Source organism: Rhodanobacter koreensis (genome assembly GCF_054782855.1).
On the sequence record NZ_BAAGRR010000002.1, the window covers coordinates 280025 to 392821 of the forward strand.

At 63.5% G+C, this 112797-nt stretch carries 105 protein-coding genes, 1 tRNA gene and 1 pseudogene (1 of these 107 running past the window's edge); 61 read left to right on the plus strand and 46 right to left on the minus strand.

The window, feature by feature from the left end:
- The first annotated feature begins 120 nt into the window (after positions 1-120).
- Entirely contained in the window at positions 121-1047 is a 927-nt protein-coding gene (locus ACYVKM_RS07040) for an ABC transporter ATP-binding protein (protein ID WP_460876901.1), read from the plus strand.
- A complete protein-coding gene (locus tag ACYVKM_RS07045) occupies positions 1044-1805 on the plus strand; it encodes an ABC transporter permease (RefSeq protein WP_460876902.1) in 762 nt (253 codons plus the stop codon). The genes ACYVKM_RS07040 and ACYVKM_RS07045 overlap by 4 nt, the downstream gene beginning before the upstream one ends.
- Positions 1806-1991: 186 nt before the next feature.
- On the opposite strand, the gene ACYVKM_RS07050 is transcribed toward ACYVKM_RS07045, so the two are convergent.
- Complete coding sequence (locus ACYVKM_RS07050; protein ID WP_460876903.1) at positions 1992-2489, minus strand: hypothetical protein; 498 nt, start codon at positions 2487-2489, stop codon at positions 1992-1994.
- Between the two features lie 226 nt (positions 2490-2715).
- Positions 2716-3021: a hypothetical protein gene (locus ACYVKM_RS07055; RefSeq protein WP_460876904.1), complete on the minus strand. Its 306-nt coding sequence runs from the start codon at positions 3019-3021 to the stop codon at positions 2716-2718.
- A gap of 151 nt (positions 3022-3172) precedes the next feature.
- Here ACYVKM_RS07055 and ACYVKM_RS07060 point away from each other — a divergent pair, with 151 nt between their 5' ends.
- The 7 genes from ACYVKM_RS07060 to ACYVKM_RS07090 all read left to right on the plus strand — a co-directional run bounded on the left by ACYVKM_RS07060 (position 3173) and on the right by ACYVKM_RS07090 (position 10664).
- On the plus strand, positions 3173-4000 hold the full coding sequence (locus ACYVKM_RS07060; RefSeq protein ID WP_460876905.1) for a DUF3014 domain-containing protein: 828 nt from the start codon (positions 3173-3175) through the stop codon (positions 3998-4000).
- 296 nt (positions 4001-4296) lie between these two features.
- A complete protein-coding gene (thpR, locus tag ACYVKM_RS07065) occupies positions 4297-4926 on the plus strand; it encodes an RNA 2',3'-cyclic phosphodiesterase (RefSeq protein ID WP_460876906.1) in 630 nt (209 codons plus the stop codon).
- A gap of 213 nt (positions 4927-5139) precedes the next feature.
- Positions 5140-5952: an SAM-dependent methyltransferase gene (locus tag ACYVKM_RS07070; RefSeq protein WP_460876907.1), complete on the plus strand. Its 813-nt coding sequence runs from the start codon at positions 5140-5142 to the stop codon at positions 5950-5952.
- A gap of 188 nt (positions 5953-6140) precedes the next feature.
- Positions 6141-6440: a hypothetical protein gene (locus ACYVKM_RS07075; RefSeq protein ID WP_460876908.1), complete on the plus strand. Its 300-nt coding sequence runs from the start codon at positions 6141-6143 to the stop codon at positions 6438-6440.
- Between the two features lie 116 nt (positions 6441-6556).
- Entirely contained in the window at positions 6557-8272 is a 1716-nt protein-coding gene (locus ACYVKM_RS07080; RefSeq protein ID WP_460876909.1) for a diguanylate cyclase, read from the plus strand.
- Between the two features lie 223 nt (positions 8273-8495).
- The gene (locus ACYVKM_RS07085; RefSeq protein ID WP_460876910.1) at positions 8496-8873 is read left to right on the plus strand and encodes a hypothetical protein; all 378 of its coding nucleotides are present in this window, start codon (positions 8496-8498) and stop codon (positions 8871-8873) included.
- 90 nt (positions 8874-8963) lie between these two features.
- Positions 8964-10664 carry a GGDEF domain-containing protein gene (locus tag ACYVKM_RS07090; RefSeq protein ID WP_460876911.1) on the plus strand — a complete coding sequence of 567 codons (1701 nt, stop codon included), beginning with the start codon at positions 8964-8966 and terminating at the stop codon, positions 10662-10664.
- 36 nt (positions 10665-10700) lie between these two features.
- Here the strand turns inward: ACYVKM_RS07090 and ACYVKM_RS07095 are convergent, their stop codons facing one another.
- Positions 10701-11171, minus strand: coding sequence for a cupin domain-containing protein (locus ACYVKM_RS07095; protein WP_460876912.1), 471 nt, complete (start codon positions 11169-11171; stop codon positions 10701-10703).
- A gap of 297 nt (positions 11172-11468) precedes the next feature.
- On the opposite strand from ACYVKM_RS07095, the gene ACYVKM_RS07100 reads away from it, so the two are divergent.
- A complete protein-coding gene (locus tag ACYVKM_RS07100) occupies positions 11469-11765 on the plus strand; it encodes a hypothetical protein (protein ID WP_460876913.1) in 297 nt (98 codons plus the stop codon).
- A gap of 15 nt (positions 11766-11780) precedes the next feature.
- Positions 11781-13169 (plus strand): M28 family metallopeptidase, encoded by a 1389-nt coding sequence (locus ACYVKM_RS07105; protein ID WP_460876914.1) that lies wholly within the window; start codon positions 11781-11783, stop codon positions 13167-13169.
- Between the two features lie 56 nt (positions 13170-13225).
- Here the strand turns inward: ACYVKM_RS07105 and ACYVKM_RS07110 are convergent, their stop codons facing one another.
- Positions 13226-13834: a TetR/AcrR family transcriptional regulator gene (locus ACYVKM_RS07110; RefSeq protein WP_460876915.1), complete on the minus strand. Its 609-nt coding sequence runs from the start codon at positions 13832-13834 to the stop codon at positions 13226-13228.
- Between the two features lie 171 nt (positions 13835-14005).
- Here ACYVKM_RS07110 and ACYVKM_RS07115 point away from each other — a divergent pair, with 171 nt between their 5' ends.
- Both ACYVKM_RS07115 and ACYVKM_RS07120 read left to right on the plus strand, forming a co-directional pair.
- Positions 14006-15070, plus strand: a complete 1065-nt coding sequence (locus ACYVKM_RS07115; RefSeq protein WP_460877796.1) for an MBL fold metallo-hydrolase — start codon at positions 14006-14008, stop codon at positions 15068-15070.
- A complete protein-coding gene (locus ACYVKM_RS07120) occupies positions 15067-15228 on the plus strand; it encodes a hypothetical protein (protein ID WP_460876916.1) in 162 nt (53 codons plus the stop codon). Before ACYVKM_RS07115 ends, ACYVKM_RS07120 begins: the two co-directional genes overlap by 4 nt.
- 77 nt (positions 15229-15305) lie before the next feature.
- Here the strand turns inward: ACYVKM_RS07120 and ACYVKM_RS07125 are convergent, their stop codons facing one another.
- On the minus strand, positions 15306-16142 hold the full coding sequence (locus tag ACYVKM_RS07125; protein WP_460876917.1) for an energy transducer TonB: 837 nt from the start codon (positions 16140-16142) through the stop codon (positions 15306-15308).
- 187 nt (positions 16143-16329) lie between these two features.
- Here ACYVKM_RS07125 and ACYVKM_RS07130 point away from each other — a divergent pair, with 187 nt between their 5' ends.
- The 3 genes from ACYVKM_RS07130 to ACYVKM_RS07140 all read left to right on the plus strand — a co-directional run bounded on the left by ACYVKM_RS07130 (position 16330) and on the right by ACYVKM_RS07140 (position 19455).
- Positions 16330-17715, plus strand: coding sequence for an NfeD family protein (locus tag ACYVKM_RS07130; protein WP_460876918.1), 1386 nt, complete (start codon positions 16330-16332; stop codon positions 17713-17715).
- A gap of 64 nt (positions 17716-17779) precedes the next feature.
- Positions 17780-18556 carry a slipin family protein gene (locus ACYVKM_RS07135; protein WP_460876919.1) on the plus strand — a complete coding sequence of 259 codons (777 nt, stop codon included), beginning with the start codon at positions 17780-17782 and terminating at the stop codon, positions 18554-18556.
- A gap of 125 nt (positions 18557-18681) precedes the next feature.
- On the plus strand, positions 18682-19455 hold the full coding sequence (locus ACYVKM_RS07140; protein ID WP_460876920.1) for a class I SAM-dependent methyltransferase: 774 nt from the start codon (positions 18682-18684) through the stop codon (positions 19453-19455).
- A gap of 57 nt (positions 19456-19512) precedes the next feature.
- On the opposite strand, the gene ACYVKM_RS07145 is transcribed toward ACYVKM_RS07140, so the two are convergent.
- The 4 genes from ACYVKM_RS07145 to ACYVKM_RS07160 all read right to left on the minus strand — a co-directional run bounded on the left by ACYVKM_RS07145 (position 19513) and on the right by ACYVKM_RS07160 (position 28562).
- Entirely contained in the window at positions 19513-22284 is a 2772-nt protein-coding gene (locus ACYVKM_RS07145; RefSeq protein ID WP_460876921.1) for a M14 family zinc carboxypeptidase, read from the minus strand.
- Positions 22285-22488: 204 nt separating this feature from the next.
- Positions 22489-24489, minus strand: coding sequence for a S9 family peptidase (locus ACYVKM_RS07150; RefSeq protein WP_460876922.1), 2001 nt, complete (start codon positions 24487-24489; stop codon positions 22489-22491).
- A 154-nt stretch (positions 24490-24643) separates the two neighbouring features.
- Positions 24644-26944 (minus strand): transferrin receptor-like dimerization domain-containing protein, encoded by a 2301-nt coding sequence (locus ACYVKM_RS07155; protein ID WP_460876923.1) that lies wholly within the window; start codon positions 26942-26944, stop codon positions 24644-24646.
- Between the two features lie 190 nt (positions 26945-27134).
- Entirely contained in the window at positions 27135-28562 is a 1428-nt protein-coding gene (locus ACYVKM_RS07160; RefSeq protein WP_460876924.1) for a hypothetical protein, read from the minus strand.
- A 213-nt stretch (positions 28563-28775) separates the two neighbouring features.
- Between ACYVKM_RS07160 and ACYVKM_RS07165 the strand changes: the two genes are divergently transcribed.
- Entirely contained in the window at positions 28776-29549 is a 774-nt protein-coding gene (locus tag ACYVKM_RS07165; protein WP_460876925.1) for a class I SAM-dependent methyltransferase, read from the plus strand.
- 24 nt (positions 29550-29573) lie between these two features.
- Here the strand turns inward: ACYVKM_RS07165 and ACYVKM_RS07170 are convergent, their stop codons facing one another.
- Positions 29574-30659 (minus strand): glycoside hydrolase family 18 protein, encoded by a 1086-nt coding sequence (locus tag ACYVKM_RS07170; protein ID WP_460876926.1) that lies wholly within the window; start codon positions 30657-30659, stop codon positions 29574-29576.
- Here ACYVKM_RS07170 and ACYVKM_RS07175 point away from each other — a divergent pair.
- The 4 genes from ACYVKM_RS07175 to ACYVKM_RS07190 all read left to right on the plus strand — a co-directional run bounded on the left by ACYVKM_RS07175 (position 30658) and on the right by ACYVKM_RS07190 (position 34780).
- On the plus strand, positions 30658-31065 hold the full coding sequence (locus tag ACYVKM_RS07175) for an oxidoreductase-like domain-containing protein (protein WP_460876927.1): 408 nt from the start codon (positions 30658-30660) through the stop codon (positions 31063-31065). The two genes, ACYVKM_RS07170 and ACYVKM_RS07175, sit on opposite strands and share 2 nt — an antisense overlap.
- 37 nt (positions 31066-31102) lie before the next feature.
- Positions 31103-31873: a dimethylarginine dimethylaminohydrolase family protein gene (locus ACYVKM_RS07180; protein ID WP_460876928.1), complete on the plus strand. Its 771-nt coding sequence runs from the start codon at positions 31103-31105 to the stop codon at positions 31871-31873.
- A gap of 160 nt (positions 31874-32033) precedes the next feature.
- Positions 32034-34064, plus strand: coding sequence for an alpha/beta hydrolase domain-containing protein (locus tag ACYVKM_RS07185; protein ID WP_460876929.1), 2031 nt, complete (start codon positions 32034-32036; stop codon positions 34062-34064).
- A 206-nt stretch (positions 34065-34270) separates the two neighbouring features.
- Positions 34271-34780, plus strand: coding sequence for a DUF1993 domain-containing protein (locus ACYVKM_RS07190; RefSeq protein ID WP_460876930.1), 510 nt, complete (start codon positions 34271-34273; stop codon positions 34778-34780).
- 101 nt (positions 34781-34881) lie between these two features.
- Here ACYVKM_RS07190 and ACYVKM_RS07195 read toward each other — a convergent pair whose 3' ends face one another.
- Positions 34882-35904, minus strand: a complete 1023-nt coding sequence (locus tag ACYVKM_RS07195; protein WP_460876931.1) for an HDOD domain-containing protein — start codon at positions 35902-35904, stop codon at positions 34882-34884.
- Positions 35905-36328: 424 nt separating this feature from the next.
- The gene (locus tag ACYVKM_RS07200) at positions 36329-37051 is read right to left on the minus strand and encodes an rRNA pseudouridine synthase (RefSeq protein WP_460876932.1); all 723 of its coding nucleotides are present in this window, start codon (positions 37049-37051) and stop codon (positions 36329-36331) included.
- Between the two features lie 131 nt (positions 37052-37182).
- Here ACYVKM_RS07200 and ACYVKM_RS07205 point away from each other — a divergent pair, with 131 nt between their 5' ends.
- Both ACYVKM_RS07205 and ACYVKM_RS07210 read left to right on the plus strand, forming a co-directional pair.
- The gene (locus ACYVKM_RS07205) at positions 37183-38193 is read left to right on the plus strand and encodes an LLM class flavin-dependent oxidoreductase (RefSeq protein WP_460876933.1); all 1011 of its coding nucleotides are present in this window, start codon (positions 37183-37185) and stop codon (positions 38191-38193) included.
- 82 nt (positions 38194-38275) lie between these two features.
- On the plus strand, positions 38276-39133 hold the full coding sequence (locus ACYVKM_RS07210) for a PA4780 family RIO1-like protein kinase (RefSeq protein WP_460876934.1): 858 nt from the start codon (positions 38276-38278) through the stop codon (positions 39131-39133).
- Between the two features lie 47 nt (positions 39134-39180).
- Here ACYVKM_RS07210 and ACYVKM_RS07215 read toward each other — a convergent pair whose 3' ends face one another.
- Both ACYVKM_RS07215 and ACYVKM_RS07220 read right to left on the minus strand, forming a co-directional pair.
- Positions 39181-39612 (minus strand): FKBP-type peptidyl-prolyl cis-trans isomerase, encoded by a 432-nt coding sequence (locus ACYVKM_RS07215; protein ID WP_460876935.1) that lies wholly within the window; start codon positions 39610-39612, stop codon positions 39181-39183.
- 93 nt (positions 39613-39705) lie between these two features.
- Positions 39706-40263 (minus strand): YaeQ family protein, encoded by a 558-nt coding sequence (locus tag ACYVKM_RS07220; protein ID WP_460876936.1) that lies wholly within the window; start codon positions 40261-40263, stop codon positions 39706-39708.
- Positions 40264-40412: 149 nt separating this feature from the next.
- Between ACYVKM_RS07220 and ACYVKM_RS07225 the strand changes: the two genes are divergently transcribed.
- From ACYVKM_RS07225 to ACYVKM_RS07250, 6 genes are all read left to right on the plus strand, one after another.
- Positions 40413-41300: a pseudouridine synthase gene (locus tag ACYVKM_RS07225; RefSeq protein WP_460876937.1), complete on the plus strand. Its 888-nt coding sequence runs from the start codon at positions 40413-40415 to the stop codon at positions 41298-41300.
- Between the two features lie 108 nt (positions 41301-41408).
- On the plus strand, positions 41409-43433 hold the full coding sequence (locus tag ACYVKM_RS07230; protein ID WP_460876938.1) for an OPT family oligopeptide transporter: 2025 nt from the start codon (positions 41409-41411) through the stop codon (positions 43431-43433).
- A gap of 183 nt (positions 43434-43616) precedes the next feature.
- The gene (gene mprF, locus ACYVKM_RS07235; protein WP_460876939.1) at positions 43617-46226 is read left to right on the plus strand and encodes a bifunctional lysylphosphatidylglycerol flippase/synthetase MprF; all 2610 of its coding nucleotides are present in this window, start codon (positions 43617-43619) and stop codon (positions 46224-46226) included.
- Positions 46223-47029: an AcvB/VirJ family lysyl-phosphatidylglycerol hydrolase gene (locus tag ACYVKM_RS07240; protein WP_460876940.1), complete on the plus strand. Its 807-nt coding sequence runs from the start codon at positions 46223-46225 to the stop codon at positions 47027-47029. The genes mprF and ACYVKM_RS07240 overlap by 4 nt, the downstream gene beginning before the upstream one ends.
- 214 nt (positions 47030-47243) lie before the next feature.
- Positions 47244-48494 (plus strand): Dol-P-Glc:Glc(2)Man(9)GlcNAc(2)-PP-Dol alpha-1,2-glucosyltransferase, encoded by a 1251-nt coding sequence (locus ACYVKM_RS07245; RefSeq protein WP_460876941.1) that lies wholly within the window; start codon positions 47244-47246, stop codon positions 48492-48494.
- A gap of 290 nt (positions 48495-48784) precedes the next feature.
- Positions 48785-49126 (plus strand): carboxymuconolactone decarboxylase family protein, encoded by a 342-nt coding sequence (locus tag ACYVKM_RS07250; RefSeq protein WP_460876942.1) that lies wholly within the window; start codon positions 48785-48787, stop codon positions 49124-49126.
- A 79-nt stretch (positions 49127-49205) separates the two neighbouring features.
- On the opposite strand, the gene ACYVKM_RS07255 is transcribed toward ACYVKM_RS07250, so the two are convergent.
- On the minus strand, positions 49206-49643 hold the full coding sequence (locus ACYVKM_RS07255; RefSeq protein WP_460876943.1) for a DUF4087 domain-containing protein: 438 nt from the start codon (positions 49641-49643) through the stop codon (positions 49206-49208).
- Between the two features lie 67 nt (positions 49644-49710).
- Here ACYVKM_RS07255 and ACYVKM_RS07260 point away from each other — a divergent pair, with 67 nt between their 5' ends.
- Positions 49711-50781, plus strand: a complete 1071-nt coding sequence (locus ACYVKM_RS07260) for a class I SAM-dependent methyltransferase (RefSeq protein WP_460876944.1) — start codon at positions 49711-49713, stop codon at positions 50779-50781.
- On the plus strand, positions 50778-51485 hold the full coding sequence (locus tag ACYVKM_RS07265) for a pseudouridine synthase (protein ID WP_460876945.1): 708 nt from the start codon (positions 50778-50780) through the stop codon (positions 51483-51485). The genes ACYVKM_RS07260 and ACYVKM_RS07265 overlap by 4 nt, the downstream gene beginning before the upstream one ends.
- A 17-nt stretch (positions 51486-51502) precedes the next feature.
- On the opposite strand, the gene ACYVKM_RS07270 is transcribed toward ACYVKM_RS07265, so the two are convergent.
- Together ACYVKM_RS07270 and ACYVKM_RS07275 are read right to left on the minus strand one after the other, a co-directional pair.
- Complete coding sequence (locus ACYVKM_RS07270; RefSeq protein ID WP_460876946.1) at positions 51503-51835, minus strand: YkgJ family cysteine cluster protein; 333 nt, start codon at positions 51833-51835, stop codon at positions 51503-51505.
- A gap of 60 nt (positions 51836-51895) precedes the next feature.
- A complete protein-coding gene (locus tag ACYVKM_RS07275; RefSeq protein WP_460876947.1) occupies positions 51896-52486 on the minus strand; it encodes a DUF1415 domain-containing protein in 591 nt (196 codons plus the stop codon).
- A 493-nt stretch (positions 52487-52979) separates the two neighbouring features.
- On the opposite strand from ACYVKM_RS07275, the gene ACYVKM_RS07280 reads away from it, so the two are divergent.
- The 3 genes from ACYVKM_RS07280 to ACYVKM_RS07290 all read left to right on the plus strand — a co-directional run bounded on the left by ACYVKM_RS07280 (position 52980) and on the right by ACYVKM_RS07290 (position 55613).
- Positions 52980-53375 carry a hypothetical protein gene (locus tag ACYVKM_RS07280; RefSeq protein WP_460876948.1) on the plus strand — a complete coding sequence of 132 codons (396 nt, stop codon included), beginning with the start codon at positions 52980-52982 and terminating at the stop codon, positions 53373-53375.
- A 22-nt stretch (positions 53376-53397) separates the two neighbouring features.
- Entirely contained in the window at positions 53398-53952 is a 555-nt protein-coding gene (locus ACYVKM_RS07285) for a lysozyme family protein (RefSeq protein WP_460876949.1), read from the plus strand.
- A gap of 101 nt (positions 53953-54053) precedes the next feature.
- Positions 54054-55613 (plus strand): protein adenylyltransferase SelO, encoded by a 1560-nt coding sequence (locus ACYVKM_RS07290; RefSeq protein ID WP_460876950.1) that lies wholly within the window; start codon positions 54054-54056, stop codon positions 55611-55613.
- A gap of 152 nt (positions 55614-55765) precedes the next feature.
- Here ACYVKM_RS07290 and ACYVKM_RS07295 read toward each other — a convergent pair.
- Positions 55766-55842, minus strand: a tRNA-Arg gene (locus tag ACYVKM_RS07295).
- A 136-nt stretch (positions 55843-55978) separates the two neighbouring features.
- Between ACYVKM_RS07295 and amaB the strand changes: the two genes are divergently transcribed.
- The 6 genes from amaB to murB all read left to right on the plus strand — a co-directional run bounded on the left by amaB (position 55979) and on the right by murB (position 61626).
- Positions 55979-57514: an L-piperidine-6-carboxylate dehydrogenase gene (gene amaB / locus ACYVKM_RS07300; protein WP_460876951.1), complete on the plus strand. Its 1536-nt coding sequence runs from the start codon at positions 55979-55981 to the stop codon at positions 57512-57514.
- 94 nt (positions 57515-57608) lie between these two features.
- Positions 57609-57926, plus strand: a complete 318-nt coding sequence (locus tag ACYVKM_RS07305; RefSeq protein WP_460876952.1) for a DUF4190 domain-containing protein — start codon at positions 57609-57611, stop codon at positions 57924-57926.
- The gene (locus ACYVKM_RS07310; protein WP_460876953.1) at positions 57923-58699 is read left to right on the plus strand and encodes an SDR family NAD(P)-dependent oxidoreductase; all 777 of its coding nucleotides are present in this window, start codon (positions 57923-57925) and stop codon (positions 58697-58699) included. Before ACYVKM_RS07305 ends, ACYVKM_RS07310 begins: the two co-directional genes overlap by 4 nt.
- A gap of 17 nt (positions 58700-58716) precedes the next feature.
- A complete protein-coding gene (locus tag ACYVKM_RS07315; protein ID WP_460876954.1) occupies positions 58717-59484 on the plus strand; it encodes a class I SAM-dependent methyltransferase in 768 nt (255 codons plus the stop codon).
- A 2-nt stretch (positions 59485-59486) separates the two neighbouring features.
- Positions 59487-60524: a quinone-dependent dihydroorotate dehydrogenase gene (locus ACYVKM_RS07320; protein WP_460876955.1), complete on the plus strand. Its 1038-nt coding sequence runs from the start codon at positions 59487-59489 to the stop codon at positions 60522-60524.
- Between the two features lie 10 nt (positions 60525-60534).
- Positions 60535-61626 carry a UDP-N-acetylmuramate dehydrogenase gene (gene murB, locus ACYVKM_RS07325; RefSeq protein WP_460877797.1) on the plus strand — a complete coding sequence of 364 codons (1092 nt, stop codon included), beginning with the start codon at positions 60535-60537 and terminating at the stop codon, positions 61624-61626.
- A 192-nt stretch (positions 61627-61818) separates the two neighbouring features.
- On the opposite strand, the gene ACYVKM_RS07330 is transcribed toward murB, so the two are convergent.
- Positions 61819-63069, minus strand: coding sequence for an MFS transporter (locus ACYVKM_RS07330; protein WP_460876956.1), 1251 nt, complete (start codon positions 63067-63069; stop codon positions 61819-61821).
- Positions 63070-63202: 133 nt separating this feature from the next.
- Between ACYVKM_RS07330 and ACYVKM_RS07335 the strand changes: the two genes are divergently transcribed.
- Together ACYVKM_RS07335 and ppk1 are read left to right on the plus strand one after the other, a co-directional pair.
- Entirely contained in the window at positions 63203-64003 is an 801-nt protein-coding gene (locus ACYVKM_RS07335) for an AraC family transcriptional regulator (RefSeq protein ID WP_460876957.1), read from the plus strand.
- Between the two features lie 206 nt (positions 64004-64209).
- Positions 64210-66372: a polyphosphate kinase 1 gene (gene ppk1, locus ACYVKM_RS07340; RefSeq protein WP_460876958.1), complete on the plus strand. Its 2163-nt coding sequence runs from the start codon at positions 64210-64212 to the stop codon at positions 66370-66372.
- A gap of 67 nt (positions 66373-66439) precedes the next feature.
- Here the strand turns inward: ppk1 and ACYVKM_RS07345 are convergent, their stop codons facing one another.
- The 8 genes from ACYVKM_RS07345 to ACYVKM_RS07380 all read right to left on the minus strand — a co-directional run bounded on the left by ACYVKM_RS07345 (position 66440) and on the right by ACYVKM_RS07380 (position 75094).
- The gene (locus ACYVKM_RS07345) at positions 66440-66847 is read right to left on the minus strand and encodes an SRPBCC family protein (RefSeq protein ID WP_460876959.1); all 408 of its coding nucleotides are present in this window, start codon (positions 66845-66847) and stop codon (positions 66440-66442) included.
- A 71-nt stretch (positions 66848-66918) separates the two neighbouring features.
- Positions 66919-67368 (minus strand): GFA family protein, encoded by a 450-nt coding sequence (locus ACYVKM_RS07350; protein ID WP_460876960.1) that lies wholly within the window; start codon positions 67366-67368, stop codon positions 66919-66921.
- 125 nt (positions 67369-67493) lie between these two features.
- Complete coding sequence (locus ACYVKM_RS07355) at positions 67494-67796, minus strand: antibiotic biosynthesis monooxygenase family protein (RefSeq protein WP_460876961.1); 303 nt, start codon at positions 67794-67796, stop codon at positions 67494-67496.
- An 80-nt stretch (positions 67797-67876) separates the two neighbouring features.
- Positions 67877-68617, minus strand: a complete 741-nt coding sequence (locus ACYVKM_RS07360) for a GNAT family N-acetyltransferase (protein WP_460876962.1) — start codon at positions 68615-68617, stop codon at positions 67877-67879.
- A 73-nt stretch (positions 68618-68690) separates the two neighbouring features.
- On the minus strand, positions 68691-69611 hold the full coding sequence (locus ACYVKM_RS07365; protein WP_460876963.1) for a sigma-70 family RNA polymerase sigma factor: 921 nt from the start codon (positions 69609-69611) through the stop codon (positions 68691-68693).
- Positions 69608-70366 (minus strand): SDR family NAD(P)-dependent oxidoreductase, encoded by a 759-nt coding sequence (locus ACYVKM_RS07370; RefSeq protein WP_460876964.1) that lies wholly within the window; start codon positions 70364-70366, stop codon positions 69608-69610. Before ACYVKM_RS07370 ends, ACYVKM_RS07365 begins: the two co-directional genes overlap by 4 nt.
- Positions 70367-70575: 209 nt before the next feature.
- Positions 70576-74208 (minus strand): transcription-repair coupling factor, encoded by a 3633-nt coding sequence (gene mfd, locus ACYVKM_RS07375; RefSeq protein WP_460876965.1) that lies wholly within the window; start codon positions 74206-74208, stop codon positions 70576-70578.
- Between the two features lie 280 nt (positions 74209-74488).
- Positions 74489-75094, minus strand: coding sequence for a GNAT family N-acetyltransferase (locus ACYVKM_RS07380; protein WP_460876966.1), 606 nt, complete (start codon positions 75092-75094; stop codon positions 74489-74491).
- Between the two features lie 200 nt (positions 75095-75294).
- Here ACYVKM_RS07380 and ACYVKM_RS07385 point away from each other — a divergent pair, with 200 nt between their 5' ends.
- Positions 75295-75696, plus strand: a complete 402-nt coding sequence (locus ACYVKM_RS07385; RefSeq protein ID WP_460876967.1) for an MmcQ/YjbR family DNA-binding protein — start codon at positions 75295-75297, stop codon at positions 75694-75696.
- Positions 75693-76094, plus strand: coding sequence for a VOC family protein (locus tag ACYVKM_RS07390; RefSeq protein WP_460876968.1), 402 nt, complete (start codon positions 75693-75695; stop codon positions 76092-76094). Before ACYVKM_RS07385 ends, ACYVKM_RS07390 begins: the two co-directional genes overlap by 4 nt.
- Positions 76095-76130: 36 nt before the next feature.
- Here the strand turns inward: ACYVKM_RS07390 and ACYVKM_RS07395 are convergent, their stop codons facing one another.
- From ACYVKM_RS07395 to ACYVKM_RS07405, 3 genes are all read right to left on the minus strand, one after another.
- Entirely contained in the window at positions 76131-76877 is a 747-nt protein-coding gene (locus ACYVKM_RS07395; protein WP_460876969.1) for an SGNH/GDSL hydrolase family protein, read from the minus strand.
- Between the two features lie 118 nt (positions 76878-76995).
- Positions 76996-77904: a cation diffusion facilitator family transporter gene (locus tag ACYVKM_RS07400; protein WP_460876970.1), complete on the minus strand. Its 909-nt coding sequence runs from the start codon at positions 77902-77904 to the stop codon at positions 76996-76998.
- A 126-nt stretch (positions 77905-78030) separates the two neighbouring features.
- Complete coding sequence (locus ACYVKM_RS07405; RefSeq protein WP_460876971.1) at positions 78031-78459, minus strand: winged helix-turn-helix transcriptional regulator; 429 nt, start codon at positions 78457-78459, stop codon at positions 78031-78033.
- Between the two features lie 107 nt (positions 78460-78566).
- Between ACYVKM_RS07405 and ACYVKM_RS07410 the strand changes: the two genes are divergently transcribed.
- Positions 78567-79229 carry a hypothetical protein gene (locus ACYVKM_RS07410; protein ID WP_460876972.1) on the plus strand — a complete coding sequence of 221 codons (663 nt, stop codon included), beginning with the start codon at positions 78567-78569 and terminating at the stop codon, positions 79227-79229.
- A 312-nt stretch (positions 79230-79541) separates the two neighbouring features.
- On the opposite strand, the gene ACYVKM_RS07415 is transcribed toward ACYVKM_RS07410, so the two are convergent.
- Positions 79542-80054 carry a Slp family lipoprotein gene (locus ACYVKM_RS07415; protein ID WP_460876973.1) on the minus strand — a complete coding sequence of 171 codons (513 nt, stop codon included), beginning with the start codon at positions 80052-80054 and terminating at the stop codon, positions 79542-79544.
- Between the two features lie 352 nt (positions 80055-80406).
- The gene (locus ACYVKM_RS07420; RefSeq protein ID WP_460876974.1) at positions 80407-81342 is read right to left on the minus strand and encodes a 23S rRNA (adenine(2030)-N(6))-methyltransferase RlmJ; all 936 of its coding nucleotides are present in this window, start codon (positions 81340-81342) and stop codon (positions 80407-80409) included.
- A gap of 184 nt (positions 81343-81526) precedes the next feature.
- On the opposite strand from ACYVKM_RS07420, the gene ACYVKM_RS07425 reads away from it, so the two are divergent.
- From ACYVKM_RS07425 to ACYVKM_RS07445, 5 genes and pseudogenes are all read left to right on the plus strand, one after another.
- Positions 81527-81895 carry a hypothetical protein gene (locus ACYVKM_RS07425; RefSeq protein WP_460876975.1) on the plus strand — a complete coding sequence of 123 codons (369 nt, stop codon included), beginning with the start codon at positions 81527-81529 and terminating at the stop codon, positions 81893-81895.
- A gap of 95 nt (positions 81896-81990) precedes the next feature.
- The gene (locus ACYVKM_RS07430; protein WP_460876976.1) at positions 81991-83763 is read left to right on the plus strand and encodes a copper resistance system multicopper oxidase; all 1773 of its coding nucleotides are present in this window, start codon (positions 81991-81993) and stop codon (positions 83761-83763) included.
- Positions 83760-84716 (plus strand): copper resistance protein B, encoded by a 957-nt coding sequence (locus ACYVKM_RS07435; RefSeq protein WP_460876977.1) that lies wholly within the window; start codon positions 83760-83762, stop codon positions 84714-84716. Before ACYVKM_RS07430 ends, ACYVKM_RS07435 begins: the two co-directional genes overlap by 4 nt.
- Positions 84717-84725: 9 nt before the next feature.
- Positions 84726-85361, plus strand: a pseudogene (locus ACYVKM_RS07440) (c-type cytochrome); the annotation flags it as partial.
- 13 nt (positions 85362-85374) lie between these two features.
- On the plus strand, positions 85375-85590 hold the full coding sequence (locus ACYVKM_RS07445; protein WP_460876978.1) for a GDCCVxC domain-containing (seleno)protein: 216 nt from the start codon (positions 85375-85377) through the stop codon (positions 85588-85590).
- A gap of 6 nt (positions 85591-85596) precedes the next feature.
- Here the strand turns inward: ACYVKM_RS07445 and ACYVKM_RS07450 are convergent, their stop codons facing one another.
- Positions 85597-86664, minus strand: coding sequence for a DMT family transporter (locus tag ACYVKM_RS07450; protein ID WP_460876979.1), 1068 nt, complete (start codon positions 86662-86664; stop codon positions 85597-85599).
- 107 nt (positions 86665-86771) lie between these two features.
- Entirely contained in the window at positions 86772-87413 is a 642-nt protein-coding gene (locus ACYVKM_RS07455; RefSeq protein WP_460876980.1) for an NAD(P)-dependent oxidoreductase, read from the minus strand.
- A 131-nt stretch (positions 87414-87544) separates the two neighbouring features.
- Between ACYVKM_RS07455 and ACYVKM_RS07460 the strand changes: the two genes are divergently transcribed.
- Positions 87545-88441: a LysR family transcriptional regulator gene (locus ACYVKM_RS07460; protein ID WP_460876981.1), complete on the plus strand. Its 897-nt coding sequence runs from the start codon at positions 87545-87547 to the stop codon at positions 88439-88441.
- Positions 88442-88456: 15 nt separating this feature from the next.
- Here the strand turns inward: ACYVKM_RS07460 and ACYVKM_RS07465 are convergent, their stop codons facing one another.
- From ACYVKM_RS07465 to ACYVKM_RS07485, 5 genes are all read right to left on the minus strand, one after another.
- Positions 88457-89386, minus strand: coding sequence for a DMT family transporter (locus ACYVKM_RS07465; RefSeq protein ID WP_460876982.1), 930 nt, complete (start codon positions 89384-89386; stop codon positions 88457-88459).
- A gap of 95 nt (positions 89387-89481) precedes the next feature.
- Complete coding sequence (locus tag ACYVKM_RS07470) at positions 89482-91638, minus strand: AsmA family protein (protein ID WP_460876983.1); 2157 nt, start codon at positions 91636-91638, stop codon at positions 89482-89484.
- 121 nt (positions 91639-91759) lie between these two features.
- Complete coding sequence (locus ACYVKM_RS07475) at positions 91760-92353, minus strand: class I SAM-dependent methyltransferase (protein ID WP_460876984.1); 594 nt, start codon at positions 92351-92353, stop codon at positions 91760-91762.
- Positions 92354-92474: 121 nt separating this feature from the next.
- Positions 92475-93422: a peptidylprolyl isomerase gene (locus ACYVKM_RS07480; RefSeq protein ID WP_460876985.1), complete on the minus strand. Its 948-nt coding sequence runs from the start codon at positions 93420-93422 to the stop codon at positions 92475-92477.
- A gap of 39 nt (positions 93423-93461) precedes the next feature.
- On the minus strand, positions 93462-93770 hold the full coding sequence (locus tag ACYVKM_RS07485; protein WP_460876986.1) for a hypothetical protein: 309 nt from the start codon (positions 93768-93770) through the stop codon (positions 93462-93464).
- Positions 93771-93799: 29 nt separating this feature from the next.
- Between ACYVKM_RS07485 and ACYVKM_RS07490 the strand changes: the two genes are divergently transcribed.
- The 7 genes from ACYVKM_RS07490 to ACYVKM_RS07520 all read left to right on the plus strand — a co-directional run bounded on the left by ACYVKM_RS07490 (position 93800) and on the right by ACYVKM_RS07520 (position 101044).
- Positions 93800-94465 (plus strand): response regulator transcription factor, encoded by a 666-nt coding sequence (locus ACYVKM_RS07490; protein WP_460876987.1) that lies wholly within the window; start codon positions 93800-93802, stop codon positions 94463-94465.
- A gap of 50 nt (positions 94466-94515) precedes the next feature.
- Positions 94516-95799 (plus strand): sensor histidine kinase, encoded by a 1284-nt coding sequence (locus ACYVKM_RS07495; RefSeq protein WP_460876988.1) that lies wholly within the window; start codon positions 94516-94518, stop codon positions 95797-95799.
- A gap of 53 nt (positions 95800-95852) precedes the next feature.
- Positions 95853-96764: an alpha/beta fold hydrolase gene (locus ACYVKM_RS07500; protein ID WP_460876989.1), complete on the plus strand. Its 912-nt coding sequence runs from the start codon at positions 95853-95855 to the stop codon at positions 96762-96764.
- An 8-nt stretch (positions 96765-96772) separates the two neighbouring features.
- Entirely contained in the window at positions 96773-97363 is a 591-nt protein-coding gene (locus tag ACYVKM_RS07505) for a cytochrome b/b6 domain-containing protein (protein ID WP_460876990.1), read from the plus strand.
- A gap of 281 nt (positions 97364-97644) precedes the next feature.
- On the plus strand, positions 97645-98028 hold the full coding sequence (locus tag ACYVKM_RS07510) for a PadR family transcriptional regulator (protein ID WP_460876991.1): 384 nt from the start codon (positions 97645-97647) through the stop codon (positions 98026-98028).
- Positions 98028-98930 carry a sensor domain-containing protein gene (locus ACYVKM_RS07515; protein WP_460876992.1) on the plus strand — a complete coding sequence of 301 codons (903 nt, stop codon included), beginning with the start codon at positions 98028-98030 and terminating at the stop codon, positions 98928-98930. The genes ACYVKM_RS07510 and ACYVKM_RS07515 overlap by 1 nt, the downstream gene beginning before the upstream one ends.
- 311 nt (positions 98931-99241) lie before the next feature.
- The gene (locus tag ACYVKM_RS07520) at positions 99242-101044 is read left to right on the plus strand and encodes an amidohydrolase (protein ID WP_460876993.1); all 1803 of its coding nucleotides are present in this window, start codon (positions 99242-99244) and stop codon (positions 101042-101044) included.
- Positions 101045-101089: 45 nt separating this feature from the next.
- Here the strand turns inward: ACYVKM_RS07520 and ACYVKM_RS07525 are convergent, their stop codons facing one another.
- From ACYVKM_RS07525 to ACYVKM_RS07535, 3 genes are all read right to left on the minus strand, one after another.
- Complete coding sequence (locus ACYVKM_RS07525; RefSeq protein WP_460876994.1) at positions 101090-102637, minus strand: DUF1800 domain-containing protein; 1548 nt, start codon at positions 102635-102637, stop codon at positions 101090-101092.
- 65 nt (positions 102638-102702) lie between these two features.
- Positions 102703-103905 carry a DUF1501 domain-containing protein gene (locus tag ACYVKM_RS07530; protein ID WP_460876995.1) on the minus strand — a complete coding sequence of 401 codons (1203 nt, stop codon included), beginning with the start codon at positions 103903-103905 and terminating at the stop codon, positions 102703-102705.
- A gap of 69 nt (positions 103906-103974) precedes the next feature.
- Positions 103975-105582: a DUF1800 domain-containing protein gene (locus tag ACYVKM_RS07535; protein WP_460876996.1), complete on the minus strand. Its 1608-nt coding sequence runs from the start codon at positions 105580-105582 to the stop codon at positions 103975-103977.
- Positions 105583-105745: 163 nt separating this feature from the next.
- Between ACYVKM_RS07535 and ACYVKM_RS07540 the strand changes: the two genes are divergently transcribed.
- Positions 105746-106357 (plus strand): class I SAM-dependent DNA methyltransferase, encoded by a 612-nt coding sequence (locus ACYVKM_RS07540; protein ID WP_460876997.1) that lies wholly within the window; start codon positions 105746-105748, stop codon positions 106355-106357.
- 9 nt (positions 106358-106366) lie between these two features.
- Here the strand turns inward: ACYVKM_RS07540 and ACYVKM_RS07545 are convergent, their stop codons facing one another.
- The 4 genes from ACYVKM_RS07545 to metG form a co-directional block, all read right to left on the minus strand.
- Positions 106367-107695 (minus strand): carbohydrate porin, encoded by a 1329-nt coding sequence (locus ACYVKM_RS07545; RefSeq protein WP_460876998.1) that lies wholly within the window; start codon positions 107693-107695, stop codon positions 106367-106369.
- Positions 107696-107975: 280 nt separating this feature from the next.
- The gene (nth, locus tag ACYVKM_RS07550; protein ID WP_460876999.1) at positions 107976-108611 is read right to left on the minus strand and encodes an endonuclease III; all 636 of its coding nucleotides are present in this window, start codon (positions 108609-108611) and stop codon (positions 107976-107978) included.
- Positions 108608-109213: an RnfABCDGE type electron transport complex subunit B gene (locus ACYVKM_RS07555; RefSeq protein ID WP_460877000.1), complete on the minus strand. Its 606-nt coding sequence runs from the start codon at positions 109211-109213 to the stop codon at positions 108608-108610. The genes nth and ACYVKM_RS07555 overlap by 4 nt, the downstream gene beginning before the upstream one ends.
- 7 nt (positions 109214-109220) lie before the next feature.
- Positions 109221-111329, minus strand: a complete 2109-nt coding sequence (gene metG / locus ACYVKM_RS07560; RefSeq protein WP_460877001.1) for a methionine--tRNA ligase — start codon at positions 111327-111329, stop codon at positions 109221-109223.
- Between the two features lie 210 nt (positions 111330-111539).
- Between metG and ACYVKM_RS07565 the strand changes: the two genes are divergently transcribed.
- Together ACYVKM_RS07565 and ACYVKM_RS07570 are read left to right on the plus strand one after the other, a co-directional pair.
- Entirely contained in the window at positions 111540-112697 is a 1158-nt protein-coding gene (locus ACYVKM_RS07565) for an MFS transporter (RefSeq protein WP_460877002.1), read from the plus strand.
- Between the two features lie 26 nt (positions 112698-112723).
- A protein-coding gene (locus ACYVKM_RS07570) for an HAD family hydrolase (RefSeq protein WP_460877003.1) crosses the window boundary here: on the plus strand, positions 112724-112797 show its beginning. The gene runs 589 nt beyond the window's last position; 74 of the gene's 663 nt are visible here — the first part of the coding sequence; it begins with the start codon at positions 112724-112726; its stop codon lies beyond the right edge, outside the window.

The window sequence follows — 112797 nt, forward strand, 5'->3', positions numbered from 1 at the left end:
CGTCCGTTCTGTTGACAGAACGATCCGTCGCCTATCGAGAGTCTTCGACACGGTAGCCCTGCGAGCGCGGCCGTCATACCATCGGCGTTCCACCTTCGCCGCATCCTCCCGGGAGCCCGCGTGCAGTCGATCATTTCCGTCAGGCAACTCAGCAAGACCTACGCTTCCGGCTTTCATGCGCTGAAACAGATCGACCTGGAGATCCGCCAGGGCGAGATTTTCGCCTTGCTGGGTCCGAACGGCGCCGGCAAGACCACACTGATCAGCATCATCTGCGGCATCGTCAACCCCAGCGAGGGCAGCGTGCTGGCCGATGGCCACGACGTGGTGCGCGATTACCGCGCGGCGCGCGCAAAGATCGGCCTGGTACCGCAGGAGCTGACCACCGATGCCTTCGAGACCGTGTGGAACACGGTCAGCTTCAGCCGCGGCCTGTTCGGCAAGGGGCCCAACCCGGCGCACATCGAGAAGGTGCTGAAGGAACTGTCGCTGTGGAACAAGAAGGACAGCAAGATCCTCACGCTGTCGGGCGGCATGAAGCGTCGCGTGATGATCGCCAAGGCGCTGTCGCACGAACCGCAGATCCTGTTCCTGGACGAACCCACCGCCGGCGTCGACGTGGAACTGCGGCGCGACATGTGGACGATGGTGCGCTCGCTGCGCGCCACCGGCGTCACCATCATCCTGACCACGCACTACATCGAGGAGGCCGAGGAAATGGCCGATCGCATCGGCGTGATCAACAAGGGCGAGCTGATCCTGGTCGAGGACAAGGCGGAGCTGATGAACAAGCTCGGTCGCAAGCAACTCACGCTGCATCTGCAGAGTCCGCTGGCCAGCATTCCCGAGGCGCTCTCCGGTTATCCGCTGGAGCTGTCGGCGGACGGCAAGGCGCTGGTCTACACCTTCGACGCGCAGGGCGAGCACACCGGTATCGACGTGCTGCTGCGCCGGCTCGGCGAAGCCGGCATCGACTTCAAGGATCTGCAGACCAGGCAGAGTTCGCTGGAGGACATCTTCGTCAGCCTGGTGAGGGAGCGCGCATGAACATCCACGCCATCCGTGCGATCTACCGCTTCGAGATGTCCCGCACCCGGCGCACCCTGCTGCAGAGCGTCGTGTCCCCGGTCATCTCCACCTCGCTGTATTTCGTGGTGTTCGGCGCCGCGATTGGTTCTCGCATGACGGCGATCGGCGGGGTCAGCTATGGTGCCTTCATCGTGCCCGGGCTGATCATGCTGTCGCTGCTGACGCAGAGCATCTCCAATGCATCGTTCGGCATCTACTTTCCGAAGTTCGTCGGCACGATCTACGAGATCCTGTCGGCGCCGGTGTCGTCGATCGAGATCGTGGCCGGTTATGTCGGCGCGGCGGCGAGCAAGTCGATCATTCTCGGCCTGATCATCCTGGCCACGGCGCGGCTGTTCGTGTCGTTCCAGATCGAGCACCCGCTGTGGATGCTGGCCTTCCTGATACTCACCGCGCTCACCTTCAGCCTGTTCGGTTTCATCATCGGCATCTGGGCGGACAATTTCGAGAAGCTGCAGCTGGTGCCGTTGCTGGTGGTCACGCCGTTGACCTTCCTTGGCGGCAGCTTCTACTCGATCCACATGCTGCCGCCGTTGTGGCAGAAGGTCACTCTGTTCAACCCGGTGGTGTACCTGATCAGCGGCTTCCGCTGGAGTTTCTACGGCGTGTCCGACGTGGGCGTGGGCATCAGCATGGGCATGACCCTGGTGTTTCTCGCGCTCTGTCTCGCCATCGTGTGGTGGATCTTCCGCACCGGTTATCGCCTGAAGGCCTGAAATCGAAGGCCCGTAGTGAAGACCTGAGCCGAATAGCACTTACTTGTACTTAAAGCTCGTCATTCCTGCGAAAGCAGGAATCCAGCGACTCCAAGGGTGATAGGTAGAGCGAAGGCACTGGATTCCTGCTTTCGCAGGAATGACGAAAAGTGGGGCTCTCTACTTAAGATAAATGCCTGAGGCGATTCAGCTCAGCACGGTGTGCGCGTGGAACGGCAGCGGCGTGGCGCCGGTATGCATCATCGCGGCGGTCGCCATCGCGAGCTGTTCCTTGCCGGCGTCGACCACCACCAGGATGCGGCCGGCGGCGATCTCGTGCTTGAATTTGCGACTGACCGCATCGGGTACCTCGAAGCCGACCAGTTCGCCGATCCAGCAGCCGAACACCGCGCCGGCCACGGTCATCGCTGCAGCGCCGGCAAGCGTTACACCCAGCGGCGGCACGACCACGGCAATCAGTCCGAGCAGCAGCCCGGTGCCGCCGCCGCAGGCGCCGCCGCGCAACGCGGCCGGGTAGAAATCATTGCGGCCCTGCATCAGGTGATCGGGGATGCGTTGCAGCTCGATGTCCTCGCGGGCAACCAGCGAAATGTCGCGGTCATCAATGCCGGCATCCCGCGCCGCCTGCATGGCGGTACGCGCTGCCAGGAGATCGGGCGTGCTGAACACGTAGCGGGTTTTCATGGTGGCCTCCCACCGCTTCGGCAAAGCAAAACTCGCGCCGCGAGACTCAGGCGCTGGCTGGGCTGTGTTCAATGCCTATTTTCGTTGCGATACCGTCATGTACACGTGAGCCGGTTGTTATCGGAACGCGAGACGTCGGCAGCCGATAGTTCGTCATGAAAAGAAGCCATATCACGCGCATCAAAGCGAGTGCGCCGTCAGATAACCGCTCCGGTGCGGATACTGTTCATTCGTTTTCCCAGCGAACTTCGATCGCGTCGGCATCCAGCAGACCCCACCAGTAGCTGCCCAGCCGCAGCCAGCCGCTGCGAATGCGATGCGTCGACTCGTCGTAGACCTTGACGTGCATCAGGGCCTGTTCGCGGCTCGTGGTCAGCAGCATCCGCAGCGGTGGAAAGAATCCTCGGCGAGCCTCGAGGATGGTGAACCGGTTGGCCTTCGCCCATGCGGCAAGCATGGATTTCATGCGTGCGTGGTACCACACGATATAGAACGGCATCGCCAGCAGCAGGATGATCAGCAGGGCTTTCATGAGAGGCCTTTGATGACCTGCCAGCCACCCAGCTACGGTCGCCGCCAGCATAGCGGTGATCGTTTTCCTGTTCAGGGTTTCCCCATGAACGGATGAACGAATCGGCCTTGTGCCAGTCCAACCTGTCACTGAACCTCAAATGGAACAGCGCATGCGTAGACAAGCATCGGTGGGAAGCTGGATCGGCGCCGTGGTCGTGGTACTGGCCGTGGTCGCGGCAGGCGCGTATCTGGCGTACAAGGCGCTTCATCCGGATATGCCCATCACCAAGGCAGCACAGCCTGCTTCTCCTTCATCGGCGCCGGCGAGTGTCGCGACCTCATCGATCCAGCATCCGATTGCCCAGGCCAGCGCACCGGCCAGCGCGTCAACTGCACCCTTGCCGGCACTGGACGACAGCGACGCCAGTGTGGTGGCGGCGCTCACCACGCTGGCCGGAGGCGGCGACCTGCGTTCGCTGCTGCTGCCACAGCAGGTCATCGCGCGCATCGTGGCGACCATCGATACGCTGCCGCGCCACGAGCTGGGCACCCTGATGTTGCCGTTGCATACCCCGAAGGGTGCCTTCGCCACGACCGGGCTCGACGGCCAGACCGTGATCAGCGAACAGAACGCAGCACGCTACGCACCCTACATGCAGATCGTGGACAGCGCCGACCCGAAGGCGCTGGTTGCCTGGTACGTGCATGCCTATCCGCTGTTCCAGCAGGCCTACCGCCAGCTGGGTTATCCCCACGGTTACTTCAACGACCGGTTGATCGCGGCGATCGACGACATGCTGGCAGCGCCGGAACTGGCCCGGCCGGCGGCCCTGGTGCGGTCCCGCGCGTTCTACGTCTATGCCGATCCCGCGCTGGAGTCACTGTCGGCCGGGCAGCGGCTGCTGCTGCGCACCGGCCCGGCCAACGAGGCGAAGATCAAGCTGAAGCTGCGTGCCATCCGTGCGCAACTGACCGGGCAGAAGCTGCCGCCCGGATGAGCATGAAGGGTCGTCACGTCAGCGGGTGAGGCCGGGTGCATCGGCCAAGGAAGCTCTGATTTTGTTCGTTATTCCTGCGAGGTGCTTTTCAATAGCCAAAAGCTGGTCAAGCAGGAATCCAGCGCCTTTGTGTTCGATGGTCTACAGACACTGGATCCCAGCTTTCGCTGGGATGACGAAGAAGAAGTCGATTGATCAGACCTTCATTAGCGTTCCTTCGGTTCGGGTCCGGTGGCCGATCGGCCCGGACGACAGTTGCTTGCACAACCATGCGGCCGGCGTGCTACAAAAAGCGGATGCCCATTCGACAAACCCTGCCTGACACCCATCAGTCCGATCTGCTCGGCGGTATCGCCTCCACTGAAGTGCATCGGCTGTTCTTCGCGCTGATGCCCGATGACGCCACGCGTGAGCGGCTGGCGGGCGTTGCCGGTGCGTTCCGGGTTTCGCGTCCGGGACTGCGCGCGCGCTGGATCCATCCGGATCGCTATCACGCCACCTTGCATTTCCTGGGCGACCACGCGGCGTTGCGGCCATCCCTGGTCGATGGCGCGATCGCCGCGGCCGACAAGATAGGTGTCGCGCCGTTCACCTGGATGCTGGACGGCGTCACCAGCTTCCGTGGTCGAGAGCCGCCCTGCGTGCTACGCGGCGTAGAAACTTGCGAGCCGCTGCTGCGGCTGTGGTCGACGCTGGGCAAGGCCTTGGCGCTGGCGGGACAGGGCGCGCGGCTCGAACGCAATTTCACTCCGCATGTCACTCTGGCCTACAGCCATGGCACGATGCTGGAGCCGGCGGAGGTCGAGGCGGAGGTCGAGGCGGTGGAGTGGCCGGTGACGGACTTCGTGCTCGTCCACAGCGTGGTCGGGCAGGGTGGTTACCAGATTCTGGGGCGCTGGCGACTGGCGGACGACTGCCCGCTTTGACGACTGCCCGCTTTAGGGAATCTCGAAAAACGCTCCAATGACGTCATTCCGGCGAAGGCCGGAATCGCTTCACAACAGCGAAGCTGGTTACCCATTTGACCTTTCACGCCAGCGGCCTGGATCCTGGGCCTCGCCGGGATGACGACAAAATGTGGGGTTTTCGAGGTTCCCTTCAGTTGCGCACCTCGTGCATAAACCTGTCGAGTACAAAATATGGAAACAACCCGTTTACCTGGAAGTCTGGTTTGCGTCGGCCTTGGCATGACGCTGGGCTCCCACATCAGTCCGTTGGCGCGCAGCCACATCGAACAGTCGGACGTGGTGTTTGCCGGTCTTTCCGACGGCATCGTCGAAATGTGGCTGAGCCGCATGCATCCGGATGTACGCAGCCTGCAGCCGTACTATCACGAGGGCAAGTCGCGCATGCAGACCTATCGGCAGATGGTCGATGCCATCCTCACCGAGGTGCGTGCGGGCAAGAAGGTGTGCGGGGTGTTCTACGGCCATCCCGGCGTATTCGCCTGGGCACCACACAAGTCGATCGAGGTCGCCCGCAGCGAGGGTTATCCGGCGCACATGGAACCGGGCATCTCCGCCGAAGACTGCCTGTACGCGGATCTCGGCATCGACCCGGGTCGTTTCGGCTGCCAGCACTACGAGGCCAGCCAACTGCTGTTCTACCAGCGCCGGATCGATCCGACCGCCTATCTGGTGCTGTGGCAGGTGGGCCTGGTCGGTGATCAGTCGCTGGCGCGCTTCTCCACCGGCTCCGCTTACAGGCAGGTGCTGGTCGATGTGCTGGCGCGCGACTACCCGCTGGAGCATGAGATAACGCTTTACCGCGCTCCGACCTTGCCGATTCAGCGGGCGCGGATCGAGCGGTTGCTACTTGCTGCGCTGCCGCAGGCTGACGTGGACATGGCCGATACGATGGTGCTGCCACCCGTGCGTCCCATGCAGGTCGATCACGAGGTTCGGGCGCGGCTGTCGGCGCTGGATCAGGCGATGGCTAGTCTGGAGCCATGAAAATCCGATTTGTCGTGTGCAACGTAGGATCGATGGTGTATTTTCAGTCTGACGGGGCGGCAAAGGCTCACTGCGTGCAATGAAGCGACGCGGCAGAAGCGCACAGGGGAAGAGAGGTCTGCAAGACGCTACGGTGCCTCTGGTCAGGTGACCAGCTCTCAACCATGCAGATATCAGGGGAATGACCGATGTTTGATGTGATCGATTTTCTTGAAACTGTCGGCCAGGACGCACAGTGGCGTCATGCTGACTCGGATGCACTGACGGTCGCATTGACTGGGGCGCAGATTGATCAGGAGTTGCGCATCGCGATTCTTGCCAGGGATGGACAGGGGTTGCAGGCGCTGCTGGGGCAGGCTCCCTTTTGCTGTTACATCAACCCGGGCAAGGAAGACGAGGGTGAGGGCGACAAGGACGACAAAGGCAAGGATGACAAAGACGGTAAGGACAAGGTCAAGAAAAAGCCATCAAAGGCACCCAAAGAGTGACTCATATGACCCTGGCTGCAGTGGGGACATGGGTGGCCAAGTAAATGTCACGGCAGAGGACAAGCTGCTGCCTACTTCTCGTCATGTGGGCAATATGGTTGCTTGCATTTGCAGGAGTGGCTACCGCGGTCGAACTGCAGCACGCCCCTTTATCTGAGGATCCTGCACAACTTCTCAAACTGGCCGATGGCGCCGAGTCGAATGACATCAATGAGTTCACTGCACTGATGCAGCGGCTTGATGATGGCAAGTTGAAGCTTTCCCCCCAGCAGCAATTGCACCGGCGCTATCTTGACGCACGGCAGGTTGTCTTTCGTGGGGACTTCAAAACGGCACTTCCCTTGATGAAGGCAATTGCGGATCAGTCAGAGGATCCCGTCCTGTCGTTCCGTGCTGCTGCAACAGAAGTGGACCTTCTGGTGACGCAATCCCGATATGAGGAGGCATTTGCCCGGCTGAGTCCGCTTCTGGAAAAGCTTCCGCAAATAACCGAAAGCCGGGTTCGCATACAAACCCTTGGCGTTGCTTCGCAGTTGTACCTTGAGGCGGGGCAATACGACTTGGCAGTCAACTATGCGGAGCAATTGCTCAAGGAAAGCGATAATCCGAAGAGTGCCTGTATCGGGTGGTACTACAAGCTCGATGCACTTCTCCGGGCGGGGCGGTTGCAAACCGCTGACGAACAAATTCGCGACGGCATGGCAGCTTGTGGTCGAGCCGGCAATATCCTGATTGCTGGCATGTTCAAATCAGTTGTCGCCAGGTATGACATCCAGCGGGGGATGACTGCCGAAGCCATCAGTTTGTTGCAAGACAACTACGCAGATGTTCAGCGTAAACGCTATCCGCCGCTTGTTTCTGATTTTGACGAGCTGCTGGCGCAGGCTTACTGGAAAAGTGGCGATGCCGAGCTGGCAAAATTGCATGCGCTTCGCGTTGTTGAAAACAACAAGGGAATCGGTGGGGTATATTCCGAGTCGACGGCCTCTGCTTATCAGGTTTTGTACCAGACCGAGAAGAAGCAAGGCGACTTGAGCGAAGCTCTTGCCTACCTCGAAGACTACATGATTGCTGACAAGGGCTATCTGAATGATGTCAGCGCGAAGGCGTTGGCATACCAGACCGTCAAGCAGCAGGTGCTGGCGAAAAAGCTGCAGATCGAGACGCTGAACAAGCAGAACCAGATCCTCACGCTGCAGCAGAAGCTCAACAAGAAAGCGGTGGAAACCAGTCGGCTGTATATCGTGCTGCTGCTGCTGGTGCTGGCGTCGATCGCTCTATGGACCTACAGGATCAAGCGTTCGCAGTTGCGCTTCATGAGGCTGGCGCGGCGTGATGGCCTCACCGGCATCTTCAACCGGCAGCATTTCGTCAACGAGGCCGAGCTGCTGTTGCAGTACTGCCGGAAATCGTCACGCGATGCCTGCCTGGTGCTGATCGACCTGGATCATTTCAAGGCCGTCAACGACACCCACGGCCATGCCGTGGGCGATCGCGTGCTATTGCGTGCCGTCGAGGCCTGCAAGACCTATCTGCGCTCGACCGACATCTTCGGTCGTCTCGGCGGCGAGGAGTTCGGCATTCTACTGGCCGAGTGTACGTTGGAGCAGGTGGTCGTTCGCGCCGAGCAGATCCGCCTGGCGATTGCGACCACGGCTGCCGGCGAAGATGCTCCGGGCATACCGATTTCCGCCAGCTTCGGCGTTTCCAGCGTGGCGCATTCCGGTTACGAACTGCGCCAGCTGTTGATCCATGCCGACGAGGCGCTGTACCGGGCCAAGCGCGAAGGCCGCAACCGGGTCAGCGTGGTCGGCCAGCCGGAATGCGCCTGACGGGCTGAATTTCCGGTGCGGCTGGAGTGTTTGCCGCTGCCATCCGATTTCCAGACGCGGACCTGGTGAAACAAAAGGCATAGGGCTTACGAAAGAGCATGGCGGACGGCCTGCGATGCCGCCGCTCTGGCGATCATTGCCGGCAATACTGGAATATGCGCGCCGTCACCGGCAGAGACCTGCGATATGCCACAATTCGGTCTATCCGAGGGGGATAGGGGCCTTGGTCGAACGTATCTGGTCAAATCATTGGCCATCGCTGTGCGTTTCAAAACAACCAACTGTCAGGGGGCAGGCAATGACCGACGTCATCGATTTTCTGGAACGGGTGGGACAGGACGCGCAGTTGCGTCATGCATCGCAGGATGAAGTGGAACTGGCATTGACCAGTGCGGAGATTGCCCCGGGGTTGCAGGCGGCTATTCTTGCCAACGACCCGGCGCAGCTGGAAACGTTGCTGAAACAGGCTCCTGTTTGCGGCTATTTTTTGCCAGGCAAAGAGGATGAAGAGGAAGGCGACGAGGACGAGGAGACTCCGTCAAAGGAGCCGGATGAAGCCCCTGAGCACAGCGGGCTTCGCACCGGAATCTCGGCGGCCTAGTCGATGTCTCCCTCGGGCAGCCAGCGCCGGGCATACCTTGCCGGCTGGATCTTGCTCGCGGCTCTGCTGATGGGCACGGCCGTTGCGGCCGTGCCCATATCCGATGATTCGGCGCAACTGCTCAAGCAGGCGGACAGCGTCAAGACGTCTGATCATCCCGAGTTCGTGCGACTGATGAAGCGGCTCGGCGCCGAGGCGGCCACGCTTTCTCCGCAGCAGCAAATGCATTTGCGCTACCTCCAGGCATGGGAGGTTGGTTACCAAGGGGACTACGAAACCGCCACACCGCTGTTGAATGCGGTCATCGCAGAATCCATGGATGCCACGTTGCGGTTTCGTGCGGGTACGACCCTGGTGAACATGCTTGCCATCGGATCCCACTATGAGGAAGCGTTCGCGCAGGTGAGTCAGTTGCTGGATCAGCTGCCGCAGATTGTCGACAAGGATGCCCGCATACAGGGTCTGGGTGTTGCTACGCTCCTATACAACGAGGCTGGCCAATACGATCTTGGCCTGACATATGCGAATCAGATGCTCCGGGAGAATCCGGATGGGGATGGCGGCTGCAAAGCCAGAGCTTTGCAGGTTCAATCGCTGTATGAGAGCGGCAAGTTCGCAACATTCGGCAAGCAGTCCCGTGAGGCCATTGACGCCTGCAGCAAGGCATCGGAATTCCTCTACGCCAATGGCATTCGCGCCAATGTGGCGAGTTTTGACATTCAATATGGTCAATCGTCCGCGGCGATCAAGCTTTTGCAGAAGCACTATGCCGACGTCCAGCGCATCGGTTACCCGGAACAGATCTCGGAATTTGATGCGACGCTGGCGCAGGCGTACTGGAATGAAGGGGATGCCGCGCAGGCAAAACAGTATGCCGAAGCCGCTATTGGCAGTGGCGTCAAGAACGAGTTCACCAAGTCACTGGCCAGCGCCTATGCCTTGCTCTATCAGATCAGCAAGAAGCAGGGCGATCTGGACGCCGCACTGAGCTATCACGAAAAATACATGGCGGCCGACAAGGGCTATCTGAACGATGTGAGCGCGAAGGCTCTGGCCTACCAGACCGTCAAGCAGCAGGTGCTGGCGAAAAAGCTGCAGATCGACACGCTGAACAAGCAGAACCAGATCCTCACGCTGCAGCAGAAGCTGGCCAAGAAGGCGACCGAAACCAGCCGGCTATACATCGTGCTGCTGCTGCTGGTGTTGGCGTCGATCGCGTTGTGGACCTACAAGATCAAGCGCTCGCAGCTGCGCTTCATGAAGCTGGCGCGGCGCGATGGCCTCACCGGTATCTTCAACCGGCAGCACTTCCTCAACGAGGCCGGGCTGCAGCTGCAGTACTGCCGGAAATCGTCACGTGGTGCCTGTCTGGTGCTGATCGACCTGGATCATTTCAAGGCCGTCAACGACACCCACGGCCACGCCGTTGGCGATCGCGTGCTGCTGCGGGCCGTCGAGGCCTGCAAGACCTACCTGCGCTCGACCGACATCTTCGGCCGCCTTGGTGGCGAGGAGTTCGGCATCCTCTTGCCGGAGTACACGCTGGAACAGGTTCTCGTCCGTGCCGAGCAGATCCGCGTGGCGATTGCCACCGTTGCCGCTGGCGAAGATGCTCCCGGCATCCCGATTTCCGCCAGCTTCGGTGTCTCCAGCGTGGTGCATTCCGGCTACGAGCTGCGCCAGCTGCTGATCCATGCCGACGAGGCGCTGTACCGGGCCAAGCGTGAAGGTCGCAACCGGGTCAGTGCCAGCGTCTCCGAAACGCGGGACGCTTACGCGCGGGCAGGCTGATTTGCGGAAGCAAGCAGCGTCTGTGGCTTGGTGGTTTCATGCCTTGCCTGGCGGCTTGGGGTAGGGCGTGCCATCCCTGTGCGTATAGCCTGCCTGCGGGTCCCAATGCAGGTCGATGTCGGGGTAGCTGCAGCTGTCGTTCTCGCGGCGTGAGCCTATTTCCAGATAGACGGCGGTTTCCGTACCACGGTTGATCAGGTGATGGCCGTCGGCCACGGCCTTGGGAAACGCGGCGCAGTCGTTCGCGCGCAGCGTCTGTTCGCCAGCATCGGTGATCAGGACAAGCTCGCCCGTCAGCACGTAGACGAATTCGTCCTCGTGGGTATGCCAGTGCCGTTGGCTCGACCATGCGCCTGGCGGCAACTGCGTGAGGTTGACACCGAAATCGCTCAATCCTCCCGCGTCGCCCAGCGCCAGTTTGCTGCGCGCGCTGGCGTCGGCAGCGAACGGTGCCGGATAGCCTGAGCCGGTGCGTTCTGAAACGGTAGTGACGTCGATACGGGGCATGTCGTGGCTCGTCCTGCTGGATGGGATTTCGTGTCGGGTCGGTTGTGGATGCGGCGGCATGCCCGGCGATGATGTACCGGGCAGCAGTTGCGTGCGGGCAAGTCCCGGGCATCGCCGGCAGTGTGTGCAATCTATCGAAAACCCGTGGCGCGGTCATCGAAGATCGTGTTCGACGCATTGCAGGCGCGGCGATAGCAAGTTCGTACGCTGCCACTAGCGCGAGACATGCGTGGACAGCGGCGGGTAGGCGCGCTAAAACGGTGGCTTGTCCGGTACAGGAGTCCACCGATGCGCGTCATGACCACTGTTCTCTTCATCGCCCTGGGTACTGGCGCCAGCTCATTGATGGCGGTGACTCCAGCGGCTCACGCCCATCCACCACCTGTCGAGGTTGCGCTGGCGCCACAGATCAACGCCGCGGACTTCGCGCAGTTCGACAAGACGCTCAGCTCGGATGCATTCGGCGGACGCAAGCCCGGCACGATCGGCGCGCAGCGCACCACCGACTGGCTGGTCGAGCAGTTCAAGCGCATGGGCTTGCAACCAGGCAACCACGGCTCCTGGTATCAGGCGGTGCCTGCCGACTCCACCTAGCTACTGAATACCGATGTGACGCTGGACATCACGGCGCACGGCAAGCCGGCGAAGTTCGCCTACCACACCGACATGATGGCCGAGACGCTGCAGGCGAAGCCCCAGGTCGATCTGAAGAACTCGCCCGTGGTGTTCCTGGGCTATGGCGTCGATGCGCCGAACTGGCACTGGAACGATTACCGGGGCGTCGACGTGAAGGGCAAGACGGTGATCGTGCTGGTCAACGATCCGGGCTTTGCCACCGGCGATCCGAAACTGTTCAACGGCCGCGCAATGACCTACTACGGCCGCTGGACCTACAAGTATGCAGAGGCGGCACTGAAGGGCGCGGCTGCGTGCTTCATCGTGCATACCAGCGATGCGGCGGCGGGTTATCCGTTCAGCGTGCTGCAGAACAGCGGCAGCGGCCCGCAGTTGAGCCTGCCGGCCAGCGTCGATCCGTCGCCGCGCCTGCCGGTGGCCGGCTGGCTGACCCGCGATGCCGCCACGCGACTGTTCGCCGATGCCGGCCTCGACTTCGGCCAGCTGGAAAAGGCCGCGGCGAAACCAGGCTTCAAGCCGGTGCCGCTCGATGCCACCGCCTCGATCAGCCTGCGCAACAAGATCGGCCACCTCGAATCGAAGAATGTGGTGGCGATGGTCAAGGGCAGCACGAAGCCCGACGAGGCGGTGATCTTTACCGCGCACTGGGACCATCTGGGCACCGATCCCACGCGCAAGGGACATCAGGTCTTCAGCGGCGCAATCGACAACGGTACCGGCCTGACCATGTTGCTGGAACTGGCCGATGCATTCGCCCACCAGCAGACACTGCCACCGCGCAGCGTATTGTTCTTCATGCCGACGATGGAGGAGTCGGGTCTGCTCGGTTCGCAGTATTACGCGGCCAAGCCGGTGTTCCCGCTGGACAGGACGGTGGCCGATATCGCGGTCGATGCATTGCCGATCATCGGCCGTGCCCATGACATGACGGTGATCGGCAAGGGCCAGTCGCAACTGGAGGACATGCTGGCCGATGTACTGAAGGCGCAGGGTCGGGTGATCTCGCCGGAAACCACGCCGGAGAACGGCTTCTACTTCCGCTCCGATCATTTCAACTTCGCCAAGGCCGGTGTGCCGGCGATGCTGGCCAGCTCGGGTCTCGACCTGCTCGATGGCGGCAAGGCAGCGGGGCAGAAGGCGGCGGATGACTATACAGCGCACCGCTATCACACGCCGAACGACGTGTTCAATCCGCACTGGGATTACTCCGGCATTCTCGAGGACACCCAGGCACTGTACGAACTGGGCCAGCGGTTGAGCCAGCCCGGCGTGTGGCCGACGTGGTATCCCGACAGCCCGTTCCGCGCCAGGCGCGAGGCGATGATGCCGCACGACAAATCCGGCGCCGACGCGACGAAATGAGGGATGCGCCGGTTGCCGTGCCGGCGCCCACATTCCCGCAGTAACTAAGGGCCCGCTCAGCGCGAGCGGGCCTGCTCCAGCCGACTCAGCAAGGTGAGGCAGGCTTCGTCGATGACGCGCTTCTGCATCGCCTTGTTCGGTGCAGGTTGCCACCCGATCACCGAATGCCAGTAGACGCCTGACTTCAGCATCGCCACAAACAGGTCGGCGATCGCGCGCGGATCGAGCTTGCCCAGCTTGCCGGCCTTGCCCGCTTCGCCGAACCAGCGGAACAGGCCGTTCTCCTTTTCGCCGAACTGCGCCATCAGGCTCAGGCTGCGCTCTTCCGAGCGCATGCACTCGACCATGAGCACGCGGCTCAGCCGCACGAAGTCGGGATCGCAGATCAACTGCATTTCCTGTTCGGCGATCTCGCGCAGCTGTTCGGCGAAGTCGCGCTTTTTGTCGTAGTGCAGCTTGCCGAGCGGATCGACCCGCTCGATCAGCAGCGTCAGTACAGCCTCGAACACCGCTTCCTTGGACGGAAAGTGCTTGTACAGCGTGCGCTTGGAGACTTCGGCACGGCCGGCGATGGATTCCATGCTGGCTCCGGCCAGCCCATGTTCGGCGAGTTCGGCGATGCCGGCGTCGAGCATGGCGTTGCGCTTGTTGAGGCTGCGGTTCAAAGGCGGCTTCCTGGAAAGTATACGGAGTAGTTTACTTTCTATATGGGGCGGCATAAAGTATACGACATCGTTTACTTTCTGACGGAGTGTCCCGTGATGGCAACTGGTCTTATGACAGCCGGTCTTATCATCGTTGCGGTGCTTGGCCTTGCGCTTGCGGTCTGGCGCACGATGGCACGCCGAACACCTGGTGACGCCAGCTACGCCGGTTCCATCGCCTGGCGCGCCGGCCGTTTTCGCAACGTGGCCGACACCCGCGCCGGCAGCCTGCCTGCGGTGATGCGCGAGTTCTGGGCGAATCGCGGCATCCGGCGCAAGCCACGCAATTCGCTGCCGGTGACGCCGGTGCGCGCGGACGTGTTGAACGGTCCGGCGTCGCAGGCACTGCGGGTAACCTGGCTCGGCCACTCCGCCACCTTGATCGAGATCGACGGCCTGCGACTGCTCACCGATCCGGTGCTGGGCGAGCGCGCTTCGCCGCTGCCGTTCGCCGGGCCGAAGCGTTTCACGCCGCCGGCGCTGACCGTGGCGCAGCTTCCGCGGATCGACGCCGTACTGCTGTCGCACGATCATTTCGATCACCTGGATCGCGACACCATCCGCGCGCTGGCCGGCAAGGTCGGCCGCTTCTACACGCCGCTCGGCGTGGGGCGGCGCCTGATCGCCTGGGGCATCGAAGCCGAACGTGTGATCGAACTGGACTGGTGGCAGGAAGCGACATTCGGTCCGCTCACCTTCGCGGCTACGCCGGCACAGCACTTTTCCGGCCGCGGCCTGCGCGATGGCAACTCGACACTGTGGGCATCCTGGACCGTGCTCGGCACGCGTGAGCGGCTGTTCTTCAGCGGCGATACCGGCATGCACGCAGGTTTTGCCGAGATCGGCGAACGCTACGGGCCGTTCGACCTCACCCTGATCGAATGCGGCGCGTACAACGAGTTGTGGCCGGACGTGCACATGCAGCCGGAGCAGTCGATCGCCGCACATCAACTGGTGCGCGGCCGCACGATGATGCCGGTGCATTGGGGCACGTTCGACCTGGCCATGCACCGCTGGGACGAGCCGGCCGAGCGTGTCCGCGCGCTGGCGGCGGAGCAGTGCGTGCAGCTGGTGCAGCCGCGTCCGGGCGAAACCGTGCGACCCGATTCCGTTCTGCAAGCGCCGTGGTGGCGAGCCTTCGAAACCGATATGGCTTTCAACCATGCAACCCATATCGCGCAGGAACATGGCGCATGAGCACCTGGACTACTCGCGACATGCTCTCCCAGCGAGGCAAGCTCGCCGTGGTCACCGCTGCCAACAGTGGTCTCGGCCACGAAACCGCACTCGCGCTGGCGCAGGCCCGCGACGCGGTGGTGGCGCAACTGACCAGTGCGGCGTTCAAGGCGGTGTGATCGAGCGAACGCCGATGCAAACAGATGCGCGTGGCATCCGTTTGCACGGAGAAACGGCAACTCATGCGCCTGCCGGTTCAGGCGCCCCCGAGTGGTGTGGTCAGCTGCAAGCCCTGGTTGATCTGGTAGAGACCGCCATCCGGCACCGCATCCGCCGCTCCGGTCAGCAGTTTTTTCTTTTCGACCCATGGCACCAGCCGGCGCGGTCCCGGCACATAAGCCTGCCACTTGCCGTATGGCACATCTTCACGGGCGCCGCGTGGACGCATGTCGAAATTGACCGGCACCTTTGCCACCCAGTAATCGTCAGCAACATGCTTGCCGGTGGTAGGGGTATGGAAAGTCCACTCGCTGGCCGCTGCGAGTGCCGCTCTGGCGAGATCGTCGCGGAATAACTGCATGTCGCGACCGCTGGCGTAGACCGTCAGGTTGACCTGCTCGGCCGCGGCATCCTCGACCCGGCCATCACGTCCGACACGCAGCAGCAGATAGACCGTGCCGGAGACTTTCGAGTGCACGGCGCGTGCGGGATAACGGGGTTGCAGCCTGGTCTTGAAGCTGACGTTTTCGCCGGGAACCTTGTCGTCCTGGCCAAACTGCGCGGCCGAGATGCTGATCGCATCATGGGTATCGTCGATGCGCTTGGCGAGGAGACGCAAACTCATCTTTGCTTTCGTCGCGGCGACCTGCGGGCTATCGAACCGGAACTTCCAGTTGGGCACGTTTTGCTGAATGAGCTGGACGACGGTGGGAGGAAGCTGGTCGGCATGATCGAGGGCATAGCCCTGGACGCCGCCGTCCGGCATGACGTCAATCGATCCGGTGACCAGCATGCTCGCCTCGGTCTGCTTGCGGACTTCCGCCGGACTTTCGGCCCAGGCCGCGCATGCCATCAAGACGCAGAACAGCCCCATCAACCCTCGTTTCATCCGTGTGCTTCCCTGGGTACTTCGACCAAGTCTAGCGATCCTGGCCAGGGATCGCACCAGGCGAAGAGCGCCGCCGGATGCAGCGACTCGGTAAGGTGGAGTCATCGGTTTCTGCACATTGTCCGCGCTACAGTAGCGGCACCGACACGCAGCTTGCGCGGAGGTCGATGTGATGGCGCGTGGGTTATGCCTGGTCTGGATCGTGGTGCTTGGCATGGTGCCGATGGCGTCGGCGGCCGTGCAGGTCGCCGTTGCCGATCGTACGGTGGGCGCCGGGATGGTGGCGCAGATCACCCTGGAGGGGCCGATAGGCCCGGCTGCGGCGGAATACTTCGATGATGCCTCTAAGCATGCGGTAGCCGACGGTGCGGTGGCGATCGTGCTGCGGCTGGACACGCCCGGCGGGTTATCCGATTCGATGCGGCAGATCATCGCCAGCATGCTGGAATGCCGATTGCCCGTGCTGGTGTATGTCGCGCCGGGCGGTGCGCGGGCCGCATCGGCGGGTACCTACATCCTGTATGCAGGGCAGATTGCCGCGATGGCTCCGGCCACGCACCTCGGCGCGGCGACGCCGGTGCAACTGGGCGGCGACACGCCGATGCCGGTGCCGAAGGCCGACGGCAAACCTGCCATGGCGGGCTCCGTCCGCGAAAAGCCAGCCGATGCCGACGATGCCGAGTCACACAAGGTATTGAACGATGCGATTGCCTATATCCGTTCACTGGCCCAGTTGCGTGGACGCAACGTCGCATGGGCCGAGCAGGCGGTGCGCGGCGCGGACACGCTGACCGCCAGCGAAGCGGCGCAGCAGCACGTGATCGATTTTGTCGCAACGGACGTTGCCGACCTGCTGGCCAAGGCGGACGGCCGACAGGTGCAGGTGGGCGATCGCAGTGTCACCTTGCGGCTCAAGGATGCGTCCGTGCGCGACTACGCACCGGATGCGCGCACGCGTTTCCTGGCGATCATCACCAACCCCACCATCGCCTACCTGCTGTTGCTGGCCGGCATTTTCGGACTGCTGCTGGAAGCGCTGCATCCGGGCGCATTGCTGCCGGGCATTGCCGGCGGCATCTGCCTGCTGGTCGGCCTGTATGCGTTGCAATTGCTGCCGGTGAATTACGCCGGACTGGCGTTGATGGCACTCGGCATCGGCCTGCTGGTGGCCGAGGCGGTCAATCCCAGCGTGGGTGCGTTCGGTGCCGGCGGACTGGTCTCGTTCGTGGTCGGTTCGGTGATGCTGATGCACACCGGCGTGCCCGGCTACGGCGTCAATCTTGGCGTGATTGCCGGCATCGCGGTGGCTGCGGCCGCGTTGCTGGGGCTGATCGTCTGGCTGGTCTTCCGTTCGCGCCGTGCGCGCCAGGTCACCGGCGACGCGGAGATGTTCACCGACATCGGCAGACTGCTGGAGCCGGTGCGTGCCGGTGGCGAGGCATGGATGATGGTGCGCGGTGAACGCTGGCGCGTGCGCTGCGACACTGCGCTGCCGGCGGGGGCAGCGGTTCGCATCGTGCGGCGGCAGGGACTGTTGCTGTGGGTCGAGCCAGTGTGATGCACAGCTCCTGCAAAACGTGTCGGGCGACAGCTCCACGAAACCATCCACGGGAGACATGGCGATGTTCGGATTCATCGGTGTAGTGATCATTCTTGGCGTGCTGCTGCTGTTCTCCGCCGTCAAGATCCTGCCGGAGTATCAGCGTGGCGTGATCCTGACGCTGGGCCGCTACACCGGCACCAGGGGGCCCGGCCTGGTGCTGCTGATTCCCGCGGTACAGCGCATGACCCGGGTCGACCTGCGGGTGACCGTGATGGACGTGCCGCCGCAGGACGTGATCTCGCGCGACAACGTGTCGGTGCGCGTCAATGCGGTGGTGTACTTCCGCGTGGTGGAACCCGACAAATCCGTCTTGCAGGTGGAGAATTTCCTGCAGGCCACCAGCCAGCTGGCGCAGACGCGATTGCGCTCGGTGCTCGGCCAGCATGAGCTGGACGAGATCCTGTCGCAGCGCGACTCGATCAACCACACTTTGCAGACGATCCTGGACGAGGCGACCGATCCGTGGGGCATCAAGATCGCCAACGTCGAGATCAAGGATGTCGACCTCAACGAGACGATGGTGCGCGCGATCGCCCGCCAGGCCGAGGCCGAGCGCGAGCGCCGTGCCAAGGTGATCCATGCGGAAGGCGAGATGCAGGCCGCCGAGAAGCTGCGCGATGCTGCCGCGATGCTGTCGCAGCAGCCACAGGCACTGCAGCTGCGCTACCTGCAGACGCTGGCCGACATGTCCAATAGCGGCAAGTCCTCGACCATCGTGTTTCCGCTGCCGCTGGATCTGATCCGGCCGTTGCTGGAGGCGCTGCCGCCCAGGCCGGATTCCGCAAGGCCGGTCTGATCCGGCGGGTTGCCGGCGGAGCGTGCCCGCTCACGCGTATCGCAAGGGGTGACGAACGGCATGCAGGCGTAGTCGGATTTGGGAGCACAATCGCGCGCACCATTCCCCAACCCATGGAGTTCGTCATGCGTCCGACTGTGCTCGCCCTGCTGATTGCTCTCACGCTTCCTGCGGCAGTTCTGTCCAAGGTCCCATCCCATCCGGCAGTTGCGACGCCGGCCTATGTCACGGCTGCGGTCAGCGATCCCGCGCGCCAGGCCGATACGGAAAATGATGCCCGTCGCAAGATCGCCGAGGTGATGACATTTGCCGAGGTCAAGCCGGGCCAGAAAGTGCTGGAGCTGATCCCCGGCAGCGGCTATTTCACCCGGGTGTTCAGTGCCATCGTCGGGCCCACGGGCCATGTGTTCACGGTGTGGCCGAACGAGTACGCGAAAGAAGCCGAATCGGATGTGGCCAATCTGCGCAAGCTAGCCACCGAGCCGCATTACGCGAACGTCAGTGTGCTGACCCAGCCGGCCAATCAACTGAGCTCGCCCGAGCCGGTCGACGTGGTGTTCACCTCGCAGAACTACCACGACTATCCCGACCAGTTCATGGGCAAGGTCGATCCCTCGGTGCTCAACAAACAGGTGTTCGCCGCGCTGAAGCCCGGTGGCCTGTGGGTGATCATCGACCACGTGGCACCGGCCGGGTCGGGCCTGCAGGACACCGATACGCTTCACCGGATCGATCCGGCCATCGTGAAGCAAGAGGTGGAGGCTGCCGGCTTCGTCTTCGACGGCGAGAGCAGCGCGCTGCGCAACCCGGATGACCCGCACACCATCAAGGTGTTCGACAAGTCGATCCGCGGCAAGACCGATCAGTTCATGTACCGCTTCCGCAAACCGGCGCACTGAGCATCGGGCTTTGCCTGATCGTGCGGCCATGCCTCGGTGGATGGCCGCACGGGCTTCTCAGTGCTTCGACGACGTCGCATCCAGCCGGTCGAAGTTCACGATCGCGTTGAACACCAGCGGATAGCTGCCGATGGTTTCACCACGCCAGATCGGGTTGCCGGCAAACAGCAGCACGTGGCCCTTGCCGTAGCGGGCATCGACCACGGCGGCGCGCTCGGCCATCTCGTCACCGCCGTCGAGCAGGCCGGCGATCAGCAGGTGGCTGGCATCGGCGTAATGCAGGATCACCTGCGGGCGCTGATCGGCCGGAATCACCCACGGGTTGTTGCGCATCTGCTCGGCATTCAGCGGCAGCGCCTGCCAGGGCTTGACGTCGGGCAGGGCGGGTGGCTCGACCGAAGCGCGACCTTCGGGTGTGTCGGTGTCATGCGGGCCACCGCGTCCGGTCGGGCGCTGGAAGTCTTTCGCGGTGGGCAGGCCATTGTCACCGGTGACCAGATTGGACACCGTGAAAGACTGGCCCAGCGCGCTGTACAGCGCCAGGTCGTCCTTGGTGTAAGTCGCGGCGATCGGATTCTTGCGGTCGACGAAGTTCGCCTGCAGCACGCTGCCGACGACCTTGAGGTTGTGCGTGGGCGTGACGAACACACCCGGTGCCAGGCCGGTGTCGATTGCGAACTTCGCGGTGTCCTCGGCGGTGATCAGCAGGCCACCGGAGCGCACGAACTGCTTGAGGTTGGCGAGGCCGCTTGAGCCCAGTCCGGGACGGATGTCATCGGTGCTGTCGATGTGGCCGATGTTCGGTGTCAGCCTGGTGGTCTTCCACGGCATCGGGCTGCCCCACATCGGCAAGCCGTCGACGATCTGCTGTGCACTGACGCCTCCGATCGGGCCGAACAGGATCACGTCGTACCTGGCGCGCAGATCGCTGGTCCTTGCCACATCCTGCGTGCTGACGTAGCTGTATGGCACGTGCAGTTTGTCGAGCGCCATGCGCCACCAGCCCTCGGTCTGGGTGTCCAGCCAGGTGTGCATCAACGCGATGCGCGGCAGCTTTCCGTTCGGTATGTCGATCGCGGCAAGACCCTGCGGCACCGTGACAGGCTGGCTGACCACGTCCATCGGCGCCTTGAGGATGGCGTTGTCAGTGACGCGCACCACCTGTACGTCGAACAGGTCGCCCATCGACCAGGCGGTATCGTCATAGGGGTGCTGCTGCGGATCCTTCGGCGACCAGTACTGGCGATCCAGCAAGGTGTCGGCGATGCGCGAATACGGCTGGTCCATGCGCACCACGTAGCTGCCGGCGGCGAAGGTGCGCGACGTAGCCTTGGCGTCCTTGCCGTCGTCGCCCTTGGCCTTCGGCAAGGTCACCGTGGCGGGTGCGGTGAGGCGACTCACTTCCGCATGCTGCAACTGCATGATACGCAGCAGTTGCGCCTGTGAGCCGGTGCGCTTGTCATCGGCAGGGAATACGTAAGCGGCGGGGCCCGCTTCCTGCGGCTTCTCGATCGAGCGTTTGCTCTTGAGATAGAAGTTCTTCAGGAACAGCTGGCTGTTGTCGGAAAAATAGTTCAGCGCGGTGAGCAGGCCGGTCTGCTCGTAATTGTTGTTGTCGCGCTGCGACCAGGTGACCACCGGCCACGGCGGATTCGGCTTGTACCAGGTGCGCTGGTAGTCGGCCGGATCGAGCGTGCGCTTGACCGTATCGGCGCCGTCATTGCCGAAGGTTTCATACAACCGGCTGACGCCGTTGTGCATGGCCGCGATGAACATCAGATAGCCCGGACTCCAGGTGTCGAAGTCGCCATGGGTGAACACACCGGGCATGCCGAACTTGGTCAGCTGCTGCACGTTGTCCCAGCCCAGCTGTTGCCACTCACCGGTGAGGATAGGGTCGATCCACGCGTTGTACGGGCCGTCCCCCACCGTGTTGTCGTACAGGAACGGCACCGACTCATGCAGGTCGTGCAGCACCTGCGCATGCCAGCCGATATAGGTGTCCGCCACGTTGCGGGTGAGGTTGAGCGTCATGCCCATCGCGTCGCGGTTGTTGTCGTGCGCGACGTAGTGGCCCCAGTACATCAGCGGCGGATAGTTCTGGCCCGGATGCGCCAGATGCCAGTTGTACAGGTCGACCATGCGGTCGCGACCGTCGACTTCGACCACCGGCGTGATCAGCGTGATGACATGCGAGCGGATGTGCTGGATGTATGGCGCGTTGTCCACCGCAAGGCGATACGCCAGCTCCATCAGCGCGGTCGGCGCGCCGGTCTCGGTGGAGTGGATGGTGCCGGTGATGTAGTAGACCGGCGTGGATTGCGCGATCAGCTGGTCGGCGGTGGCATCGTCCATGTTGATGCTGCGCGGATCGCCCAGTTTGGCCAGGCGTGCCTTGTTCGCATCCAGATCAGCCAGCAGGCTTTCATCGGCGATCGCCACCGCGATCATCTCGCGGCCTTCCTCGGTCTTGCCGATGGTGAACACCTTCACCCGCGGACTGGCGGCGGCCAATGCACGGAAGTAGCGGTAGACGTCGGCCGAGTAGGGCAGGTAATTCGGTGCGCCGGAAATATGGCCGAGCACCTTCTCCGGCGTCGGCACGCTGGCCGAGGCGGGCAGGTAATCGGTCAGCGGGGAGTTGAACGAGGGGTCGGTGGTGAATTTCAGGATCTGGTCGGTATAGCCCTGGTCGATCGGCTGGTTCGGGTCGCGTGCGTAGTTCATCGACCCATTCGACATTGCCGCATCGGGACTGGTGGCTGCCCAGGCGCATAGGGTGCCGAGCGCCAGCAGGGCGGTCAGTGAAAGCCGGATGGACACGCGCATGATGTGGATCCCCTGGATCGCATGGCAACAGATCACCGCACTCTGCCAGAACCTGAGTGCTCGCGCGTAGCCCATCAGTTGGGTGGCCTCATGGGCATGTCGGCCATGTCACCTGTTTTCGCCGAGTGCGGCATGTTGCTGCGGCGCGCCTGCTGTTGCAGGCACACTCCTGCCGGAACATGGCCGGAGTGCACCTGCAGAGGATCAATGCATGGCCGTGCTGCCGCTGCTACCAGTCGGGCTGGCCGTTGTCGCGCCGGGACCGATGCTGGAGCCGACGAACTGCACCAGCGTCGTATACAACTCGGTCAAGTTGGCTTCACTGTAGAAGCCATGCATCTCGCCAGGTTTTTCCATCCACACATGGGCGATGTTGCGCTTCAGCAAGGCCATGTGCAGATTGCTGCCCTGGATCGATGGCACGCGCCGATCTTCGCCACCCACGACCAGCATGACCCTGGCCTTGAGGCGGTCGAGCTGGTTGATCGGCGATCGTTGCGCCAACACGTTCATGTCATTGCCGAGGACGCGCCGGAGATAATTCTCGCCGGAAGTGGACTGCGGGATATCGCCACGGCTGTACATCAGCGCCAGATCGTAGACGCCGACATAGCCGATCGCGCATTTGTACAGGTCGGGCTCCTTCACCGCGCCCTCGAGCGCTGCATAGCCGCCGTAGCTGCCGCCAAAGATGCAGATGCGCTGTGGATCGGCGATGCCCTGCGCGATCGCCCAATGGGTAGCGTCGGTGACGTCGTCCTGCATCTTGCCGCCCCATTCACCCCAGCCGGCATGCTCGAAGTTGTAGCCATAGCCGCCGGAGCCGCGATAGTTCACCTGCAACACGGCGTAGCCGCGGGTCGCCAGCACCTGCACATAGGGATCGAAATCCCAGCTGTCGCTTATGCCGTAAGGACCGCCGTGGACGAACACTACCATCGGCAGGTGCTTTGCACTCTCCCTGCCCGGCGGAAAGCTGATATAGCCATGCAGGTCCAGGCCATCGCGCGCGGCAAACTCGAACGGCTGCTTGCCTGCCATCTGCTCCGGATTGATCCACGATGCACGCGCCAGCAAGCCAGTCAGTTTCTTCGCGCTGCGGTCGTAAAGGTAGAACGTGCCGGGGTCGGCATCGGCCTCGGCCAGCACGACACTGAGGCTGCCATCGCGGGTGCCGGAAACGAACCGGACACTTTCGCCGGGCAGCTGTTTCATCAGCGCGACCAGGGTATTCGCGTCTGCCGACTGGCTATTGAAAAACGACAGACCCGGACGGCCATCCATGAAGCTGATCCCGATGACATCGTCGTCGGTCATGCCGTAGACGAAGCCATCCGGCATGACTTTCGGATTGCTCCAGACCGTTGTCCAGGTGTTCTTCGATGGATCCCAGTTGCATATGCCGAATCCGCCGACGGCGCCGCAGGAGAAATAGACCATGCTGTCGTCGCGACTAAAGGCCCACGGGTAGGCACGCTCATCGTCGGGTTTGGAGACCAACTCCCAGCCGTCGCCATTGAGCGGATGCGAGTACACCTTCACGTTGCCGTTGACGTCTTCACCGTAGGCAAATCGAATGCGCCCCTGGTGATCGGCAACGAATCGCACGTTGCGCATAGGCGCGGTGACGATGCGCGCCAGGTTGCCGTCGCGTACGTCCATGCGGTACGCAATCGGCAGGAACCCTTCCTTGCCCGCTGCATCCCATGTGCTGATCGCGACCAGTACATGATTGGGGTCATCCGGAATCGAGGCGATGAACTCGCCGACCCCGCGATCGGCAACGGCCTGCTGGATGTGGGAGCCGGTACTCATGCCACCGTTGCGGTAGCCGTACAGCAATTTCGGGTTGCCGCCATCGCCATCGACCCCGAACAGTTCGCCGGTGGCCAATGGCGAGTCGTAGCCGCCCTGGTGTTCACCTACCGTGTAAATCACGCGCGTGGGCGAAGCCCACCAGAAATTGATGACATCGTTCCCTTCACGCGGACTGACGACATTGCCCTTCTTGTCGGCGAGATGGATCAACGCCAGTACGGTCTGGCCTTTGACGATCGCAGTTGCCGCCAGGTACTTCCCGTCGGGGGAAATCTTGACGTCCCTGTATTGGTCATGGCGCGCAAGATCGGCCAACGGGACTGATTGTGCATGCAGAACGGTCATGCACAGCAACAAAAACGCCACGATCCAGCGTCGCAAATCCATCATCTGATTCCCCTGTCATAACGCACGGCCGCACCTTATGCGCGGTCGTATCCCCGGGTCATTTATAGCGAGCCACGGGCGCCGAGGCAATCAGACGAAAAGGGGCGGTCCATGCCTGGACCGCCCCTTGCTGATCGAGCGTGACGTTGCGCGGTTATGGATTCAACAATGCAGTCAGTTGATCGAGTTGTGCACGGTAGCGGTCGAGCACCTTCACGGTGGCCGCGGCGTAATGGTTGGCCTCGTCCCAGCGGCGTGCCTCGAGCGACTCACGCACGCCGGGCACTGTCTTGACGCCGTAGCCGGTGAGCATGCCGGGCGCGTAGATGAAGTGCTTGAACCACTCGCGGCCGGGCAGGCCGGCCGGATCGGTGAGCGCCTGCTCCATGCTGCCCATCCGCTGGTTCAGTTGCTGCTGTTGCGCGGCGGGCATGTCGAAGCCGGTGCTGGCGCGTTTGGTGTACGCAGCCTGGAACGCCTGGGCACTCTGCTTGAGCTGTTTCGCGGCCTGGTCCAGCGGTGCCAGGTCGATCGATGGCACGTCGGAGTCGCGTGCGGGCGGTGCCAGCGGCCGGGTCGGGTCGGCATCGAGCGAGTACGCATGCATGTCCAGCAGCTGGTGCTGCTGTTCGGTGGCCTTGCGGGTGTCGTCGACCAGCTTGTGCAACTCACCCACGTAGCGGTCGAGCGTGCTGCTGAAATCGCTGAAGCGCATCGGCAGCACATTGGCGTCGGCGGTGCGCAGCACGATGTGGCCGGCGACCTTGGACAGTGCCACGCCGTACTCGAACGTCGGATCGCCGAAGCGGACGTAGTGGTCGAACGAATCGTAGCGCGAGTGGTAGATGCCGCCGTCGTCGTCCTCCCCACTGAAGCCGAGGTCGAGCGAGGCGATACCCAGGTGCTCCAGGAACGCGCTGTAGTCGGAGCCGGAGCCCAGTGCCTGGATCGGCACATCGCCACCTGTTGCCGCGAGCTTCGCATTCGCCTTGGCCTCGGGCCTGGCATCCTTGCTGTAGCCGTCGACCAGCATGTGCGCGCGCATGCGTTCAAGCACGCTGACATGGGTTTCCGGATCGGTCACGCCAGCGGCGACCTGGTTGACCAGATGCTGCAGTGAATGGCTGCCGCCGGCGTCGAGGAAACCGCGGCCGTTGGTGTCCGAGTTGAGGTAGAGCACGGCCTTGGCCTGCAGCTCTTTCGCATGCGTCTCGGCCCACTCGGTCGAGCCCAGCAGGCCCGGCTCCTCGCCGTCCCAGCTGGCGTAGACGAGAGTACGCTGCGGCCGCCAGCCCTGCTTGACCAGGCCGCCGATGGCCTTGGCTTCGGCCATCAGGGCGACGTTGCCGGCAAGCGGATCCCAGGTGCCGAACACCCAGCCGTCATGGTGGTTGCCGCGCACGATCCACTGGTCCGGCGCGGTGGAGCCCTTGAGCACGGCGATCACGTCGTAGACCGGTTTCTGACCCCAGTCCGACAGCACGGTGAGATGCGCTTTGGCCGCGCTCGGGCCGACGTGATAGGTCAGCGGCAATGATCCGCGCCAGCCGGCCGGTGCGACCGGGCCGGTCAGTGATTGCAGCAACGGCGTGGCGTCCGCGTAGGAAATCGGCAGCACCGGAATCTTCAGGATGGTCTTCGCATCCTTCAGCGCCAGTCGCTTGGCGCCCGGGGTGGAGCCGATGCCCGGGGTCAGCGGATCGCCGGGATACAGCTGCATGTCGGCGACCGAGCCGCGCTGCACGCCGTCGGCCGGGCGCCAGCCACCCTTCGGATAGACATCACCTCGGGCATAGCCGTCGTCATGCGGGTCGGAATAGATCAGGCAGCCGACGGCACCGTGTTCCTGCGCCAGCTTGGGTTTCAATCCGCGCCAGCCGCCACCGTAGCGGGTGATGACGATCTTGCCACGCACGTCGATGCCGCGGCGGGCCAGTTCCTTGTAGTCGTCCGGCATGCCGTAGTTGACATAGACCAGTTCCGCCGTGACGTCACCGTCGCCACCGTAGACGTTGTACGGCGGCAGGGCGCCCGGAAGGCCGGAAGTGGCGTCGCCGGCTATCGCCGGTTCCTTGAGTGATGCGGTGTAGGGATGCGGTCCCAGCAGTTCCAGTGCCTCCTTTTTCGGCGTGGGATACAGCACGCTGAAGGTCTCGATGTGTGCGTCCCAGCCCCATTCGCGGAACTTCGCCAGCATGAACTCGGCATTGGCCTTGTCGTGCGGCGAGCCGACCTGGTTGGGCTCGGACGACATCTGCTTGAGCCAGCTCCGCTGGTCGGCGGGATCGAGCTGGGCGTCGAAGCGCTGCTCCAGGCTTTGCTGGGCAGCGGCATTGGCGGGACTGAAGCCGAGCATGGCGTCGTCGTGACGGCCCTGGTCGGTGGCAGCGGCAGCCACGCAGGTGGCCAGCACGCCGGCCAGTGTCAGCAACGGGCGCATTTTCCATCGGGTCATCGAGATATCACTCCCCATCGGTTGATCGTTGTCTGGATGGCAGTGCCAGCATCTTGGATGCTGGTCCACTGCTGTCATACCTGGGCTGTTATACGCTTTCGTCGGGAAACCTGTCTGGGACAGTAGTCATGCCTTCGGCGACATGGCGTGGCTTCCACTCTCATTGGGCAATCGGACAGTCCGGTGCCGCTCATGAACCTGATGGTCCTGCAACAGTCCCGGTTTTTGCCGGTGACGATGGCTGTGCCGGACCGGTTTGGTCGGATGCCTTGTCGGCGTCCCCTCCCGGGATCGTGATGTCCAGCGCAGACAGCGAACGTGAATCCGTGTCGCTGTAGGTCAGTCGGTATTTTCCTGGTCGCAAGTAGAGTTCGCTGAAGGGAGGGCCCGACATGTACTTGATGCGATCCATGGGTACGGCATTCAGCGGAACCGGATCGAGTGCCAGACGATCAGCGGGGATGGCGTCGTCAGCCTCGTTGGCGTAGCGCGCCTCGACCAGGCAGGGGTAGCTGCCCTGGCAGCGCTCACCGCTGACGAAGTAGGGTTTGCGTTCGCCACCCAGGCTCAGCCAGGTGGGTCGACCGCGCCGCATTGTCACTGGCGGGAAGAACACGCTGACGTCATAGCCCTGTCGCAGTGACCACGGTTTGCCGGCCTTGTCCACGAACACGATCGGCGCCTGTGGTTGCAACTGCCGCATGATGGGAGCGTAGTCCGGATGATCGTCACCGGCGGATGGGTGGGGATAGAACATGGTTTGTTCCACCGTAAACGGAACGATGCCACTGAGCTTGTGCAGGTGCTCGGCCATGGACGAGCCGCCCAGAAAAGTCCCCGATGTCTGGATGTGCGCATACCCGGCGTCGAGCACCAGCCGTGCCGAAGGGTCCTTCTTGAATACCTGCTGGTAGATGTTGCGTGCCTGTTCGGCCTCGCGGGCATCGCCGGTGGCATTGGAGAGTGCCTCGTAGCCGATCACCTTGAAGCCGAGTTTCAGGGCGGTACGCACCATTTCGGCACAGATCGGTTCCTGGGTGTAGAAGCCGCTGTCCTTGGTCGGGTAGCCGCGCGACTGCAGTTTGGTATCCGTCTGGTAAAGCGTTTCGGCGGCGAAGTAGTTGAAGCCTTCCGCGCGCAACTTGCCGAGCAACTGCACGGTCAGGGTGCGGGTGAGCGGAATGTTGTGTGCCTCGTTGAAGAATACGGCACGGTAGTTCCTGGCCAGTTCGGGAATCGCCTCCAGCGCCGGGCGGGCGGTGTAGTCCGGGTTGCCCAGCGGTGAGGGGCGGTCGTCCGGTGCCGCCGGTTGCCTGATGGAGAAGGCGGTTGCGGCGTCCGGATAATCACCGATGAAGGTCTGGTACCAGCTCAGGTACTGACCGAAGATGACATGGAAAGCGGGATCCTTGTTGCTGGCATGGGCATAGCGCATCACCTGGTACTGGGCCAGCAGGCTCTTGTGCTTGTTGGCTTCCCGCATGATCTGCTCGGATTTGATCGAAGCCTCGATCTGGCGAGCCTGCCACTGCGAGGCCGACTGGGCGCGACCTGGTGTGGCTGCGCAGGCCAGCAGCAGTGCACAGCCAAGCGGGATTCCTGTGCGAAGCGGTGCCATGGATGCTCCTTCCTTCATCATGAATGACCGGCAAGGTGACTGCGCCTGTTTTACCAGTGCGCGGGGACGCTGTCGCGTGAGGGACGGAAATGCGGTCGTCGTGTGAGCCATGATCGGCCCCGGCTCAGCCCGGCGCACCATGCCAAGCGGCACAGGGCCGGCGCCCCGATTCGGGAGCACAATCGACACTTCCACCAATGAAAGGAGTACGTCATGCGCCCGACTGCCCTTGCCTTGCTGCTGGCCCTCGCGCTTCCCGCCGCGACCCTGGCCCAGGCCCCATCCATGAACGGCGGAATGATCCCCGCCACGGTGACCAAGGCGCTCGCCGACCCGGCGCGGCAGGCCGATGCGGCCGACGACGCGCGCCGCAAGATTGCCGAGGTGATGGCGTTCGCCGAGGTCAAGCCGGGCCAGCGCGTGCTCGAACTGGTGCCCGGCAGCGGCTACTGGACGCGCGTGTTCAGCGCCATCGTCGGGTCGCAGGGCCATGTCTACACCGTCTGGCCGGATGAGATGGGCAAGCATTCGGCCAAGAGTTTCGCCAACTGGCAGAAGCTGGTCGCCACGCCGCACTACGCCAACGTCAGCCTGCTGAAGCAGCCCGCGGCGCAGCTGAACGCGCCGAAGCCGGTGGACCTGGTATTCACCGCGCAGAACTACCACGACTACCACGACCCGTTCATGGGGCCGGTCGACATGGCGAAGTTCGACAAGGATGTCTATGCGGCGCTCAAGCCCGGCGGCCTGTTCGTGGTCATCGACCATGTGGCGCCGGCCGGCTCCGGCCTCGCCGACACCGATACCCTGCACCGCATCGATCCGGCGGTGGTGAAGCAGGAAGTGGAGGCTGCCGGTTTCGTCTTCGATGGTGAGAGCAGCGCGCTGGCCAACCCGGCCGACACGCACGACAAGAAGGTGTTCGACCCGTCGATACGCGGCCATACCGACCAGTTCATCTACCGTTTCCGCAAACCTGCGAAATGATCGGCCAAGCCGGGGCGCCCTGATCTATTCGGAGCGCCCTGGCTGCAAACCGCGCCAGACTGCATCGAGCAGTTCGCCTTGCGGGTCCTCGCTTTGCTCCCAGTACATGATGCCGCCAAGGTGGTGGGACTTGACGTAGGCCGCCTTGGCGGCGATCGACCAGGGGTCGTCATAGCTGATGAAGCGGTGTGTTGCCGCGTTCCACAAGTATGGCGCCCGAACGGCTTCATCCCGGTAGCGGATGTAGCCGCTGCGGTTGATGAATTCAGCTTTCAGTTGTGGCCATGAATGCTCGCCCTGATAGTGCCCATAAGCCTGGTACAGGCCATCGTGCGCGGGTTGTACATCGGCGAATTCGCGGCCGTAGAACGCCACACCGATCAGCAGCTTTTGCGAAGGTACGCCAGCGGCGAGAAACTGCTGCACCGCCTTGTCCGTGCTGCGCGCGCCGGCCGGTGCGTAGGTCGAGGTGTACAGGCCGGTGTGGTGGCCGGTCGTCGGCGTCATCGAATTGACGAAGTCGTAGGTCATCAGGTTGAACCAGTCGAGGCTGGGTTCGACCGCCGCGATGTCGATGCCGCTGACGAATACGCCGTCGGCGGCTGCGATGCTCAGCGTGTAATGACTGGCACCATGCCGGCCGTGGGCATTGCCTGCGCGATCCAGTGTCGTGCGGAGGTCTTTCAGCAGTAGCGTGAAATTGCTCCGGTCCTGCGCGCTGGCCTTGATATGGGCTTCGTTGTGCCCGGGATATTCCCAGTCGACATCCAGTCCGTCGGCGCCGTTTGCCACCAGCAGCCGGGCTGCACTGTCGGCGAATCGTTGCCGGCTCGCCGCCGTGCTGGCCGCATCCGAGAAACCGTCGACCGTCCAGCCGCCCACCGAAACCACCACGTTGAGTCGTGGATGCGCGGCTTTCAGGGCGACGAGCCGTTGCAGGCGCAAGGCATCGGCAGGCGGAAGGATGACCTCGCCGTCGACGAGCCGGGCGAACGCGAAGATCAGCGTGTCGATCTTGCCGACATCCTGCGGGGCGATGTCGGTCTTCGCCGTGTCGTAGCCGACCACGCGATAATGTGCGGCGTCGCGCGCGGGCTGTGCATCATGCATGGCGCAGCCAGCGAGCATTCCGGCAAGGATGGCGATCCATGCGCCGCACCAGGGAGCCAGCCGCCGCAGGGCGGAGTTGTTGTCAATTCGCATCATGTCTGCTCCGGGGGCGACCGTCGACGGATCTTCGCAGCCACGGGACGATCTGCCAACGATCGGCGAACAGCTCTTCATCGGCGTGGCCCGCTTGAGCCGCATCTCGATTGGCCGCACCATCCGGCATCAGGAAACGCCGATGAACGACGACGCAGCCGATATCGATGATCCGCCACCGCTGCCTCCGATCGAACCGGAGGCGGCCGACTGCTGCGGCGAAGGTTGTGCACGCTGCGTGTTCGATGTCTACGAGGAGGCGCTCGCGCGCTATGAGGCGGCGCTGGCCGCGTGGCGTGTCCGGCATCCTTAGAATCGCCGGTTTGCCGATCATCGAGATGGGGAAGGTCATGTGGATTGCAGTTACCCGCGAAGTCAGTCCCGCCCTCGGCGACTGCGAGTTGTCGTACGTCCCGCGCACCCTGATCGATGCCGCGCGTGCCGGGCGGCAGCACCACGATTACCAGCGTGCACTGGAAGAGTCCGGCTGCCGCCTGGTGATGTTGCCGGCCGAACCGGCATGGCCCGACTCGGTCTTCGTCGAGGACGTGGCGATCGTGCTGGACGAAGTCGCGATCATGACGCGGCCCGGCGCTCTATCCCGCCGCGCGGAAGTGGCAAGCGTCGCTGCCGCATTGCGCAGCTACCGGCCCGTGCTTGCCATCGAGTCACCGGGCACCCTGGATGGCGGCGATGTCCTGCGACTCGGTCGTACCCTGTACGTCGGCCAGTCGGCCCGCAGCAATGCCCAAGGCATCGGGCAACTGCGCGAGCTGCTGGCCGGCCATGGTTATGCCGTGCACGGCGTGCCGACCCGCGGTTGCCTGCACCTGAAATCAGCCGTGACCCAGCTCGATGACGATACGTTGTTGCTGCAGCCGGCATGGGTGGACCGCGAACGGTTCACCGGTTTTCGCATCATCGAGGTCGACCCCGCCGAACCGCACGCCGCCAACGTGCTGCGCATCGGGGACGCTCTGCTGATGCCGGCCAGCTTTCCGCGCACCCGGCAGCGGCTGCTCGATGCCGGCTTCAAGGTGACCACTGTCGATGTCTCCGAGCTGCAGAAGGCCGAGGGCGCGGTGACCTGCTGCAGTCTGGTGTTTCGCGCCGTGGAATGATCTGCGGGTATCATGCCGCCCGGAATTCGAGGTGGCCTGCTGCCCTTTTGCCGCTACGATCCGGGACGCCGTGGCTTGTCCATTGTCGGCATCATCAAGGGAGATTGTCTTGAATCGGAAAGCTCGGACGCATCGATTGTCATGCCTCGGCCGGATCGCATTGGCGGCATTCGCACTCGTCATCACGTCGCAGGCAGCGTTCGCTGCCGTCGAGCACGTCGAAGTCATCGACCGCAAACCCTATCAGGATGGCAAGGTGTTCCCTGGAGTGGGACCCTATGAAGTGATCCACGGGCGAGCCTGGTTCACGCTCGATCCGGACAGCAAGGCGAATGCCCGCATCGTCGATCTCAAACACGCTCAGCGCGACAGCAAGGGGCAGGTCGAGTTCTCGACGGACTTCGTGTTGTTGCGGCCGACCAGGGAGATCGACTCGACGTTGCTTTACGATGTCAACAACCGGGGTGGCCAGATTTCCGGGATGCTGAATTTTGTCATCGATCCTGCCCGGAAACCGCCCTTCGTGGATACCGGGTTCCTGCAGCGCAACGGCTTCACGGTGCTTGCGTCGGCCTGGGAGTGGGACGTCAGGCCTGAAGGCCCGGACGATCATCCGCTGGTGTTCACACCACCCATCGCCACCGACCACGGCCACACGATCACCGGCAAGGTGGCGAACGAATTCACCGTTGAAAAACCCTCCGATACGGCATCCTTCGTCGGCATCGACGGGCGCGCTTATCCCGCGGCTGTCGCAGATGATCCCCTTGCGGTGCTGACGGCGAGAGTCCGCCCCGGCGACCCACGCGCAGTCGTTCGGCGCAAGCTGTGGAGCTTTGTCCCCGCAACCGACGGCCAGCCACCGACCGAGATCCGGATGCGTGACGGATTCAGGCCCGGCCTGATCTACGAACTCACCTACACCGCGCGCGACCCGTATGTCGTCGGGGCGGGCATGGCCAGCATCCGCGATCTGCTGTCCTGGTTCCGGACCCATTCGTTCGAGGGGTTGCCGGCACCCAAGCGCGTCCTGCTGTACGGAGCCAGCCAGACCGCGCGGCTGATCCAGCAGATGCTGTATGACGGCTTCGATGTCGACGAGCAGCAACGACTCGTCTTCGATGGTGCGCTCAGTCTGGTCGGAGGCAGCGGGAGAGGGAGCTTCAATCATCGCTTCGCGTTTCCGACCCGCGCCGCCAATCTGGTGGTGGATCGGGACTATCCGACTGACCTGTTTCCGTTCACGACCGGGGAGGAACACGACCCCGTCACAGGACAGTCCGGCTCCCTGCTGACACGAGCGCGTGATTCGGCCGGAAAGAGCCCCAGGCTTTTCCTGGTCAACAAATCCACCGAGTTCTGGGGACGCTCCGCATCGTTGCTGGAAACCACGCCCGACGGCAGCCGCGACGTGGCGCCGGATCCGAACACGCGGCTATACCTGCTTGCCGGCATGCAGCACCTCATCACGCCCGACCCCACGCGGGGCAGCACGATCAATTGCTCCGATCCCGTCGATGATCAATCCAGCCTGCGGGCTCTTCTGCTCGATCTGGACCGCTGGGTGCGCGATGAGGCGCTGCCGCCCGACAGTGCTTATCCGACGCTGGCGAGTGGCACGCTGGTGTCGGCGGCGCGCTACCGGCAACTCTTTCCCAAGGGCACGGGCCTCGTCCCGCCGGACAGTCCCTTCATCCCTGCGCGTCTCGATTTCGGACCGCGCTTCACCACGCAAGGCATCATCGATCGACTGCCGCCTGCCCGGGGCCGGCCGTACACGGTCCTGGTGCCGGCACCGGATGCCGATGGCACGGATTCCGCAGGATTGCGACCCGTTGAAGTGCAGGTTCCCCTGGGCACGTATACCGGCTGGAATCAGAACAACGCCGATACCGGCTTCGGTTGGGCATTCGACCGATTCGAGGGCTCGTTCCAGCCCTTTGCACGCACGGAGGCCGAGCGAAAGGCAGCTGGCGATCCACGTCCATCCCTTGAAGCCCGTTACGGATCGCGTTCGGCGTTCATCGAAAAGACGCGGGCGGCGGCGAATCAGGCCGTCGCGAGGCATCTGCTTCTGGCAGAAGACGTGGATCGCACCGTGGCCGCCCAGGCTGCCTTCTACGACCGCATCATGGCCCGCACGCCCGGCGACATGAGCTGCCGATACCTGTGGCCCATACCATTCAACTGATCCGTGGTCGCGTGGCGAAAACGGCCGCGCGATGCTACTGGCTTCGCTATCGTGATTGGTATCGTCGAGCCGTTGAAGATGAGTGGCATGAGTGCCGGATGCTGTTCATCAAGGTTTGATGCCGGTTTTGCCCTGGATCTTGCCTACCCTGCCTGATGGGAGGGCTAAACTGCGCCGATCACCACCGACACCTCAAGGAAAAGCCGATGCCCGACGCCATGTACACCAGCTCCGTTTCAGTCTTCAAACAGATGCTCGGCAGCCTCGATGCGATCCTGGCCAAGGCCGCGGCGCATGTGGCCGAGAAGAACATCGAGCCAACGGCGCTGACCCAGGCGCGGCTGTTTCCGGACATGTTTCCGCTGGGCAAGCAGGTACAGATCGCCTGTGATTTTGCGCGCGGTGTGTCGGCGCGACTGGCCGGCGCCGAAGTGCCGAAGTACGACGACCGCGAACAGACGTTCGATGAACTGCGTGGCCTGATTGCGCGCAGCCTGGATTTCATCAATGGCCTGGGGGAGACGCAGTTCGAGGGAGCGGCACAGCGTGAAATCGTGATACGGCCGGGTACGCCGAAGGAACGCCGCTTCAACGGTCAGGCCTATTTGCTGAGCTACGGCCTGCCGCAGTTCTTCTTCCATGTCACCACGGCGTACGCGCTGCTGCGCCACAACGGCATCGAGATAGGCAAGCGCGATTATATGGGACAGTACTGATCGGCAATGTCTGGTGCGTTGCATGGCAATGACATGGCTGCAACGCATCGGGTCGAACGTGGCGTGAGCGATACCCGGCGGGATGCGGGATGATCGCCCATTCAGGCGACGTGCTTTTCATCGACGGGGAACTGGTGCCGCAGATCCTGCTGGCAGCGTGCCAGCAGGGATGGCGCGTAGGCATCGCTGCTGTGGCTCAGGTCGAGGTCACGGGCAACCCGCTCATGCTCGCCCAGCAGTTGGGCCATCGCCAGCAGGTCGGCGCTTGAGAGTGCGCGTCCCAGTGGCGACGACGCACCCGGATGCTGGCATTCCGTCAATGCCTCGATGACATGCGGTGGCAGGTCCCAGTGTTGCGCGGCCTGCAGTGACAATCGTGCAGCGAGTTGCGTGCAATGGGCGAGGAAGCCGGACGACGGTGCAGGGGATGCGGCAGGCATCAATTGATCCAGCAGACGTACCACGGCGCCGGTGCCGGTATGGCAGATGATGCCGGCCAGATAAGCCTCGAAGGTGTCGCAGCCACTGGTCCTGCCGAGCCAGGCGCAGGCATGCGCGCAACGTTCGGCGTGATCCCACAGGCGTTCGCCGGCGGCATGACCGAGTGCGCCCACGTTGGCCTGCAGAATCGGCTTCATAGCGTGCTGGGTGAGTACCCGCCGCAAACCGTCCTGACCCAGCAGGACCACAGCCTGCTGCAGGCTCGTGATGGGTTGCGCGGCGCGGTAGAGCACGCTACTGGTTACCCGCATGACTTCGCCGACCATCAACGGGTCGCGGCCGACCAGCTTGGCCAGCTGACCGCCGCCGGCATTGTCGTTTCTCAGCGTGCGCAGCAACTGCGGCAAGACTGTTGGCAAGCGCGGCAGGCTGCGCATGTCAAAGCGCGTGCTGAGCAATTCCAGCCGCTTGAACGTGGCCAGTTCGGCGGCGCTCGGTTCGACCGCGTCACTGTCCGGCAGGCCGAATAAAAAGCGATGGAAACGGTCCGTGACTTCCGCTTGCGACAGGGCTGGCCGGATCGCTGGAGCAGCGACTGAAGCATCCGCTGGCTTGGCAGTACGTGGCTGCGCGCAATTTGCAGCCTTGTTCCGGCCACGAAAGAAGCGCCACATGCTCCCCATATTTATGTGCCCCTCATCCCCGTGCACGGATCCCGTGTCTTCAGACTTCGGTATCGGCACGAGGCGAGGATAATTTAGGGCTGGCGGATGAACGCGGTTGGATCCTGCGCCCAGGTGCACCGAGTCGCTGCCGGCTGACGAACAGTTGGCAGCGAGGTGAGGGTTTTCTTCTACTCTGCCGGGTGCGTTGGAGCTTTATTTGTTTTTCTTCTTTTCCTGCTTGGCGGCCTTTTTCTCCTTCATGGTCTTGGCCGGTTTTTTCTTCTCGCTTTTCTTTGAATCCATGCCCTTGCTCATGGTGTGCTCCTTAGACGTGTGAATGGATATCAGGCGGTACGGCAACCCGGGGTGTTACGCGGGACGCGCAGAGGAAGTCTAAGCTGTTCCGGCCGCGATTGGACACGGGCCGGCAAGCTAGTGTCCGTCAGATGCGTTCGCCGCGGGCCAGGTAACGCCATTGCCTGGGCGGCAACCTGGCCAGCGGGATGCGACCGACGCGCAGGCGCTTCATCGCGAGCACCTTCAGGCCTACCGCCTGGCACATCGGTGCGATCTGGGTAGGCTGCAGGACCTTGAACGCGAAGCGCAGCCGCTGCTCGCTCTGCCAGCTGACCTTGATCGGCGGCATGGCGTAGTTGTTGAAGCGCAGGCCATGGTTGAGCAGGGCCAGTCCGTTGGGAATCAGCTCGCCTTCGACGTCGACGACGAATTCCTGTTCGATCCGCTCGATGTCCTCGGTGAGCTTGCGGGTGACGCGCCAGTCCTGGGTGAAGATCAGCAGGCCGCTGGCTTCGACCGGCAGCGCCAGTGGCGAGGTCAAGCGCAGCAGATGCCGCTTCAACGGGCGCACGCCGGAGGCATCGTCCGGTGAGCGGTTGTCGGGGATGACCAAGGCACTGGCCGGGTTTGCGCCGTTGCCGGCGTCGTAGTCGGCGGGCCTGTGCAGTACGAGGGTGGCGGGTTCAATCGGCGCCAGCTCGGCGGCAGGGTCGAGCTCGACAGTCTGCGTGTCCACCATGAACTGCGGTTCTTCCACCACCACGCCATTGACGCGTACCCAGCCACCCTCGATGTATTGCTCGGCTTCCCGCCGCGAGCACTGGGTCAGTGCGACGACGCGTTTGGCGAGGCGAACAGGTTCGGTCATCGAGATGCCATGGCGTGTTGGACGGTCCATTGTAAGCGCCAGCCCGTGAGCGGACCGGTTTCGATGAGAAGTGGTGGCAATTCGCGCGACAGCCCCCAGATCAGCGGCATCCGCATTGGCGAGAGCCCGACATGATTCCCTTTTCCATTCTTGACCTGGCACCGGTCACTGAAGGCAGTGATACCACCCAGGCATTCCGCAATACGCTGGACCTGGCGCAGTTGACCGAACGCCTGGGCTACCGGCGCTACTGGCTGGCCGAGCACCACAACATGCCCGGCATCGCCAGCGCGGCGACCGCCGTGTTGATCGGCCATGTGGCGGGTGGTACCTCGACCATCCGCGTCGGCGCCGGCGGCATCATGTTGCCGAATCACGCACCGCTGCAGGTGGCCGAACAGTTCGGCACGCTGGCCTCGCTGTATCCGGGGCGCATCGACCTGGGGCTGGGGCGCGCACCAGGCACCGACCAGCCCACTGCAAGGGCGCTGCGCCGTTACTTCGACGGTGCCGATGCGTTTCCCCACGACGTGATCGAGCTACTTGGTTATTTCGAGCCGGCCGTTGCTGGCCAACAGGTGCGTGCCGTACCCGGTGCAGGCATCGAGGTGCCGGTGTGGTTGCTCGGTTCCAGCCTGTTCAGCGCGAAACTGTCGGCGCAACTCGGCCTGCCGTTTGCGTTTGCATCGCACTTCGCGCCGGATGCGATGGACGAGGCGCTGGCGTTGTACCGGCGCGATTTCCAGCCATCGGTACGCCTGTCGCAGCCGTATGCGATGCTCGGTATCAACGTCGTTGCGGCCGACAGCGATGCCGAGGCACGACGCTTGTTCACCACCCAGCAGCAGAGTTTCATCAACCTGCGCCGCGGTCGGCCGGGGTTGATCCCGCCGCCGATCGACGATATCGAGTCGTACTGGACGCCGCCGGAGAAATTGATGGTCGAGCGTGCACTGGCCTGCGCGGTAGTCGGTGCCGAGGGCACGGTACAGGAAGGTATCGAGGCTTTCATCGCACGGCACCGACCGGATGAACTGATGATCACCGCCAATGTGTTTGAGCATGCAGCGCGACGCCATTCATTCGAGATCGCCGCAGCGGTGCGGGATCGGTTGAGTGCTTCGAGCTTGCACACAAGCTGACCGACATGGGTGCAAAAGGGCGGCAGAGGTCGTCGATCGGCCATAATTGGCGTTATTCCCCGATGCAGAAGCTCTCCCACGCATGAAAACCCCCAAGGGCCTGCAGGACCTGATCGATGAAGGTGTGATCGACCAGGTGCTGCGACCGCTGAAGAGCGGCAAGGAAGCCTCCGTCTACGTCGTCCGCTCGGGCGAGGACATTCGCTGCGCCAAGGTCTACAAGGACATGGCTCAGCGCAGTTTCCAGCAGCGCGTCCAATACCAGGAAGGCCGCAAGGTGCGCGGCAGCCGGCAGGCGCGCGCGATGGGCAAGGCCACCAAGTTCGGCCGCAAGGAAGCCGAGGCCGCCTGGAAGAATGCCGAGGTCGATGCGCTGTATCAGCTCACTGCCGCCGGTGTGCGGGTGCCCAAACCGTATGGCTATTTCAGCGGTGTGCTGGTGATGGAGCTGGTTACCGATGCGGACGGCCACTCGGCGCCGCGGCTGGGTGAGGTGGAGCTATCGGCCGAAACCGCTCGCGGGTACCACCGCTTCCTGATGCAGCAGGTTGCGCGGATGCTGTGCGTGGGGCTGATCCACGGCGACCTTTCCGAATACAACGTGCTGGTGGGTCCGGAAGGCCCGGTGATCATCGACCTGCCGCAGGCGGTCAGCGCCTCCGGCAACAACGCCGCCCGCGCGATGCTGCGAAGGGACGTGGGCAACATCACCATCAGCCTGTCGCGCTTTGCGCCGGAGCTGCTGGACACGCATTACGGCGAGGAAATGTGGGCGCTGTACGAACTCGGCGAGCTGCACCCGGACAGCGAGCTCACCGGCGAATTCGAGTTCGACGAGAGCATCGCCGATGTCGACAGCGTGATGCAGTCGATCATCGACGCGCGTGAGGAGGCGATCATCCGCCAGCAGGGACGCGAGGCGGCAGCGCAGGAAGATTGAGCGCAGGTTGGGTTCGCTTTGCTCACCCCAGCCTACGGACCGGTGAATCAGTCGCCGACTTTCAACAGTTCCACTTCGAACACCAGCGAGGCGTTCGGCGGGATGTCGTCGCCGGCGCCGCTGGCGCCATAGCCGAGCGCCGCCGGAATCAGCAGGATGCGCTTGCCGCCGACGTGCATGCCGGCCACGCCCTGGTCCCAGCCCGCGATCACGCTGCCCTGGCCGAGCAGGAAGGAAAACGGTTCACCATGGTCGAGCGAGCTGTCGAACTTGCTGCCGTGCTTGTCCTTGGCTTTTTCGTCATACAGCCAGCCGGTGTACTGCACCGTCACCTTCATGCCGTCCTTTGCCTCGGTGCCGGTGCCGACTTTCTGGTCGATCACGGTGAGCTTGTCCACGCTTCCCGTGGCGTGCGCAGGTGGTGCGGCCGTGCAGGCGGCAAGGGCGAACAGGGCAAACAGGGACAGCAACCAGCGCATGGGGTGACTCCGGGCAGGTAGGTGGATCGGGCCGCGATTATCCGGTAAATGACGACGACATGGCGGTATTGCCTTGCTCTCGATGAAGTGCGATCAGCTCACCGTTTCGGCAGGTTCCATGCGCCGCAACGGATCCACCGCAACCGCATCGGCATCGTTCATCAGCTGCAGCTGGCCGTCCTGGACCAGGCATTGCAGCCGCATGCCACGCTGCAGCAGGGCGACGAGTCCGGCGACCGTGCTGGCCGGAATGTCCAGCACGGTGAGGTTTTTGTTTCGGCTCAGCGCTGAGCCAACCTTGTTCCACCAGATCTCTGCAGCGTTACCACCGTAGCTGATCACTACCACCTGGCGCGAACGGCCGCAGGCCTTGCGGATGCGCGTCTCGTCCGGCTGACCGACCTCGATCCACAGTTCGATCTCGTCGGTATATGCCTTGCGCCACAGTGCCGGCTCGTCCTCGTCGCTGATGCCCTTGCCGAACTCCAGCCGCTCATCCGCATGCATGGCGAACGCCAGCAACCGCACCATCAGGCGTTCCTCGGTTTCCGACGGATGCCGCGCCAGGGTCAGCGCATGGGTGGCGTAGTAATGCCGGTCCATGTCACTGATCTGGAGTTCGACCTTGTAGATGGTGGAGTTGAGGGCCATGGAGGGGTTGCCTTGAGACAATAGCCGGTCATTGTACGCGTCGGGGACTCGGCGTTGTTCCAGACCACTCCCGCTCGACAGGCTGCGTCCGCGGCAAGGGGCGCGCGCTCCAGTTCGGTGCCGAGCGACGCACTACACTGGCGGTCATCATGAACCTGCCCGTCACATCCTTTGTCCGCGAAACCCGAGCCAGCACCGTGCACCTGCCGCCGGGCGGATGGACGACGGTGCTCGACAGCCTGTGCGCGCACTTCGCCAGGATCAGCCGCGAACAATGGCTGGATCGCATGGCGCGCGAACGCGTGCTGGATGGGCAGGGCCGTGTGGTCACACCGCACACGCCGTATCGGGAAGGGTTGCGCATTCACTATTACCGCGAGGTGGCGGACGAGGTACCAATCCCGTTCTTCGAAACCGTGCTGCATGTGGACGAGCATCTGGTGGTGGCAGACAAACCGCACTTCCTGCCGGTGACGCCGGCGGGCGGGTTCGTCGAGCAGACCTTGTTGCAAAGGCTGATCCACCGACTGGGCAACCCTGACCTGGTGCCATTGCACCGTATCGACCGCGCGACAGCGGGGCTGGTACTGTTTTCGGCAAAGCGGAGCAGTCGTGCCACATATCAGGCGCTGTTCCGCGAACGCCGGATCGAGAAGCACTACGAAGCACTGGCACCGGCGCTGCCGGCATTGGAGTTTCCGCTGGTGCGCCACTCGCGAATTGTCGCGGGCGAACCGTTTTTCCGCATGCGGGAGATCGACGGCGAGCCGAACAGCGAGACGCGGATCGAGGTAGTCGAGCGTGGTGGGGAGCATTGGCGCTACGCGCTGCATCCTGTCACCGGCAGGAAGCACCAGCTACGGGTGCACATGGCTGCGCTGGGTGCGCCAATCGCTGGCGACACCTTGTATCCGGTGCTCGAAGAAAGGTCCGCCGACGATTATCGGCACCCGCTGAAACTGCTGGCGTACGGTCTGGCGTTCGTCGATCCGCTTTCCGGCGAGCCGCGACGGTTTGAGAGCCGGTTGAGTTTGTAAGAGCCTCGCGCGGATCCGGCCGGGGTTCGGCGTCGCGTGTCAAGGGTAACCATGCGCGGCCATTCCACGCTATCTTCCGCAGCAGCATCCTGCCGGGGAGATCCATTCGTGAGTGCACAGCCATCATCCATCGCGCCAGTGCGCAAAGAGTTGACCGTACGCGGCCTGATCATCGGTGTCCTGATTACCGTGGTGTTCACTGCGGCGAATGTGTATTTCGGGCTCAAGGCAGGCCTGACCTTCGCCACATCGATTCCCGCGGCCGTGATCTCGATGGCGGTGCTGCGTTACTTCAAGGGCTCCACGATGCAGGAGAACAATGTCGTGCAGACCGTCGCGTCGGCGGCGGGCACCTTGTCCTCGATCATCTTCGTGCTGCCGGGCCTGATCCTGATCGGCTGGTGGACCGGCTTCAATTACTGGACCTCGTTCGCGATCTGCGCGCTCGGCGGCATCCTCGGCGTGATGTATTCGATCCCGCTGCGCCGTGCGCTGGTGACCAATTCCGACCTGCCGTATCCCGAAGGCGTGGCCTGCGCCGAGGTGCTGAAGGTCGGTGCCGGTGGCGGTGAGGGCATCAGTGCCGAGGCGGCTGCCGAGTCCAATCGTGCCGGCCTGCTCGCCGTGTTGTGGGGCTCGATCGTTTCGGCGGTCTTCGCTGTCGTGGTCGCCACGCGGGTGTTTGCGGGCGACGTGGTGCACTACTTCCGCGTCGGTGGCGACAAGGGCGGGGTGACCGGGTTCGACTTCTTCCTCTCGTTCGCGTTGTTCGGCATCGGCCATCTGGTCGGGTTGTGGGTGGGCATCGCGATGCTGGTCGGTGCGGTGATCGGCTGGGGTTGGGGCGTTCCGCATTTTTCGGCGCTTGCACCATCGGCAGGCGCGATAGCTGAGCTCGCCAACGCGACCTGGAGCCACAAGGTGCGCTTCGTCGGCGCGGGCACGATCGGTGTGGCCGCGGTGTGGACGCTGGCCAAACTGGTCAAACCGGTCATCAGCGGGCTGGCTTCCGCGATGGCTGCGTCGCGCGCACGTGGTGCCGGCCATGGCGCGCTGCTGCCGCGCACCGAGCAGGACATCCCGATCGGGCAGGTGGCTCTGATCTCGCTGGTCTGCCTGGTGCCGATCGGCTGGCTGATCGCGAATTTCGCGCTGACGGCCGGTCATGGCCTGGGTGACCACGTCGTGACCCTGGTCATCGCCGGATTGATCTTCGTCGTGCTGATGAGTTTCTTCGTGTCCGCCGTGTGCGGCTATATGGCAGGCCTGATCGGCTCGTCGAACAGTCCGCTGTCGGGTATCGGCATCATCGTCGTGATCAGTGCAGCCCTGCTGCTGGTGTTCGGGATTCGCTCGTCGCTGCCCGCCGGCAGCGAGAACGCGCTGGTCGCATTCGCCCTGTTCATCACCTCGATCGTGTTCGCCGCCGCGGCGATCGCCAACAACAACCTGCAGGATCTCAAGACCGGACAACTGGTCGATGCGACGCCGTCAAAACAGCAGTGGGCGCTGGTGGTCGGCGTGTTCGCGGGCGCCGCGATCATCCCGCCGATCCTCGACCTGCTCAATCACGCCTATGGCTTTGTCGGCGCACCGGGCCCTGTTCGCGACCACGCACTGGCGGCACCGCAGGCTGGTCTGATCTCGGCGCTCGCACAGGGCGTGATCCAGAACAACATCGACTGGAGCCTGATCGAGATCGGCGGCGTGATCGGCGTGGTCATGATCGTGATCGACGAAGTGCTGCGCCGCACGACGAAGTCGGCGCATCTGTCGCCGTTGGCGGTCGGCCTGGGCATCTATCTGCCGACCCAGAGTACGTTGATGGTGGTGGTCGGTGCGGTCGCGGGCTGGTGGTTCGATCGTCGTGCCGATCGGGATTCCAGAAATCCCGAGGCGACCAAGCAGCTCGGCGTACTGCTGGCCTCCGGCATGATCGTCGGCGAGGGCCTGCTCGGCGTGGCGATCGCCGCCTGCGTGGCCTTTTCCGGCAAGGACTTTCCGCTTGCCCTGGTGGGTGACGCGTTCGCCAATGGTCCGGCGCTATGGGTTGGCGGCGCGGCGTTCGCCGTGGTGATGGTGCTGCTGTATCGCTGGGTGGGCCGCCTGGGGCAGGCGTCGACGAACGCCTGACAGATCGATGGCATGTTTGCGGCAGGCGGCCCTGGATCAGCCGCCAGTCTGGATGGTGACGACCGCAATGAAGGCTTGAGAGATCGTCGGGACTGACGATCATCGAAGGCGGCGGATCGCAAAAGATTGCCAGTCAGTTTCGATGTGGCAACCTAGTCGGTCTTTACAAGGGGCAGTGGTCGAGTGGAGCAGGAAAAGGTCGAGCAGGTTCAGAGCGCCGAGGAAGCCCTGGCGCCGCCGAGCCAGCGCACGGTATTGCTGCGCAGGCTGGCCGGGCCGTTGCTGTCGGTAGGCATGCTGTGCCTTGCGTTGTGGGCGCTGCACCTCCTGGCCAGGGAGGTGAACTACCATCAAGTGCGGACCTATGTGCAGAGCATCTCGCGCACGCGCCTGCTGCTGGCTGCGCTGTTCACCTTGCTGGGTTATGCGGTGATGACGCTGTACGACCGCTTCGCGCTGGCCTCGATCGGACGGCGATTGTCCTGGCGCCGGGTCACCATGATCTCGTTCATCAGCTACGCCTTCAGCAATGCGGTGGGCATGTCGCTGCTGGTATCCGGTTCGATCCGCTACCGCTTCTATATCCAGAACGGGTTGTCCACCGGCGAGGTGGCCAGGGTGGTGCTGTTCTGCACGACCAGTTTCTGGCTGGGCCTGCTGGCGCTGACCGGGGTGACCCTGCTGCTGGTGCCGCTGCCGCCGGATCTGCCGTTGGCGGAATTCAGCCGCCTGCTCGGGTTGTTGCTGACCCTGCTGCCGCTGGCATGGCTGCTGGCTGGCTGGCTGGTGCGCCGGCCGTTGCGGCTGTGGCGCTGGCGCATCGGCCTGCCGTCACCGGCGACTGCCTTGCAGCAGATCCTGGTGGGTGCGTTCGACTGGGGATTGGCGGCAGCCGTGCTCTACATCCTGATGCCGGACGAGCTGAACAACGGTTTCGGCCATTTTCTGGCGATCTTCGTGATCGCCCAGATCGTCGGCCTGATCAGCCATGTACCGGGTGGCCTCGGCGTGTTCGAGGCGGTGATGCTGGCCGGCTTCGGTGCCACCGGCAATCAGGCGCTGGCTGCGCCGATCCTGGGCGCGCTGGCCGCATTCCGCGTCATCTACTATCTGCTGCCGCTATGTACCGCGACCGTGCTGGTCCTGCAGCGCGAGGCGCGTGGCCTGCGCGAGAAATCCCTGCTGACGCCCTGGTTCACCGGCTTGCTGCCGTCGTTCTTCGCCGGGCTGACCCTGGTCTCGGGCGCGGTGTTGCTGTTTTCCGGTGCGACCCGTGCGCTGCCCGCACGCATGGCGATCCTGCGTGACGTGCTGCCGCTGTCGGTGCTGGAAGTTTCGCACCTGCTGGCCAGCGTGATCGGCATGCTGCTGCTGATCCTTGCCCGTGGCCTGCAGCGCCGACTGGATGCGGCGTACTGGCTGACCCTGGTGCTGCTGCTGGCAGGTGCGGTGTTCTCGCTGCTCAAGGGCATCGACTACGAGGAGGCGACCCTGCTCACCTTGCTGGCGATGGCGCTGGCGCCGGCGCACCGGCTGTTCTATCGGCGCGCCTCGCTGTTCAGCACCAGTTTCTCGGTGGGCTGGATCGCGGCGATCGTGGCCATCCTCGGCTGTGCCGCGTGGTTGGTCGTGTTCAGTTACAAGCATGTCGAGTACAGCAGCGACCTGTGGTGGGAATTCAGCCTCCACCAGGGCGGCGCACCGCGTGCATTGCGTGCGCTGGTCGCCGCCGCTGCCACAGGCATGCTGTTTGCGCTGGCCAGCCTGATTCGTCCGATAAAACTGCATCGCGAGCCGCCGAGTGAGGCGGAACTGCAGCAGGCGCTGCCGTTGATCAAGCAGTTCCCCTCGGCGCAGGCCCATCTGGCGCTGATGGGCGACAAGACCTTGCTGTTCGGCCCCGAGCACAAGGCCTTCGTGATGTTCGATACGGAGGGGCGCAGCTGGGTGGCGATGGGCGATCCGGTCGGCACCGACGAGGATGCCCGACGTGAGCTGGTGTGGTCGTTCCTCGAACAGTGCGAGCGTGCCGGTGGCTGGCCGGTGTTCTACCAGGTGAGCCCGGTCGATCTGGACCTGTATCTGGAAGTGGGCCTGAACCTGCTGAAGATCGGCGAAGAGGCACGCGTGCGGCTGGACAGCTTCAATCTCGACGGCAAATCCAGGAAGGTATTGCGCAACACTGTGAACAAGCTGACTCGTGAGGGCCTGCGACTGGAGATCGTGCCGCCCGAAGCCGTGGCACCGCTGTTGCCGCGACTGAAGCAAATCTCCGATGCATGGATGCGCGACAAGAACGTGCGCGAGAAGCGCTTCTCGCTCGGTTCGTTCGATCCACGCTATCTGGTGCGCACGCCCATGGCATTGGTCTGGCAGGACAACCAGCTGGTGGCGTTCGCGAACCTGTTCCTCAACGAAACCAAACAGGAAGCCTCGGTGGATCTGATGCGACACCTGCCGGACGGCCCGGCCGGGATCATGGACTACCTGTTCGTGGAACTGATGCAGTGGGCGCGCGACGACGGCTACCGCTGGTTCAACCTCGGCATGGCACCGCTGGCGGGTCTGCAGAACCGGCGCCAGGCGCCGCTGTGGAACCGTTTCGGCGCGCTGGTATTCGGCCGTGGCGAACGTTTCTACAACTTCCGCGGGCTGCAGCGCTACAAGGACAAATTCGATCCGGAGTGGGAGCCACGCTATATGGCGGTGCCCGGTGGCATTGCGCTGCCGATGATCCTGACCAATGTGGCCAGCCTGATCTCCGGCGGCCTTTCCGGGGTGGTACGCCGATGAAACGCGGGACTGGCATCGCGCTGGTTGCGGCGGCCGTGTGCCTGCTGGGCGTCGCTCTTGTCTGGAGCCCGTGGTCGCGGGTCAGCCTGGAGGACGTCACCGTGGTGCTGCCGGTCAGCTCCATAAGCGTGGCGCCGCCGGCCGGCAAGGGCGACGTCATGGCGATCATCTATTCCGGCGATGGTGGCTGGGCCGATCTGGACCGGCGCCTGGGCATCGCCTTCATCGACCGCGGCATCCCCGTGCTCGGCGTCAACACGTTCAAATACTACTGGCGCGAACGCACTCCGGAAGAATCGGCGCGCGAGCTCGATGCACTGATGACGAAGTACCTCGGCGTGTGGGGCAAGAAACGCATCTGGCTGGTGGGTTTCTCCTTCGGCGCCGATGTGCTGCCAACCATCATAGACAAGCTCAGTCCGGCCAACCGTGCGCGGATCACCCAGCTGGTGCTGCTGTCGCCCAGCCGGGATGTGACCTTCGAAATCGAACTCGAGGGCTACATGATCAAGCAGGGCTGGTTCAAGGAACACGTCAAGACGCTGCTGCAGTCGATCAACCCGATCAAGCACTACGACACGATGCCGCCACTGCAGGCACTGCAGAACCAGCCGTCCACGGTCTGCTATTACGGCCTGGACGACAGCGACGACACCATCTGTGACGAGCCGAACCTGCCAGCCTGGGTGAAGGTTCACGCGAAGAAGGGCGGCCATCATTTCGACGGCGGTTACCAGCCGCTGGCGGCGCAGATGCTGGAAGAATTGCCGGCGCAGGCATCGACAGTTGGCGGTATACACTGAATCAACTCAGGTATGTTGGCTGGTGTCGGTATCCGCCATCCTCCCGGGTATGACGAAACGGTGCCGAGCCGGGAATTTCCGCCAGTTCATATGGCGGCTGGGTTGAACAGGTTCTTCTTGCATCGCAACGAAGCAATGCGATGATTAATGCAGTCCAAGACTGCGGCTACCAGAGACGATGGTTCAAATACCGGCAGGGATGTGGCGCCCTCGCGTGCCGCAAGTGGCGGGCTTTCCCTTTTCTCGATACCTGTGCGTGGCAGGCTGGCTATTGCTTGCCTTGTCATGGCTGGTGGCTATGGTCCGCGCTCGCACAGTGGATACGCTGATCGTCGACGAATGGGTACACGTGGCGCAGATTTTCACCTTCCTTCACGGTCACTTGCACGATGTCAATTCCCGTCTGACCAATATCCCCGGCTACCATTTGCTGGTGGCCGGCATCATGAAACTGTTCGGTAGCCAGTCGCTGGCTGGCGTACGAACGGTCAACATGTGCTTTGGCCTGCTGGGCGGCGTGTTCTTTTATCTGGTGCGACGGGAGTTGGCGCAGGAGCATTTGTCGCGCACAGTTGCTCAGTTCCTGTTTTTTCCGTTGCTGTATCCGTATTGCTTCCTGGCCTATACGGATATCTTGTCGGTAGCGCTGGTGCTCGCCGCATTCTGGGCTACGTTGCGTGATCGCCATCTACTGGCTGCCCTGGTCCTGATTGGGGCGATGGCAGTGCGGCAGAACGATGTCGTATGGGCGGGATTCCTGGCCATGTATGCACTGTGGCCTATCTTGCAGGAAACCCATTGGCGGCCTTGGCTTGCGGCATCCCGGGTATTTCGCATCGCATGGCCGTATTGCGTTGTCGCATTTTTGTTTCTGGCGTACTGGGCGTGGAACGGCACCATTGTTTTCGCAAATTCCCAGACCGCTATCCATCCGGACGCGAGCCTCCATTGGGGTAATCCGTTTTTCTTCCTGTTCGCTGCAGGTATCTTCCTGCCGCTGCAGTTGTGGGGCGGTTTGCGGCGATTCGCGCTGGCTGTACGTACAAACCCCTGGTGGTTGCTGTTTCCATTGGGAATTTTTGCGATCTATGCCGTGGGTTTCACGGTCACCAATTTTGGCAACCTGATTGCGGCAGATCATTTCCTGCACAACGCCGTGCTCGCTGCGGTTACCCGAAATCATTGGGCCTGGTGGGGATTCGGCCTGATCGCAACTGTTGCAGCTTGCGGGCTGGCACATACACAGTTCAGCGTTTCACAGGGCTGGCTGCTTTTTCCGTTTGCCGCTTTCTATCTGGCGGCATCCTGGTTGATTGAAGGGCGCTACACATTGATCCCCTTTGCGTTGTGGCTGGCACTGAGGCGGCAGGGAAACGATACGGCCGAACGCATCACGCTCGGTATCTGGGTGGTGCTGGCGCAGTTCTTCGCGCTGAGCATCCTGGCGTCGCGCTTCATGCTTTGAGCCCCTGATGCCAGAAGGATCATCAGCTGAACCCTGCGACAGACAGCATGTGTGACGGAATGCTTTTGCCTGGCATTGATGTGCTGCTGATCACCGATGACAGGCCCAGCCCGCTCAATGGTGGGTGACCATCTGCCGCCAGCTGAGTGCTGTCGGGGGATTGCCAACGCATGTGCGTCGGTTGGTCGCACGCACTTAGTCACTGATGTGCATTTGCCTGTGCTGTGGAGCGATACTGGCTGCCACGATCGGGCGCGGTGCCCGACCGCCACATCAGCGAGGAGACTTCCATGTTGGATTGGCTGGGTTACCGCAAGGAATTGATCGGGCGCATCGGCGAGATCGGCAAGCTGAGCCCGGATACATTGAGGGGTTATCAGACCCTGTCTGGTGCAGGCGAAAAGACCGGTCACCTGGACGCCAAGACGCGCGAGCTGATTTCACTGGCGGTGGCGGTCACCACCCGCTGCGACGGCTGCATCACGGTGCATACCGGCGAGGCCCTGAAGCACGGTGCCAGTCGCGAGGAAATTGCCGAGGCACTCGGTGTCGCCGTGGCGATGAATGCCGGCGCCGCGATGGTGTATTCGGCGCGGGTGCTGGATGCGGTCAACGCGCACACCTCCGGTTGAGCCGGCATGGCATGAATGCCGTCGCCTGTCGGTGCGAGGGCGGTGGCCATGTGCCATGCGTGAGTGCCGGATGCCGGCGTCAGTCCGGTTCCTTCAATGCATGGTCGTTGCGACAGACCCTGAGGGCCTTGGCACGGGCTGCCGTGATGAGGATGATTTCATGCGTGTGCACTGAGGTCACGACGTCGAGGCAGGCGCAGCCATGGCCATGGTGTCCGTTGGTGTCGACCCACTGGGCATCACCGAATTCGGGCCAGTCACCTTCGGCCTGATGACCACCCTGGATGCCGATCACCCATTCGCCATCGCGATCGAACAGCGAGGCATTCCCCGGCGTTGGGTTGTCGAACCAGCCGCAACGGGTCTGTGCTCTGGCTGGCGATTCCTGTGCTCCCGCCATGGATACGAACAGCATGGCGCAGAACAGGGTCGGTAGAGTTTTCCAGTATTTCATCGCTTTCCCTGTGGTGTCGGTGCCCGGCTCCCGGAGCATGCTACGACAGGTCCGCAGGCTCACGGCGTACGGATACCGACAATGCTCACCACGTACAATGCCACCACTGTTTCATGATTGAAGAATTGACGTGACTGCTGCCGGATTTTTTGCGGCCGCGCCGGATGAGGCGCTGGCGGCCCTTTTTGTTCCGCTCGAATCGTCGGAGCTGCCGCTTCCGGCGGATGGCCGTGCGCTGTTCCTGCGTGCGCGTGCCGGCGTGCGTCTGCGCGAGATGGCGCGGCCCGGCTGGTTGTGCGAACAGAGCTTCATGCCGTTTGCCGATGAGCTGGGTCGCAACGGCTTGCGTGTGGGTGAGCCGGAAGCCGGGGAACGGTTCCCGCTGGTGCTGGTGTTGCCGCCGCGGCAGCGCGACGAGGCGCGTGCGTTGTTTGCGCGCGCGCTGTTGCACACGGCACCGGGTGGCACGGTGCTGGCGTCGATGCCGAACGCCGAGGGCGCGAAGTCGGGCGAAGCGGATCTGGCGAAACTGACCGGCGCCGTTCAGCACCTGTCCAAGCACAAGTGCCGGGTGTTCTGGAGCACCCCAAAGCCAGCGGATATCGACCAGGCATTGCTGGCCGAATGGCAGGCGCTGGATGCGCCGCGCGGCATTGTCGATGGTTACATCAGCCGTCCCGGCCTGTTCGCGTGGGACCGCATCGATCGTGCCTCGGCACTGCTGGCCACTCATCTGCCGAATGATCTGCACGGACGCGTGGCGGATCTCGGTGCCGGTTACGGCTATCTTGCCGCGCAGGTCGCCGCACGCTGCCCGAACGTCGACGCGATCGATCTGTACGAGGCCGAGGCGCGTGCGCTGGAGCCGGCGCGGGTCAATCTGGCCAGGGCGCAGCGCGAGTGTGGACGCGAGCTGGCGGTAGCGGTGCACTGGAGCGATGTCACCCGCGGCCTGTCGCAGCGTTACGACGCCATCGTCAGCAATCCGCCGTTCCATCAGGGGCGCGCCGATCTGCCTGAACTGGGTCAGGCCTTCATCACCAGCGCGGCTGATGCGTTGCGGCCGGCAGGGCGCTTGTTCATCGTGGCGAATCGCCATCTGCCCTATGAGGCCGTGCTGGCCTCGCGTTTCGGTGAAGTGCGCACGCTGGTCGTGCAGGAAGGTTTCAAGGTGATCGAAGCGGTTGGAGTGAGACAATGAAACTGGTCAAGCTGATTGCGAATCTCGGCTATGGCAGCCGCAAGGATGTGACCCAGCTGTTTCGCAGCGGCCGCATCACCGATGCGGATGGCGAGGTGTTGTACGCCGATGACGTGGTGGCGCACAAACACATCCGCGTCGATGATGAACCGCTCGATCCACCGCCCGGCCTGGTGCTGATGTTGAACAAGCCGCTCGGCGTCACCTGTTCGCGCAAGGATCCGGGCCGGGTGGTGTATGACCTGCTGCCGCCGCGTTACAACGTGCGCACGCCGGCGTTATCGAGCGTGGGTCGGCTCGATCGCGATACCAGCGGCCTGCTGCTGTTCACTGACGATGGCGCGCTGCTGCACCGAATCATCTCGCCGAAGGCGCAGGTGACCAAGGTGTACGAGGCCACGCTGGCGCAGGACCTGCGTGGTGACGAGGGTGCGCTGTTTGCCAGCGGTACGCTACTGCTGGAAACGGAAAAGGAGCCGCTGGCTCCGGCAAGCCTTGAGGTGCTGGGCCCACGTCATGCCCGGCTCACCGTGACCGAAGGTCGCTATCACCAGGTACGTCGCATGTTCGCGGCGGCGGGTAATCACGTCGAGACGCTGCAGCGTATTTCGGTGGGTGGGCTCACCCTGGGCGGGTTGCCGCTGGGCGAATGGCGCGCGCTGGACGCCGACGAGATTGCGTTGATTTTCGGCAACGACGCCTGAGCCCGGGGTTTGCCGCCCTACAGCATGTGTACCGCGGTAGGAATCGCGTCGCCGAACCATTTGTGTCGTTCGTCGCGGCAGCATGGGCTGCCCATTGCGAACTTGCGGCAGATCGCCGGGCGGTCCGCGTAGATCGTGCAGCCGGAGGTGTTCGGGTTGACCGCCGCACACCAGCCGTCCTCACCCTTGGCCAGGGTCTCCAGGCCGTGTTCGTCGCGATGGATCAGCCAGGTCGGCACGTGGTCGTCGGGCATCAGCACCACGGTGAGGCGACAGCACACGGCTTCGCAGGTCGTGCATTGCACGCTGGGGTCGACGCTTTCGGCGTAGGGGTCGTGGAGGCTGTTCACTCGTCAGCATGACAGCTTCGTTCGATGTGAATGTGAACCGCATGTTGCGTGTAGGTATGCTCAGCTCTTCGTGTCGTGCCACAACGCCTGCCAGCCATCGAGGCCGAGCTGTTGCAGTGTCTCGATATTGCGTCGGTAGATGCTGTCGGTGTCGCTCATCGCATCCATCGCGCGTTCGATGCTGGATTCACGCAACAGATGCAAGGTGGGGTAGGGTGAGCGGTTGCTGAAATTCTCGATGTCGTCCTTAGCGCTGTCGGCAAACTGGTAGTCGGGATGGAAGCTGGCCACCTGCCACTCGCCCTCCAGCCCCAGCGCCTGCACGGCCGCATCGGCCATGTCGAGGAAGTCGTTGTAGTCGAGGAAATCCCTCAGCACGAACGGATGGATCAGCAGCCCGGTCTCGCATTCGTCCGGCGTCAGTGCATTGAGCGACTGCAGTTCGCCGCACAGCTCGTCCAGCAGCGCATCGGTATCGCGAGCATGGCTGACCCGCATGCGCAGCTTGCCCTGCACGTGCGGTGCGCGGGCAAACGGGCACAGGTTGAGGCCGATCACCGCCCGTTCCAGCCAGCGCGTGGTGGCGTGGATGTACGGTGCGTCCTCGGGCAGGGCATCGTCATTGAGGCTGGAAGGGGATATGTCGCTCATGCGGTTTCCGGCGTGTTGGCTGTCGACGGTAAGATTACTGGAGTAAGTAGCGGTCGATATGCCCGATCAGGCATGGGACTTGCTTGGAATTTCCATGTATTTCGCCGACAAGTCGCCGCCTGGTGCGTTGCCCGCAGCTCCCTGCACTGATGCGCGGGCCTCGGAGCTGATCCAGTGGCGTGCTTCGATGCGAGAGCATTCCCGGTTCGGCCGACCTTGTGAAGACAGGGGGCGGACCGTGAATCATGGGATGCTGTTGTGTCCGTAATTAGTTGTTCGACAAGGATTCGCTTGTGGATGGTTTGATGGATGGGCCCGTTGATGTCATGAGCCTGGATGCCCTCGGGGGGTTGGCTGCCCCGGGGTTCGAGGCCAGGCAGCGGGACGACTTCTCTCTGCGAGTTATCCCCGGCAAACCGCCCAGGGGGCCTCACCCTGCTCCAATCGCGGCGCGGCGCAGATCGCGCCGCGTCTATTTGATGGCGCCGGCAGAATGGAAATCCGCCAACTCGGTTGCCAATATGCCGACAGACTGGTCGCCGCTGGTATCGGCTCCTTCGAAGTGGGCGAACAGGCAGGCTGTTCCGGTTCAGGTGCAGATGGCGCCATTCCTGAGAACGGGGCGCCGAAGGGTGATAGTGGCGGCTTCGTTTTGCATGGTGCTCGCTGCCATGCTTGTCCTGCCCGGCATGAGGCTGGCGCCTTCACAGTTGGAGCCGCGGCAACCCTCGCCGATCAGCGCTCGGGCTGGGAAGCCGGTATTCGCCACGACTGCAACGGCATCGGTTGCCGTGCCCACGCCGCGACCGGATGCCATGAAAACCACGCAGGCCTCGCCAGTGCCGAGCCCATCACCTTCGGTTTCGCCGCAGGCGCCAGCCCCCGGTGAACTGTTGACTGACGTCAGTACGATGGATCTGATGATGCCGGTTGCCGAACCGGATCTGGACATTGCATCCCGGGACAGCTTGTGGGCACAGGTAGGCAGGTCGTCCGGCCTGGACCCGCTGCTCCTCTACAGTGTGGCACTCGTTGAATCCCGCGCACTGCTTCCCGATGGAAAGGTCGGCCCGACCCCATGGCTGTTCAGGGTCAACGATCGCCTGGTTCTCGGTGACCGGCACCACGTACAGATGGAGATGGCTGTGGCCAGCCAGTTCGGCTCCGTGGTTCAGGATGTCGGCATCATGCAGGTCTATTACCCGATGCACCGGGACGCCGTTCCCGATCCTCTGACCCTGCTCGACCCGCGGACGAACATCACCGTTGCTGCGAAGATCCTGCGCGATGGCATGCACGAAACTCGTGACCCGGTGCTGGGGGTCGGCTACTACCACAGCCACACGCCCGAGTTGGCCAGGGATTACGGCATGGCCGTATTGGCGGTCTATCAGCGGCTCAAAAGCCTCTATCGTTCGGGCAGAGCTGCACAGATCGCTACACACCAGTCCGCAGCGCATGCCTGATCTCCACTGATGCGGCAGACGCGTGCCTACCCATTGAGGTATTGCGCTGCATGACATGCGCCCGGATATAAGGTGTACACCTTCATCCGGCCCCTCTGCCCATGTTCAAGCTGCACTTCGACAACGCGTTCGTCCGCGAATTGCCCGGTGACCCGGAGCAGGGGCCGCATCTGCGCCAGGTCGAAGGCGCGTTGTATTCGACAGTGACGCCCACGCCGGTCGCTGCGCCACGCCTGCTGGCGCATTCGGCCGAGATGGCGGCAGTACTGGGTTTCAGCGAGGCTGAAGTCGCCACACCGGAGTTTGCGCAATTGTTCAGCGGCAATGCGCTGCTGGACGGCATGCAGCCGTATGCGGCGAATTACGGTGGACATCAATTTGGCAACTGGGCAGGCCAGCTGGGCGACGGGCGGGCGATCTCGCTGGGCGAGACGATCAACGCCGCCGGCGAACGCTGGGAAATGCAGCTGAAGGGCGCCGGCCCGACACCGTATTCGCGTGGTGCGGATGGTCGCGCCGTGTTGCGTTCGTCGGTGCGCGAGTTCCTGTGCAGCGAGGCGATGCATCATCTCGGTGTGCCGACCACGCGTGCGTTGAGCCTGGTGGATACCGGTGAGCCGGTCGTGCGCGACATGTTCTATGACGGCCATGCGAGGCCGGAGCCAGGCGCCATTGTCTGCCGCGTGGCGCCTTCGTTCATTCGCTTCGGTAATTTCGAACTACCTGCCTCGCGCGGTGATACAGCTTTGCTGCGGCAACTGGTCGACTTCACCATTCGCCGCGATTTCCCCGAGCTGGACGGGCAGGGCGAGGCGCTGTATGCCGAATGGTTTGCGCAGGTGTGCGAACGTACCGCGATCATGATCGCGCACTGGATGCGTGTGGGTTTCGTGCATGGCGTGATGAACACCGACAACATGTCGATCCTCGGCCTCACCATCGACTACGGTCCGTACGGCTGGGTCGACAACTACGATCCGGATTGGACGCCGAACACCACCGACGCACAGCGCCGTCGCTACCGCTTCGGTCAGCAACCGAATGTGGCGTGGTGGAACCTCAGCCGCCTGGCCGGTGCGCTGGCACCATTGTTCGATGGCGTCGAACCGCTGCAGGCCGGCCTGGATCGTTATGCGGCGACCTATGCCGCCGCCGAACGCGCGAATATCGCCGCCAAGCTCGGTCTGGCCGAATGCCGCGACGACGACATGGCCTTGATGCAGTCGTTGCAGTCGCTGATGCAGCAGGTCGAGATCGACATGACGTTGTGGTTTCGTGCGCTGGCCGAGGTCGATGCACAAGCGCCGACCCTGGCACCGATGCAGGATGCGTTCTACGACGAGGCGAAACGGCGCGAGATGGAACCAGCCCTCGACGACTGGCTTTTTCGTTATGCCGCGCGGCTTGCCGACGATCCGTTGTCGTCCGGGCAACGCCACCAAAAGATGTACGCAGCGAATCCGCGCCATGTACTGCGCAACTACCTGGCCCAGCAGGCGATCGACCGCGCCGAACAGGGTGACATCAGCGGCATCGCCGAACTGCTCGATGTCATGCGCCACCCGTATGACGACCGGCCCGGCCACGAGGCGTTCGCGCAGAAGCGTCCGGACTGGGCGCGGCACAAGGCCGGTTGCTCGATGCTTTCGTGCAGTTCCTGAGCCCTGGGGAACCTCGAAAACCCCTCAAGCGTCCGTCATCCCAGCGAAAGCTGGGATCCAGCGCCTCCAGTCCGTCGAATAACCAAGGCTCTGGATTCCAGCTTTCGCTGGAATGACGAGATTGAAGCAGAGTTCATTCGTGGTCATAAAATTGGTGCCCTCGAGACGATTCGAACGTCCGACCTGCCCCTTAGGAGGGGGCCGCTCTATCCAACTGAGCTACGAGGGCAGCGGCGGCGATTTTCGCATGGATCCCGCCGTGGTGCGATCCACCGATGATCCGGCAAGAACCGGTGGCCTGCTAGAATGGGCAATTAACCGCCATCACCACGGCGCCCACGGGCGCGCAAGTCCAGGAGACATCCATGTCCCACGCAATCCTCACCGCGCTTGGCCTCCACGGCGAGCAGTCCGGTTCGTATCTCGGTCAGGGCGAATGGTCGAAGACCACCGACGCCGGCGCGCTGCAGCCGGTGAATCCGGCCACCGGCGAGGTGCTCGGCACCGTGCATGCGTCCAGTGCTGCCGACTACGAGATCATCGTCAAGCGCGCGCAGGCTGCGTTCAAGGTGTGGCGCACGACGCCGGCGCCGCAGCGCGGCGAAGCGGTGCGCCTGTGCGGCGAGGCGCTGCGCAAGCACAAGGATGCGCTGGGTTCGCTGGTCGCGCTGGAGATGGGCAAGATCAAGCCCGAGGGCGACGGCGAAGTGCAGGAGATGATCGACATCGCCGACTTCGCGGTGGGCCAGAGCCGCATGATGTACGGCGCCACCATGCATTCGGAGCGTCCGGGCCATCGCATGTACGACCAGTACCATCCGCTCGGTCTGGTCGGCATCATCAGCGCGTTCAACTTCCCGGTCGCGGTGTGGGCGTGGAATGCGATGCTCGCCACCATCGCCGGCGACGTCTGCATCTGGAAACCGTCGCCGAAGACCCCGCTGTCAGCGATCGCCACGATCCGCATCTGCAACGAGGCGTTGAAGGCCGGTGGCTTCCCGGATCTGTTCTTCCTGTTCAACGACGCCGGCACCGAGCTGTCGCAGGCGTTCGTCGACGACAAGCGCATCCCGCTGATCAGCTTCACCGGTTCGACCAAGGTCGGCCGCATGGTCGGCGAGCGCGTGGCACAGCGCATGGGCCGCTCGCTGCTGGAGCTGGGCGGCAACAACGCGATCATCCTCGATGAAAGCGCCGACCTGAAGCTGGCGATCCCGGGCATCGTGTTCGGCGCCGTCGGCACCGCCGGCCAGCGCTGCACCACCACGCGCCGCCTGTTCGTGCACGAGTCGATCTACAAGAACGTGCTGGAGACCCTGGTCAAGGCGTACAAGCAGGTCGAGGGCAAGATCGGCGATCCGACCCTGGCCACCACGCTGATGGGCCCGCTGAACAGCTCCGAAGCGGTGCAGGGTTACCTTGCCGCGGTCGAGAAGGCCAAGGCGGCGGGCGGCACGATCGCCACCGGCGGTGCAGCGCTGACCGATCGCAAGGGCAACTTCGTGCTGCCGACGATTGTTACCGGCATCGCGAACTCGCATGAGGTCGTGCAGACCGAGACGTTCGCGCCGATCCTCTACGTGATGCCGTTCAAGACGCTGGACGAGGCGATCGACATGCAGAACGACGTGCCGCAGGGCCTGTCCTCGTCGATCTTCACCAACAACTTGCGCGCGGGCGAGCAGTTCCTGTCGGCGGCCGGTTCGGATTGCGGCATCGCCAACGTCAACATCGGCACCTCCGGTGCGGAGATCGGCGGCGCCTTCGGCGGCGAGAAGGAAACCGGCGGCGGTCGCGAATCCGGCTCGGACGCATGGAAGGTCTACATGCGCCGCCAGACCAACACGATCAACTATTCGGACGCATTGCCGCTGGCCCAGGGCATCAAGTTTGATCTGTAAGTGATCCAAATCGATCGCGGGTGGCGTTGCCGCCCGTGATCGGCAGCAATACGGTGCGGCACCCTCCCTAGTTTCCACAGCGAGTGCAGCGGCGATGAGCTATCAACCTGCGTATCGACCGGCTGCCAGCACCAGTACGCTGGCGGTGGTGAGTCTGGTGTTCGGCATTCTTTCCTGGTGCCTGTTGCCCTTCATCGGCGCGATCGTGGCCGTCATCTGCGGTCACCTGGCACGCAGCGAGATAAGGCGCGCCCCGGCTGGCACGGTCATCGAGGGCGATGGCATGGCCATCGCCGGGCTGGTGCTTGGCTATATCCATCTGGCGATCGCGATCATCGCCGTCGTCGTGCTGATGCTGCTTTTCGGTGCCATGTTCCTGCATCTTGGCCCGCACTGGCATGTGTTTTCATGACGGCGTTCATGCCGCCCGCAGCGTTTGATTTCCGCGGTTACCGTGTCGTCGTCGCCGGCGGCAGCAAAGGGATCGGGCGCAGCATGGCGCTGGCATTCGCGGCGGCAGGCGCCTCGGTATCGGTTTGCGCCCGCGGTCAGGGCGCGCTCGACGAAGTGGCGCATGAAATCGCTGCGCTGGATACCACCGTTCACACACAATGCTGTGATCTGGCTGATGCAGCGGCCATTCGTGATTTTGTGGAGGCTTCGGCCGCTGCGATGGGTGGCATCGACGTGCTGGTCAACAACGCCAGCGGTTACGGCTTTGGCGACAACGACGAGGCGTGGCTGGCCGACTTCAATGTCGACCTGATGGCAGCGGTGCGCGCCTCGCGGGCGGCACTGCCGCATCTGGCGGAATCGGCGCATGCCAGCATCCTGCACACCAGTTCGATCGCGGCGCTGCGTCCACGCCCGACCGGCCCGTCCTACGCGGCGATGAAAGCCGCACTGAGCCACTACACCATGTCGCAAGCGCTGGCACTCGCGGCACAGCGCATCCGCGTCAACGCCATCGCGCCGGGGTCGATCGAATTTGCCGACGGTCTGTGGGATCGCTGCAAACATGAGGACCCTGTGCGCTATGCCTCCGTACTGGCGAAGATTCCGTTCGGCCGCTACGGCACGCCGGAGGAAATCGCCCATGCCGCACTGTTCCTTGCGTCGCCATGGGCTGGCTGGATCACCGGGCAGACCCTGGCTGTCGACGGCGGCCAGATGCTCAATGGCTGAGCAACCGGACGGATGACATGAGCGAGCTGCATTCCACCACGCGCTTCAGCAATCGCGTTGATGATTACGTGCGCTACCGGCCGGACTATCCACCAGCCCTGCTGGAGTGGCTGCAGCGCGTGCAGGGCGTCGATGCCGGCTGGCAGGTCGCCGACATCGGTGCCGGTACCGGCATTTCGTCGAAGATGTTCCTCGACGCCGGCTATCGCGTGACCGCGGTGGAACCGAACGCGCCGATGCGTGCGGCCGCCGAACACTGGCTGCATGGATATGAAAGGTTCGCTGCCGTCGACGGTCGTGCCGATGCCACCGGACTACCGCATGCCGGCATGGATCTGGTCACCGTGGCGCAGGCGTTCCACTGGTTCGACGAGGAAGCGACGCGGCGCGAGTTCGCACGCATTCTGCGCCCGCGTGGCCTGGCGGCGATCTGGTGGAATTCGCGCCGGCTGACCGGCACGCGTTTCCTCGAAGGCTACGAGGCCTTGCTGCAGACCTTTGGCACCGACTACACCAGCGTGGCCGAACGCTATGCGGACGATGCACGCATGCGCACCTGGTTCGGAGCCGGCTATCGCGGCAGTGCCAGCTTCGAGCACGGCCAGCGACTGGATTTCGCGGCGCTGCGCGGCAGGCTGATGTCCTCGTCCTACGCGCCGCCGGCCGGTCATCCCATGCACGAGCCGATGCTGCAGGCGCTGCGCGAACTGTTCGACAGCTGCGCCGAACACGGCACGATAAGCTTCGACTACGACACCCGTATCTTTGCCGGACATCTGGCCTGACCATGTACGACTACCTGCGCCCGCTGCTGTTCAAGCTCGATGCCGAGACTGCGCATCGCGTCACCCTGTACGGGCTGGGTGTGGCCCAGCGCAGCAACTTCGCGCACTGGATCGCCAAGCCGCCGGCCGACCTGCCGACCACGGTGTTCGGCATCACGTTCCCGAATCCGGTCGGCCTGGCGGCCGGGCTGGACAAGAACGCCGAGCACCTCGATGCGCTCGATGCGCTCGGCTTCGGCTTCATCGAAGTCGGCACGGTGACGCCGCTGCCACAACCAGGCAACGACAAGCCGCGCATGTTCCGGCTGCCGCAGCACGAGGCGATCATCAATCGGCTCGGCTTCAACAATGGCGGCGTCGAGGCGCTGGTGCGCAATGTGCAGCAATCCAGCTATCACGGCGTGCTCGGTATCAACATCGGCAAGAACAAGGACACGCCGAACGAAAAGGCAGTCAACGATTACCTGACCTGCCTCACGCGCGTATACGAACACGCCAGCTATATCACCGTGAATATCTCATCGCCGAACACCAAGGGTTTGCGTGACCTGCAGGAAGAGGCCACGCTGCGCCGCTTCATTTCGGTATTGCGTGAGGCACAGGAGCGCCTCGGCTCGCAGCATGGCCGGCGCAAGCCGATGCTGCTGAAGATCGCGCCGGATCTCGGCGAAGCCGAGCTGGACTCGATCGCCGAGGTACTGTTGCGCACAGGTATTGACGGCGTGATCTGCAGCAATACCACGATCGATCACACGGCCGTAGCCGACGATCCACATGGCAGCGAAACCGGTGGCCTGTCCGGCAAGCCCCTGTTCGAGCGTGCTACCGCGGTGCTGGCCGGCATGCATAAGCGTTTGCAGGGTCGCATCCCGCTGATCGGCGTGGGCGGCATTCTGGATGGCAGCGATGCGGCCGAGAAGCTCGATGCCGGCGCCTCGCTGGTGCAGGTCTATTCGGGCCTGATCTATCGTGGGCCACAGCTGGTCGCCGAATGCGTCAATGAAATCCGCCGTCAGCGCGAGGCTGAAAATGCTGCCTGAACGCACGGACATGGGCGGCTACACGCTTATCGAAAATGCCTCGCTGGCCAACCGCAATACGCTGCGCGTAGCCGCGCGGGCGAAGCTGCTGGCGGAAATTCGCGACGCCAGCAAGCTGCCCGAGTTGCTCGACTTTCCGGCTGTGCGCAACGGACGCCTGCTGGTGTTGGGCGAGGGCAGCAACGTGCTGTTCACTGGCGACTTCGACGGCACCGTGCTGGCGATGGAAACCCGTGGCGTCTTTGTAGAAGAAATGCTTGCCACAAGTGGCGTCCATGTTGAGACGCTTGCCACAAGTGGCGTCCATGTTGAGAGTGATGGCGAAAGCGCGCGTATCGCCGTGGCCGCCGGCGAGCGCTGGGACGACTTCGTGCGCTGGACTCTGGGCCAGGGCTACGCCGGTCTGGAAAACCTGATCCTGATTCCCGGCACCGTCGGCGCCGCGCCGATCCAGAACATCGGCGCCTATGGCTGCGAAGTGGCCGAGTTCATCGAAAGTGTGGAAGCGTGGGATATCCGCGAACGCCGCGTGGTGACGCTCGATCATGCGACCTGCGCGTTCGCCTACCGCGACTCGTTGTTCAAGCATGAGCCAGGGCGTTACATCGTCACCGCCGTACGCTTCGTGCTGCCGCGCAGTCGTCCGCTTCGGACCGACTACGCCGGCATCAACGAACAGCTGGCGCGGATGGGCGTGGACAAGCCTGCGCCGTTCCACGTGGCCGAAGCGGTGGTGCACCTGCGTACCAGCAAGCTGCCCGATCCGATGGTGATCGGCAACGCCGGCAGCTTCTTCAAGAACCAGATCGTCGACGCGGAGCTGGCCGACGCGCTCAAGCGCGAACATCCTGGCCTGGCTGTGTGGCTGCAGCCGGACGGTCGCTACAAAGTGTCTGCCGCGTGGATGATCGAGGCTGCCGGTTTCAAGGGTATGCGCGAAGGTGATGCAGGCATCTCCAACCGGCATGCGCTGGTGCTGGTCAATCACGGTAAGGCGACGGGGTCGCAACTGTGGGCGCTGGCGCAGCGGGTGATGCATGGTGTGCACGAGAAATTCGGCGTTGCGCTGGAGCCGGAGCCGGTAGTGATCGGCGCGCGCTGAAGCCTCCCAGCACCGTCATTCCGGCGCAGGCCGGAATCGCATCACCATGACCATATTGACCAGCCATCCGGTTTCGCATCAGCAATACGGATGACCGGCGCAGCTGCTGCAAAGCGATTCCGACCTGCGCCGGAATGACGACAAAGAAACGAATCGGTTCGGGGTGCCCGGAAACCACTCCCGCAACAAATCTCAGGTGTGGGCCCGCTTCTCGATATTCGGCAGAAACACCGTAATCAATCCCATCAACGGCAGATACGCACACAACCGGTAGACGTATTCGATGCCATGCGCATCCGCCAATCCACCGAGCACGGCCGCACCGATGCCACCCATGCCGAACGCGAAGCCGAAGAACAGGCCGGAGATCATGCCGACCCTGCCTGGGATCAGTTCCTGCGCATAGACCAGGATCGCCGAGAACGCCGAAGCCAGGATCAGGCCGATCACCACGGTGAGCACACCGGTCCACAGCAGGTTCGCGTGCGGCAGCAGCAGGGTGAACGGCGCCACGCCGAGGATCGATACCCAGATCACCCACTTGCGCCCGATGCGGTCACCGATCGGGCCGCCGATCAGCGAGCCGGCGGCCACCGCGAACAGGAACACGAACAGGTGAACCTGTGCACTCTGCACCGACACGCCGAATTTGTGGATCAGATAAAACGTGTAGTAGCTGCTGAGGCTGGCCAGGTAGAAATACTTGGAGAAGATCAGCAGGCCAAGGATCGCCAATGCGCCGATGATCTGGTTGCGCGTGAGCGACACCACGGTGAGGTGCCGCGCCGCGGACTTGCTGCGTGCAACATGATGTTGCCCGTACCAGCGCCCGACCTGCAGCAGCACCACGATTGCCAGCAGCGCTGCCAGCGAGAACCACGCCACGCTGCCGCGGCCGTGCGGCACGATGATCCATGCGGCCAGCAGTGGTCCCAGCGACGAGCCGGTGTTGCCGCCGACCTGGAACAGCGATTGCGCCAGGCCATGCCGTCCGCCTGAGGCCATTCGCGCCACCCGCGACGATTCCGGATGGAACACCGACGAGCCGGTGCCGACCAGCGCAGCGGCGACCAGCAGGATCGGGAAATTCGGTGCCACCGCCAGCAGCAACAGGCCGCACAGGGTGAAGCCCATGCCCACCGGCAGCGAATACGGCATCGGTCGCCGATCGGTGACCATGCCGACCAATGGCTGCAGCATCGAGGCGGTGAGCTGATAGGTCAGGGTGATCAGGCCGACCTGGGCGAAGCTCAGGTGGAAATCGCTTTTCAGGATCGGATAGATCGCCAGGATCAGCGACTGGATCATGTCGTTGAGCATGTGCGCGAAGCTGATGCCACCGAGCACGCCGAAGGCGGTGCCCTCGGCGTGCTGCGTTGATTGCGCCATCGGTGGGGTCGTCGGCTGAGCCGGCAGGCTCGCCTCGTCGACGCGGGTGTCCATGGAAAACTCTCGGGGGTAGGGAAGGAGCGGTGCGCATTGCATCGCCGGAGGCGCCACTTTAGAGTGGTCGGCATCGGCCCGCATGCATCGGTGGGTCAAATGTTGTCGAATTCGGGCCAAACCACCGCTCATCATGCGCAACGCACGCGTCACCCATTACGAAGACACCCCGCGCGATGTGGTTATTACCGGCAACGACTATCCGCCGCATTTCGTCCTGCCGCGCCACGCCCACAAACGCGGCCAGCTGCTGTACGCCGCCACCGGCGTGGTTACTGTAATCACCGACGAAGGCAGCTGGGTGGTGCCCCCGCGTCGCGCGCTGTGGATTCCGGGCGGTGTCGCGCACGAGGTGCGCATGAGCGGCGTGGTATCTACCCGCAGCGCCTACGTAAGGGGTGAGGCTGCCACGCAGTTGCCCACCCATTGCCGGGTGATCGGAGTATCGCTGCTGCTGCATGCCTTGCTGCTGGAGGCGGTGGACCTGCCGGCCGAGTACACACTGGAAGGTCGCGACGGCCGGGTGATGGCCCTGCTGCTGGACGAGATCGCTGCGATGCCGGCGCTCGCGTTGAACACACCGTTGCCGCGCGATCCGCGGCTGGCCCGTCTGTGCCGCGCGCTGATCGCCGCACCGGCATTGGAAATCGACATCGACGTCATGGCGCACAAGGCTGGCATGAGCCGGCGCAGTTTCACTCGGCTGTTCCGCCAGCAGACCGGCATGAGTTTCAGTGCATGGCGCCAGCAGGCTTGCCTGCTCGCTGCTCTGACCCGGCTGGGCAGCGGCGCGTCGATCACCCAGGTTGCGGTCGATCTGGGCTATAGCAGTGCCAGTGCGTTCACCGCTGCGTTCCGGCGGGTACTCGGAGCTGCACCCAGCCGGTATCTGGCAGCGGACGAGCGAACCGCCCGCGCCGTCGTCGACGCATGAGTATCTGCATGGGCATCAGTCAAACCCGCGACAAATCCGCATGGCATGCAGCCACGGTCACTGGCCTGTCAAGCTTGGATGGCAGGCTGTGACTTGCCTCGTCTTGTCATATCTCTGCGACTGTGCAGACGGGGAGTTAGCATGCCTGTTGATATAACAGCTCTTCGGACACCTAACTTTCCTGACTGGATCATGGATTCGTAGCAATGAACAGCCGCATTATTCGCGAGACCCTGTCGACCGACGCTGCCGCACCGGCGGCGAACGATGCCTTGCCGCCGGTACCGGCGCCTGATCTCAACGACAACCGGCTGTACATACACCGCGAGCTGTCGCAGCTGCAGTTCAACATCCGCGTGCTGGACCAGGCGCTGGACGAGCGCACGCCGCTGCTGGAACGGCTGAAGTTCCTGCTGATCTTCTCGCGCAACATGGACGAGTTCTTCGAGATCCGCGTGGCCGGGCTGAAGGGCCAGGTGGCGCTGGATCATGAACTGATAGGCCCGGACGGCATCCCGCCGCGCCGTGTACTCGCCGAGATCAGCGCGATCGCGCACAAGCAGATCGAGCGGCAGTACACGATCCTCAACGAGCGCATCCTGCCGGAGCTGGCCGGGCAAGGCATCCGCATCGTCCGCCGCACACAATGGACGCACCGGCAGAAGCTGTGGGTGCGCCGCTATTTTCGCGAGGAGGTGGCGCCGCTGATCACCCCGATCGGACTGGATCCCACCCATCCGTTTCCGCTGCTGGTCAACAAGAGCCTCAATTTCATCGTACGGCTGGACGGTGTCGATGCGTTCGGCCGCGACTCCGGCCTGGCGATCGTGCCGGCACCGCGCGTGCTGCCGCGGCTGATCCGCATGCCGCTGGAAATCTGCGAAGGCGGCGACAACTACGTGCTACTGTCCTCGATGATCCATGCCCATGCGGAGGAACTGTTCCCCGGCATGACGGTACTCGGCTGCTACCAGTTCCGGCTGACCCGCAACGCCGATCTCACGCTGGACCCGGAGGATGTCGAGGATCTGGCGCTGGCGCTGCGCGGTGAATTGTATTCACGCCGCTTTGGTGACGCAGTGCGGCTTGAAGTGGCCGACAACTGCCCGAAGGATCTGGCCGATTACCTGCTCAAGCAGTTCGGCCTCAACGAATCGGAGCTGTACGAGGTGAATGGCCCGGTGAACCTGGCGCGGTTGTTCCGCATCGCCAGCGAAGCGGGATATCCGCAGCTGCAATACCCGCCGTTCACTCCAGTGCTGCCGAAAGCGCTCAAACACGCCGAGGACCTGTTCCAGGTGATCGGCAAGCAGGACGTGCTGTTGCTGCATCCCTACGAATCATTTTCGCCGGTGGTCGACCTGCTGCGTCAGGCGGCGAAGGACCCGCAGGTACTGGCGATCAAGCAGACGCTGTACCGCACCAACGCGAATTCGGAAATCGTCGATGCGCTGGTCGACGCGGCACGCGCCGGCAAGGAAGTGACCGCGGTGGTCGAACTGCGCGCGCGCTTCGACGAGGAATCCAATCTCACGCTCGCATCGCGCCTGCAGCAGGCCGGCGCGATGGTGATCTACGGCGTGGTCGGCATCAAGACGCATGCCAAGCTGATGCTGATCCAGCGCCGCGAGGGCAGCGAGCTGGTGCGTTACGCGCACCTGGGCACCGGCAACTATCACACCGGCAACGCTCGGCTGTACACCGACTACAGCCTGCTCACCTCCGACGAGGCGCTGTGCGAAGACGTGCATAAGCTGTTCAGCCAGCTCACCGGCATGGGCAAGGTGCTTCGCATGAAGAAACTGCTGCATGCGCCGTTCACCTTGAAGAAGGCCCTGCTGGAACTGATCGCACACGAGACTGCGCATGCGGTGGCCGGCCGACCGGCGCAGATCATCATCAAGGTCAACGCGCTGACCGAGCCGAAGGTGATCCGCGCGCTGTACAAGGCCAGCATCGCCGGTGTGCAGGTCGAGCTGATCGTGCGCGGCGTCTGCTGCCTGCGCCCTGGCGTGGAAGGCGTCTCAGAGAACATCCGCGTGCGCTCGATCATCGGGCGGTTCCTGGAGCACAGCCGTGTCTACTGGTTCGCCAACGACGGTGAGCCGAAGATGTACCTGGCTAGCGCCGACCTGATGGAACGCAATCTGGATCGCCGCGTCGAAAGCGCGTTTCCGCTCGAGGGCAAGAAGCTGCAGCAGCGCGTGCACAATGCGCTCGACCTCTACCTCGGCGACAACACCAGTGCCCTGATCCTGCAGTCCGACGGCCAGTATCTGCGGCCGCCTGTCGCCAGCGACGAGCCTGCCCGCAACGTGCAGGCCGAGTTGCTTGAGAAGCTGTGCGCTGTAACCGCAGGCAACCACTGATACCGTCTGAATGTCGATGCGTACCCGCGTGGTGAACGCGCGAAGCGCGTTCGGGGATGCAGTCGATTCAATGGCTGGCTTCGACGTACCTGGCAAAATTATTCAAGATGGCCTGCCAACCCTGTCGCTGCTGCTCGACGGGGTTCTCTGACTCGGCATCGAACCTTACGCATACGTTTACACCATTTCCAGCGGCGTCAAACTCGATCTGCGCAACACGGTCACCGAAGGTGTATTCAATAAGTTTGTGCTTCACGATCTTCGTATAAATTCCGGCGAAGTCGAAGCCCATGCTGCCGTCCTTCGCTTCCATCCGCGACGAAAACGCACCCCCGACGCGCAAGTCCACGCTTGCGCTGGTCGTGTGCCAGTCATCGGATGCCGTATTCCATTGCTTGATGTCGTCGGGCGTCGTCCAGGCATGCCAGACATGTTCGATGGGGGCATTGACATTGGCCTCCACGGTGATCTTCATCGCATGACTCCTCATGGTCGGCAACTGACGCCTGAATTTCGCGGCGGCGAAGCCATGTGTTGATATGACGGCTATTCGACAGCAGTTATCAGCACGACATCTGGCACCCACAACTTCAACCACTTGGACAACCTCTCTTCCGGACTCAGTGCCTGAGGTGATGCCGGGGTCGAGCTCTTGAGCTTGAGGTTTCCATCCAGGCACCCTGCATTTGCCGCACCATAGATGCGGGAGTCGTGTCTGACAATGACCGCCACGAGTACACCGCAATGGCTGCAGATCAGGAACTGCGCCTTGTTTGATCCTTGTCGATACTCGTGCAGCGCGCCTGCATGGTTTTCCGAGACCGACAATTTTCCGGCTGGATCGGAAATGTATGCAGCTCCGTGCTTCCGACAAAACGAGCAATCACACGCACGCGGAATGAGGCTTGCCGGGTCCTGGGTGGTGGAAAACTCAATACGTAGCTGTCCGCAGTGGCAACTACCCGTCAGCACCCGCATTTCTCTCGCCATCTGCATGGTTTCATCTGGTCCATAGTGTTTGGCTCAAGCGGACCGCCAAAGACGGGTCCGCTTGAAGGAAGGGTTTGGAAGCACCATGCAGCGCCTGCTGACGAGCCCGACTTTACCGCCTGGGCGAATGGTTAGACGGCATTTTCGATGGCCGCCACGATGAAATGCTGAACCAGCGGCTCGAACTCCAACAGATAGTCTTGATCCTCAGGGTAGTACTTGGCCCTGAGCAGGTCATCTCCAGCGAAGGCACGAATGCTTTCTTCCGATTCCCAATGCGTGACGGTCAGGAAGTGCGTGATCTCAGCTTCGTCTCGCCGCAAGATGGCGACACTCAGGTTGCCAGGAACCGAACGGTAGTCTGGAACAGCCCGCTGCTCAAGGAAGCTCGTATAGGCGTCGGCCTTTGAGCGTAATGTGATCCCGTGCCACATGCGGCAAATCATGGAATCCTCCGATACCGCTTGATGCTTGAATTTAGCGGTGTGCGCAGCACGTCCACTGGCATGAATGGTCAGGTGGCCAGCCTGAGAGCATAAAAGCGGGTGCCTGGAAGGTGTTTATCGTTGTACGGCGGGATTTCAACGAATCCCAGCCGATGATAGAGAGCCTGGGCAGACGCCATGCTTGGCAGCGTATCCAGACGGAGTTCACTGTAGTTATTTTGACGTGCTGCGTGAATCACGGCTTCGACGAAGCGCTTGCCAAGCCCACAACTCCGATAAGCAGGGCGGACATACAGTCGCTTCATTTCTCCCGTGTGATTGTCCAGGGGCCTCAGGCCGACACAGCCAGCCACGTCAGCGCCGGTTTGCGCGATAAGCAGTACGCCGTTCGGCGGTACATACGGGGCAGGCAACGCCGCGAGTTCTGCAGCGAACCCTTGATACTCGAGATCTGTGCCGATGGCCTCGGCGTACTCGTGGAAAAGTTCGCGGGCGGTTGCGACAAGCTCAGGACTGTCCGCCTGCCTCAACACGATCTCTGGTGCTGTCATGGGCCACCAACGCTTGAGTTGAGCGGCGGCGTAGCCGTCCGCTTGCACGAGTAGTTTGGGCTTGAGCACCGCAATGGCAACAAGCACAACTTCGAAAACAACCAGGAGCAAAGGTAGCAAAAGACGGATGCGTCCGACATAAGCGGGCGTGGAAGGAGAGTGCGACGTGCGTCGGCGAGTGCTGAATGCAACGCCAACAATCGAGCTGCTTGTGTCCGGATTTGCGATGCGAGGCATATCAGTGCAGAAAAAGTTCAACGATCCTTTGCGATCGGCTGGACTGTAAGGCGAGGCTAAGGCGGTTTCGTTTCGCCGCTTGTTCGCAACGCCGTTACTCGCGGGTTTCAGCGTCCTGCGCCAGCGTGAGCTCTGCGTCAATGGCGACATAACGGACATGGCGGTAGTCGCGGATGAAACTGATCCGGCCGTCACGCCATTCGAGCCACATCATGTAGCTGGGTTTCGGATCGGCGCGGTCCTCGAAGACCGCGATCACCTCCCGGCCTTCGAGCCGAGCCGGAGCCAACCAGACATCATCGCTCTTGGCATAGATGGTGAAGAACATGCTGACGTCGGCGCGGCCGACGCGAAGCGGGTACGAGGACTGGTTGAGTTTCACGTCGTCGGTCAGGAGTTCCCGCAGGCCGTCCCAGTCCCGTTGGTTGAAGAGCGCGACATAGCGCGCCACCGCGGCGGACGCCGGCCGCACGTCCGGAAGCGGGCCGGCTTGCGCGTTGATCTCTCGAAGACGCGTGCGTCCCCGCGCCAGATGGCCCTTCACGGCATCAACCGTGAGATCGAGGAGGGCGGCGATTTCTATCAGCGACTCGTCGAGAACGTCCTTCAGAATGACGACACTCCGCTGAAGGATGGGGAGCTCCACAAATCGCGACACCGCGGTCTTGACCGTTTCCTGGCGCATCAGCATCTCCATGGGGTCGGGGCGGACCGGGTCGGCGATGTCGGACGTGATGTCGATCGTTTCGGCCATTCGTACCGCCCGGTTGCGCAGCAGGTCGAGGGCGCGATTGTGGGCGATCCGGAACAGCCAAGGCCGAAGCGGAGGCTGTGTCTGCAGATTTTGCAACGCCGCGAAGGCTCGGATGAGCGTATCTTGCACGACGTCCTCGCCATCGATGACCGATCCCATGAGACGTGCACAATAACGGTGCAGCTCGGGCCGCAGCTCGCCGGCCAAGGCGAGGAGTTCCGCCCGGCGGTCATGGTTTGGTACGGGACCGTCTTCGCTCAAGCTGACGCTCCCTCGAGGATCGTGACTCCCGCATCGCCATTCAGACCGAAGGCGAGGCCCTTGGCATATACCGGATCGTCCAGCACGGAAACCACGTACTCGCCGAAATCGCGGGGCGGCATCGGCGCGCCGAAACGGGCCACGAAGTCTTCAGGCCTGATGCCCGAGTCACGCGCGTAGGCGCTGGCGGCCGCATCGCCGATCCCGGTACCGAGAACCATCTGCCGCGGCACGATCGTCTGGAAGCGGATCCCGAGTTCCTTCTCCTCCGAGATGCCGTTGGCGTATTTGGCCATGAACCAGAGCATCCGTTTGGCGCCGCCATAGCCGCCCGACATCTGCGATCCGCTCACAGCTGCGCCACTCGATCCCACCAGGACGCGGCTTCCGGGCTTGAGCGGCAGGTTGAGCGCCGCCTGTAGCCAATAGAGCCCGGCCTTGACGTCATGTTCCCAGGGCGCGGTGAAATCCGCCCAGCTCGTCTGGTCGAACTTCGCCATGCGAGGCAGTGTGCCGGCGTTCAGCACCACGATATCCGGGCGAACCTCGGCAAGGATGCGGTGGGCTGCAGCTTCGTCCGTCACGTCGGCGGAGATCGTGGCGACGCCAAGCCGCGCGCGAACGGCCTCGAGCGCATCGGCTCCGCGGGCAACGACCGTCACCCTGGCACCGTGCGCGACCAGGGCTTCGACCAGCCCCAGGCCAAGGCCACGGCTTCCGCCGGTAACGACGACATTCTTATCTTTGAGGCGCATCGGTTGTGCTCCGGTGTCTAGGTGTAGCCAAGACGATTGAGGCACTGAAAAGGAGTCAACGTTGCCGCGGCGGGTACGCCCTAGCGTACATAAATCGCCCCTTTCCTGATGCGACCCCGGAGGGGCGGTCACGGTCTGTCATTCCAGCCTGCGCCGGAATGACGGTAGTTGGGCGGCTGCGCGCGTCGACTCCGCTGGATTCCTGCGACTCAATCCGGCCGGCGCGCGCCCAGCAGCGCCAGCACTTCCTGTGCGCTACGGATGCGTTCGCTGGCGCCGGGCAGATCCAGCGTGATCTTCAGCTTGTCCTGGCCGTCGAGCTTGTACACACGCGGCAGGCGCTGGATCAGCTTGATGATGATCATCGGATCGACGTCGGGCGGATTTCCTTGGTAACTGGCGCGGAACACGATGCGACCACCGTTGGCGCCGAAGTCGAGCTTGCGGATGCCGAGCGGGGTGGCCATCAGTTTCAGGCTGGCGACGGCGAACAGTTGCTTGGCACTCTCCGGAAGTAGACCAAATCTATCGATCATCTCCACCTGCAGGTCGCGCAGGTCGTCCTCGCTGCGTGCGCTGGCGATCCGTTTGTACAGGGTGAGGCGCGCGTGGACGTCGGGCAAGTAGTCGTCGGGGATCAGTGCGGGCAGGTGCAGCTCGACTTCGGTCTCGTGTTCGCTGCTGAGATCGAAATCCGGAATCTTGCCGGACTTCAGCGCACGCACGGCGCGATCGAGCAGTTCGGTGTACAGGCCGAAACCGATTTCCTGGATCTGGCCGGATTGCTCGTCGCCGAGCAGTTCGCCGGCACCGCGGATTTCAAGATCATGCGTGGCCAGAGTGAAGCCGGCACCGAGCTCCTCCAGCGAGGCGAGCGCTTCCAGACGCTTCTGTGCATCGGCGGTGATCGACTTGCGGTCGGGCACGACGAGATAGGCATAGGCGCGATGATGCGAGCGGCCGACGCGGCCGCGCAGCTGATGTAGCTGGGCCAGACCGAAACGGTCGGCGCGGTCGATGATGATGGTGTTGGCCGTAGGTATATCAATTCCCGTTTCAATAATGGTGGTGCACACCAGCACGTTGAAGCGCTGGCGGTGGAAGTCCGCCATCACGCCTTCGAGTTCGCGCTCGGGCATCTGGCCGTGGGCGATGCGGATACGCGCTTCGGGTACCAGTTCCTCCAGTTCGCGCACGGTGCGCTCGATGCTCTCGACCTCGTTGTGCAGGAAATACACCTGGCCACCGCGTGACAGCTCGCGTTGCAAGGCCTCGCGGATCGTGGCCGGGTCCCACGCGGAAATGAAGGTGCGCACGGCCGAGCGATGCGCCGGCGGCGTGGCGATCAGCGAGAGATCGCGCAGGCCGGCCATCGCCATGTTCAAGGTGCGCGGGATCGGCGTGGCGGTCATCGTCAGCAGGTCGACTTCGGCGCGAAGCTTCTTCAGCTGCTCCTTCTGGCGCACGCCGAAACGCTGTTCCTCGTCGACGATCACCAGGCCGAGATTCTTGAACTTGATATCCGGCTGCAGCAGCTTGTGCGTACCGACGATCACGTCGATCTGGCCATCGGTCAGACGCTTCAGCGCGTCGTTCACTTCCTTGGTCGACTTGAAGCGCGACAGCACATCGACGCGCACCGGCCAGTCGGCGAAACGGTCGGCGAAATTGCGGTAGTGCTGCTGCGCGAGCAGGGTGGTCGGCACCAGCACGGCAACCTGCTTGCCTGCGGTGGCGGTGGCGAACGCAGCGCGCAGCGCGACCTCGGTCTTGCCGAAACCGACGTCACCGCAAATCACCCGGTCCATCGCGCGAGGTGCGGCCAGGTCATTGAGCACCGCCTCAATCGCGGTTTCCTGATCGGGAGTCTCCTCGAACGGGAACGTGCTGCCGAATTCCTCCACCAGCTGGCGGTCGATCGGCATCGACTCGCCGCCGCGCGCCTGCCGCTGCGCGTAGATCGCCAGCAGTTCGGCGGCGACATCGCGTACCTTCTCGGCGGCCTTCCTGCGTGCGCGTTCCCACGCGTCGCCGCCGAGCGAATGCAGCGGCGCAAGTTCCGGCGCGGTGCCGGAGTAGCGGCTGACCAGGCCGAGCTGCGCCACCGGCACGTACAGCTTGTCACCCTTGGCGTACTCGATGGTGAGGAACTCGCCATCCATGCCGCCGACGTCCATCGAGAGCAGGCCCTGGTAACGGCCCACGCCGTGATCGACGTGCACGATCGGCGCACCGAGGGTGAGCTCGGTGAGATCGCGGATGATTGCTTCCGGATCGCGCGCGGTGCCGCGGCGGCGCTTGCGGTCGCGCTCGCTGCGTACCCGTTCACCGTACAGCTCTCGCTCGGTGAGTACGGTGATTGCCGGGGAGGTGAGTGCGAAGCCTTGTTCCAGGCTGGCGATCGTGATGGCGAACTTGATTTGTTCGCCACCTTCCAGCTGTGCGGCATCACCGCTCCGCTGGGCGCCATCCGTTCGTTCGTCATTCCGGCGCAGGCCGGAATCGCTTTTCAGCGGTAGCTCATTATCCGATGCCCGAGAGCGATCCCGGCCTGCGCCGGGATGACGATCTTGGGAGACGGAATGTTGGTCAAGAAAAGCTGGCCAGTTCTCCACGACCTGCGGCTTCAGCCCTGCTGCAGCCAGCGTCTCGATCAGCGCCTCGCGTCGTCCGGCCGAATCCGCTGCAATCAGCACGCGGCCCGGATAGCTGGCGAGGAAATGCCGCAGCGATGTACCGGGCTCTTCACCCTTGCGGCTGAGCGGCAGCTCCGGTGCCGGCTGCGTGCCGACAGCAACCGCATGTTCATGGCCGCTGTCGGCCACTTCCACCCGCAGCCGTTTGTTGAGTTGCTCGCGCAACTGTTCCGGCGGCAGGTACAACTCAATCGGCGGCAGCACCGGGCGCTCGATGTCGTGCGCACGCTGGTCGTAGCGTTCGGCGGTCTGCGTCCAGAACTGTCCGGAGGATTCGCCTGCGCCTTCGCCCATCACGAACAGCGCGTCGTCGGCGAGGTAGTCGAACAGCGTGGCGGTCTGCTGGAAGAACAGCGGCAGGTAATACTCGATGCCGCCGGGGGTGACGCCTTCCTTCATGTCCTGGTACAGCGGGCAGCGGCGCACGTCGATCGGGAAGCGCTCGCGCAGGTTGCCGCGGAACTCCTTCGCCGCTTCCTCGGTGAGCGGGAATTCGCGCGCAGGCAGCAGCTCGATCTTGTCCACCTGCTGCTGCGAGCGCTGGGTTTCCGGATCGAAGCTGCGGATCGATTCCACCTCGTCATCGAACAGCTCAATGCGGTACGGCTCGGCCGTGCCCATCGGAAAGATGTCGAGCAGGGCGCCGCGTACGGCGAAGTCGCCCGGTTCGGCCACCTGCGGCACGTTGCGGTAGCCGGAGGCTTCAAGCCGGCGCTGTTCGCTGCCGATGTCGAGTTTCTGGCTCTTCTTCAGCACCAGGCCGGAACCGGTGATGTGCGAGCGCGGCGCGATCCGCTGCATCAACGTGGCCACCGGCACCACCAGCACGCCGCGCTTCACGTTCGGCAATTGGTACAGCGTGGCAATGCGTTGCGAGACGATTTCCGGATGCGGACTGAAGACGTCGTAGGGCAGAGTTTCCCAGTCCGGGAAGTGCAGTACCGGCAGGCCGCCGGCGAAAATCTTCAGCTCGGCTTCCAGCGCTTGTGCACGTTGGGTGTCACGCGTCACCGCCACCAGCAGGCCGTCGTGCGAACGCGCCGCCTCGGCGATCAGCAGCGCCCGCGCGGACCCGTGCGGCGGCGTCCAGTAGCGGCGTTGCTTGGGAGTGGTCGGCAGGGGCGGGTGCTTGATCAGGCTGGGCATAAGGGACGCGTGTTCAGGGCGCCGCGATCGAGCCGCGCCGGGGAAAGCGGGCAAGTGTAACGCGATGCGCCGCAGCTCTCTCTTGCGCGCGGGATATTGAAGAACACCACGACTTCGTCATTCCGGCGAACCCCGCAAAAAGGGGGCAAGGGCCGGAAGAGTTCTAAAACAGCGAAGCTGGTCATCGCTTCGCTGTTACAAGGCAGCGCTCGACCGGTGATCCGGCTCGAACGCCGCTGTGATGACGGCAGAAGACCAGCTTTTCGAACCTGGTGCCGAATCAGAGCTTCAGCGTGATCAATGCCGTTCCCGGCTCATCCGGGATCAGCCGCTGGCTGAAGCCAAGCTCCTTGCACAGTTCCAGCATCGGCCGGTTCTCCAGCAGCACGTAGCCCCACAGTTCGGCGAGGCCGCGGTGGCGGCAATCGTCGACCAGCCGCTGCATCAGCAGGGCACCGAGACCAATGCGGCCCCAGTCCTGCTCCACCAGCACCGAGAACTCGGCGCTGTCGATGGCCTCGTCGACGTAGATCCGGCCCACGCCGCGCATCTCGGCCGGCGACACCGTTTCGTCCATCAGCACCCAGGCGGTCTCGAAGGCCGGATCGATGCGGCACAACCGCTGCGCCATCGGCGCCGGCAGTTCGGACATGGCATGCAGGAAGCGGCGGCGGATGTCCTCGGGCGACAGGCGAGTGAAGCAGCGCTGCATCGCCGCCACGTCTCCCGGCTCGATCGAGCGCAGCACCAGTTCACGGCCATCGCGGGTACGCACCGGCTCGCCCTTGTTCGATGGCACCACGCACGGGCGTGCAAAGCGCTCGCTGCTGCGTGGCGGCAGCGGGGCGAATCGATCGGGGGCGGCAAAGTCGATGGCAGGGATCATGGCAGTTCCGTACTTTTGCGTATTGTGTGCAACGCAACATGAATTTGCAATGACGGACGGTGAGACAGGCTGCCGCAGCCGATTCAGTGGGAGATCGCTGCGCATGTGGGCATGCTGCAGCACGAGGTGCTCCGGCCCGGCGCAGACAATCCGGGCTGTCGCACGGCACAATAACCGCCGGATTTCGGCGGAGTTCGGACATGACCAGCAAGCAGGCCAGCGGCCTCACGGCCGTCCAGCTGGAAGTGCTGTGCGGCAAGTGGCCGGGCGTGACGCGCGATATCAAATGGGGTGCGGACCTGGTGCTCAGCGTCGGCGGCAAGATGTTTGCGGTGACACCGGCGAACGGCGGCGAGGGTGGCCGACTCTCGTTCAAGGTCGCGGACGAGCGCTTTCTGGAGCTGACCGATCAGCCCGGCATCATCGCTGCACCCTACCTGGCGCGATCGCGCTGGATCTCGGTCACCGAACCGCAACGTTTCAGTACGGCCGAACTGCAGGCACTCATCCTCGATGCGTACGTGCTGGTACGCGCGAAGCTGACCAGGAAACTGCAGGCGACACTGGGCCCGATACCCACACTGAAGGCAGGCAGGAAATGAAACAGCATCTCGGCGCGCTGGCGCTGCTGGTCGCCGACTACGACGAGGCAATCGCCTGGTATACGCGGGCCTTGCATTTCGAGGTGATCGAGGACACCGACATGGGCGGCGGCAAGCGCTGGGTACTGCTGGCACCACCCGGCTCGCGTGAAACCCGCCTGCTGCTGGCCCAGGCGAAAGGGGCCGAGCAGGTGGCGCAGATCGGCCGTCAAGCCGGTGGCCGCGTCTTCCTGTTCCTGCACACCGATGATTTCCAGCGTGACTGGCATCGCATGCGCGCCGCCGGCGTGAATTTCCGCGAAGAGCCCCGCGAAGAAGCCTACGGCACGGTCGCGGTGTTCGAGGACCTGTACGGCAATGCCTGGGATCTGTTGCAGCTGAAGCCGCTGCTGGCATGAGTGAGGACCAGCGCGCTGCCCTTGTCCGGGCTGCGACTATGGCTTCAAGGCCTGTTCGATCGCCTGCTGCGCCAGCGGTGCCATCACCGCATAGCCGGCGGCATTCGGGTGCAGCCCGTCGGCCGACAGATCCTTTTTCAGTGCGTGGCGGCTGTCCAGCAACGCGTCGTAATAATCCAGGTAGACGAAGCGCTCGCGCTGCGCATAGGACTTGATCCACGCATTGAGCGCGACAATCTTCTGCGGCGGTCGACCCGTCGTCATGCCGGCATCGACATAGTCGTTCACCGGCGTGACCGAGGCGAGCACGACCTTGATGCCGTTGGCCCGGGCCAGCTCCGCCATCGAGGTGAGGTTGTCCTCGATCATGCCGAGCGTGGACGGCCCGGTATTGCCGGCGAGGTCATTGGTGCCGGCGAGGATCACCACCACGCGGGGTTTCAGCGCGATGACGTCGGCGCGGAAACGCACCAGCATCTGCGGCGTGGTCTGACCGCTGATGCCGCGGTTGATGTAAGGCTTGCCGGGAAAGAATACGCCGGTGCTGCGCCCCCAGAAGTCCGTGATCGAATCACCCATGAACACCACGCGTATCTCGCCTCGCTCCGGTGCAGGAAGCCGGCTGTTCGCGTCACGGTAGCGTGCCAGCTCCGCCCAGTCGCTCAGGCGTTTCTCGCTTGCGGCGAGACGCTGCGAGAGGATGTCCGGTGTCGGAGCAGCGGTCTGTGCAAGGGCCAGTCCGGCATACATCAGACTGGCAAGGATCGTGATGGATCGTTTCATGCACCTGCCTCGCGCGCAGCAGAAGACATTCAGGATAGGCGCTACCGCCAGGGCAGGCAAAGACTCATCGACATCGCCGTGATGTTGTTCCCGCGAGGAGCGCAGGCAGCGGCAGACCTCAGTCGCGGATGTCCGGCTCGAAAAAGCTCCAGCGCACATCATCGAACTCGGCCTTCATCGCCGCCTCGACGGTGTTGATCGCGTCGATCAGGCTGCGGTCGCTGGCAGTAGGCTGCATGCGTGCCTTGACGGCGACCATTACGTCAGGGCCCATCTGCAGGGTAATCAGGTTCAGCACTTCGGCGACTTCGGGACGGCTCTCGAGAAAGCGCCGCAATTCGTCGCGGCGGCGCGGCTCCATGCCCTGGCCGATCAGCAACGCCTTGACCTCGATCGCCACCAGCACGGCGACTACCACCAGCAGCACGCCGATCGCGATGGTGCCGAGCGCATCGAACATCAGGTTGCCGGTGAGCATGGTGGTGCCAATCGCCAGCGCGGCCAGGCACAGGCCGAGCAGGGCGGCCAGGTCTTCGCCGAAGATCACCAGCAGTTCGCTGGAACGTGTTTCGCGGAACCACGTCCACAGGTTCTGCGTGCCGCGCGCCTTGTTCACTTCCTGCATGCAGCCGCGCATCGAGAAACTTTCGGCGACTATGCCGAACACCAGCACGCCGAGTGCCAGCCATGGCCACTTCAGCGGCTCGGGATGCGTGAGCTTGTGGATGCCCTCGTAGATCGAGAACATGCCGCCGACGCTGAACAGCAGGATCGCGACCAGGAACGACCAGAAGTACAGTGCACGGCCCCAGCCGAGCGGGTATTCCTCCGACGGCGAGCGCTTCGCCTGGCGCATGCCGAGCAGCAGCAAGCCCTGGTTGCCGCAGTCGGCGAGCGAATGCACGGCTTCGGCCAGCATGGCGCCGGAGCCGGTGACAAGGGCGGCGAACAGCTTGGCGACGAAGATCGCGAAGTTTGCGCCGAGGGCGAGCAGGATCGCCTTCAGCGAGTTGGCGTGACCGGACATGCGGAGCCTTACTGTCGGAAGTGGCGGTCATTGTAGTGGGCATGGTCATTGCCGGTCTGCGGATGATGGCCACTCGACGCATGCCGGGCGGTAGCCGGAGGCGGTGCATTGCCGACGCCCGTCACGTCACTCACCGCTGCCTTGCCTCGTGCCCTTTGCGCGCGTGCGCCGTGGAGTTGCAGCCGGTGCAGCAGTCCTGCCGCTCGCCGTGCCTTGGTTCATCACCACCGTTCCCGGTATGTGCTGCTTGCCCCAGCGTACAAACGCAAGCAGCACATCGCCCAGCGCCTTGCCTTTCGGGGTAAGCGTGTAGGCGTAGCGTACCGGACGCTCCTGGTAGGGGGTGCTGACGATGATCCCGGCAGCTTCCAGGCGCTTGAGGCGCTCTGCGAGGATGTTGGTGGGAATGTGTTCCGGCGAGTCCGCGAGCTCGCCATAGGTGCTCTTGCCATGTAGCAGATCACGCACCACGAGCAGTGACCATTTGTCGCCCACGACGTCGAGTGAATTGGCGACCGCGCAGGCGGAGCGTCCGAAAGGCTTGGTGGCGATCATTTCAACCGATTCTCCGTTGCCGCATGACTAGTTACTTGCATTATGCAAGTAATCGCGTTAGCGTCGCCATACACTTGCAAAATGCAAGTTACTAAAGGAGATCATCCATGTCTGCCACAGTTCTTCCGCGTCCAGCCGAGTCGCAGCCCGCGGGCGGCGGCATTCGTCCGGGCATCATCCTGGTTCTGGCCGTATGGTTCGCGCTCATCGTGTCACTCGGTACATCCGGCGCCTTCGTCGGACGCCCCGGGCACCCGCCTGTAGCCATTGCCATCGGGGTCGGCGCGCCCTTGTTGCTGTTTTTTGCATGGCTACGGTTTTCGTCGTCGTTCCGCGATTTCGTTCTTTCGCTCGATCTGCGCTTGATCGCGGGGATGCAGGCGTGGCGATGGGCGGGTCTGGGCTTCCTGTCCCTGTATGCGCATAACGTGCTGCCGGCCATGTTCGCCCTGCCGGCTGGCCTCGGTGACATGGCCGTTGGTTTCGCGGCCCCGTGGATGATCCTCTCCCTCGTGCACCGCCCTGATTTCGCCGCCAGTCCCGCATTCGTCCGCTGGAATGTGCTGGGCATGCTCGATCTCGTTGTGGCAATAACCCTTGGAACCTTGAGTGCCACCCTGTCCACGGGAGCCCCCGGGGAGATCACGACCGCTCCGATGGCAACGCTGCCGCTGCTGGTGATCCCGGCATTCCTTGTGCCGCTCTTCCTCATGTTGCACGTTGCGGCACTCATGCAGAGTCGGCGAATCGTGCGCAGTCGAGGCGCGTAGATGCGGCGCAAGACAGCACGCTGTCGCCAATGGCGGCAGCGTGCCGAGTCACTCGGGTCAGTGCGTTGCTCCGCCGCTGCGCACTGAAGCAATGGGTACGACGAGGCCAATGTGCATGGGACGCATCGAGCACTGCCCAATGCCTTGTCGACCTGATCCATGATTTCGTCGGCGATGTGGTGATTGCCGCATGAAGGGTTGCGAGGTGGTGCGCCGCGACATGGAACCTTCCATGGCGCCACCGGGATCGCCTGTCGCGAGCCCGGCGGGCATTTCGTCACTATTCGCGCAGTTCGGTCGCTGAGCCGCGGCTCAGCGGATGCCGACGCCCACGCCAACACCAAAGTGGATGTTGTTGCGCCCCTTTTCCATTTCCGCGGGCGTCCAGACGTGCGACTGCTCCGCAACGACCAGCGGGAACACGTAGTCGGCCTCGCCGACCTTGCCGGCGCGACTGCCGTTGAGTTTGCCGCTGACTGTCATCAGCGCACCCGGCGGGTAGCTGAGCGGTTCCACGTAGCCGGGCATCACCGCGATGAAGCGGCCATTGCCGCTGTCATTCGCCTTCGGTCGCTGCGAGGAGTCCAGCGGATAGGCCAGCAATTCGACTTCGCTGTGGTCGGCGAAATTCTGTACCTGCACGATGCGGCCACCCCAGATCACCGCATTGCCGGAATAACGTTCGGGTGACTGCGCCACCTGGGACGGCACGGCGACGGTGGCGTTCGGTACGTTCTGGTAGATCGGCGCCGGTGCACAGGCGACCAGGGCGAGCGCAAGCAGCGGAGCGGACAGGTGGCGAAGGGAGCGGGCAGTGGCGGACATGATCAGACTCCAGTGGATTGCTTCTGCGAGAGCGGAGTATGTGAACGAAAGGGGGCGTTGATAGTTCCCTACGCTACAACAAGCCGTGCCGGCAGGTGATTGGCGATACCCGAAGCGGAATGCGTGGTGGCTCGACAATCTGCATTGTTGCCGACATCCGGCGTACTCAAACCCCCGTCATTCCGGCGAAGGCCGGAATCGCAATTGATCTTGCAAGAGGCTAGATGGGTGACCAGGTTCGTTGTAGGTAAAGCGATTCCGGCCTTCGCCGGAATGACGAGATTGGGGAGGGCTTTGTATGGCCATCAGTGCTTGCGCGCAGGGCCGCTGCACAACGTTGCTTGCGCTGCTGTCAGCGCTTGCGCGTCGGACCGCCGCGCAACAGTGGTCGTGCCGCTGCCAGGCGCGATGGCGGCAACGGGCTGGGCGCAGGCGGTTCGGCGCCTTCCTGCAGCAGCCAGTCCAGTTTCCATTCCGCTGGGCGCTCCTGCGACAGCAAGCTGGCCAGCGCGCGCAGCGGTTCGCGCAGCACGTCGTCGAGGTTCCAGGGCGCGTTGAGGATCACCATGCCGGAGCCGTTGAGTCGCAGCGGTGAATCGTCCGGGTGCACCAGCAGTTCGGCACGCAGCACGCGCTTCGCACCGCTGCGCTGCAGGCCGCGCAGGAAGGGCTGCACCTGGCTGCGCAGCTTGATCGGATACCACACAGCGTAGACACCGGTGGGCCAGCGCAGCAACGCTTCCTTCAGGGCTTTCTCGATCTGCTTGTATTCGGCTTCCTGCGCTTCGTACGGTGGGTCGATCAGTACCAGGCCGCGCTTTTCCTTCGGCGGCACCAGCGCCTTCAGCGCCTCGTAGCCATCGCGCTGGTGCACATGCATGCGCGGGTCGCAATGCAGCAGTTCGCGCAGCTTGGCGGCTTCATCCGTGTGCAGCTCGCACAACTGCGCGCTGTCGTCCGGGCGCAGCAGGCGAGCGACCTGCAACGGCGAGCCGGGGTAGTGTTTCAGGCCCTGCTCGTTGCCCTCGCCGGAGAGGATCAGATTGCGCCAGCGTTGCAGCAACGGCGGCACCTTTTCGGCCGGATGCAGGCGCGTGATGCCGTCCTTGTGCTCGCCGGTCTTCTTTGCCTCGAAACCGTCCAGTGCATAGTTGCCACTGCCGGCATGCGTGTCGATGTAGCAGAACGGGGTCGGCTTGGCCTGCATCGCCTCGATCAGCGCGAGCAGCACGGTGTGCTTCAGGACATCGGCGAAGTTGCCGGCGTGGTAGGCGTGGCGGTAATTCATGGAGGTCACGGCGGGCAGGATGGCCAAGTATAGACGGGCGGGTGTCTGCTTCCCGTTGCATGGCTTCCGTGGCCAGTGGAAGCCCGATGGATGCAGGTCCAGAGTTGAGGCAGGGCAACGCAGCACCTAAGCTGTGGCGATGCCACGCACACTTCGCCATCTCGTACGCTTGCCGCACCTGCGGGTGCTGGCATGGCTGGCGTGGCTGATGCTGGCGTTGGCACCGGTGCATGCGGCGCCAGGCGGGATGCCGGGCATGGTGCCTGTCGTCGACCACGGCGTGCATCTGGCGCAGATGTCCGATCAGATGCATCACGCCATGCCCACCAAGGCTGAATGTTGCGACGGTCAGGACCATGCTGGCCACGCCATGACGAATGCCTGTCACTGCGCGGCGACGTGCGGCACGGTGTTGCCGGTGATGGCGATGCCACTCCTTTCTGCCGTGTCACCTGCTGTCTTGCATATCGCCTCACTTCCAGTGACCGCGCCCAAGCTCGCGCACGTGCCACCACTACGACCTCCACTGCACCAGGTCTTCGAACTGACCTGATCCGTCGCGTGCCCCGGCCATGGCCGTTTGCTGCCGTGCGGCGGTGGCCATGACCGACTCCGGCCATGCCGGAGCACGCTGTATGGAGCTGCACCATGAAACCTGTTCATCCCTCGGCAGACACGTTGCCGAGCTACTCCCGCCGCCGTTTTGTGCAGGGTCTGGCGCTGGGCGGCGCCTTTGCCGGCATCGGACTGTGGCGGTCATCGCCCGTCTGGGCGCTGACCAGCGCCGGCCAGCCGACTGTGCCGGGCGGCACCGATTTTTCCCTCGATGTGATCGAGGCCCCGGTGAACTACACCGGCACGCCACGGCTCGCCACCACGGTGAACGGCAGCGTGCCGGGACCGGTGCTGCGCATGCGCCAGGGCTCGACCGTCACGCTGCGCGTCACCAACCGGATGCGCGTGCCCACCTCGATCCACTGGCACGGCATCGTGCTGCCGTTCCAGATGGACGGCGTGCCAGGGATCAGCTTTCCCGGCATCGCACCGGGCGAGACCTTCGTCTACCGGTTCACCCTGCGCCAGTCCGGCACCTACTGGTATCACTCGCACTCGGGCTTCCAGGAGCAGACCGGTCTCTATGGCGCGCTGGTGGTCGAGCCGGACGGCCCCGAGCGTCATCCCACCGATCGCGACTACGTGGTGATGCTCAACGACTGGACCGATGAGAACCCCGAACACATCTACGCGAAGCTGAAGAAGCAGAGCGACTACTACAACCGGGCGCAGCCCACCGTAGGCGATTTCATGCGCGACGTGCGTCGCGAGGGACTCTCGCCGGCGCTGGCACAGCGGCGCATGTGGAACGCGATGCGCATGAATCCGACCGACCTGAGCGACGTGTCGGGTAGCACCTATACCTATCTGATGAACGGCGCCGCGCCGGCCGGCAACTGGACCGGGATATTCCGCGCCGGCGAAAAGATCCGCCTTCGCTTCATCAATGGCTCGGCGGCGACGATCTTCGACGTGCGCATTCCGGGCCTGAAGATGACCGTGATCAGTGCCGATGGCCAGGACGTGGAACCGGTGGCGGTCGACGAATTCCGCATCGCGGTCGCGGAAACCTATGACGTCATCGTGGAGCCGCAGGACGAACGTGCCTACACGCTGTTCGCGCAATCGATCGACCGCAGCGGCTACGCGCGCGGCACCCTGGCGCCGCGGCCGGGCATGGAGGCTGCGGTGCCAGCGCTGGATGCACGCGTCTGGCTCGGCATGCAGGACATGATGGGCGACATGGGTGGCGCGCACGTGTCGCACGACATGGCCGGCATGGATCACGGCGATATGAGCCAGGGTGACATGGCGGGCATGGCTGGCATGGACATGGGCGCGCCACCGGCGGTGCACCATGCGCGCACGGAAGTCGGCCCTGCTGTCGACATGCGCGTGGACACGCCGCGCACGAATCTCGACGACCCCGGCGTGGGTCTGCGCGACAACGGGCGGCGCGTGCTGACCTATGCCGACCTGCATACGATCGGCGGGCAGATCGATACGCGCGAACCCGGTCGCGAGATCGAGCTGCACCTGACCGGCAACATGGAGCGCTACATGTGGTCGTTCGACGGGGTGAAGTTCTCCGATGCCAAACCCGTGCATTTCAACACCGGCGAGCGGCTGCGCATCGTGCTGGTCAACGACACCATGATGAATCACCCGATCCACCTGCACGGCATGTGGAGCGAGCTGGAGGATGCCGACGGTGCGTTCCAGGTGCGCAAGCACACCATCAATGTGCAGCCGGCGCAGCGCATCAGTTATGCGGTGACTGCCAACGCGCCGGGACGCTGGGCATATCACTGCCACATGCTCTATCACATGGAGGCGGGCATGATGCGCGAGGTGGTGGTGTCATGAACATGCGCAGTCAGACATTCACTTCTCTGCGCTGGCGTCGCCTCCTGCTGGCAGCCAGCCTGTCGCTGGCCTGGCCGCTGGCCGCGGCCGCGCAAAGTACCGACACGCCGGTGAATCCGCTGATGCCGATGGATCAGATGGCCATGCCGGGCATGAGTCATGACACGAAGCCGGAGGCAGAGCACGACACGAAGCCGGTGACGGAGCATGCGACGATGCCGGGCATGGATCACGGCAACACCACCTCGGCAAAAGATACGCGCAGCCCGGATTATTCCGATGGCATCGGCCGCGACAACATGCCGGGCATGGATATGCTCGACCACCAGCCGCTGGGCATGCTGAAGATCGATCAACTCGAGCTCACCGATGGCCGTTACACCACCGGCCAGGCGTGGGACGTGGAGGGCTGGTACGGCAACGACAGCGACAAGCTGTGGCTGCGCAGTGAGGGTGATGCCGATCATGGCCGCATCGAGGAGGGCCAGGTCGAGGCGCTATGGAGTCATGCCGTCGCCGCGTTCTGGAGCACCCAGCTCGGTGTGCGACAGGATGTGGGCGAAGGTCCGCATCGCCAATGGGCTGCATTCGGCATCCAGGGGCTGGCGCCGTACTGGTTCGAGCTGGAAGTGACCGGCTACCTGGGGCCATCCGGCCGCACCGCCGCACGCTTCCGCGTGGAGTACGAGTTGCTGTTCACGCAGCGGCTGATCCTGCAGCCGGAGTTCGAGCTCAACCTCTACGGCAGCGACAATCCGGCCAGCCGTGTCGGCAGCGGTCTCTCCGATACCCGGCTGGGCCTGCGCCTGCGCTACGAAGTCAACCGGCAGTTCGCACCCTACATCGGCATCGTGTGGATCCAGCGCCATGGCGCGACAGCGGATTACGCACGGCTGGCTGGCCAGCCGTCGTTGGACCGGCAGTTCGTTGCCGGCGTGCACATCTGGTTCTGAGGACAGTCCATGAAACACTTCACCACCATCATCACGACCGCGGCGGCCATGGCTGTCATCGGCATCGTCGGAGTCGGCGCGTTCGTCTATTCCGGCATCTACAACATCGGGGCCGACGATCACCATACCCGGCCGGTCTATGCGTTGATGCAGACATTGCGCGAGCGTTCGATCGAATCGCACTCGAAGGACCTCGCGCTGCCGAACCTCGACGATCCGCAGCTGATCCTCAAAGGGGCCGGCCAGTACGCGGCGATGTGCACGGGCTGCCATCTGGCACCGGGCATGGCCAATTCCGAGATCCGGCCGGGGTTGTATCCGCAACCGCCCGAGCTGTCGAAGTTCAGATCCGATCCGCGCGTAGCGTTCTGGGTGATCAAGCACGGCATCAAGATGAGTGCGATGCCGGCATGGGGCTCCAGTCACGACGATGCCACCATCTGGAGCATGGTGGCGTTCCTGCAAAAGCTGCCGGGTCTCTCGCCGGCGCAATACAAGGACATCGTGGCCAGGGCGCCGCCGGACGAGGATATGGACGAAGCCAGCGGCCACGGCGATGCAGATGGGGCGGCGGACATGCCGGGCATGCAGATGTCCGCCAAACCAGCCGTCAAGGACTCCACTCGCGATGCCACCACCGATGACAGGCACACGCAGCATGGCCACTGAAATGATCCTGCAGAGCACGTTGACCTGTCCGCATTGCGGCCACCAGGTCACCGAAACGATGCCGACCAACGCCTGCCAGTTCTTTTATGACTGCGCAGGGTGTGGCGAACTGCTGCGGCCCAAACCCGGTGACTGCTGCGTGTTCTGCTCGTACGGCAGCGTGCCGTGCCCGCCGGTGCAGCAACAGAAACCCTGCTGCCGCTAGTCGCCCTCAGGAATGCCGGTGACGGTGGTGGATATCCGGGTAATGCGGGTGGCTGTGCACGACCGGTTCGTGCACGTGCGGATGCGTGTGGGGTTCCTTGCCGTCCCACGGGAAATCGTGGGTGTGCTGATGATGCTCGTCGTGGCGGTGGCGGTGGTCGTGGGCCAGCGCTTCGTGCGCATGCTCGTGGGCATGGCGCTCGCTGACGTGCAGCCATACGCCCAGCGCCATCAGCGCACCGGCCAGCCAGAACGTGATGTCCGGATGTTCGGCGACCAGCAATAGCGACAAGCCGGCGCCGACAAAGGGTGCGGTGGAGAAGTACGCCCCGGTGCGGGCCGTACCGAGGCCGCGCAAGGCGAGTACGAACAGCACCAGGCTCAAGCCGTAGCTGACGAAGCCGAGCAAGCCTGTGGCCAGCAGGGGCAATACGTCGGGAAAGTGGTGACCCATGACAAGTGCCGCGGTGATGTTGATGGCGCCGGCCGCTCCGCCCTTGATCGCGGCGACCTGTACCGGGTCGCCGCCGGACACCGGTCGCGTCAGATTGTTGTCGAGCGCCCAGCACAGGCAGGCGCCGCCAATGGCCAGCGCGCCCCATGGAACTTCGCCGCCGCTCTGGCCCTGCCAGGAAAGCAGCACACTACCGGCGACAATCGCCAGCATGCCGAGGAACACCCGGCGGTCCACGTTCTCGCGAAACACCACCCAGGCGAGCACGGCGGTCAAGACGCTCTCCAGGTTCAGCAGCAGGGAGGAGGTCGACGCCGGTGTCTTCGCCAGTCCCAGCATCAGCAGGATCGGACCGAGCACGCCGCCGAACAACACCGAGCCAGCCAGCCATGGCACGTCCCGGCGCACCAGCGGCGCTTCGACAGCGGCCTTTCGGCGCACTTTCCGTTGCAGCATCCACAGCGACAGGCCCAGCCCCGAGCCGGCATACAGCAGGCCGGCCAGCAGGAGGGGTGGAATCGTGCCCACCAGCGTCTTGGCCAGCGGCGTGCTCAGGTCGAACAATGCCGCCGCGGCCAGCGCCTGCAGAATGCTGCGGGTGTGATCGTGGTTCGGTTTCATCATCGGCTCATGGCGGGAGTGACCGTGAATCAGGGCGTGCGGCCATGCTGCCGCAGGCGAGGCATGGTCGCATGCCGACACGCAGTTTGTGCCATCCAGCACTTGGCTTAGTAGGCGACGGTGATGCGCTGTCGCAGCGCGTCGTGCTTCTCGATGCGATCGAGCAGGGCGACTGCGTAGTCGGGAACGGTGATGCGGCTGACGCCGTCGGCATCGACCAGCAACCGGTCGCCACCGACGCGATATTTCCCGCTGCGTTCCCCGTCCTCGATCAGGGCAGCCGGGCTGATATAGGTCCAGTCCACGTCGGCCTGGCTGGCGCGGAATACGTCCAGTGCCTGGCCCTGTGCCTTTGCCTCCGGTTTCCAGGCACCGGGGAAATGCGGGTCGTCGATGACCTTGACCCCCGGCGCCACTTCCAGCGAGCCGGCACCGCCGACCCACAGCAGGCGCTTCACGCCGGCCTTCGGCAGGTTGTCCAGCAGCACATCGGCATTGGCAGGCACGTTGTCAGGATTGCCGTCGCGGCGTGCGGACAGGCTGGCCACCACCGCATCCACGCCGCGCACGGCGTCGATCCAGCCGGCGGGCTGGGCGACGTCGCCGGTGACGACCTTCAGCTTGTCGTTGCGCTGGGCGAGGCGGCTCGGGTCGCGTACGACGGCGATCACTTCGTAACCGCGCGACAGCGCTTCATGGAGGATGCCCTGGCCGAGATGGCCGGTGGCGCCGAACAGTGCGATTTTCATGGGTGGCTCCGGTAGGTACCGCGTGGTGGACAGTCAGCGGCTGATAAGGCAAAGCATGCGCGTCACGATTGGTTTGATAAACCGCCCAATGCATAATTCACTGTAAATCCATAGTTGACAGTGGTGAGCCTGTGGCCAACGAAGTCAATCTCAACCGGCTGACCGTGTTCGTGGCGCTGGTGCGCGCCGGCTCGTTCACCGCGGCGGCCGAGCAACTGGGGTTGACCAAGGCGATGGTCAGCCAGCATCTGGCCCGGCTGGAACAGGAGCTGGGTACCACGCTGCTGCTGCGCAGTACCCGGCGCATGTCGTTGACCGAGGCCGGCACGGTCTTCCATGCCGATTGCGTGCGCCTGCTCGCCGATGCCGAAGCGGCGATCGTGCGCGTGGGCGGCAATCGCGATACGCCCAGCGGGACCTTGCGCCTCACCACCTCGACCGACTACGGCATGGCGGTGGTGGCACCGGCACTGGCGAGTTTCTGCCAGCTGCATCCACAGGTGCAGGCCGACCTGGTGATCGGCGACCGGATCAACGACCTGATCGCCGAGCGCTTCGACCTGGCGATACGCGTGGGCTGGCTGCGCGACTCCAGCCTGCATGCCACCCGTCTGGGCAGTTTCCGCCAGATGGTGGTGGCCACGCCGACGTATCTCGCCACCCACGGTACGCCACGCCGCCCGGAGCAGCTGGCGACGCACGGCTGGATTGCGATGTCGGTGCTGGCCACACCGCTGCGCTGGACCTTCGTGAGCAGTGGTGGCGCCCGGCGTACGGTGCGCATGAAGCCGGTGGCCCAGGCCAACAACGCTGCCGCAGTGCGCGCGATGGTGCTGGCCGGTGCCGGCGTGGCCGTGCTGCCGGATTACCTTGCCGAAGAGGACATCCGTGCCGGTCGGCTGGTGGTGCTGCTGGCACAGTACCGGTTGCCCGAAGGCGGTATCCACGCGGTCTATCCGGGACGGCAGGCGCCGGCGAAGGTGCGCAGGTTCATCGAGCATCTGCGCGAGCGACTTGCCGGCACGTGAGTCATTCGATCGTGTTCAGTCGACGATACTGTGGCTTTCGGTGGTGCCGAGCAGTTCGGGCTGCTTCGTATCGCGCTGCGCACGATTCAACAGCGGGTGCATGAACACCGCGGCCAGGATCACGGCCACGCCGGCGTAGAACCAGTGATCCAGTTCGTGCTGTTCGCCAAGCAGCACGATCGCCAGCACGATCGCGTAGACCGGTTCAAGATTGGTCACCATTTGTGTACCGAACGCGCTCATGTGGCGCAGCGCCACTAGGGCCAGCGTGAACGGCAACAAAGTGCAGCCGAACGACAGCGCGAGCAGCAGCAGTGCATCGTGCAGATCCGGCAGCACGAAGGCCGGGCCGGTGTGCGGCAGCAGCGGCGCCAACGCGGTGAGGAAGATCGTGCCGGTGCCCAGTTCGATGCAGGTCACCGTAAGCGGATCGCCGTGTTCGACCAGCCGCTTGTTGAGCGAGCCGAACAGCGCCACGAACAGTGCCGACAGCACGCCGACCGCGATACCCAGACGCATGCCGTGCGGCACGCCGCCGACCACCATCATCACGCCCGGTACCACGGCCACGCCGATCATCAGCTCGCGTGGATCGAACTTGCGTTTGGCGATCCACGGTTCGATGAAGGCCAGGAACACCGGCCCCAGCGCGATGCAGGTGGCACCAACCGAGGCATTCGACAGCTTGATCGCCGCATAGAAACTCAGCCAGTGCAGCGACACCAGTACGCCAATGCCGGCATAGGCCCAGATCAGTCGGGCCGGCATCGCGCGCAAGCCACGCCAGACCTTCGGCATCAGCAACAGCGCGGCCACCACCAGCAGCATGCGCCACCACACCAGCGGCAACGCCGGCAGCGTGATCAACTTGCCGAGAATTGCGGTGAAGCCCCACAGCAACACGCAGAAATGAATCTGCAGACGGGCCTGGTTGACGGGTTGCATGGGGACTTCGCACGAGAGGGGAGTCGGCATTCTAGCGCCCGCACTGCCGCCCGATGCGCCACCATCAGTACGTACTTTCAGTACACGCAATCGGTCTACGGGTTCTTTGCCGCTTTGAGTGTCGGCATCAATCGTCCCGAGCTGCGCAGCTGCTGCAGCACGACGCTGCAGGTGTTGTCCGCATGGTTGTCGTGACTCGGGGCCACCAGTGCGAGCAGGGCGGCGGCCGGGGCGGCGACCACACCCAGCGCGACGGCACCGGCACCGCGTATCAGCAGCGGCCCTTTCTGCACGCCGACGTCGGGGTTCTTCAGCGTGCCCTTGACGTAGAGCGGCGAGCGCAGCGAGAAGATGCGGATGCCCTTGGTGTGAGGGACGACATCGAGATTGAGCTGTTCACTGGCCATGTTTGCGGTGCCACTGACATTGATGGTGGCATCCTCCGTATCGAACACGAACAGTCGTGCATTGAACAGACCATCGGTAGCCTGCAGATCCGACGCGGCACAATTGATCTTTACCGTCTTGTCGCCGAACAGCTTGCCGATGATGATATTGCCGACGTTGAGGCCAGCGGTCTCCAGCAGCGTCTTGCTGATCGCGCCGTCGTTCATCAGCAGTTTCAGCTCGCCATTGGCATGGCCCAGCAGGGCGGCCACCGAGTTGCCGCGCACGGCGAGATCCGCGTTGCCATTGATCTCGCCGAAACTGGTCTGCATGGGCGCGAACTCAGGGAACAGCTGCTTGAGCTTGAGGTGGCGCGCGTCCAGCCTCAGCGTACCCTGCATCGGCGACTTGCCGCCATCCAGACGGATATGACTGCTGACCGTGCCGCTGGCCAGACCGAAATTCAACGGATCAAGCTGCAACAGCCCATTGCTCATGATCAGGTGGGTGCTCAATGACTGGATCGGCAGGCTCGGGCCATGCACGATGCTGGCGGCGCTGAAGCTCACGTCGGCATCCATCGCCTGCCAGCGATCGGTACGGAACGGTTCGACCGGCAGCACCTTGTCGGCGGGTTGCGCGGTGGCATCGCCGCGGTGCTGTTTTTCGGTATTCGAATCGGCTCCGATCAATGGCGCGAGATCCGCAAATTGCAGCAGCTGCGATTTCACCGTGCCGCTCAGCTTGGGTCGTGCGCCGCCGCTGGTGTAATCGAGATCACCAGCCAGATCGCTGCCACCGACACGGCCGCGAAAGTGTTGATAGCTGAAATGACTGCCGCTGCGGTGAAGTTCGGCCTTGAGGCGCCCCTCGGTGGCATAGGGCGGTGTATCCGGTAGCGTGACGCCAATGATCGGGTACAGCTTGGCCATGCTGGAGCCGGAGAACCACAGTTTGAGATCGAGTGCCGCCAGATGCGTCGGATCGGTCAGCGTGCCGACCAGGGCGATATGGCTGTCGCCGATGTGCAACCGGGCCTGTACCGGAAACGGCTGGCCGTTCTGCTGCAAGGCCAGCACGGCGCCGATCCTGCCACTGCCGTTGGCCGGTACGCCTTGATACGTGCCATCGGCCTTCCAGGCGAACTGGTAGCTGGTCTTGCTGGAAATGGCGCTGTTTGCGTTGTCCGTGTCGTTATTTTCAGCCCGGGCCACTGCCTTGCTTGCGGCCGTACCCGCCGTCTTGCCGGCCTGCGCACGCGCATCGGCCGATTCCTGCGCCACGATCTGGTCATACGGGATAGCCTGCTGCAACGGTTCGATCCCGATCTGGAGCTTGATCCTGCTGGCTGCATCGTTCAGAGCGATCTGGCCGCGATCGAAACCGATGGCATCGAGATCGAGCGTCCACGCTGACGGCGCGTTGCTGTCCGGCAGGTTGAAGTCCCACGTGGCCTGTCCCTGCTTGTTGCGTTCGAGGTCGATGCTCGGCTGGATCAGTTGCAGAGACGGAATGCTGATGCGGTGGGTGAGCAGATCCAGTGGTGACAGACGAAAGCGCAGCCCATCCAGATGTGCGAATTGCGGCTGGCTGGCCCAGGAGGGATTGGCAATCTGGATATCGCGTGCCGTGAATGCGGGCCAGGGCACGAGTGCGGCCAGCCCGCCTTCGGTCGGCTCACGCTGCCACGCCACACTCAGATCGCCATTGATGGCGAACGGGCGGCCGATGGCCTGACTCACTTTTTCGTTGAGGTAGGGCTTGAGCCGGTTCCAGTCGAAGGTGGCGATGACGACCACCACGACGACCATCAGCACCAGCAGTACACCCACGGTCCAGCTCAATACCTTGCGGCTGCGTTTCATCGGTTGCTTCCCGCGCGACGCCCTGCAACAGCGAGCTCTTGCCCGTACTGATAGCGTAGCCAATGGCAAGGTTATGTATGGAAGCCTGCGGAAGACTCAGCAGGGATTCATGCACAAGGCCTCACGCCGCAACGCGGTCTCGCCGGCGACGACCGATGCGATACACCGCGGCTGGCGGCAGATTGAACAAGACGCTGCCGATGCGCACAGCCTCGAGATCCAGGCGTTCCAGCAGGCGTCGCGGCAACGGGCAGCGCGGGCCGTAGGTGAACTGGTAGAAAGCCCCGTTGGCGTGCAGTTGCCGTTCGAACACGCCCTGGATGATCGCCGCGACCTGGTTTGCCGGCATCGACAGCAACGGCAGCCCGCTGATCACCGCGCTGGCACGCTCGTCGCCGAACAGCGGAAGCGCTTCACCCAGTCGCGCGGCATCCATGCTCAATACATGTGCACCGGGATAGCGATGTGCCAGGGCGTTCGCAAAGACCGGGTCGGCCTCGATCAGCGCCAGGCGATGGGTTGGTATGCCGCGGGCGAGCAGGGCGCGGGTGAACACGCCGGTACCAGGCCCCAGCTCGATCACCGGACCATCGAGATGGTTGATGTGCGTCGTCATCAGCCGTGCGAGCGAGGGTCCTGACGGTGTCAGTGCGCCGATGCTGCGTGGAGCCCGCATCCATGCGCGCAAAAAGGTCAGGGTATCGTTCAACGGCATCATGGCTTCCGCTTGGACGGGCAATAGGTGTGCGTGCAGGCGCGTGCGCAGAGCCACAAGTTAACCGACAAGGCTGAACAGAATGTTCTCATGGTGCGGTTGATGACCGCCATGTTGCCCATCAGGGTGTGGCGGGCGCCGTGGTTTTGGCCGTGCGTACCGGCACGTCGATACTGCACAGGTCGACCTTGCCGGCTGGCACGGCATAGAACGCGTCACGGCGGTTGCGCTTCGCTTCGATCAGGGCGGTGAACGTGGCGCTGTCGGTACGCAACACCTCCAGCGAAGGACGTTGTGCCGGCGGCAGATCGGCGGCCAGTTGCACGGACTGGATCGTGGTTCGCTGCGCGGGCGTGGCATAGAAGCCCATCGGGCCAGTGCCACGCGGCAGGCCGGACAGCAGCGGCATGCCTTCCAGCACCCGGCCGACCACGGCCAGATTGCGATCCAGCCGGCGCGGCGCCTGGCCGATCACCGCATACAGCGCGCTGCCGTTGCCGGTTTCCGGGCCGTTGTCGCGTCCGACACCGATCATGCCGTAGCAATGGGCAAGCCATTCCTGCCCACTGACCGGATCGCGAGCCACAGGAAAGCCCTCGGAGAAGCCGACCTGGGGTGCATAGACATCACCGTCGGGCAGTGCGGTCCACGGCAGTTTCGGATCGATCGGGCGAGTGAATTCCGGCGGCAACGTGGTTTTGGCGTTGCCGAGCGAGCGGATTTTTTTCGGGTCACCGCCGTCGTCGCCTGCCGGGTCGTCCCACTGGGTCACGAAGTTGTCCTGCACTCGCACGATCGCCAGGCCGTCGAAGTAGTGCTGGCGCACCAGGGTGCGGATATTCGCCGCATGCAGTGGTGTGAAGTCCGGCGCCAGCTCGATCAATACGCGGCCGGTGGGCAGCTGCATGATCAGCAGATTGTCCGGATCAGGCCGGCGCCATTCGGCGCGATTGGACCTGGCCAGCAGCTCCTGCGTGGTCGGTGTCGGTTTTCCCTGCTCGGCAAGCGTGGGCAATGCGAGCAGGCTGGTGGCGACGGCGAGGGCGGCAACGAGATGGCGGCGTAGCATGGGTTCCCCTTCGAGTGACTGATCGGCAGATAGGGCAACTTAGCAGAGCACGGGCCGGCATGACGTCTGGAAGCGGGCAACTCCGTACCGGAGACTCGATTGATCATGCAACTCTGCCCGGAATTCATCGACGGCGCCGGGCGCGACAGGTTGAACCGATTGCTTTGCGTTCACCGTTTCCGCAGTGTTGCCGGCATTCAATCCAGACTCGATACGGACCCCGTTTTCTTGCATGGAATCTGCCGTCGCGGCTGATGCGAGGGTTAACATCACGATGTCAGGCATCAAATCCAGATGACGATCCGGTACGAAACCCAGAAACGCAGCAAGGCAGACCGGTTTGCGCATCGATTGAACGAGACGCTGTCGGAGCGCATATGCGCATCCTTCTGATCGAAGACGACGAAATGATAGGTGTCGACCTGGCCAGAGTCATTGGCGAGGCGGGATATTCCGTGGACTGGGTGCAGGACGGGATTGCCGGTCAAATCGCCCTCGCCGACGGCAATTACGTGGCGGTGCTGCTGGATCTCGGATTGCCACGGCGCTCTGGCCTGGAGGTCCTGCAGGCGGCGCGCGCTCGTGGCGATCGCACACCTGTCCTGGTATTGACCGCACGAGACAGCCTGGACGATCGGGTCGCGGGACTCGATGTGGGGGCCGACGACTACATCGTCAAACCATTCCAGCCCCGTGAACTGCTGGCCCGCCTGCGCGCGGCGATCAGGCGCCGCGATGGGCACGCGCAATCGCTGGTCGGTACCGAGGCATTGCAGATCGATCTGGCTACCCGCGAGGCTTCGTGTCGCGGCGTCCGCGAGCCGCTTTCGGCCCGCGAGTTCGCCCTGCTGCATGCTTTGCTGGAACAGCCAGGTGCCATCCTGTCGCGTGAACAACTGGAACAACGCATCTATGGGTGGAACGAGGTCGTCAGCAGCAATACCGTGGAGGTGATCATTCACGGGCTGAGGAAGCGTTTTGGTGCGGACATTATCCGCAACGTGCGGGGACTGGGATGGCGAGTGCCGAAGGTGGTCGGGTGACTTCGCTGCGACGGCAACTGCTGGCCTGGCTGATTCCACCGTATCTCCTGGTGGCGGCGGTCTGGCTCGGAGTCAGTTACCACCAATACGAGATCAATATCAGCGCGTTCATGGACGGCCAGATGCATGCACTGGCGAACACCTATGCCCATCAATCGCCCGTTCTGGCCGAACGATCTGCGGTACGACCGCTTGACGAACAACACGTTCAGCACGACGGCACCCCGATCGTGCAGCTCTGGAAGGATGACGGACGGCTGCTGGTCAGCTCCTGGTCGATACCTTCGCTGGCACTGCAGCCCAGCGAGGGTTTTCATGCCGTTGACGCCGAGGGTCGGCACTGGCGCGTCTATACGGTGTTGTCGTCCCCGACCCGGGTGCAGATCGTGCAGAGCAATGATTTCCGCCAGCGGGTGATACTCGACTCGGCCCGGAAATCGGTAGAGCCCTTCGCGTTGCTCATTCCTCTTTCCATGCTGCTGGTATGGGTTGCAACACTTCTTGCACTGCGCCCGATCGACCAACTGGTGCGTGCCATCGTGCAGCAGGATGAGCGCAGTCTTGCAGAACTGCCGCTCGGCAAGGTTCCACGAGAGCTGATGCCGCTGGTCGTCTCCATCAACGGTTTGTTGAAGCGGCTACGGGATGCGTTCGCCGCCAGGCAGCGCTTCGTGCAGGATGCGGCGCACGAGCTCCGCACCCCTCTGACCGCGCTCACACTGCAGGCGGAAGGCTTGCGCCGCAAGTTGGGCAATCCAGTGGGAGACACGGAACTCGCGCGGCTCGATGCCGGCATCGAGCGAATGCACAGGTTGGTGGCACAACTGCTGAAGCTTGCGCGACAGGAAGCCGCGCAACCGATCGACGGAAGCACGGCGGTCGACCTTCAGCAACTCGTCAAAGAATCCATCGGCAGTCTGATCCCGCTGGCCGAGCAGCGCGACATCGATCTTGGCCTCAAGGGCACGGTGCAAGCGGTTGTCAGGGGCGATGCCAACGACTTGCGCAGCGTGTTCGACAATCTGTTGGACAACGCGCTGCGCTACACACCGGCAGACGGGAGCGTTGATGTCACGCTGCGTCACGACGGTGGTGAGGTGACCATCGAGTTCGCCGATACCGGCCCCGGTATTCCGCCCGAATTGCTCGAACAGGTGTTCGAGCGCTTTTACCGGGTGCTTGGCACCGGCGCCCAGGGCAGCGGTCTCGGACTCGCCATCGCACAGTCTGCCGCCGAACGTGGTGGCTTCCACATCGAGCTTCGGAATCGCCATGACCGGACAGGCCTGATTGCTCGCGTGCGCTTTCCGCAGGCCAGCTTAAGTCTCATCTAAGTATCGCTGGTTAGCCTCTGCCCGGTGAATCCCGGATAGACGAGGCTGCGCTGATGAAAGTTTCATGGCTTGCAATGGTTCTGTCACTGGGCCTTGCCGCAACGACATCGGTCGCGGCGGAAACAGACCAGGGCTTCGTCGCCGGAGCCGATCATGTGCACATCCACTATCTGCAATCGGGTCCGGCAGATGCGCGGCATACGCTGCTGCTCATCCCCGGCTGGAGGATCAGCGCTGCCATCTGGTCGAAACAGCTCGGCTACTTTTCCAGGCATCAATACCGTGTCATCGCGATGGACTCGCGCTCACAGGGCTCCTCCAGCGTGGTGCAGACGGGCAATGCACCGGAAGACCGCGCCGGGGATATCCAGCAGGTCATTTCCGGATTGCATCTGGCTCACGTGATCTTGATCGGCTGGTCGCAGGGTGCGCAGGATGTGGCCGCCTACGTGAATCGATTCGGCACCGGCGCGGTGGATGGCCTGGCGCTGATCGACAGTCCGGTCAGTGCGGGTCCGGACGATGTAACCGGGAACCCGGGATTCATCAAGATCATCTTGGCAGGCATCGCGTCTTACGCCAGAGATTCCCGCGGTTATTCCGATGGCATGATGCACGCCATCATCAGTACGCCTACCACCCGGGAAACCTATGCGCAGCTGGATGACGAGTCCCTGAAGACGCCGACCGATATCGGCATCTCCATGCTGGTCCAGGACCTGTTCACCACCGATCGTCGACCGACCCTGAAGAAATTCGACAAGCCGACACTGGTGGTCGCATCCGCCAAGAGTCCGCTGCTCGAGGCGCAGCGACACATGGCTGCCGTATTGCCCGAAGGGCAGTTCATCGCGGTCGATCACGCCTCCCACGCGGTGTTTTTCGATCAGCCCGACGAGTTCGATCATCGGCTTGCGGCATTTGTCGCATCACTCGTTGCCGGCAATGGCGCGCCCGCGCCATAGGAACAGACATGATCCGTGCAATCCCATCAAAATACGATGCCGTGACTCTGTGGCTGCATGGTGCACTCGCCATCGGAATCATTGCCCAATTATCGCTGAGCTCGGTGATGCATGTCCCTGCCGGCCCGGGCCTGGGTGTACGCGACTGGCATCGCGAAGCTTTCGAGATTCACGCCCGCACGGGACTTGCGGTCGCTGTCATCTGTGTCCTGCATTGGTTGTGGCTTTGCGCCCCCTTTTCGCGTCCAGGAGTCAGCGGTCTGTTCCCTTGGATCCGGCGTGACAAGCGGCCTCTGCTGTATCAGGAATTCAAGGATTTTCTGCACCTGCGATCTCCCTCGACTCGTCGACCAAGCTTCCTGGCGGGCACGGTGCACGGGCTTGGCCTGCTCGCGGTGAGTGGCAGCGTGGCGGGTGGCATCATCAATTATTTCGGCTACTTCGTGGGAGCGCCTATCCCACGCTTCGTGCTGCATGGGGTATCTCTCAGCCACATCGTCTTCGGTTACCTGTTATGGGTTTTCATGACCGGTCACGTGCTCATGGCTCTGCGGCACTGGATTGCCGATGGCTTGAATCGGACCCGGCCTTTGTCGTGACCGTCTACGAAGGCCACGTCGCGACGCGCATTTTTCGGTGGACGGGACGCTGCTGCAGGCCCGGGTGACGTTGTCATGCTCATGCCTGGGCATGACATCAAATTCTGTGCGCGGCTGGTAAAAACAGGTGCTTGGCTAATGAGCCCAGCCAAGCCAACTGAAGCCAATGCTTGTACAACTGGTACATGCATTGGTGGCATGCCCAAACCCTCGGACAGCCGCTCGCATGACTTCATGCCTATAGACTAGTGTGAACTTCACACTATGATTCACTGCAAGCTATGCAGCAGTGCGGGTGGGTCGTGGACGACGGCGTCGGTCAGCTGAAGAAATTCCAGAAGGAGCTCTCCGCCGGCACCGTGTCGCTGGTGCTGCTCGCAGTCCTGGGTCAGTCGCGTCAACCGATGTACGGCTACCAGATCGCCAAGCGGCTTGAGGAGGTGGGCGAGGGCGTGCTGGCCGGCAAGCAGAGCGCGCTTTATCCCGTCTTGCGCAATCTGGAAGGGGCCGGTTTGCTGGCCAGCGAAGTCGAACCATCGGTCAGCGGGCCGCCGCGACGCTATTACCGCATCACCAAACCGGGGCGCGAGGTATTGCGCGAGTGGGTGGCGGCCTGGACCGCCACCCGCGATTCCGTCGACAACGTCTTGCAAGGAGGGGTGTAATGAACGCACCACGCACGATCAATGAATACCTGGAACAACTGCGCACCGCCTTGCGTGGCGCTGATCCCGCCTTGATCCAGGATGCGCTGTACGACGCCGAGGAACATCTGCGCGCGGAACTGGCCGAACAGCCGGATCGTGACGAGGCGAGCATGCTCGAACACGTCGTCGGCAGTTACGGTGCGCCGGATGAAGTGGCGGATATCTACCGCGACCAGGAAATCAGGATCCAGCGTGCGATCCGGCCGCCGCCGCCGCCGCAACGGCGTTCGACACTTGGGCGCTTCTTCGGCGTGGCGGCCGATCCACATACCTACGGAGCGCTGTTCTACCTGTTGCTGGCGCTGGTGACCGGCATCTTCTATTTCACCTGGGCGGTGACGGGTCTGTCGCTGTCGGCCGGTCTGTCGATCCTGATCATCGGTATCCCGTTCTTCCTGTTGTTCCTTGGCAGCGTACGCGGGCTGTCGTTGCTGGAAGGGCGCATCGTCGAAACCATGCTGGGCGTGCGCATGCCGCGCCGGCCACCGTATCCGTCGCAGCAGGGGCAGCCGCTGCTGAAACGCATCGGCGCGATGTTCACCGACGGCCGTACCTGGGGCACGCTGTTCTACATGCTGTTGATGTTGCCGCTGGGCATCATCTACTTCACGATTGCCGTGACGCTGTTGAGCGTGTCGCTGGCCTTCATCGGTTCGCCCTTCGTCAAGGCCTTCGGCTTCGACGTGATCAACATGAACGTCGATGGCTTCAGTTACTACGGTCCGGGCTGGGCCGGCACCATCGCGCTATGCCTAGTCGGCATCGTGCTGCTGTTTGCCACCTTGCATCTGGTGCGCGGCATCGGCCGCCTGCATGGGCAGATCGCCAAGCATCTGCTGGTGCCTGGTAACGCAACGTAGGCCAAGCGGAGACATTGAACAGGTTCTTGCGGCTTTGCTCCCGCGCAGCCGGCACCAGGCACTGGGGCGGCGTGCAGCTGATGTTCCTAGTGCGGCTCGCCGCGCGGGCAGACGCGGCAAACGTATGCATTCCGCGACGCCGCCTGCGAGTTGACGCTGGAAGCTTATTCGACGGCGGCATGCACTGGGAGCCGGTGATGCAGGGCAGGTATCGGCGCGTGGCGTAGCCATCGTGGCCATGGCGGTTGACCCCGCCCGCTGCGCTTCCTACGCTGCCCCGGCGCGCCTGTGCGCGTTCATCGGGGAACACCATGCGCTTTCGTCGCTCCTGGCTTCCGGTCCTCCTGCTGGCGTCGCTGACGGCTACTGCCGCCGACACACCGATCCAGGGCTTCCCGCCCACGCTTGCCCCCGCCGACCTGGTATTGCGCGATGCCAGCATCGCCACGCTCGATCCGCTGCAGCCGCACGCGCAGGCGCTGGCGGTGAAGGACGGCAAGATCGCCGCGCTGGGCAGCGACGAAGCGATCGCGCGCTACATCGGCCCGCATACGAAGGTGCTGGATCTGCACGGCGCCTTCGTCACGCCCGGTTTCATCGAAGGTCACGGCCACCTGCTGGACACCGGCGATTCGCTGACGCAACTCAATGCGGGCACGGCACCGAACTGGGATGCCGTCGTGGCGATGGTGAAGGCCGCGGTGGCCAAGGCCAAGCCCGGCGAATGGATCGTCGGCCAGGGCTGGCAGCAGAGCAAATGGGACAAGGTGCCGCAGCCCAACATCGACGGCCTGCCGCTGCCGGCCAGCCTCGACGCGGTGTCGCCGAACAACCCCGTGCTGCTCGCGCACACCAGCGGCCACGCGATCTACGCGAACGCCATGGCACTGAAGCTCGCCGGCATCGGCCACGACACGCCCGACCCGGTCGGCGGCAGCATCGTGCGCGATGCCCAGGGCAACGCCATCGGCGCGCTGCGCGATACCGCGGGCGACGCGGTGTACGCCGCCTACAACCGTTACCTCGCGGGCTTGCCGCCACAGGAGCTGGCCGCACGCAAGGGGCAGTCGCTGAAGCTCGCCATGCAGAACGAGGTGAGCAAGGGCATCACCGGTTTCGTCGACATGGGCCAGGACTTCCAGACCATCGACTGGCTCAAGCAGCAGGCGGCCAAGGGTTTCCCGCTGCGCCTGTACGTCAACATTGGCGTCGAGGACGTCGCCAGCCTCGACAAGAATCTCGCCAGGTACCGCACGGTAGGTTTCGCCGACGACCACTTCACCGTGCGCGGCGTGGGCGAGGATGTTTCCGACGGTGCGCTGGGTACGCACAGCGCGTGGTTCCTGCAGCCGTACAACGATGCGCCCGACATTACAGGCAAGAATGTCACGCCGATGGACAAGCTGGAGAAAATTGCGCGGATCGCCGCGCGCGACGGTTTCCAGGTGTCGATCCACGCGATCGGCGACCGCGCCAACCGCGAAGTGCTCGACATGTACCAGAAGATCTTCGACGAGGACCCGGCGGCGCATGCGCTGCGCTGGCGCATCGAGCACGCGCAGCACCTCGATCCCGCCGACATTCCGCGCTTCGCGCAACTCGGCGTGATCGCCTCGATGCAGTCCATCCATGCCTGCTCGGACGCGCCCTACGTGGTACCGTACCTGGGCGAGCAGCGCGCGAAGGAAGGTGCCTACGTGTGGCATACGCTGATCGAGAGCGGTGCGATGGTGCTGGACGGCAGCGACACGCCGGTGGAGGACACCAACCCCATCGCCGGCTTCTACTGCGCGGTGACGCGCGACAACGGTCGCGGCCAGCGCTTCTTCCCGGCCCAGGCCAAGACGCGGCTGCAGGCGTTGCGCTCCTATACCTGGGACAACGCCTATGCCGTGTTCGAAGACGAACGACTGGGTTCGCTCACTCCCGGCAAGCTCGCCGACATGGTGGTGTTCTCCGGCAACCTTCTGACCATCCCCGACGACCAGATCCTGCGCACGCGTGTGCTCTACACCGTCGTGGGCGGCCAGCTGGTGTACCAGCGGCCCGACGCCGCAGCGTGGCGCAGCGGGCAGCTGTTCAAGCCGATGCCGGAGTTCGACCACGTGAATTGAGAACCACGATGTACCTTGCTCGTGACGTCAACGCTCGAGTACCCCTTACCTGTAGTTGAGGTCCGGCGAAGCCAGCAGGAAGGTGTTCCATTCCTGCTGCGAATTCGCCTTGGTCAGCGCGCTGCGCGTGGCGACGGAGAGATGCGGTTCGATCGCGTCGTAGTAAAGCCGTGTGGTCAGCATCGGGAAGCCAGCTTCACGCGCGCTGCTGCCGGCCGGCGTGAACAGCTGGTTGTTGCCGGTGCCGATCGCGTTGGCGATGTCGAAGCGCTTTTCCATCTGACCCGAGCTGGACCAGCTCTGGCCGTCCAGTGGCCAGCCGTCGGGCGTGATGCGGCCGAACAGCGGCTCATCAAGCTGGTTCAGCCAGTAGACCAGGGGCAGGGCGTTGGCGAGCGGTTTGCCGTCGTAGGCCAGCCGCACCGACGACACCACGAACTGGGTCGGATCCTTGAATTTCCTTCCGGCACTGGCCACGATTTCCTGTGAATCGAACATCGTGCGCATCACCTTGGCGATATCGCCGTCGCTGTGCAGGAAGGTGCGGGCCATCTTGTCCACCAGCTTCTTCGACGGCTGGTCGGCCACGAAATATTCGGCAAGCTGCCGCGATATGAACTGCGCGCAGGCAGGCTGATGCACGATGATGTCGACCGCCTGATTCACCTCGTCGAAGCCGCTGCCATGGATGGTGTGGCCGAGAAAAGTCTTGTCGCTGAAATCGTGCCGCTGCGGATTGAACTGGAACAAGCCGTGATTGACGACCAGTGGCGCGAACTTCGGATTGAAACGCTGCGGCTTGCCATCGACCGGAGCGATGCCCACGCCGGTGAGGATCAGCGCCAGTTGCTGCACGTCCTGCTGGGTGTAGCCGGAGTTCACGCCCAGCGTGTGCAACTCCATCAGTTCGCGCGCATAGTTTTCGTTGACGTGACCTTTCGCGTTCTGTGCATTGTCGAGAAACTCCAGCATGGCTGGACTCTCCAGCGTGGCCATCAGCAGATCCTTGAATTTGCCCAGGGCATGTGGACGGATGCTGTTCTGCACGTAGTCGGCCAGCTCCCAGCGGATGCGCCCCTTGGCGGCGTAGACGCTGAAATGATTGAGCCAGAACCACACCAGCTGTTCCTTCAGCTGGTCGGGGCCGTATACCGCCTGCAGCAGTTCGGCCTGCTGCGCCTGTTGTCCCAACTGGTTGCCCTGCGACTGCAGCGCCTTGTTGGCGGCAACCTTGTCCGGGCCGTCGGGCAGCGCCTTGATGCGTTGCTGTTCGGCTTGCAGCGCCGCAAGCTGTTGCGCGATCGGTGTATGGATGCTTTCGAAGCTGCCGATCAGCGTGGCGATTTCGGGCGGCAGCTGGCCATCCACGCGATCGGCGAGTTGTACGTCCAGCAGACGTTCGCGACCTAGTTTGCGATATTGATCCACGCCGGCGGTGTCCAGGCCGAAGCCGTCACGGCGCAGCCAGGCAATATCGTCGCTTCCCAGGCTGGTGACGCCACGTGCGCTGGCCAGCAGGGGTATGAGCAGGAGCAGCCCGGCGACCATGCATTGTCGACATGTCGTCGTCATGTAGCGGGCGGCAACAGACATGGGGCGCATGCGAGATGTTCCGTCGGGCAGGGGGCGATGCGTGCAGTGTCGCGGCAAGCCGCTGTTCACACCAGGCGCAGATCCTTGGGTCTGGCCTGCGGAAATACCGTCTGCAGCTGACTGTCGCGCAGGCCCCACACGCGACCCATCAGGCCACCCAGCATGTCGCGGTAATTGTTGAGTACGGGGTAGTCGCGGTTCTGCAGCAAGCTTTGCGGGTTCACGGCGACCTGCTCGCCAGCGATGCGGCCACCGCTGACCTTGCCGCCCAGCACCCAGTGCACCGTGCCGTGACCGTGGTCGGTGCCCTTGTCGCCATTCTCGCGGAAGGTGCGGCCGAACTCGGAAACCACCACCACCACGGTGTTGTTCCACTCATCGCCCAGTGCGTCGGCGTAGGCGGCCAGTCCTGCTCCGAGGTTCTGCAGATTGTTGGCAAGGCCGCCCGTGACGCTGCCCTGGTTCACGTGGGTATCCCAGCCACCGACATCGACAAAGCCGAGGCGGTACTGGTTGCGCATCAGCGCGGCAATGCGTTGCGTCTCGGTGGCAAAGCCCTTGGCACTGGGTGCGCCGCGACTGGCATGGACCATTTCATCGCGCAGATCCTGTGACACGGTATTGGGCAGCGCCAGGCCGTCTGCGGTGGCCGAGGCCAGCGAGGTGCCCTGGTACATCTGCGCGAGGATCGCCGATTGCCGGGCATTGAAATGCGGCTTGGTGTCGCCCTTGAGCGAGATGTTGGGAATGTCATGGCCAGCCCCCTGGAAACTCAGGGGCAGGGCATTGGTGAACGCGATCGGCGGCACGCCAGGCAAGGTGCCGGACAGACGCGCCAGGAAACCGGAGCGGAAGTTGCTGCGCTGGGCGGTGGGTTCGCCGGATTCGATATTGTCCTGGGTCTCGAAGTGGCTGCGCGACAGATCGTCGGTGCCGGTGAACGGCACGAATGCGATCTGCTTGCGTTGCCACAACGGGTAGATCGAATCGCGCAGTACCGGATTGAGGCCCCAGTTTGTATCCAGCGGGATCGCGCTGTTGGGGTTGCCGGCGTCAGGCCTGGCGATCGCCAGGGTCGGTCGTGATTCGTAATAGAAGTCGCTGCTGTGCGGAACCAGAAGGTTGTTGCAGTCGTAGCCGCCGCGCAGGAACACCAGCAGGAAGCGCGGCGCGTTGGCCGGCGTGGCAAACAATTTTCCGGAGAACGCCAGCGCTGGCAGGGCAGCAGCGGTGCTGGCGGCGGCAAGCAGGAATTCGCGGCGGTTCATGGCGTACCTCGATGGCGTTGGTGCAGTCGATGTTTCTGCACGTTGGCGATGATTGAGTCAACGTGCGAGTCAGCGGTAGTTGAAATCGGGTGAGGACAGCAGGAACGTATTCCACTCCGTTGGCGACTTGGCCTGGCTCAGTGCATTGACGGTGGCCGAGGACAGCCCTTGTGCGATGGCATCACGGTACAGCGCCGAATCGTGCAATGCGGGAGCATCCCGCGGCAGGGTTGTCGGAGTACCCGGTAACGCAGGATCGCTGGTGTCGACGAACAGCCGGTTGCGCCCGCTGCCGATCACGCCGGCGAAATCGAAGCGCTTGCTCATCTGGCCCGAGCCGGTCCAGCTGGCCGAATCCAGCGGCCAGCCGTCGGGCGTGATGCGGCCATACAGTGGTTCGCCCATCTGTCGCAGCCAGTTCACCAGCGGCACCGCGTTGGGGATCGGCTGGCCGTCGTAGGTGAGCCGCATCGACGAGACCAGGAAGCGCATCGGATCCTTGAACTTGTGCCCGTCGATGGCGGCGGCTTCCGGCGACAGCAGCATCGTGCGCATGACCGCCGCGATGTCGCCGTCGGTGCGCTGGAACGTGTGCGCCATCGCATCGACCAGCGAAGCCGGTGGCTGATCCGCAATGAAGTAGGCGGCAAGCTTCTGCGATATGAAGTGCGCGCAGGCGGGTTGGCGCACGATCAGGTCCACTGCCTGGGCAATCTCGGCATAGCCGCTGCCCTTGATGGTCTGGCCGAGAAAGGTCTTGTCGCCGAAGTCGTGCTGGATCGGGTTGAACACGAACAGGCCGTCGCGCACAAGACCTGGACGTGCATGGGCGAACAGGTTGCGGCGCGCGGCCGGCTTTGCCGGCAGCAGGCCGGCGCCGGTGAGGATGCGCATCAACTGCTGTACGTCCTGCTGGCTGTAGCCGGAGTTCACGCCCAGCGTGTGCAGTTCCATCAACTCCCGCGCGTAGTTCTCGTTGGTCTTGTCCTTGACGTTGTGCACGTTGTCGAGGAACACCAGCATGGCCGGACTCTGCAGCGTGGCCATCACCAGATCCCTGAACTTGCCCAGCGCGTGCGGGCGGATCACGTGCTCCTCGTAGTCGGTGGCGAACAGGCGCACCGGCCCCTTGTCCGCATACACGCTGAAGTGGTTCAGCCAGAACCACACCAGTTGTTCCTTCAACTGGTCGCCGCCATAGATCGCATGCAGCATCTCGGCCTGTGCGGCCTGTTGATAGATGTCGCGACGGTACGACTGGAACGCCTTCTTTGCCGCATCCTTGGCCGGGCCAGCCGGCACTTGCCTGAACTGCTGCGCGCGCTCCTGGTATTCGACGAGCTGCTGCGCTAGTGGCGTGCTGATGACGGATAGGTGGTTGATCTGTGCGGCGACTTGCGGCGGCAGGCTGTCGCCACTGCCGGTCAGCTGCCCGTCGAGGAAGCGCGTGCGACCCAGTTCGCGATAGCGCGCCAGCGTGGCGCTGTCGAGGCCGAAGCTGTCACGGCGCAACCAGGCGATGTCGCTCAGTCTCAGGCCGTCCACCTTGGCAGTGACCATGGCGGTCGGCAGCCGATCCGGCGGACTCCCGTTGCCGGCACAAGCCAGCGCCGGTACGAGCGTCAACAGCAGGGCAAAAACCGGCGTGCGGCAGCGAAGCGGGATGGCGGCAGGCATGCGTCCGTACTCCGGCGGTGGAAGAAGTCAGTAGTTTCTGAACGCAGTGGTGCCACTTTGGATGACTGCAGCAGCGTGACGAAAAGCGCATATTCCGGCGTCAGTCAGTTTGTCGCCGTTCCGTGTCATGGCAGGTACCATGCGGCACCTGCCGGAGCCTGTCATGCCGAAGACCTACGATCGTGCCTATTTCGACAAGTGGTACCGCGACCCGCGTCACGCGGTCGGTTCGTCGGCCGAATTGCGGCGCAAGGTGGCGATGGTGGTGGCGCAGGCCGAGTATTACCTCGGCCGGCCGATCCGCAATGTGCTCGACGTGGGCTGCGGCGAGGCGACCTGGCGCGCACCGTTGCGCGCGCTGCGACCGGACATCGCGTACCGCGGGCTGGATGCCAGCGAGTATGTGGTTGCACGCTACGGCCGCAGCCGCAACATCGGCCTGGCGCGTTTCGGTCAGCTCGAACAGCTGCGCTTCGATACGCGCTTCGACCTGATCGTGTGCACCGACGTACTGCATTACCTGAAACCGGCCGAGATCCGTGCGGGCCTGCACGGCATCGGCGAGATGCTCGAAGGCATCGCGTTTCTGGAAGTGTTCACCAATCGCGATGACGTGGCTGGCGACCATCACGGCTTCGTGTCGCGCACACCGGCCTGGTATCTGCGCGAGTTCGGTCAGGCCGGGTTGCTGCCCTGCGGCTCGCACTGTTACCTCGGGCCGCGGCTGGAACGCCATATTGCGGCGTTGGAGCGGGCGCAGCTGCCAGGCCGGTGATTCGCCGGATCAGAACTCCAGATGTGCGCGGATGCCGACAAAACGCGCCGGCCCGCGATCGCGGTTGTAGCCCGGGTTGCGGATCAGCTGGAAGTCGGGGGCGAGCGTGAGGTGAGCGGCCACCGCGATGTTGTAATAGGCCTCGACGATGCGCTCGCGGCCATAGGCCAGTCCGCCATCGCCCAGCGTGAATCCCTGCCCGCCCAGGGCCAGGTAGTCGCGGTGCGCCGATGACAGCGCGTCGACGGCCACGGCGACGCCCAGATGGTCCCTCGGCCGCCCCCAGTGCACGCCGGAGAGCTGCATGCCAGTGCTCAGTGTGCGATCCACTTCGGTGAATGCAAACGATTCGTTGCGGCCGTCATTCCAGCCCGCACGGGCGAACAATCCGGTATCTCCGTGGTCCGCGAGCGGCAGTTCAACATTGATGGCGTAGCCGTATTTGCGCCGGCCGGAGCGGTCGTCGGCACGGATGTCCGGTGGGGTGCCATGAGCCAGCGCATAGGCGATGGCATCGCGATACGCGCCCATGTTCGCGATATTTCGGAACGCCAGCAGCCGCAAAACCGCGCCACCCGCGTGCGGCTGCAGGGTCAGTTCAAGCTGTTCGCCGCGGGCACGGTGCAGCGAACTCTCCAGCTTCGTTCCATTCGCCTCGGTGGGCATCAGGTAGACGCCGTAGCGCAGGCTCCAGTTCGGATTGATCCAGCCCAGCATCAGTCCGTCGGTGTAGCCGCGAGTGTCGGCGGCGAAATCCCACGCGGTGTTGTTGAGCAACGACCAGTTCAGGAATTGCGTGCGTGCGGAGTCGGCGTAGCGATTCTTGTCGAAGTCGTCGCTGACTGCCATCTTGCCGAGCTTGATCTCGATGCGGCGCGTGGCTTCCTCGCCAGGCAGCTGGTCCTGATCGCGTTTGGCCAATTCGCGTCCGTCGTCCAATGGCAGTGTCCAGCGCAGATACCGGCGTGCGACGTATGCGGTCTTGCTCAAGGTGCCGCCGCCGGAATGCACCACGTCGCCATTGACAAACCCGCCCAGGCCGGTAGCCCCGCTGACCGCCTCGCCCTTGAACATTTCCACATCGAAGTAGAACTGGAAATGCGCTGGCAAGGCGATGCCGAAGTAGGCGCCGAATGTGTGCGAGCGCTCGATATCGCCGTGTGCGCGAAGGCTCAACGGTCCGCTGTACGGCGAATGCAGGGCCGATTGATGCTGGTCGATGAAGGTGTACTGTGCGCCCAGCCATTGCGGTACAAACAGCGGCGCGTCGTCGGCCAGCGCGGATGCCGACACCAAGGCAAGCCACATGGCCACGGCGAACAGCTGAATCATTTTCATGCTCGCCTCCGTGTCCGCCGCATGGAGCGAGCGGATCAGCCAGGTGAGGATCCGCTCGCGATCGGCTGCGAGAGCAGATGTCGATATGCTTCGAAGATTCCAAGGGCAGTCCGGATGCCACTGGCTGACCTATCGTCCATGCTGGGCCACGCACTGTGCATTTCCGGTGCAGGCGAGGCGCACGCTGACTGCAAAACGCGCTCGAGCCAGTGCACAAGTGATGACGTGAACACGCCTTGCCTGCGGCACAAAGGCCGTATCGCTGCCTCCGGGGCATCGATCAGGTGGTGGTCTTGTCCCTGTACCGGCACAGGTCGCGGATCACGCAATGCGGGCAATCCGGCTTGCGTGCCTTGCACACGTAACGCCCATGCAGGATCAACCAGTGGTGGGCGTCCTGCTTGAACTCGGCGGGGATCACTTTCTCCAGCTTGTCTTCGACCGCGCGCACATCCTTGCCCGGTGCCAGGCCGGTGCGGTTGGCGACGCGGAAGATATGCGTGTCCACAGCGATGGTCGGCTCGCCGAACGCGGTGTTGAGCACCACGTTGGCAGTCTTTCGACCCACGCCGGGCAGTGCTTCCAGCGCCTCACGGTCATGCGGTACTTCGCCATCATGCTGTTCGATCAGCAGCCGGCACAGCGCGATCACGTTCTTCGCTTTCGCGTTGAACAGGCCGATCGTGCTGATATAGCGCTTCAGGCCTTCCTCGCCGAGTTCGAGGATCGCCTGTGGCGTGTTCGCCACGGGATAGAGTTTCTTCGTCGCCTTGTTCACGCCGACATCGGTGGCTTGCGCGGACAACACCACGGCCACCAGCAACTCGAATGGGGTGGTGTAAAGGAGTTCGGTGGTCGGGTGTGGATTGAGTTCGCGCAGTCGCGAGAACAGTTCGATCACGTCGGCGCGTTTCACGGTTTCGGCTCCTGCTGCTTTGCCTTGGCACGGGCCAGCGCGGCCAGCACGGGATTGACCGGGCCAGCTGTGGCGTCCACTGCCGCCTTGCGTGCGGCCAGCTCAGCTTCGCGTTGCACACGCTGGCGCTCCAGTCGTACCTCACGGCGCTGGAAATGCGCGCGTGCCGCATCGGCATGCGCCATGTCGATCTGTGCTTCCGGCATCGGCAGCAGCACGATGCAGTCGACCGGACAGGCTGGCACGCACAGTTCGCAGCCGGTGCAATCGTCAGCGATCACCGTATGCATCAGCTTGGACGCACCGACGATCGCGTCGACCGGGCAGGCCTGGATGCACTTGGTGCAGCCGATGCAGTCAGCCTCGACGATGCGCGCCAATGTGCGCGGTTTCTCGATGCCGTGTTCCGGATTCAGTGGGAGTACCGGTTGTTGCAGCAACGCGGCAAGTTTTCCGATACCTGCCGCGCCACCAGGTGGGCACTGGTTGATCGGCGCGTCGCCGCGCGCGATCGCTTCCGCGTACGGCCGGCAGCCGTGGTAACCGCACTGCTCGCACTGCGTTTGCGGCAGCAGCGCGTCGATACGGTCAGCCAGCGTCATGGCGATATCAGCGAACGGTCGCACCCGGCTTTGCACCCTGATCGGCATCGAGCAGGAACAGGTCGCTGCCGCCGTCGCCGGCTGACAGGATCATGCCCTCGGACAGGCCGAAGCGCATCTTGCGTGGGGCGAGATTGGCGATGAACACCACGTTGCGGCCGACCAGCTTTCCCGGTTCGCCGTAGGCGGCGCGGATGCCGGAGAAGATCTGTCGCATGCCCAGCGGGCCGGCGTCCAGCTCGAAGCGCAGCAGCTTGTCCGAGCCGTCGACAAATTCGCAGGCGGTCACCTTGCCGATGCGCAGATCGAGCCTGGCGAAATCGTCGATGCCAATGACAGCCGCGCCATCGACGGTGGCGCTGGGGGTGCCGCTCGCTTCGCTCATGGGTTTGCTCGATTCCTTCGGCTTCTTGGCCGGTGCAGGCTTGGTTTCAGTGGTGGGAGCGCCAAGCGATTCCTTGGATGCTTCGATCATGGCATCGATGTGCCTGGGGTCGATGCGGGCGAGCAGCGGCTCGAATGGGTTGATCGCGTGGTTGTGCAGTTTGCAGCAGGCAGCATCGAAATCGGCGATTGGCGCAGCGAGGAACTGCTCGGCGGCGGCCACGGTCGCAGGCAGCATCGGCTTGAGCAGGCCGGCCAGCAGGCGGAAGCCGGCCAGCGCGAACGAGCACACCTGGTGCAGTTCTTCCCGATGCGCCTCGTCCTTGGCAAGAACCCACGGTGCTTTCACCGCGATATGGCCATTGATCAGGTCGGCGATCAGCACGAAACGGCGGGTGACCTCAGCGAAATCGCCTTCCTCGTACAGCCTGTCGATGCCTTCGTAGTGCTCCAGCAAGGTGTGCCAGAGTGCCGTCTCCTCTGTGCCGAAATGGGCGGCCAGACGTCCGTCGAAAAACTTCTGCACGAAGCCGGCGGTGCGGCTGGCGATGTTCACCCACTTGCCGACCAGGTGCGAGTTGACGCGCTCCTCGAATGCCTTGAGGTCGAGATCCACGTCGACCGGTGCATCGCTGAGCATGCTGGCGAAGTAGTAGCGCAGGAATTCCGGATGCAGACCCGCATCGAGATATGTGCGTGCCTGGATGAAGGTGCCCCGCGACTTGGACATCTTCGCGCCGTTCACCGTCAGGTAGCCGTTGACGTGCAATGCGGTGGGCGTGCGGAACTGCGCGCCATGCAGCATCGCCGGCCAGAACAGGCCGTGGAAGTTGATGATGTCCTTGCCGATGAAGTGGTGCATCTCGGCGGTGCTGTCGGGGCCGAGGAAGTCGTCGAACTTCAATCCGGTGCGGTCGCACAGGGCTTTGAAGCTGGCCAGGTAGCCCACCGGCGCGTCCAGCCACACGTAGAAGAATTTGCCCGGTGCGTCGGGGATCGGGAAACCGAAATAGGGCGCGTCGCGCGAGATGTCCCAGTCCTTCAGGCCGCCGTCCAGCCACTCCCTCAACTTTGCCGCAACGCCGCTGTTGGCCACCGGCTTGCCATGAGTGAACTTGCCGGCGAACCAGTCGCGCAGGAGTGCCTCGAACTTCGAGAGCTCGAAGAAGTAGTGCTCCGAGTCGCGCAGCACCGGCGTGGCGCCGGACATCACCGAGTACGGGTTGATCAGGTCGGTGGGCGCGTAGGTGGCGCCGCAGTTCTCGCAGTTGTCGCCGTACTGGTCCGGTGTGCCGCAGTTCGGGCAGACACCCTTGATGTAACGATCCGGCAGGAACATCTGCTTTTCCGGATCGAACAGCTGCTGGATGCTGCGTTTGGCAATGAAGCCGCCGTCGCGCAGGCGCGTGTAGATCAGCTCGGCCAGTTCGCGATTCTCTTCCGAATGCGTGGTGTGATAGTGATCGAAGCTGAAATGGAAATCGGCGAAGTCGGCTTCATGGCCGGCGCGAATCCCCGCGATGAACGCCTCCGGCGTCATGCCGGCCTTTTCGGCGGCCAGCATGATCGGCGTGCCGTGCGCGTCGTCCGCGGCGACGAAATGCACCTCGTTGCCCATCATCCGCTGCGCGCGTACCCAGATGTCCGTCTGGATATAGCCCAGCATGTGACCCAGATGCAGCGGGCCATTGGCATAGGGCAGGGCGTGTGTGACGAGCAGGCGACGACTCATGGTGAACAGGCACTCCGGAATGACCGCGCATTATTGCATGCGGGCCTGTGCTGGCCGTATCTCCGAGGCATCGGTCCCAGCGGTGTGAGGTGGTGGCATGGGTTTGGAGTGGAGTGCAGATCTCTGAAGCGCACAGTTTCTTCATTGCATGATTTGACGTATTTATGTACATTTGTGCATGTTTTAAAGACCCGGATTGGAACAATGAACATGCTTGGTGGGTCCATCTCGGCGGGGCGCGAGCGGATCGAGGCAGCTACCAGGGCCACCCGCCTGATCTTCCTGGTGTCCGGCATCGGCATGGCCAGCTGGGCGCCGATGGTGCCGTATGCCAAGGCGCGGCTGGGGCTGGACGATGCGGATCTTGGCCTGGTGCTGCTGGCTTTCGGTGGTGGCTCGATGCTGTCGATGCCGTTGGTCGGTTGGCTGACCCATCGCTACGGCAACCGCACGGTGATCAGCGTGGCCGGACTGCTGCTGTGCGTGGCGATTCCGCTGCTCGCGATCGTGCCGAACGTGCTGACACTGACGGTGACGCTGCTGTACTTCGGCGCGATGCTGGGTGCGGTGGATGTGGCGATGAACGCGCATGCGGTCGAGGTGGAGCGGCGCGACGGTCGTGCACTGATGTCCGGTTTCCATGGGCTTTTCAGTATCGGCGGCTTGGCCGGTGCCGCGGTCATGAGCGCGCTGCTGGCGTTGGGCCTGCCGCTGTGGGCCGGCGCCGTGGCGATCGCGCTGCTGCTGGCGCTGATCGTGCTCAGTCAGCGCAGCAGCCTGCTTTCCCATGTGGACGATGCAGCCGAACGGGCGGCGGTGTTTCGTCTGCCGCGCGGGCTGGTACTGCTGCTCGGCGTGCTGTGCTTCGTGAGTTTCCTCGCCGAGGGTTCGATGCTCGACTGGAGCGCCGTGTTGCTGCGCGACTTCCGCGGTTTCTCGGCGGCATCCGCCGGCATCGGCTACGCATGTTTCTCGGTGGCGATGGCCGCCGGTCGGCTTGCCGGCGACCGGGTGGTCGGGCGACTGGGTCCGGTGTGGGCGGTACGCGTCGGTGCCAGTGCGGCGGCGGTCGGGTTCTTGCTGGCGGCGATGGCGTCGTGGCCACCGGTTTCGCTGTTCGGTTTTGTGCTGATTGGCCTGGGCGCATCGAACATCGTGCCGGTGATGTTCAGTGCGGCGGGGCGCCTGCCGGGCAATCCGCCAGCCATTTCCATCGCCACGGTGACCACGCTGGGCTACGCCGGCTTGCTCAGCGGCCCGGCATTGATCGGTTTCCTGGCGCATGCCAGCAACCTGCCGGCGGCACTGGCCGTGGTCGCTGGCATGCTGTTGCTGGTGGCGGCCGCGGCGCGGATCGTGCGGCGTTGAATGACATGCATGACGAGGATGATGAAATGAGCGAGCGTGGAATCGGGCATGTGGCCGTTGACACGGTGATCTTCGATCTCGGCGGTGTCCTGATCGACTG

Bases quoted from the DNA above. Each gene is read 5' to 3' on its own strand.
- ACYVKM_RS07045 (WP_460876902.1), top strand. From the start codon at position 1,044: ATGAACATCCACGCCATCCGTGCGATCTACCGCTTCGAGATGTCCCGC.
- ACYVKM_RS07050 (WP_460876903.1), bottom strand. From the start codon at position 2,489: ATGAAAACCCGCTACGTGTTCAGCACGCCCGATCTCCTGGCAGCGCGT.
- ACYVKM_RS07055 (WP_460876904.1), bottom strand. From the start codon at position 3,021: ATGAAAGCCCTGCTGATCATCCTGCTGCTGGCGATGCCGTTCTATATC.
- ACYVKM_RS07060 (WP_460876905.1), top strand. From the start codon at position 3,173: ATGCGTAGACAAGCATCGGTGGGAAGCTGGATCGGCGCCGTGGTCGTG.
- thpR (WP_460876906.1), top strand. From the start codon at position 4,297: ATGCCCATTCGACAAACCCTGCCTGACACCCATCAGTCCGATCTGCTC.
- ACYVKM_RS07070 (WP_460876907.1), top strand. From the start codon at position 5,140: ATGGAAACAACCCGTTTACCTGGAAGTCTGGTTTGCGTCGGCCTTGGC.
- ACYVKM_RS07075 (WP_460876908.1), top strand. From the start codon at position 6,141: ATGTTTGATGTGATCGATTTTCTTGAAACTGTCGGCCAGGACGCACAG.
- ACYVKM_RS07095 (WP_460876912.1), bottom strand. From the start codon at position 11,171: ATGCCCCGTATCGACGTCACTACCGTTTCAGAACGCACCGGCTCAGGC.
- ACYVKM_RS07100 (WP_460876913.1), top strand. From the start codon at position 11,469: ATGACCACTGTTCTCTTCATCGCCCTGGGTACTGGCGCCAGCTCATTG.
- ACYVKM_RS07115 (WP_460877796.1), top strand. From the start codon at position 14,006: ATGGCACGCCGAACACCTGGTGACGCCAGCTACGCCGGTTCCATCGCC.
- ACYVKM_RS07120 (WP_460876916.1), top strand. From the start codon at position 15,067: ATGAGCACCTGGACTACTCGCGACATGCTCTCCCAGCGAGGCAAGCTC.
- ACYVKM_RS07125 (WP_460876917.1), bottom strand. From the start codon at position 16,142: ATGGGGCTGTTCTGCGTCTTGATGGCATGCGCGGCCTGGGCCGAAAGT.
- ACYVKM_RS07130 (WP_460876918.1), top strand. From the start codon at position 16,330: ATGGCGCGTGGGTTATGCCTGGTCTGGATCGTGGTGCTTGGCATGGTG.
- ACYVKM_RS07135 (WP_460876919.1), top strand. From the start codon at position 17,780: ATGTTCGGATTCATCGGTGTAGTGATCATTCTTGGCGTGCTGCTGCTG.
- ACYVKM_RS07140 (WP_460876920.1), top strand. From the start codon at position 18,682: ATGCGTCCGACTGTGCTCGCCCTGCTGATTGCTCTCACGCTTCCTGCG.
- ACYVKM_RS07145 (WP_460876921.1), bottom strand. From the start codon at position 22,284: ATGCGCGTGTCCATCCGGCTTTCACTGACCGCCCTGCTGGCGCTCGGC.
- ACYVKM_RS07150 (WP_460876922.1), bottom strand. From the start codon at position 24,489: ATGGATTTGCGACGCTGGATCGTGGCGTTTTTGTTGCTGTGCATGACC.
- ACYVKM_RS07155 (WP_460876923.1), bottom strand. From the start codon at position 26,944: ATGACCCGATGGAAAATGCGCCCGTTGCTGACACTGGCCGGCGTGCTG.
- ACYVKM_RS07160 (WP_460876924.1), bottom strand. From the start codon at position 28,562: ATGGCACCGCTTCGCACAGGAATCCCGCTTGGCTGTGCACTGCTGCTG.
- ACYVKM_RS07165 (WP_460876925.1), top strand. From the start codon at position 28,776: ATGCGCCCGACTGCCCTTGCCTTGCTGCTGGCCCTCGCGCTTCCCGCC.
- ACYVKM_RS07175 (WP_460876927.1), top strand. From the start codon at position 30,658: ATGGCGCAGCCAGCGAGCATTCCGGCAAGGATGGCGATCCATGCGCCG.
- ACYVKM_RS07170 (WP_460876926.1), bottom strand. From the start codon at position 30,659: ATGCATGATGCACAGCCCGCGCGCGACGCCGCACATTATCGCGTGGTC.
- ACYVKM_RS07180 (WP_460876928.1), top strand. From the start codon at position 31,103: ATGTGGATTGCAGTTACCCGCGAAGTCAGTCCCGCCCTCGGCGACTGC.
- ACYVKM_RS07190 (WP_460876930.1), top strand. From the start codon at position 34,271: ATGCCCGACGCCATGTACACCAGCTCCGTTTCAGTCTTCAAACAGATG.
- ACYVKM_RS07195 (WP_460876931.1), bottom strand. From the start codon at position 35,904: ATGGGGAGCATGTGGCGCTTCTTTCGTGGCCGGAACAAGGCTGCAAAT.
- ACYVKM_RS07200 (WP_460876932.1), bottom strand. From the start codon at position 37,051: ATGACCGAACCTGTTCGCCTCGCCAAACGCGTCGTCGCACTGACCCAG.
- ACYVKM_RS07205 (WP_460876933.1), top strand. From the start codon at position 37,183: ATGATTCCCTTTTCCATTCTTGACCTGGCACCGGTCACTGAAGGCAGT.
- ACYVKM_RS07210 (WP_460876934.1), top strand. From the start codon at position 38,276: ATGAAAACCCCCAAGGGCCTGCAGGACCTGATCGATGAAGGTGTGATC.
- ACYVKM_RS07215 (WP_460876935.1), bottom strand. From the start codon at position 39,612: ATGCGCTGGTTGCTGTCCCTGTTTGCCCTGTTCGCCCTTGCCGCCTGC.
- ACYVKM_RS07220 (WP_460876936.1), bottom strand. From the start codon at position 40,263: ATGGCCCTCAACTCCACCATCTACAAGGTCGAACTCCAGATCAGTGAC.
- ACYVKM_RS07225 (WP_460876937.1), top strand. From the start codon at position 40,413: ATGAACCTGCCCGTCACATCCTTTGTCCGCGAAACCCGAGCCAGCACC.
- ACYVKM_RS07240 (WP_460876940.1), top strand. From the start codon at position 46,223: ATGAAACGCGGGACTGGCATCGCGCTGGTTGCGGCGGCCGTGTGCCTG.
- ACYVKM_RS07250 (WP_460876942.1), top strand. From the start codon at position 48,785: ATGTTGGATTGGCTGGGTTACCGCAAGGAATTGATCGGGCGCATCGGC.
- ACYVKM_RS07265 (WP_460876945.1), top strand. From the start codon at position 50,778: ATGAAACTGGTCAAGCTGATTGCGAATCTCGGCTATGGCAGCCGCAAG.
- ACYVKM_RS07275 (WP_460876947.1), bottom strand. From the start codon at position 52,486: ATGAGCGACATATCCCCTTCCAGCCTCAATGACGATGCCCTGCCCGAG.
- ACYVKM_RS07280 (WP_460876948.1), top strand. From the start codon at position 52,980: ATGGAAATCCGCCAACTCGGTTGCCAATATGCCGACAGACTGGTCGCC.
- ACYVKM_RS07285 (WP_460876949.1), top strand. From the start codon at position 53,398: ATGGATCTGATGATGCCGGTTGCCGAACCGGATCTGGACATTGCATCC.
- ACYVKM_RS07290 (WP_460876950.1), top strand. From the start codon at position 54,054: ATGTTCAAGCTGCACTTCGACAACGCGTTCGTCCGCGAATTGCCCGGT.
- amaB (WP_460876951.1), top strand. From the start codon at position 55,979: ATGTCCCACGCAATCCTCACCGCGCTTGGCCTCCACGGCGAGCAGTCC.
- ACYVKM_RS07305 (WP_460876952.1), top strand. From the start codon at position 57,609: ATGAGCTATCAACCTGCGTATCGACCGGCTGCCAGCACCAGTACGCTG.
- ACYVKM_RS07310 (WP_460876953.1), top strand. From the start codon at position 57,923: ATGACGGCGTTCATGCCGCCCGCAGCGTTTGATTTCCGCGGTTACCGT.
- ACYVKM_RS07315 (WP_460876954.1), top strand. From the start codon at position 58,717: ATGAGCGAGCTGCATTCCACCACGCGCTTCAGCAATCGCGTTGATGAT.
- ACYVKM_RS07320 (WP_460876955.1), top strand. From the start codon at position 59,487: ATGTACGACTACCTGCGCCCGCTGCTGTTCAAGCTCGATGCCGAGACT.
- murB (WP_460877797.1), top strand. From the start codon at position 60,535: ATGGGCGGCTACACGCTTATCGAAAATGCCTCGCTGGCCAACCGCAAT.
- ACYVKM_RS07330 (WP_460876956.1), bottom strand. From the start codon at position 63,069: ATGGACACCCGCGTCGACGAGGCGAGCCTGCCGGCTCAGCCGACGACC.
- ACYVKM_RS07335 (WP_460876957.1), top strand. From the start codon at position 63,203: ATGCGCAACGCACGCGTCACCCATTACGAAGACACCCCGCGCGATGTG.
- ppk1 (WP_460876958.1), top strand. From the start codon at position 64,210: ATGAACAGCCGCATTATTCGCGAGACCCTGTCGACCGACGCTGCCGCA.
- ACYVKM_RS07345 (WP_460876959.1), bottom strand. From the start codon at position 66,847: ATGAAGATCACCGTGGAGGCCAATGTCAATGCCCCCATCGAACATGTC.
- ACYVKM_RS07350 (WP_460876960.1), bottom strand. From the start codon at position 67,368: ATGCAGATGGCGAGAGAAATGCGGGTGCTGACGGGTAGTTGCCACTGC.
- ACYVKM_RS07355 (WP_460876961.1), bottom strand. From the start codon at position 67,796: ATGTGGCACGGGATCACATTACGCTCAAAGGCCGACGCCTATACGAGC.
- ACYVKM_RS07370 (WP_460876964.1), bottom strand. From the start codon at position 70,366: ATGCGCCTCAAAGATAAGAATGTCGTCGTTACCGGCGGAAGCCGTGGC.
- mfd (WP_460876965.1), bottom strand. From the start codon at position 74,208: ATGCCCAGCCTGATCAAGCACCCGCCCCTGCCGACCACTCCCAAGCAA.
- ACYVKM_RS07380 (WP_460876966.1), bottom strand. From the start codon at position 75,094: ATGATCCCTGCCATCGACTTTGCCGCCCCCGATCGATTCGCCCCGCTG.
- ACYVKM_RS07385 (WP_460876967.1), top strand. From the start codon at position 75,295: ATGACCAGCAAGCAGGCCAGCGGCCTCACGGCCGTCCAGCTGGAAGTG.
- ACYVKM_RS07390 (WP_460876968.1), top strand. From the start codon at position 75,693: ATGAAACAGCATCTCGGCGCGCTGGCGCTGCTGGTCGCCGACTACGAC.
- ACYVKM_RS07395 (WP_460876969.1), bottom strand. From the start codon at position 76,877: ATGAAACGATCCATCACGATCCTTGCCAGTCTGATGTATGCCGGACTG.
- ACYVKM_RS07400 (WP_460876970.1), bottom strand. From the start codon at position 77,904: ATGTCCGGTCACGCCAACTCGCTGAAGGCGATCCTGCTCGCCCTCGGC.
- ACYVKM_RS07405 (WP_460876971.1), bottom strand. From the start codon at position 78,459: ATGATCGCCACCAAGCCTTTCGGACGCTCCGCCTGCGCGGTCGCCAAT.
- ACYVKM_RS07410 (WP_460876972.1), top strand. From the start codon at position 78,567: ATGTCTGCCACAGTTCTTCCGCGTCCAGCCGAGTCGCAGCCCGCGGGC.
- ACYVKM_RS07415 (WP_460876973.1), bottom strand. From the start codon at position 80,054: ATGTCCGCCACTGCCCGCTCCCTTCGCCACCTGTCCGCTCCGCTGCTT.
- ACYVKM_RS07420 (WP_460876974.1), bottom strand. From the start codon at position 81,342: ATGAATTACCGCCACGCCTACCACGCCGGCAACTTCGCCGATGTCCTG.
- ACYVKM_RS07430 (WP_460876976.1), top strand. From the start codon at position 81,991: ATGAAACCTGTTCATCCCTCGGCAGACACGTTGCCGAGCTACTCCCGC.
- ACYVKM_RS07435 (WP_460876977.1), top strand. From the start codon at position 83,760: ATGAACATGCGCAGTCAGACATTCACTTCTCTGCGCTGGCGTCGCCTC.
- ACYVKM_RS07445 (WP_460876978.1), top strand. From the start codon at position 85,375: ATGGCCACTGAAATGATCCTGCAGAGCACGTTGACCTGTCCGCATTGC.
- ACYVKM_RS07450 (WP_460876979.1), bottom strand. From the start codon at position 86,664: ATGAAACCGAACCACGATCACACCCGCAGCATTCTGCAGGCGCTGGCC.
- ACYVKM_RS07455 (WP_460876980.1), bottom strand. From the start codon at position 87,413: ATGAAAATCGCACTGTTCGGCGCCACCGGCCATCTCGGCCAGGGCATC.
- ACYVKM_RS07465 (WP_460876982.1), bottom strand. From the start codon at position 89,386: ATGCAACCCGTCAACCAGGCCCGTCTGCAGATTCATTTCTGCGTGTTG.
- ACYVKM_RS07470 (WP_460876983.1), bottom strand. From the start codon at position 91,638: ATGAAACGCAGCCGCAAGGTATTGAGCTGGACCGTGGGTGTACTGCTG.
- ACYVKM_RS07475 (WP_460876984.1), bottom strand. From the start codon at position 92,353: ATGCCGTTGAACGATACCCTGACCTTTTTGCGCGCATGGATGCGGGCT.
- ACYVKM_RS07480 (WP_460876985.1), bottom strand. From the start codon at position 93,422: ATGCTACGCCGCCATCTCGTTGCCGCCCTCGCCGTCGCCACCAGCCTG.
- ACYVKM_RS07485 (WP_460876986.1), bottom strand. From the start codon at position 93,770: ATGCGCAAACCGGTCTGCCTTGCTGCGTTTCTGGGTTTCGTACCGGAT.
- ACYVKM_RS07490 (WP_460876987.1), top strand. From the start codon at position 93,800: ATGCGCATCCTTCTGATCGAAGACGACGAAATGATAGGTGTCGACCTG.
- ACYVKM_RS07500 (WP_460876989.1), top strand. From the start codon at position 95,853: ATGAAAGTTTCATGGCTTGCAATGGTTCTGTCACTGGGCCTTGCCGCA.
- ACYVKM_RS07505 (WP_460876990.1), top strand. From the start codon at position 96,773: ATGATCCGTGCAATCCCATCAAAATACGATGCCGTGACTCTGTGGCTG.
- ACYVKM_RS07510 (WP_460876991.1), top strand. From the start codon at position 97,645: ATGCAGCAGTGCGGGTGGGTCGTGGACGACGGCGTCGGTCAGCTGAAG.
- ACYVKM_RS07515 (WP_460876992.1), top strand. From the start codon at position 98,028: ATGAACGCACCACGCACGATCAATGAATACCTGGAACAACTGCGCACC.
- ACYVKM_RS07520 (WP_460876993.1), top strand. From the start codon at position 99,242: ATGCGCTTTCGTCGCTCCTGGCTTCCGGTCCTCCTGCTGGCGTCGCTG.
- ACYVKM_RS07525 (WP_460876994.1), bottom strand. From the start codon at position 102,637: ATGTCTGTTGCCGCCCGCTACATGACGACGACATGTCGACAATGCATG.
- ACYVKM_RS07530 (WP_460876995.1), bottom strand. From the start codon at position 103,905: ATGAACCGCCGCGAATTCCTGCTTGCCGCCGCCAGCACCGCTGCTGCC.
- ACYVKM_RS07535 (WP_460876996.1), bottom strand. From the start codon at position 105,582: ATGCCTGCCGCCATCCCGCTTCGCTGCCGCACGCCGGTTTTTGCCCTG.
- ACYVKM_RS07540 (WP_460876997.1), top strand. From the start codon at position 105,746: ATGCCGAAGACCTACGATCGTGCCTATTTCGACAAGTGGTACCGCGAC.
- ACYVKM_RS07545 (WP_460876998.1), bottom strand. From the start codon at position 107,695: ATGAAAATGATTCAGCTGTTCGCCGTGGCCATGTGGCTTGCCTTGGTG.
- ACYVKM_RS07555 (WP_460877000.1), bottom strand. From the start codon at position 109,213: ATGACGCTGGCTGACCGTATCGACGCGCTGCTGCCGCAAACGCAGTGC.
- metG (WP_460877001.1), bottom strand. From the start codon at position 111,329: ATGAGTCGTCGCCTGCTCGTCACACACGCCCTGCCCTATGCCAATGGC.
- ACYVKM_RS07565 (WP_460877002.1), top strand. From the start codon at position 111,540: ATGCTTGGTGGGTCCATCTCGGCGGGGCGCGAGCGGATCGAGGCAGCT.